At 65.1% G+C, this 96,626-nt stretch carries 88 protein-coding genes (1 of these 88 only partly in view); 59 read left to right on the top strand and 29 right to left on the bottom strand.

What is annotated here, in order from left to right; genetic code table 11:
• Positions 1-222 precede the first annotated feature (222 nt).
• Positions 223-2,601, bottom strand: coding sequence for an arylsulfatase (locus AC1DCF_RS10265; RefSeq protein WP_477210910.1), 2,379 nt, complete (start codon positions 2,599-2,601; stop codon positions 223-225).
• Positions 2,602-2,887: 286 nt separating this feature from the next.
• Between AC1DCF_RS10265 and AC1DCF_RS10260 the strand changes: the two genes are divergently transcribed.
• Positions 2,888-4,822: a glycoside hydrolase family 5 protein gene (locus AC1DCF_RS10260; RefSeq protein WP_477210909.1), complete on the top strand. Its 1,935-nt coding sequence runs from the start codon at positions 2,888-2,890 to the stop codon at positions 4,820-4,822.
• Between the two features lie 77 nt (positions 4,823-4,899).
• Here AC1DCF_RS10260 and AC1DCF_RS10255 read toward each other — a convergent pair whose 3' ends face one another.
• Entirely contained in the window at positions 4,900-6,045 is a 1,146-nt protein-coding gene (locus AC1DCF_RS10255) for a metallophosphoesterase family protein (protein ID WP_477210908.1), read from the bottom strand.
• A 26-nt stretch (positions 6,046-6,071) separates the two neighbouring features.
• The gene (locus tag AC1DCF_RS10250) at positions 6,072-8,153 is read right to left on the bottom strand and encodes a DUF5054 domain-containing protein (protein ID WP_477210907.1); all 2,082 of its coding nucleotides are present in this window, start codon (positions 8,151-8,153) and stop codon (positions 6,072-6,074) included.
• A 149-nt stretch (positions 8,154-8,302) separates the two neighbouring features.
• On the opposite strand from AC1DCF_RS10250, the gene AC1DCF_RS10245 reads away from it, so the two are divergent.
• The 4 genes from AC1DCF_RS10245 to AC1DCF_RS10230 all read left to right on the top strand — a co-directional run bounded on the left by AC1DCF_RS10245 (position 8,303) and on the right by AC1DCF_RS10230 (position 13,469).
• Positions 8,303-9,289 carry a carbohydrate ABC transporter permease gene (locus AC1DCF_RS10245; RefSeq protein ID WP_477210906.1) on the top strand — a complete coding sequence of 329 codons (987 nt, stop codon included), beginning with the start codon at positions 8,303-8,305 and terminating at the stop codon, positions 9,287-9,289.
• Complete coding sequence (locus AC1DCF_RS10240; protein WP_477210905.1) at positions 9,286-10,233, top strand: carbohydrate ABC transporter permease; 948 nt, start codon at positions 9,286-9,288, stop codon at positions 10,231-10,233. Before AC1DCF_RS10245 ends, AC1DCF_RS10240 begins: the two co-directional genes overlap by 4 nt.
• Before the next feature lie 58 nt (positions 10,234-10,291).
• The gene (locus AC1DCF_RS10235; RefSeq protein WP_477210904.1) at positions 10,292-11,611 is read left to right on the top strand and encodes an ABC transporter substrate-binding protein; all 1,320 of its coding nucleotides are present in this window, start codon (positions 10,292-10,294) and stop codon (positions 11,609-11,611) included.
• 91 nt (positions 11,612-11,702) lie between these two features.
• Positions 11,703-13,469: a glycoside hydrolase family 35 protein gene (locus tag AC1DCF_RS10230; protein ID WP_477210903.1), complete on the top strand. Its 1,767-nt coding sequence runs from the start codon at positions 11,703-11,705 to the stop codon at positions 13,467-13,469.
• Positions 13,470-13,593: 124 nt separating this feature from the next.
• On the opposite strand, the gene AC1DCF_RS10225 is transcribed toward AC1DCF_RS10230, so the two are convergent.
• Positions 13,594-14,643, bottom strand: coding sequence for a LacI family DNA-binding transcriptional regulator (locus AC1DCF_RS10225; protein ID WP_477210902.1), 1,050 nt, complete (start codon positions 14,641-14,643; stop codon positions 13,594-13,596).
• A 47-nt stretch (positions 14,644-14,690) separates the two neighbouring features.
• Here AC1DCF_RS10225 and AC1DCF_RS10220 point away from each other — a divergent pair, with 47 nt between their 5' ends.
• On the top strand, positions 14,691-16,934 hold the full coding sequence (locus tag AC1DCF_RS10220) for an alpha-galactosidase (RefSeq protein WP_477210901.1): 2,244 nt from the start codon (positions 14,691-14,693) through the stop codon (positions 16,932-16,934).
• 113 nt (positions 16,935-17,047) lie between these two features.
• Here AC1DCF_RS10220 and AC1DCF_RS10215 read toward each other — a convergent pair whose 3' ends face one another.
• Positions 17,048-17,539, bottom strand: a complete 492-nt coding sequence (locus AC1DCF_RS10215) for an FBP domain-containing protein (protein WP_477210900.1) — start codon at positions 17,537-17,539, stop codon at positions 17,048-17,050.
• 367 nt (positions 17,540-17,906) lie between these two features.
• Here AC1DCF_RS10215 and AC1DCF_RS10210 point away from each other — a divergent pair, with 367 nt between their 5' ends.
• The 5 genes from AC1DCF_RS10210 (at position 17,907) to AC1DCF_RS10190 (ending at position 23,708) form a co-directional block, all read left to right on the top strand.
• Positions 17,907-19,025, top strand: coding sequence for an AI-2E family transporter (locus AC1DCF_RS10210; RefSeq protein ID WP_477210899.1), 1,119 nt, complete (start codon positions 17,907-17,909; stop codon positions 19,023-19,025).
• A 56-nt stretch (positions 19,026-19,081) separates the two neighbouring features.
• A complete protein-coding gene (locus tag AC1DCF_RS10205) occupies positions 19,082-20,557 on the top strand; it encodes a CoA transferase (protein WP_477210898.1) in 1,476 nt (491 codons plus the stop codon).
• A gap of 240 nt (positions 20,558-20,797) precedes the next feature.
• Positions 20,798-21,655: a helix-turn-helix domain-containing protein gene (locus AC1DCF_RS10200; RefSeq protein WP_477210897.1), complete on the top strand. Its 858-nt coding sequence runs from the start codon at positions 20,798-20,800 to the stop codon at positions 21,653-21,655.
• Positions 21,656-21,786: 131 nt separating this feature from the next.
• Positions 21,787-22,638 carry a phytanoyl-CoA dioxygenase family protein gene (locus AC1DCF_RS10195; protein WP_477210896.1) on the top strand — a complete coding sequence of 284 codons (852 nt, stop codon included), beginning with the start codon at positions 21,787-21,789 and terminating at the stop codon, positions 22,636-22,638.
• A gap of 50 nt (positions 22,639-22,688) precedes the next feature.
• Entirely contained in the window at positions 22,689-23,708 is a 1,020-nt protein-coding gene (locus AC1DCF_RS10190) for an NHL repeat-containing protein (RefSeq protein ID WP_477210895.1), read from the top strand.
• Here AC1DCF_RS10190 and AC1DCF_RS10185 read toward each other — a convergent pair.
• Positions 23,686-24,672, bottom strand: coding sequence for a class I SAM-dependent methyltransferase (locus AC1DCF_RS10185; RefSeq protein ID WP_477210894.1), 987 nt, complete (start codon positions 24,670-24,672; stop codon positions 23,686-23,688). The genes AC1DCF_RS10190 and AC1DCF_RS10185 overlap by 23 nt on opposite strands.
• A 47-nt stretch (positions 24,673-24,719) precedes the next feature.
• On the opposite strand from AC1DCF_RS10185, the gene AC1DCF_RS10180 reads away from it, so the two are divergent.
• From AC1DCF_RS10180 to AC1DCF_RS10165, 4 genes are all read left to right on the top strand, one after another.
• On the top strand, positions 24,720-25,310 hold the full coding sequence (locus tag AC1DCF_RS10180) for a helix-turn-helix domain-containing protein (protein ID WP_477210893.1): 591 nt from the start codon (positions 24,720-24,722) through the stop codon (positions 25,308-25,310).
• Between the two features lie 172 nt (positions 25,311-25,482).
• Positions 25,483-25,887 (top strand): DUF7144 family membrane protein, encoded by a 405-nt coding sequence (locus tag AC1DCF_RS10175; RefSeq protein WP_477210892.1) that lies wholly within the window; start codon positions 25,483-25,485, stop codon positions 25,885-25,887.
• Positions 25,888-25,912: 25 nt separating this feature from the next.
• Positions 25,913-27,526, top strand: a complete 1,614-nt coding sequence (locus tag AC1DCF_RS10170; protein ID WP_477210891.1) for an MFS transporter — start codon at positions 25,913-25,915, stop codon at positions 27,524-27,526.
• Between the two features lie 24 nt (positions 27,527-27,550).
• Positions 27,551-28,687, top strand: coding sequence for a DUF998 domain-containing protein (locus tag AC1DCF_RS10165; RefSeq protein ID WP_477210890.1), 1,137 nt, complete (start codon positions 27,551-27,553; stop codon positions 28,685-28,687).
• 6 nt (positions 28,688-28,693) lie between these two features.
• Here AC1DCF_RS10165 and AC1DCF_RS10160 read toward each other — a convergent pair whose 3' ends face one another.
• Positions 28,694-29,110 (bottom strand): nuclear transport factor 2 family protein, encoded by a 417-nt coding sequence (locus AC1DCF_RS10160; protein ID WP_477210889.1) that lies wholly within the window; start codon positions 29,108-29,110, stop codon positions 28,694-28,696.
• Positions 29,111-29,230: 120 nt separating this feature from the next.
• Here AC1DCF_RS10160 and AC1DCF_RS10155 point away from each other — a divergent pair, with 120 nt between their 5' ends.
• A complete protein-coding gene (locus AC1DCF_RS10155; RefSeq protein ID WP_477210926.1) occupies positions 29,231-29,557 on the top strand; it encodes an ArsR/SmtB family transcription factor in 327 nt (108 codons plus the stop codon).
• Positions 29,550-29,993, top strand: a complete 444-nt coding sequence (locus AC1DCF_RS10150) for an SRPBCC family protein (protein ID WP_477210888.1) — start codon at positions 29,550-29,552, stop codon at positions 29,991-29,993. The genes AC1DCF_RS10155 and AC1DCF_RS10150 overlap by 8 nt, the downstream gene beginning before the upstream one ends.
• 2 nt (positions 29,994-29,995) lie before the next feature.
• Here the strand turns inward: AC1DCF_RS10150 and AC1DCF_RS10145 are convergent, their stop codons facing one another.
• On the bottom strand, positions 29,996-30,547 hold the full coding sequence (locus AC1DCF_RS10145; RefSeq protein ID WP_441789126.1) for a hypothetical protein: 552 nt from the start codon (positions 30,545-30,547) through the stop codon (positions 29,996-29,998).
• 308 nt (positions 30,548-30,855) lie between these two features.
• Here AC1DCF_RS10145 and AC1DCF_RS10140 point away from each other — a divergent pair, with 308 nt between their 5' ends.
• The 3 genes from AC1DCF_RS10140 to AC1DCF_RS10130 are packed head-to-tail and all read left to right on the top strand — an operon-like array spanning position 30,856 to position 33,111.
• Entirely contained in the window at positions 30,856-31,512 is a 657-nt protein-coding gene (locus AC1DCF_RS10140) for a DsbA family protein (RefSeq protein ID WP_477210887.1), read from the top strand.
• Positions 31,512-32,384, top strand: coding sequence for a cytochrome c biogenesis CcdA family protein (locus AC1DCF_RS10135; RefSeq protein ID WP_477210886.1), 873 nt, complete (start codon positions 31,512-31,514; stop codon positions 32,382-32,384). Before AC1DCF_RS10140 ends, AC1DCF_RS10135 begins: the two co-directional genes overlap by 1 nt.
• A 4-nt stretch (positions 32,385-32,388) precedes the next feature.
• Positions 32,389-33,111, top strand: coding sequence for an NUDIX hydrolase (locus AC1DCF_RS10130; RefSeq protein ID WP_477210885.1), 723 nt, complete (start codon positions 32,389-32,391; stop codon positions 33,109-33,111).
• Positions 33,112-33,168: 57 nt separating this feature from the next.
• Here AC1DCF_RS10130 and AC1DCF_RS10125 read toward each other — a convergent pair whose 3' ends face one another.
• A complete protein-coding gene (locus AC1DCF_RS10125; RefSeq protein ID WP_477210884.1) occupies positions 33,169-33,930 on the bottom strand; it encodes a sulfite exporter TauE/SafE family protein in 762 nt (253 codons plus the stop codon).
• Positions 33,931-34,116: 186 nt separating this feature from the next.
• Between AC1DCF_RS10125 and AC1DCF_RS10120 the strand changes: the two genes are divergently transcribed.
• Positions 34,117-34,686 carry an HhH-GPD-type base excision DNA repair protein gene (locus AC1DCF_RS10120; protein ID WP_477210883.1) on the top strand — a complete coding sequence of 190 codons (570 nt, stop codon included), beginning with the start codon at positions 34,117-34,119 and terminating at the stop codon, positions 34,684-34,686.
• A gap of 6 nt (positions 34,687-34,692) precedes the next feature.
• Here AC1DCF_RS10120 and AC1DCF_RS10115 read toward each other — a convergent pair whose 3' ends face one another.
• Positions 34,693-35,154, bottom strand: coding sequence for a nitroreductase family deazaflavin-dependent oxidoreductase (locus AC1DCF_RS10115; RefSeq protein ID WP_477210882.1), 462 nt, complete (start codon positions 35,152-35,154; stop codon positions 34,693-34,695).
• A gap of 122 nt (positions 35,155-35,276) precedes the next feature.
• Positions 35,277-37,121 carry a DEAD/DEAH box helicase gene (locus AC1DCF_RS10110; RefSeq protein WP_477210881.1) on the bottom strand — a complete coding sequence of 615 codons (1,845 nt, stop codon included), beginning with the start codon at positions 37,119-37,121 and terminating at the stop codon, positions 35,277-35,279.
• 186 nt (positions 37,122-37,307) lie between these two features.
• Between AC1DCF_RS10110 and AC1DCF_RS10105 the strand changes: the two genes are divergently transcribed.
• The 4 genes from AC1DCF_RS10105 to AC1DCF_RS10090 all read left to right on the top strand — a co-directional run bounded on the left by AC1DCF_RS10105 (position 37,308) and on the right by AC1DCF_RS10090 (position 41,271).
• The gene (locus tag AC1DCF_RS10105) at positions 37,308-37,961 is read left to right on the top strand and encodes an IMPACT family protein (RefSeq protein WP_477210880.1); all 654 of its coding nucleotides are present in this window, start codon (positions 37,308-37,310) and stop codon (positions 37,959-37,961) included.
• 170 nt (positions 37,962-38,131) lie between these two features.
• Complete coding sequence (locus tag AC1DCF_RS10100) at positions 38,132-40,474, top strand: arylsulfatase (RefSeq protein WP_477210925.1); 2,343 nt, start codon at positions 38,132-38,134, stop codon at positions 40,472-40,474.
• Positions 40,475-40,523: 49 nt separating this feature from the next.
• Positions 40,524-40,937, top strand: a complete 414-nt coding sequence (locus AC1DCF_RS10095) for a DUF6325 family protein (protein WP_441789114.1) — start codon at positions 40,524-40,526, stop codon at positions 40,935-40,937.
• A gap of 28 nt (positions 40,938-40,965) precedes the next feature.
• Positions 40,966-41,271, top strand: a complete 306-nt coding sequence (locus AC1DCF_RS10090; protein WP_477210879.1) for an SHOCT domain-containing protein — start codon at positions 40,966-40,968, stop codon at positions 41,269-41,271.
• A gap of 61 nt (positions 41,272-41,332) precedes the next feature.
• Here AC1DCF_RS10090 and AC1DCF_RS10085 read toward each other — a convergent pair whose 3' ends face one another.
• Positions 41,333-41,944: a TetR/AcrR family transcriptional regulator gene (locus AC1DCF_RS10085; RefSeq protein WP_477210878.1), complete on the bottom strand. Its 612-nt coding sequence runs from the start codon at positions 41,942-41,944 to the stop codon at positions 41,333-41,335.
• A gap of 167 nt (positions 41,945-42,111) precedes the next feature.
• Between AC1DCF_RS10085 and AC1DCF_RS10080 the strand changes: the two genes are divergently transcribed.
• The 4 genes from AC1DCF_RS10080 (at position 42,112) to AC1DCF_RS10065 (ending at position 48,527) form a co-directional block, all read left to right on the top strand.
• Positions 42,112-43,437 (top strand): MFS transporter, encoded by a 1,326-nt coding sequence (locus AC1DCF_RS10080; protein ID WP_477210877.1) that lies wholly within the window; start codon positions 42,112-42,114, stop codon positions 43,435-43,437.
• 69 nt (positions 43,438-43,506) lie between these two features.
• On the top strand, positions 43,507-45,135 hold the full coding sequence (locus tag AC1DCF_RS10075) for an amidohydrolase (RefSeq protein ID WP_477210876.1): 1,629 nt from the start codon (positions 43,507-43,509) through the stop codon (positions 45,133-45,135).
• 112 nt (positions 45,136-45,247) lie between these two features.
• Positions 45,248-46,936, top strand: coding sequence for a long-chain-fatty-acid--CoA ligase (locus AC1DCF_RS10070; RefSeq protein ID WP_477210875.1), 1,689 nt, complete (start codon positions 45,248-45,250; stop codon positions 46,934-46,936).
• Between the two features lie 358 nt (positions 46,937-47,294).
• The gene (locus tag AC1DCF_RS10065; protein WP_477210874.1) at positions 47,295-48,527 is read left to right on the top strand and encodes a glycosyltransferase; all 1,233 of its coding nucleotides are present in this window, start codon (positions 47,295-47,297) and stop codon (positions 48,525-48,527) included.
• A 43-nt stretch (positions 48,528-48,570) separates the two neighbouring features.
• On the opposite strand, the gene AC1DCF_RS10060 is transcribed toward AC1DCF_RS10065, so the two are convergent.
• Positions 48,571-49,224, bottom strand: a complete 654-nt coding sequence (locus AC1DCF_RS10060) for a hypothetical protein (RefSeq protein ID WP_477210873.1) — start codon at positions 49,222-49,224, stop codon at positions 48,571-48,573.
• Positions 49,224-49,601 (bottom strand): PLD nuclease N-terminal domain-containing protein, encoded by a 378-nt coding sequence (locus AC1DCF_RS10055; protein WP_477210872.1) that lies wholly within the window; start codon positions 49,599-49,601, stop codon positions 49,224-49,226. The genes AC1DCF_RS10060 and AC1DCF_RS10055 overlap by 1 nt, the downstream gene beginning before the upstream one ends.
• Before the next feature lie 91 nt (positions 49,602-49,692).
• Here AC1DCF_RS10055 and AC1DCF_RS10050 point away from each other — a divergent pair, with 91 nt between their 5' ends.
• A complete protein-coding gene (locus AC1DCF_RS10050) occupies positions 49,693-50,031 on the top strand; it encodes a hypothetical protein (protein ID WP_477210871.1) in 339 nt (112 codons plus the stop codon).
• Between the two features lie 69 nt (positions 50,032-50,100).
• Positions 50,101-51,126 carry a hypothetical protein gene (locus AC1DCF_RS10045; RefSeq protein WP_477210870.1) on the top strand — a complete coding sequence of 342 codons (1,026 nt, stop codon included), beginning with the start codon at positions 50,101-50,103 and terminating at the stop codon, positions 51,124-51,126.
• A gap of 12 nt (positions 51,127-51,138) precedes the next feature.
• On the opposite strand, the gene AC1DCF_RS10040 is transcribed toward AC1DCF_RS10045, so the two are convergent.
• Positions 51,139-51,801, bottom strand: a complete 663-nt coding sequence (locus AC1DCF_RS10040) for an alpha/beta fold hydrolase (RefSeq protein ID WP_441789104.1) — start codon at positions 51,799-51,801, stop codon at positions 51,139-51,141.
• A 116-nt stretch (positions 51,802-51,917) separates the two neighbouring features.
• On the opposite strand from AC1DCF_RS10040, the gene AC1DCF_RS10035 reads away from it, so the two are divergent.
• Positions 51,918-52,643, top strand: a complete 726-nt coding sequence (locus tag AC1DCF_RS10035) for an alpha/beta fold hydrolase (protein WP_477210869.1) — start codon at positions 51,918-51,920, stop codon at positions 52,641-52,643.
• 56 nt (positions 52,644-52,699) lie between these two features.
• Here the strand turns inward: AC1DCF_RS10035 and AC1DCF_RS10030 are convergent, their stop codons facing one another.
• Positions 52,700-53,836: a DUF998 domain-containing protein gene (locus tag AC1DCF_RS10030; protein ID WP_477210868.1), complete on the bottom strand. Its 1,137-nt coding sequence runs from the start codon at positions 53,834-53,836 to the stop codon at positions 52,700-52,702.
• Positions 53,837-54,009: 173 nt separating this feature from the next.
• Between AC1DCF_RS10030 and AC1DCF_RS10025 the strand changes: the two genes are divergently transcribed.
• Together AC1DCF_RS10025 and AC1DCF_RS10020 are read left to right on the top strand one after the other, a co-directional pair.
• The gene (locus AC1DCF_RS10025) at positions 54,010-54,981 is read left to right on the top strand and encodes an NAD(P)-dependent alcohol dehydrogenase (protein WP_477210867.1); all 972 of its coding nucleotides are present in this window, start codon (positions 54,010-54,012) and stop codon (positions 54,979-54,981) included.
• 62 nt (positions 54,982-55,043) lie between these two features.
• A complete protein-coding gene (locus tag AC1DCF_RS10020) occupies positions 55,044-55,652 on the top strand; it encodes an antibiotic biosynthesis monooxygenase (RefSeq protein WP_477210866.1) in 609 nt (202 codons plus the stop codon).
• Here the strand turns inward: AC1DCF_RS10020 and AC1DCF_RS10015 are convergent.
• Positions 55,615-56,304, bottom strand: coding sequence for a TetR/AcrR family transcriptional regulator (locus tag AC1DCF_RS10015; RefSeq protein ID WP_477210865.1), 690 nt, complete (start codon positions 56,302-56,304; stop codon positions 55,615-55,617). The genes AC1DCF_RS10020 and AC1DCF_RS10015 overlap by 38 nt on opposite strands.
• A 102-nt stretch (positions 56,305-56,406) precedes the next feature.
• On the opposite strand from AC1DCF_RS10015, the gene AC1DCF_RS10010 reads away from it, so the two are divergent.
• Positions 56,407-57,462 (top strand): NAD(P)-dependent alcohol dehydrogenase, encoded by a 1,056-nt coding sequence (locus AC1DCF_RS10010; RefSeq protein WP_477210864.1) that lies wholly within the window; start codon positions 56,407-56,409, stop codon positions 57,460-57,462.
• 34 nt (positions 57,463-57,496) lie between these two features.
• Here the strand turns inward: AC1DCF_RS10010 and AC1DCF_RS10005 are convergent, their stop codons facing one another.
• Positions 57,497-59,179, bottom strand: coding sequence for a histidinol-phosphatase (locus tag AC1DCF_RS10005; RefSeq protein WP_477210863.1), 1,683 nt, complete (start codon positions 59,177-59,179; stop codon positions 57,497-57,499).
• 192 nt (positions 59,180-59,371) lie between these two features.
• Here AC1DCF_RS10005 and AC1DCF_RS10000 point away from each other — a divergent pair, with 192 nt between their 5' ends.
• Complete coding sequence (locus tag AC1DCF_RS10000) at positions 59,372-60,163, top strand: hypothetical protein (protein ID WP_477210862.1); 792 nt, start codon at positions 59,372-59,374, stop codon at positions 60,161-60,163.
• An 18-nt stretch (positions 60,164-60,181) separates the two neighbouring features.
• On the opposite strand, the gene AC1DCF_RS09995 is transcribed toward AC1DCF_RS10000, so the two are convergent.
• Positions 60,182-61,660, bottom strand: a complete 1,479-nt coding sequence (locus tag AC1DCF_RS09995) for a hypothetical protein (RefSeq protein ID WP_477210861.1) — start codon at positions 61,658-61,660, stop codon at positions 60,182-60,184.
• Positions 61,661-61,783: 123 nt separating this feature from the next.
• Between AC1DCF_RS09995 and AC1DCF_RS09990 the strand changes: the two genes are divergently transcribed.
• Complete coding sequence (locus AC1DCF_RS09990) at positions 61,784-62,431, top strand: CG0192-related protein (RefSeq protein ID WP_477210860.1); 648 nt, start codon at positions 61,784-61,786, stop codon at positions 62,429-62,431.
• On the opposite strand, the gene AC1DCF_RS09985 is transcribed toward AC1DCF_RS09990, so the two are convergent.
• Both AC1DCF_RS09985 and AC1DCF_RS09980 read right to left on the bottom strand, forming a co-directional pair.
• Positions 62,421-63,101 (bottom strand): hypothetical protein, encoded by a 681-nt coding sequence (locus tag AC1DCF_RS09985; RefSeq protein ID WP_477210859.1) that lies wholly within the window; start codon positions 63,099-63,101, stop codon positions 62,421-62,423. The two genes, AC1DCF_RS09990 and AC1DCF_RS09985, sit on opposite strands and share 11 nt — an antisense overlap.
• Positions 63,094-63,429, bottom strand: coding sequence for a PadR family transcriptional regulator (locus AC1DCF_RS09980; protein WP_441789092.1), 336 nt, complete (start codon positions 63,427-63,429; stop codon positions 63,094-63,096). Before AC1DCF_RS09980 ends, AC1DCF_RS09985 begins: the two co-directional genes overlap by 8 nt.
• A 142-nt stretch (positions 63,430-63,571) precedes the next feature.
• Here AC1DCF_RS09980 and AC1DCF_RS09975 point away from each other — a divergent pair, with 142 nt between their 5' ends.
• The 3 genes from AC1DCF_RS09975 (at position 63,572) to AC1DCF_RS09965 (ending at position 66,078) form a co-directional block, all read left to right on the top strand.
• Positions 63,572-63,868 carry an SHOCT domain-containing protein gene (locus tag AC1DCF_RS09975; protein ID WP_477210858.1) on the top strand — a complete coding sequence of 99 codons (297 nt, stop codon included), beginning with the start codon at positions 63,572-63,574 and terminating at the stop codon, positions 63,866-63,868.
• A gap of 102 nt (positions 63,869-63,970) precedes the next feature.
• Entirely contained in the window at positions 63,971-64,288 is a 318-nt protein-coding gene (locus AC1DCF_RS09970; RefSeq protein ID WP_441789090.1) for a PLD nuclease N-terminal domain-containing protein, read from the top strand.
• A gap of 185 nt (positions 64,289-64,473) precedes the next feature.
• A complete protein-coding gene (locus AC1DCF_RS09965) occupies positions 64,474-66,078 on the top strand; it encodes an ABC-F family ATP-binding cassette domain-containing protein (RefSeq protein WP_477210857.1) in 1,605 nt (534 codons plus the stop codon).
• Positions 66,079-66,103: 25 nt separating this feature from the next.
• Here AC1DCF_RS09965 and AC1DCF_RS09960 read toward each other — a convergent pair whose 3' ends face one another.
• Positions 66,104-66,733 carry a nitroreductase family protein gene (locus AC1DCF_RS09960; protein WP_477210856.1) on the bottom strand — a complete coding sequence of 210 codons (630 nt, stop codon included), beginning with the start codon at positions 66,731-66,733 and terminating at the stop codon, positions 66,104-66,106.
• A gap of 121 nt (positions 66,734-66,854) precedes the next feature.
• Between AC1DCF_RS09960 and AC1DCF_RS09955 the strand changes: the two genes are divergently transcribed.
• The 9 genes from AC1DCF_RS09955 to AC1DCF_RS09915 all read left to right on the top strand — a co-directional run bounded on the left by AC1DCF_RS09955 (position 66,855) and on the right by AC1DCF_RS09915 (position 77,852).
• Entirely contained in the window at positions 66,855-68,360 is a 1,506-nt protein-coding gene (locus AC1DCF_RS09955) for a DUF3375 domain-containing protein (RefSeq protein WP_477210855.1), read from the top strand.
• Positions 68,353-69,126 carry a DUF4194 domain-containing protein gene (locus tag AC1DCF_RS09950; RefSeq protein WP_477210854.1) on the top strand — a complete coding sequence of 258 codons (774 nt, stop codon included), beginning with the start codon at positions 68,353-68,355 and terminating at the stop codon, positions 69,124-69,126. The genes AC1DCF_RS09955 and AC1DCF_RS09950 overlap by 8 nt, the downstream gene beginning before the upstream one ends.
• On the top strand, positions 69,123-72,518 hold the full coding sequence (locus AC1DCF_RS09945; RefSeq protein ID WP_477210853.1) for an ATP-binding protein: 3,396 nt from the start codon (positions 69,123-69,125) through the stop codon (positions 72,516-72,518). The genes AC1DCF_RS09950 and AC1DCF_RS09945 overlap by 4 nt, the downstream gene beginning before the upstream one ends.
• A 169-nt stretch (positions 72,519-72,687) precedes the next feature.
• A complete protein-coding gene (locus tag AC1DCF_RS09940) occupies positions 72,688-73,170 on the top strand; it encodes a nitroreductase family deazaflavin-dependent oxidoreductase (protein ID WP_477210852.1) in 483 nt (160 codons plus the stop codon).
• A gap of 163 nt (positions 73,171-73,333) precedes the next feature.
• Positions 73,334-74,287 (top strand): aggregation-promoting factor C-terminal-like domain-containing protein, encoded by a 954-nt coding sequence (locus tag AC1DCF_RS09935; RefSeq protein WP_477210851.1) that lies wholly within the window; start codon positions 73,334-73,336, stop codon positions 74,285-74,287.
• A gap of 45 nt (positions 74,288-74,332) precedes the next feature.
• Positions 74,333-74,971 (top strand): DUF2461 domain-containing protein, encoded by a 639-nt coding sequence (locus AC1DCF_RS09930; RefSeq protein ID WP_477210850.1) that lies wholly within the window; start codon positions 74,333-74,335, stop codon positions 74,969-74,971.
• 10 nt (positions 74,972-74,981) lie between these two features.
• A complete protein-coding gene (locus AC1DCF_RS09925) occupies positions 74,982-76,118 on the top strand; it encodes an acyl-CoA dehydrogenase family protein (RefSeq protein ID WP_477210849.1) in 1,137 nt (378 codons plus the stop codon).
• Between the two features lie 34 nt (positions 76,119-76,152).
• Positions 76,153-77,079, top strand: coding sequence for a 3-hydroxyisobutyrate dehydrogenase (gene mmsB, locus AC1DCF_RS09920; protein ID WP_477210848.1), 927 nt, complete (start codon positions 76,153-76,155; stop codon positions 77,077-77,079).
• Entirely contained in the window at positions 77,076-77,852 is a 777-nt protein-coding gene (locus tag AC1DCF_RS09915) for an enoyl-CoA hydratase (RefSeq protein WP_477210847.1), read from the top strand. The genes mmsB and AC1DCF_RS09915 overlap by 4 nt, the downstream gene beginning before the upstream one ends.
• 9 nt (positions 77,853-77,861) lie before the next feature.
• On the opposite strand, the gene AC1DCF_RS09910 is transcribed toward AC1DCF_RS09915, so the two are convergent.
• Positions 77,862-78,644: an alpha/beta fold hydrolase gene (locus AC1DCF_RS09910; protein ID WP_477210846.1), complete on the bottom strand. Its 783-nt coding sequence runs from the start codon at positions 78,642-78,644 to the stop codon at positions 77,862-77,864.
• Positions 78,645-78,711: 67 nt separating this feature from the next.
• On the opposite strand from AC1DCF_RS09910, the gene AC1DCF_RS09905 reads away from it, so the two are divergent.
• Complete coding sequence (locus tag AC1DCF_RS09905; protein WP_477210845.1) at positions 78,712-79,476, top strand: NAD(P)H-hydrate epimerase; 765 nt, start codon at positions 78,712-78,714, stop codon at positions 79,474-79,476.
• 12 nt (positions 79,477-79,488) lie between these two features.
• On the opposite strand, the gene AC1DCF_RS09900 is transcribed toward AC1DCF_RS09905, so the two are convergent.
• Positions 79,489-80,256 carry an alpha/beta fold hydrolase gene (locus AC1DCF_RS09900; RefSeq protein ID WP_477210844.1) on the bottom strand — a complete coding sequence of 256 codons (768 nt, stop codon included), beginning with the start codon at positions 80,254-80,256 and terminating at the stop codon, positions 79,489-79,491.
• 71 nt (positions 80,257-80,327) lie between these two features.
• Complete coding sequence (locus AC1DCF_RS09895; protein ID WP_477210843.1) at positions 80,328-84,122, bottom strand: SCO7613 C-terminal domain-containing membrane protein; 3,795 nt, start codon at positions 84,120-84,122, stop codon at positions 80,328-80,330.
• Positions 84,123-84,282: 160 nt separating this feature from the next.
• On the opposite strand from AC1DCF_RS09895, the gene AC1DCF_RS09890 reads away from it, so the two are divergent.
• The 7 genes from AC1DCF_RS09890 to AC1DCF_RS09860 all read left to right on the top strand — a co-directional run bounded on the left by AC1DCF_RS09890 (position 84,283) and on the right by AC1DCF_RS09860 (position 93,543).
• The gene (locus tag AC1DCF_RS09890) at positions 84,283-84,549 is read left to right on the top strand and encodes a GlsB/YeaQ/YmgE family stress response membrane protein (RefSeq protein ID WP_477210842.1); all 267 of its coding nucleotides are present in this window, start codon (positions 84,283-84,285) and stop codon (positions 84,547-84,549) included.
• 450 nt (positions 84,550-84,999) lie between these two features.
• Complete coding sequence (locus AC1DCF_RS09885; protein ID WP_441789072.1) at positions 85,000-86,733, top strand: ABC transporter ATP-binding protein; 1,734 nt, start codon at positions 85,000-85,002, stop codon at positions 86,731-86,733.
• A gap of 2 nt (positions 86,734-86,735) precedes the next feature.
• A complete protein-coding gene (locus AC1DCF_RS09880) occupies positions 86,736-88,859 on the top strand; it encodes an ABC transporter ATP-binding protein (RefSeq protein WP_477210841.1) in 2,124 nt (707 codons plus the stop codon).
• Between the two features lie 154 nt (positions 88,860-89,013).
• A complete protein-coding gene (locus tag AC1DCF_RS09875) occupies positions 89,014-90,204 on the top strand; it encodes a cation:proton antiporter (RefSeq protein WP_441789070.1) in 1,191 nt (396 codons plus the stop codon).
• A gap of 38 nt (positions 90,205-90,242) precedes the next feature.
• Complete coding sequence (locus AC1DCF_RS09870; RefSeq protein ID WP_477210840.1) at positions 90,243-90,764, top strand: mycothiol transferase; 522 nt, start codon at positions 90,243-90,245, stop codon at positions 90,762-90,764.
• Complete coding sequence (locus tag AC1DCF_RS09865) at positions 90,757-92,235, top strand: DHA2 family efflux MFS transporter permease subunit (protein ID WP_477210839.1); 1,479 nt, start codon at positions 90,757-90,759, stop codon at positions 92,233-92,235. Before AC1DCF_RS09870 ends, AC1DCF_RS09865 begins: the two co-directional genes overlap by 8 nt.
• Positions 92,236-92,457: 222 nt before the next feature.
• Positions 92,458-93,543 carry a HoxN/HupN/NixA family nickel/cobalt transporter gene (locus AC1DCF_RS09860; RefSeq protein ID WP_477210838.1) on the top strand — a complete coding sequence of 362 codons (1,086 nt, stop codon included), beginning with the start codon at positions 92,458-92,460 and terminating at the stop codon, positions 93,541-93,543.
• Here the strand turns inward: AC1DCF_RS09860 and crcB are convergent.
• From crcB to AC1DCF_RS09845, 3 genes are read right to left on the bottom strand one after another with little or no spacing between them, the layout of a single operon-like run.
• Complete coding sequence (crcB, locus tag AC1DCF_RS09855; protein WP_477210837.1) at positions 93,532-93,909, bottom strand: fluoride efflux transporter CrcB; 378 nt, start codon at positions 93,907-93,909, stop codon at positions 93,532-93,534. The two genes, AC1DCF_RS09860 and crcB, sit on opposite strands and share 12 nt — an antisense overlap.
• Positions 93,906-94,361 (bottom strand): fluoride efflux transporter FluC, encoded by a 456-nt coding sequence (locus AC1DCF_RS09850; protein WP_477210836.1) that lies wholly within the window; start codon positions 94,359-94,361, stop codon positions 93,906-93,908. The genes crcB and AC1DCF_RS09850 overlap by 4 nt, the downstream gene beginning before the upstream one ends.
• A complete protein-coding gene (locus AC1DCF_RS09845) occupies positions 94,358-94,870 on the bottom strand; it encodes a universal stress protein (RefSeq protein ID WP_441789064.1) in 513 nt (170 codons plus the stop codon). Before AC1DCF_RS09845 ends, AC1DCF_RS09850 begins: the two co-directional genes overlap by 4 nt.
• A 75-nt stretch (positions 94,871-94,945) precedes the next feature.
• On the opposite strand from AC1DCF_RS09845, the gene AC1DCF_RS09840 reads away from it, so the two are divergent.
• Complete coding sequence (locus AC1DCF_RS09840; protein ID WP_477210835.1) at positions 94,946-95,818, top strand: GTP pyrophosphokinase; 873 nt, start codon at positions 94,946-94,948, stop codon at positions 95,816-95,818.
• A 12-nt stretch (positions 95,819-95,830) separates the two neighbouring features.
• Here the strand turns inward: AC1DCF_RS09840 and AC1DCF_RS09835 are convergent, their stop codons facing one another.
• Positions 95,831-96,265: a MarR family winged helix-turn-helix transcriptional regulator gene (locus tag AC1DCF_RS09835; RefSeq protein WP_477210834.1), complete on the bottom strand. Its 435-nt coding sequence runs from the start codon at positions 96,263-96,265 to the stop codon at positions 95,831-95,833.
• A 66-nt stretch (positions 96,266-96,331) separates the two neighbouring features.
• Between AC1DCF_RS09835 and AC1DCF_RS09830 the strand changes: the two genes are divergently transcribed.
• On the top strand, positions 96,332-96,626 hold the beginning of the coding sequence (locus AC1DCF_RS09830; protein ID WP_477210833.1) for an NAD(P)H-dependent oxidoreductase. The gene runs 326 nt beyond the window's last position; only the first 295 of its 621 coding nucleotides appear in the window; the start codon lies at positions 96,332-96,334; its stop codon lies beyond the right edge, outside the window.

Below are 96,626 nucleotides of genomic sequence, written 5' to 3'. Positions count from 1 at the left end.
CCTCACGCGTTCGGCGGGGTGGACAAGTCGACAGCAAGACACGTTCCAAAGAACGGTCAGAGATCCGGCGAGTCACACCCCACCGTGCGCATGAGAACCAACCTGCCAGCTGATAGCCAGACCAGCTAGTGACCATTACAGAGATCCGGCGAGCTGCCCCTCGGACGTGGTTGCGACTGAGGATCTGCCGTCAGTGTTCTTGACAAGCTCGACCAACAGGATTTACTGCCGCGTCATCGCGATCTTCATCAGGTGTTCCGGTTCGATGAGGTGGTCGTGAGTGTCGTCTCCGGCGTCAAGCTGAATCGAGGTGATCTTCCCGGTGAAGGCGTTGCCGGTCGCCCCGTAGTCGCTCGAGACCGGCGAAGCGAGGTCTTCTCCGATGTCGACGGTCTCGTCCATCGAGAAGAAGAACGGCAGTGTGCGTTCGACCCGGCCCTCGGCCAGCGCCGCCCTGCTCTGAGAAGCGGCGCCGTCGGAGATGGTGACCGTGCCGCCCTTGCCGAGCCCGCCGCCGTCGTACGCGAAGTGCACAACCAGCTCATGCTCGCCGGTCGTCAGAGCTGTCTCCGACCGCACGAAATCCGTTGAGATGCCGCCCAAATTGTAGGCGAAAGCCGGCTTTCCGTCCGTGAGGTAGCACGACCATCCGCCGTACGTACCGCCCTGCGCAATGATCACGCCGTTGGCGCCGCCCTCGGGGACCGTGACCTTCGCCGTGACCGTGAACGACTTGTTCTTCACATTGACGACGGAGTTCTCGCTCAGTCGCTTCATCCCGGCATAGAACGTTTGCGAGGTGCCCCGCACCAACGCCGGCCGGCCGGCGATCTCCTCGTTGAAGCGTTCAGCCGAACGGATGTCGAGCGGCAGCACATTGAAGCGCGCGGCCTGGATCAGGAACAGACGCTGCAACTCGGCGAGCCGTTCCGGCTCCTGGGCGGCGAGGTCGTGGGACTGCGTCCAGTCCTCCTCCACGTTGTACAGCTCCCAGACATCCTCATCGAGGCCGTGGTCAGAGCCGAGCCACGGCTTCTTGTGCATGGCGACGGCGGTCCAGCCCTTGTGGAAGATGGCCCGGTTTCCGAGCATCTCGAAGTACTGGGTGGTGTGCTGTTCTGCGGCATCCGCGGCATCGAAGCTGTAGTTCATCGGCGTCCCCTCGTACGGGCGCTGGGTCACGCCGTACACGGTCGACGGCTCCGGGATGCCGGCCGCGGCGAGCACGGTCGGGGCCACATCGATCACGTGCGCGAACTGGTGGCGAATCTCACCGCGGGCGGCGATGCCGTTCGGCCACGACACGATCGTGCCGTTGCGAGTGCCGCCCCAGTGCGAGGCAACCTGCTTCGTCCACTGGTACGGGGTGTCCATCGCGTGAGCCCAGCCGATGGCGTAGTGGTTGTACGAGCGTGGCGTGCCCAGGTCGTCTTGATGAGCGATCTTGTACTCGTCGGTCTCGATCTCGGTCATGTGGTTGATGGTGAAGGCCTCGTTGGTGGTGCCGGTCATCGTGCCTTCGGCCGAAGCGCCGTTGTCGCCGATGATCACGTAGACGAGCGTGTCGTCGAGTTCACCGATTTCTTCCAGGGCATCGAGCAGCTTGCCGACATAGTGGTCCGCGTATTCGAGGTAGCCCGCATAGACCTCCATCTGGCGCGCGAGCACCGGCTTGATCTCATCGCTCATCTCATCCCAGGCCGGGATGCCCTCGCTGCGAGTCGTGAGAGTCGCGTTTTCAGGTATCACGCCGAGCGCCACCTGCCGGTCGTAGGTCTCTTCACGCAGCTTGTCCCAGCCCTGGTCGAACTTTCCCTTGTACTTGTCAGCCCACTCGGCGGGAACGTGGTGCGGGGCGTGGGTGGCGCCCGGCGCGAAGTAGGTTAAGAAGGGCTTGTCGGGCGCGAGGGACTTCTGCTGCTTGGTCCAGACGATTGCCTTTTCGGTCATATCGTCCATGAAGTGGTAGCCCTCTTCGGGCGTGCCCCAGGGCTCGACCGGCGTCGTTCCCTCATAGATCGCGGGATACCACTGGTTGGTTTCCCCACCGATGAAGCCGTAGAAGTACTCGAATCCGCCGCCCGGCGTCGGCCAGTGATCGAACGGGCCGACCGCGCTGGATTCCCACACGGGCACCTCGTGGCATTTGCCGAACTGGGCGGTGCTGTAGCCATTGAGGCGCAGCGTCTCGGCGAGCGGCGCACAGTTGTTCGGGCGCAGTGAGTTGTAACCGGGCGCGCTGGTGGCGATCTCGGTGATGCCGCCCATCCCGACCGTGTGGTGGTTGCGTCCGGAGAGCAACGCTGCCCGGGTGGGGGAGCAGAGCGCGGTGGTGTGAAAGCGGGTGTACTTGAGGCCCTGAGCGGCGACGCGCTCGAAGTTCGGCGTTGCGACCGGACCGCCGAACGCACTGGATGCGCCGAAGCCGGTGTCGTCGATCAGAATGACGAGCACGTTCGGAGCTCCCGCCGGAGGCAGCAGGCGCCGGATCGGCGGGTAGTGAGTGTCGGGATCGGTCGCGTCGTAGGTCACCGTTCCGGTGAACGCCAGGTCGGGAATCGGCAGCGCCCCACGCTGTACCGAAGAATTCTCTGTCGTCATTGCTCTTGTGCCCCTCACTCGTTGGTGACGCGGTCGCTCCTCCTCCGGAGCGACCGTACGCGACTGACATTGCATGCCCGCCACTCTCCATGATTCTGATTCGCTGCCGGCAATCCCTCACCCGGAACGGGCGAACCACCCGTACGAGGGGCAATTGGCGATGTTTACGTTGACATGTTTACGTTGACATTCCGTGGATCGCGCCCCTAGCATGACGATGTCAGGCACCCGTGCCCCCCTTTCTGGGAGGGGTGCGACGGTGCGAGAACGAACAGAGAGGTTCGCAATGCAACGTCGCTTCCTGCGGCTCACCGTCGCACTCACCACCGCCACGTTGGCGATGTCGGTGGCCACGCCCGTCTACGCCACAACTCCCGCTGATCCGATTCCCGCGGTGACCGGCGCCGAATTGTCGGCATCCTGGGCTGCACCGCTCAGCACCCGCGGGCGCTACATCGTCGATGCGAACGGTAATCGCTTCAAGCTGAAGTCCGCGAACTGGGACGGAGCCCAGGGGCACTGGAACGGAACCGGATCCAAGACCGATCCGGCCAATCAGACGATCGCCGGACCGACCTATGACATCCCGATGGGGCTCGACCGGGTGCCGATGGCGACACTCATGAACGATTTCCATGCGCTCGGCATCAACAGCATCCGTCTGCCGTTCTCGAACGAGATGCTCGGTACGACTACGCCGGTGCCGGATGCCGCGGTGCTGGCGAACCCGGACCTCGCGGGCAAGACGCCGCTGCAGATCTTCGATGCGGTGATTGCCGCACTGACCGCCGACGGATTCGCAGTGGTCCTGAACAACCACACCACAACCTCGCGCTGGTGCTGTGGCGCCGATGACGGAAACAGCAAGTGGTACAGCAGTCAAACCACCGAGAAGTGGGTGAGCGACTGGGTCATGTTGGCGGCGCGGTACCAGGGAAACCCGCGCGTGGTCGGCATGGACCTGCGCAACGAGGTGCGTCGCGACATCCTGGATGACCCCAACTGGGGAATGGGTGACGGAAACGATCTGTACAAGGCCTACCAGCAGGCGGCGATCGCCATTCAAAAGGTGAACTCGAACGCGCTCATCGTGATGGAGGGGATCAACTGGCAGGGAATTCCCCTCGACGGCCTGTTCCACGACCGTCCGCAGCTGAAGCCGGTGGCGTCGACCTCGAACACGATCCTCTTTCCGAACAAGCTCGTCTACTCTGCTCACGTCTACGGGTTCACCGGGCCGCAGCACACCGGTGCGACGGGGCTCGGGGAGACCCACGACAACCGCTATCGCGACCTCACTGCGACCGAGCTTGCCGCAGAGATGAAGACCGAGGCCCTGTTTGTGAACACGGCAAACCAGCACTACACCGCACCAGTCTGGCTGAGCGAGTTCGGCACGGCCGGGGCAAGCCAGACCAATGACAAGGAGAAGGCGTGGTGGGTCAACTTCACCGACGTGCTGGTGGCCAACGACACTGATTTCGCTGCCTGGCCGCTCGTCACCTGGGCCGACGCATCAGGCAACTTCGCCGACACGTTCGCGCTGCTCGCCTACAAGGCCGACGGCACCAAGCTCAGCATCGCCGAGGACTGGCGCTACCCGGCCTGGGTCAAGCTCGTGAACGCGCCCTCGAAGACCGGTGCGGTGGCCACGACGGTGCGCTGGAACATGCTCGGCAGCGGCAGCTCCAGCCCCGACACCAACGCGTCGCTTCGGATGCAGAGCCAGCCCGACTGGGATTCGGGCAAGTGGAAGGGCACCTGCCCCGATTCCGAGCGGCTGATCGGTGTCGCGCGCAGCACAAACCGAGCGCTCTGCACCGACAACGCGCAGCCGCTGACGACCGCCGTCACCAGCGTCGTCAGCAACGAGGTGAACGTGACGAACGATTGGGCGTCGGGATACAACAAGTTGCAGTGCCCGACCGGCCAGATGGCGATCGGCTACAGCCTGACGATCGGCAGCACGAACAAATGGTCGACGTCGAAACTGCTCTGCGGTCAGAGCGCGCAGACGCTGCCGGCGAGCCAGGGCCGGAACGTCTGGTTCGACCAGGGCGACAATCGCCCGGCCAACGGCGGGTCGACCGCCAGCGACTGGGCTCCGACGAAGTACAAGGGGCAGTGTGCTGACAACGAGTACATCGCCGGCGTCGCGTTCACCTGGCGCTGGAACCAGGGCGGCGTGCCGAGCGCGCTGCTCTGCAAGCCACTGAGCTAGGGGCAGTGCACAAGCGCTGAGCGCATCAATCGAGGTCGGGTCGCCGGTGGGCGGCCCGACTTCGACGCATGTTCTGGCTAGACGGCGGCCACCGCGAGCATCGCGTCGGCCGTCACGGGTGCGAGCCGAATCTCGTGCAGCACCTCGCCGTCGAGAGAGCGCATGGTCAGCACGAGCGACTCGGACGTCGCCACGCCGTCGATCCAGGTTGCGGCCTCAACGGATGCGATATCGGCGTCGGGCCCGCCGCCGACGAGCTGGCCGTAGGGAAACTCCTCCGACGGCTGCAGCCAGGCCGGCTCGTGGGTGTGCCCGGAGACCACGATCTGGGCTCCCCAGTTCACGAGCGCGTCATGCCACGCATCGCGGCTCATCCGGCTGAACCAGTCGTAGCCGCCGGCGTCGTAGTCGGCCGGAGTCTCGTCGATCCAGCGCAGCGGAATGTGGCAGAACACGACCCGATAGGGAGCATCCCGAAACTCCGGCCGCTCGGTCACCTCGCGCAACCACTCGGCCTGCTCGGCCCGCAGCGGTTCGAACGCCACCCGACCCTCGAAGGTCGGGTGCGCGTCGGGCTTGTCTTCGCCGGTGTGCAGCACCACGCAGGCGACGGGGCCGATGCGGAATGCGGTGAACGGGCGGCCCTCCGGGGCGGCGACGAACTCCTCCAATTGGTAGGCGTAGCGCCCCCGCACATCATGATTTCCCATCACGATCGCGAGGGGGCGGTCGGCGCTCACATCGAGGCCGGCGGGATTCAGGATCGTGGAGGTGAACCAGGTCGGCTCCTTCCAGTCATTGCAGAGGTCACCGTTCCAGACGAGCACGTCGACCTCGGGGGTCAGCGCGTCCAACGCGCGCACGGTGTCATCGTTCTGGTGAGTGTCATTCCAGACGGCGAAGCGAGAGGTCGGCGCATCCGGGGCGAAGGTGCGCACCGTCTTCCACTCGCTCTCGTGGTGCTCCGCCGGGTCCTCGATCGCTTCGGTCACCGCGCGGATGCTCAGCTCGCTCCCGGCAGGAAGCCCGGCCAGTCGCACCCGCAGTACCCGGTCGCCCTGCGGAACCATGCCGAAGGCATCCGCGGTCGCGACGCCGCGGCGGCCGTCGGCAGATTTCCACTCCAGCCAGCCGCGACTGAGCCGGCTCACGCCCCAGACGACCTCTGCGCCGTCTTCGCGGGGTGCCATCACGACGGGTGGGCTGGTGACTAGCGACGTCATAGTGTTCTTTCTCTCTTGAATGCTCGTCACGCGAGCTCCAGCTCGAAGCGGAAACGAAGGTCGTCTTCGACCCACATCGTGAAGTTCGTACCCCAGATATTGTTGTGCAGGTTGACGTGAAGGCCGTCGTTCGGGTCGGGCACGTCGTTAGTGAATCGCAGCAGGGCCGGCTGGCCGACCGCGACGAGTGCCGCATCCAGCGGACGCAGAGCGAAGGTACGATCCGCCGTGTGCGTCGATGCCGTATGAGTCACAGCGGCTACCGCGTGCATGCTCCGGTTGCCGTTGCGCACCACCGATTGCGGGTCGACGTGGCTGTCGATCTTGGTGAGCGTCCAGTCGCCGGGCGCGGTGCGCGGCCGAAATTCGAGCCAACTCGCCTCGGGCAGGCGCGAGGCATCCTTGTCGCAGAGGTCGAGCGTGATCCCGATCGGCCCAGCACTCGAAAAGCGATAGCTCAGTCGGATGTCGCGGGGCGCGCCCCAGGCCTCACTCGCGATCGCCGGCAGCTCAAGCGACAGCGTCAGGACCGCAGCGTCTGCAGCATCGTGACGCTCGGCCGCGACGATGGTCGGAGTGAAAAGCGTGCCGGGCAGAGTCTCGGAAATCGACAGTCCGGGCTTCGAGAAATCGGGGATCGACCACATGCCGTTCTCGGCACGATTGCGACCGTACTCACTCAGCCAGCGGGCTTCGTCACGTTCGTCGAAGGTTTGATAGGCGTAGGCGGCGAGCGGATGCTCGGCCCCGGCCCACTGCGTGCCGTCGGCATCGATCAGGGAGACCAGCGAACCATCACGACCGAGTCGCACCCGGTAGTCGCCGACAGCGTGTTCGGCCGCGCAATCGATCGCCGCGGCATTCGGTTGCGGCTCGTTCGTCGGCTCGCAGCCGGCCAGGGCGGCTTCGGCCTCGACTCGTCGTGCGGGGGAGAGCGCGGCCAACGCGCGGTCGACGTGGGCGCGCTGCTCGGCCCAGGATCGCTCGAAACTCGAATAGGTCAACCCCTGTGCGCTCGGGTGGTCGGTGTAGGCCCAGGCGAACTCGTCGAACTGCGCCGGATTCTGGACGGGGTCGATCACATCCGCGGCCCGTGCCGCCTGAAATGCTGCCTTCTCGTAGTTCACATAGTCGGGCAGGTGCGTCTTCAGGTCTTCGCCCCAGGTGTGCTCGGGAATGAGCAGCAGCCCATCGCTGAACCCGTCACACTCGGTGGTGCCCGGCGCCAGCGCGCCGGATGCGACCCAATCCGTGCGGAGACGGAGCAGGGCGCGGAGGCGCGCCGTCAGGAGGGGGTCGCTCGCGACCCCGTGAATCCAAGAGTCGCCGATCTCCCGCTCGAGCACGGGGAGAAGGTCGCGGTCCTGCAACACGGCCGCTGCGAATGCGTCAAGGGTGGAGGCGATGATTCGAGTGCCGGGGTACTCCGCCTGCAATTGAGCGAAGAGCTCCTCGACGTCGGCGACAGAGGGAGGCCCGAAGTTGTCGCCGGTGTGGGCGAGGTGCAACGCATCGGTGCCGCCGGGTGCCAGAGCGACGCCGAGATCCGTGGCGCCGTAACTCTGCGCATAGTTGACGACCACCTCGCTCCCGTCGGGCGCCCGCCAGACGAAGAACTCAGGCACCTCGGGAACGGCAGAGGCGCCGTTCACGCCGAGGTGCAGATAATCGAGGCCTGCGCGGGAAAGGAACGGAACGAGGCCGATGGTGTGACCGGGGACATCCGTCATCTTTGCGGCGATCGTGTGCCGCCCGAATCGGGCGTCGAGTCGACGCCCGATCGAGATGCCGTGTTCGACCAGCCCCGCATCCATCAGTTCGGTGTGGGTGCTCAGGGGGAGTCCGTGCCAGCTCACCTGGCCGGCGCGGATCGCATCCTCAAGAGCGGCACGCTCGTCGGGGGTGCCGAGTCGGAGCGCCTCATGGATGAGCCACGATCCGGTGGTCCAGATGAACCCGGCCGGGCCGCCGCGCTGTTCGAGTTCGCGGGCGAGCTCGATCGCTCGCGGAAGGTACTCGTGCACGTATCGATCGGTGACGTTCGCGGCGTAGTCGGTGAAGCCGAGATCGAGGTGCGTTTTGAAGACCACATGCAGGGTAGAGATCATCTGTGACTCTTTCGTTACTTGATTTTCACAATTCTGTTTGCGCAAACATCATCCTGTCCCATACTGTGATGGGAACGCAAACATTCTGAAGAAGGAAGCGAGCGAATGACGAAGACGTCGAACGCACGAGGTGAGAAGGTGGGTCGCCCATGACTACCGTTCCCCTCGGCACCGGAACGCTGGTACACCCGGCGACCGGTTCCAACCCCAGCACCGAAAGCCTCCTCATCCCGGCATCGCCCGGCGCGCCGGCAGCCCTGAAGAAGCAGCGCCGCAACTGGTCAGGTTGGCTGTTCGTCGGGCCGTTCATGGCGCTCTTCGCGCTCGTCTTCATTGCGCCGCTCGCCTACGCGATCTTCCTCAGCCTCTTCCGCGAGACGCTCGTCGGTGGCAACTCGTTCGTCGGGCTGGAGAACTACGGGATCGCGCTCACCGACCCCAAGTTCTGGGATGCCATTCTTCGGGTCTCAATCTTCCTGCTGGTGCAGGTGCCGATCATGTTGCTGCTCGCTCTCTTCGCCGCGCTCGCTCTCGACAGCGCGCGCTTGCGCTGGGTGGGGTTCTACCGTCTCTCGATCTTTCTGCCCTATGCGGTCCCTGGCGTCGTCGCGGTGATGATCTGGGGTTACATGTACGGATCACAGTTCGGGCTCATTGCCGACCTCAACCGGTTCTTCGGGCTCGCCCTGCCGTCGCCAATGGCCCCGAACTTCGTGATGGCCGCGATCGGAAACATCGTGACCTGGGAATTCGTCGGCTACAACATGCTCATCTTCTTCTCAGCGCTGAAGGCGATTCCCCAGGATCTCTATGAAGCAGCAGAAATCGACGGTGCCGGAGCGTTCCGCACGATCTTCGCCATCAAGCTGCCGTCCATCCGCGGCGCCCTGATCATTGCGACGGTGTTTTCGGTGATCGGAAGTTTCCAGCTCTTCAACGAACCCTCGATCCTGCAGACAATCGCGCCGAACTCGTTTACGACGTACTTCACTCCGAATATGTACGCGTTCAATCTGTCGTTCGCCGGCTCTCAGTTCAACTACGCGGCAGCGATCGCCATCCTGTCGGGAGTCATCACCATGGTGGTTGCCTACCTTGTTCAGGCCACCGGCGAAAAGAAGGAGAAGCTGGCATGAGCGCCACCCCGAGTGCGGTCCGTTCAAGGCGGGCGCCGAGTCGTCTGGCCAGCGGGAAGGTCGCACCTCGCGACCGAGCCCTGAAGAAACAGGCCACTCCACGGCACAAACGCGCGTCCATCACCCTGGGCCTGCTGATGACGGCGATGATGCTCTACTGCCTCGTGCCGATCTGGTGGCTCGTCGTCAACTCAACCAAAACGATGGACTCGCTGTACAACTCGTTCGCGTTCTGGTTCAGCGGCGAGTTCGCTCTGTGGGACAACATCGTTGAGACCCTGACCTACCACGACGGCATCTTCACCCGCTGGTTCCTCAACACGATTCTCTACGTCGTAGTCGGTGCCGGAGGCGCCACTCTGCTCGCCACCTTGGCGGGGTACGGGCTGGCGAAGTACAACTTTCCCGGGCGCCGCTGGGTCTTCGCCGTCATCATCGGTGGCATGGCGATCCCGACCTCAGTGCTGGCCGTGCCACAGTTTCTGCTCTTCAGCAACATCGGCCTCACCAACACACCGTTCTCGGTCATCATCCCCTCGATGGTGAGCGCGTTCGGGCTCTACCTGATCTGGGTCTACGCAGCTGAAGCAATTCCCGACGAGCTGATCGAAGCGGCCCGCCTCGACGGCGCCGGAGAGATCCGCATCTTCTTTTCGATCTCTCTTCGCCAGCTCGCGCCGGCGCTGATCACGGTGTTGATGTTCACCGTGGTCGCGACCTGGAACAACTACTTTCTCCCGTTGATCATGCTGAGCGACCCGCAGTGGTACCCACTCCCGGTCGGCCTCGCTCAGTGGTCAGCGCAGATGAGCGCGATCGGTGGCGAGGCGATCCCGAACCTCGTCATCACCGGTTCACTGCTCACCGTTATTCCGATCTCAGCGGCATTCCTCTATCTGCAGCGTTTCTGGCAGTCGGGATTGACTGCCGGGAGCGTGAAATAGACCGGTTCGTCCGGAGCTACACCCCCAACACCAAGCGAAGGGAATCACAATGGAAAAAATGACAACAAGCCGATGGGCGCGATTTGGCGCCGTCGTCGGCGCCGGCGCGCTCCTCGTCGGAGCACTCTCGGGCTGCAGCGCTGCAGCGGGAGGCTCCAGCGAAGGCTCGACCGACCTCGATGCAGCGGTCACTGTGCCCACGAAGCTCACCTGGTGGACCTGGAGCGACAGCACCCAGGACCTCGCGGATGCCTTCACTGCGAAGTACCCGGACATCACGTTCGACGTGGTCAAGCTGGAGAACCCGGATGCCGTGGTCACCAAGCTGCAGAACGCGGTCAAGGCGGGCAAGGGCGCCCCTGACCTCGTGCCGGTTGAGTACCAGACCCTGCCGCAGCTCACCATGGGCAAGGCGCTCGCCGATCTGACGCCGTACGGCCTGGACAGCTTCAAGGACGCCTTTACCGCGTCAACGTGGAACTCCGTCAACCTGCAGGACAAGCTCGTCGCCCTGCCAATGGACTCCGGCCCCATGGTCATGATCTACAACAAGGACCTCTACGCGAAGTCGGGCGTCGCCGCGGCTCCGACCACGTGGGACGAGTGGGCTGACGCCAGCGCCAAGATCCACGCCGCCGACCCCGAGGCCTACATCGCAAACAGCGGCGATGCCGGCTTCGTGACCAGCATGATCTGGGCATCCGGCGGCCAGCCGTTCGCTGTCGATGGCGAGAACGTCACGATCAACCTGCAGGATGAGGGCTCCAAGAAGTTCGCGGACTTCTGGAACAGCCGTCTCAGCAACGGTGAACTCTCCCCGGTTGCTACCTGGTCCGACGAGTGGACCAAGGCGCTGACCCAGGACAAGCTCGGAACCTTGATGATGGGCTCCTGGATGATCGGCGGCATGGACGATTACGGAACCGCCGGTAAGTGGGCCGTCGCACCGATGCCGTCATGGGATGGACAGCCCGCCTCCGCCGAGAACGGTGGAAGCGCACTCTCCGTCACCGACCAGAGCAAGAACAAGGCCGCCGCAGCAGCGGTGCTGAAGTACTTCGCCGACGGCGACGGACGCGCGCTCCTGAATGAGAACGGCTTCCCGTCGACAACAGCCGACCTCAGCAACCCGGAGTGGCTGAACAAGCCGTTCCCCGCCTACGGCGGTCAGCCGGCGAACCAGATCGGCGCGGCGTCGTCCGAGTCGGTTGTTCCCGGATGGCAGTACCTGCCCTACCAGGGCTACGCCAACAACGTGTTCTCCGACTCGGTCGGCGCAGCACTCGGCGCCGGAACCGACCTGAACGCAGCATTCGAAGAGTGGCAGAAGACGCTCGTCGAGTACGGCAACACGCAGGGCTTCTCGGTCAACAAGTAGTCAACACGTAACACGTAACACCTGCACCCAATCGCGGGGTGTCTGCCATCGTGGCAGGCACCCCGCGGTCAGTAACACGACAGGACAGCGCATGCCTACCTTCTCCATCGGTGACACCGACTTTCTGCTCGATGGCTCGCCGTATCGCGTGCTTGCCGGCGCACTCCACTACTTTCGCGTGCACCCCGATCAGTGGGCCGACCGCATCCACAAGGCCCGACTGATGGGCCTGAACACCATCGAGACGTACGTGCCGTGGAACGAGCACTCACCCTCCCGCGGCGAGTTCCGCACCGACGGACAGCTCGACCTCGCCCGGTTCCTCGAGCTTGTTCACGCCGAGGGGATGCACGCCATCGTGCGGCCCGGCCCGTACATCTGCGCCGAATGGACCGACGGGGGCCTGCCCGGTTGGCTCACCAGTGATCCGGCGATGACGATTCGAACCAGCGACCCGCTCTATCTCGAGGCGGTGTCCGAATATCTTCGGGCCGTGTACGAGATCGTCGTGCCGCGGCAGGTTCAGCACGGAGGCCCGGTCATCCTCGTGCAGATTGAAAACGAGTACGGCGCTTACGGTTCCGACTCCGACTACCTGCGCGCGCTGACATCCCTGACCAGAGAACAGGGTATCGAAGTGCCCCTGACCACTGTCGACCAGCCGACCGACGCGATGCTGTCGCACGGCAGCCTCGACGAATTGCACAGGACCGGATCGTTCGGGTCCCGGGCAACCGAACGGCTCGCCACACTGCGCCGGCACCAGCCGACGGGACCGCTCATGTGTTCCGAATTCTGGTGCGGCTGGTTCGACGCCTGGGGGGCGCCGCACCGCACCACTTCCGCTGCAGATTCAGCGCGCGAGCTCGATGAGCTGCTGGCAGCCGGGGCCTCCGTGAACATCTACATGTTCCACGGCGGCACGAACTTCGGATTCACCTCGGGTGCCGATGACAAGGGCACCTATCGGCCGAATATCACGTCGTATGACTATGACGCCCCTCTTGCTGAGGATGGCACGCCCACCGAGAAGTACTGGCGGTTCCGCGATGTGCTCGCGAAGTACGGCCACGTTCCGGACGAACGACCTGCCGAGCGGGTCGACGCTCCCGCCTTCACCGTGTCGCTCGACCGCAGCGCACCGCTTGGCAGCATGCCGATTGTGGCGGGCTCGAGTTTCGAACAGCTTCCGGATGCACGCCAGCTCGGCTCGTCCCGCGGTTTTGCGCTCTACTCCACCCAGCTCGCGCACGGAGGCCTGCTCGCCTTCGCCGAGGTGCGCGACCGAGCGCAGCTGTTCCTCGACGGCAGCCCCGTCGGCATCCTCAACCGCGACCACCATGATCGGATGATTCCGCTCCCGCCCCAGGCGCAGGGGGAACTCACGCTGTTGGTGGAGTTCATGGGCGGCGTGAATTACGGCCCGCGCATCGGCGAGGCCAAGGGCCTCATTGGTCCGGTGACCCTGGACGGCGAACCGCTCACCGACTGGACGGCGGGCTCGGTCGCACTCGAAGACGGCGGAAGCCTCAATCCCGCGATCCGAGCAGCCCTCGAGGCCTCAGCTTCCGACGTCCCTGGGCCGCTGAGCGGGCCGGCGTTCGCGCGCGGCACGTTCACACTCGGCGAGACTCACGATCTGCACCTCGACACGCACGGCTGGGGCAAGGGCGTGGTGTGGCTGAACGGGTTCAACCTCGGTCGCTACTGGAGCCGCGGACCGCAGCGCACACTCTTCGTACCCGCACCGGTGCTGCGACAGGGGGCCAACGAGATCGTCGTCTTCGAGACCGCGGGGGCCGCATCCGCCACCGTGCGTTTCGTGGCCCGCCCGAACCTCGGATCCGCCGAGGCCTGACGACATGGAACACCGGTCTATCCGGCCCCCGGGGATGCGCCCGGTGGCCTCGATCGAGCTGCGCTCAGCGGGGCCGTCCTCAGCCGAGCTGAACGGAGCTCGGCTGTCCTCAATCCAGCAGCGTTCAGTCGGCGCGCACCTGCCCGGTGCTGTCACGCACGACGAGCCTGGTCTGCACGAGGATCTTCTGCTTGTCGTCGGGCTCGCCGTCGATGAGGGCGAGCAGCAAAGTTGCGGCCTGGCGGCCGACCTCGTCGAGGTTCTGGTGAACGGTGGTGAGCGCCGGCCAGAACTCGGCGGCGCCGTCGACGTCGTCGAATCCGATCACACTGATGTCTTCGGGAACGCGGAGTCCGTGGTCGTGGATCGCGTGCATGACTCCGAGCGCCATCTGGTCGTTGGCTGCGAAGACTGCGGTCGGCACGCGGTCGCCGGTGAGCATCGCTCGCCCCAGTTCCAGGCCCGATGCGGCCGACCAGTCGCCGGTGAGCACCGGCAGCACGGCGAGCTCGTGCTCGATCATCGCGTGTCGGTACGCCTCGGCGCGGCGCCGGGCAGAGTAGGACGACTCGGGACCGGAGATGTGAACGATTTCGCGGTGGCCGAGTTCGAAGAGGTGCTGCAGGGCAAGGCGCGCACCCTGCTCCTGGTCGGTGTCGACGACCGTGTAGGGCAGGTGCGCGTCGGAATCGACGATGACGAGCGGCAACCCGACGGTCATCGAAATCTCGTCAAGCGAGCCGACTTCAGCCGACATAACCAAGATGATGCCGTCGACGGCCTGCTCCTCGAGGCGGCCGAAGGCTCCCGCGACGTCGAGCTGGGTGGGATCGGCGACGGGCAACAGCGTTGTCGTGTATCCGGCGGCTTCGGATGCCTCGGCAACAGCGCTGAGCGTGCGCTCATTGCCGAAGGTCGCGAGGTTGAAGGTGACGAACCCAATACTGCGGAAGCGGCCGGCCTTCAGGTTTCGAGCGGCGCTGTTCGGGCGGTAGTTGAGCGACTGCATGGCTGCGAGCACACGCTCTCGGGTCGCCGGTCGCACATTGTTCATGCCGTTCGCGACACGCGAGACGGTTTGAGCAGAAACACCGGCTTGAACTGCGACATCGTTGATCGATGCGCGTGCCCGCGGCGCGCTATATCCGGGCGAGGTCGTCGAGTCAATCAACATGATGACGTAAACACTAGTCGAGCAGACGAATGAAAAGGAACTTTACTATGACAACTTCTCCCGACCTTGGACTCGTGATGTGCGCCGGAGACGTGGCGCTCGTGCTCGACCTCAGCGACGGAGCCCTGCCCGCCGTGCTGCACTGGGGCGCAGACATCGGAGCACAGAGCGAGCCGGAGTTCTCCGCGTTGCGAGACACCGGCATCCTGCCGATCGCCGCCAGCGAGATGGATGTCCCGGTGCGGTTGTCGATTCTGCCCGAGCATTCTCGAGGCTGGGACGGCCGCCCGGGCGTGAGCGGTTCCCGCGAAGGAACCGCCTGGTCGCCGCTGTGGGTGACGACCGCTGTCGCACTCGATGGTGTGCACCTGGGCGCCGCGGAGAGCGCCAACCGCCGAAAGGTCGTCAACACCGGCGCGGGAACGCTCGTCGTGACGGCCGCTGATGCCGCAGCCGAACTGGCACTGACTCTTACCGTTGAACTCAGTGAGGCCGGCATCGTCAAGGTTCAGGCCGTGATCGAGAACCTCGGCGAACAGATCTACCAACTCGACGATCTGCTGCTCACCCTGCCGACCCCGTCCATCGCTGCTGAGGCTCTCGACTTCGCCGGACGGTGGGCCGGTGAGCGGGCTCCGCAGCGCCGCGCGATCACTGTCGGCACGCATCGGCGCGAGTCCCGTCGCGGCCGCACCGGCCTGGACGCCGCAATGATCCTCACGGCGGGAGTGGCCGGGTTCGGGTTCGCCCAGGGTGAGGTCTGGGGCATCCACACAGGGTGGTCAGGTAATCACGTGCACCAGATCGAGCGGGTGCAGAGCGGCGTTCAACTGCTCGGCGGCGGCGAACTCCTGTTGCCGGGCGAGGTGCGTCTCGCCCGCGGCGAGCGGTATGAAAGCCCCTGGGTCTACGGCATCTACGGCGTCGGGCTCGACGAGTCGGCCAAACGGATGCACCGGCACCTCCGGGCTCGCGCCGATTACCCGCGGTCGGTGCGGCCCGTCACCCTCAATGTCTGGGAAGCGGTGTATTTCGACCATGACGCAGACATCCTGCGTGACCTCGCCGACAAGGCGGCTGAGATCGGCGTTGAGCGTTTCGTTCTCGACGATGGCTGGTTCGGCGGACGCCGGAACGACCGGGCTGGGCTCGGCGACTGGACGGTCTCACCGGAGGTATGGCCGAATGGGCTGCACCCGATCGTCGACCACGTGCGTGCTCTCGGCATGCAGTTCGGGCTCTGGTTCGAGCCGGAGATGATCAACGCCGATTCCGATCTGGCCCGGGCGCATCCCGAGTGGATCATGTCCGCGGGCGACCGACTCCCGCCTGAGTCCCGGCACCAGCAGGTTCTGAACCTGGGCATCCCCGAGTGCTATGCCCACATTCGGGATGCCATCTGCGCGATCCTCGAGGAATATGAGATCGCCTACATCAAGTGGGATCACAACCGGGATCTCGTCGACGCAGGCAACGGGTCGACGGGGCGAGCCGGGGTACACGAGCAGACCCTCGCGTTCTACCGGCTGGTTGACGAACTCAAGGCCCGTTTTCCGGGTCTTGAAATCGAATCGTGCTCGTCGGGCGGTGGCCGGGTCGATCTGGGGGCGCTCGCCCGCACCGACCGGGTCTGGGTGTCAGACAACAATGATCCGATCGACCGCCAGCAGATGAACCGGTGGACGACCCAGCTTGTGCCACCCGAGTTGATGGGCACGCACATCGCTTCGGCCACCTCACACACGACAGGCCGCACCCACTCGCTCTCGTTCCGTGCCCTGACCGCTGTGTTCGGGCACCTCGGGGTCGAGCTTGACCTGCGTGGCACGAGCTCAGCGGAACTCGCCGAACTCACGGCCTGGGTGAATCTGCACAAGCAGTACCGGGACGTTCTCCACAACGGTGAATTGGTGCGGCTTGACCACCCCGACGACACCCTCGTCGTTCATGGCGTCGTCGCGAGTGACGGTTCGCAGGCGCTCTATTCGTTTGTCTCGATGGCCCGTGCCGTCGTTTCGAGCCCCGGTCGGGTTCGCCTGCCGGGGCTCGAAGCCGAGAGCCGCTATCGCGTCGAACCGGTGCTGCTCGGGGGCATCCCGAACAGCATGCGCCCGGCGCCGTGGTGGGGACCGGTCACGGCGGCCGGCGGCTATTCGGATCACTCGCAAGCCACATTTGCCGACGGACCTCCGAGTGTGGAATTGAGCGGAGCCGTGCTCGCCTCGCTCGGAGTGGTGATGCCGGTGATCCAGCCTGAACAGGGGCAATTGTTTGTCGTGACGCGCGTCTGATCGTCGGCACACCGACTCGATCCACTCCGGCGTAGCCAGAAGACAGTGAATGAGCCGGCGAGGCCCGCTGCAGAGTGCTGCGTCGGGCCTCGTCGGCTGGGCTTGAGCCTGCGCTAGACGTCGTGCAGCAGCCCAGACGCAAACGACTCTGCTCGTTCGCGCAATGTGGCGATGCGCTTCTCCCGCGCAGCTTCCACGTCGAAACCGATGTACGCCATCCGCGGCGGCTTGCGCACATTTGCCGAGCACTCGAACTCAGCGCAGATGAGAGTTCCGACGGTGTTTCCGTTGCGTCCGGCGGCCCCGCCGCGGCGCGCGGTGTAGAGCACGACATCGTTGGGAAGGTGCACGTCTTCGCACCAGGAGCATTGCGGGCGTGAGCGAGCTGAGCCCTCCGCCTGTTTCAGAAGGATGCCGACCAGCTGATCGTCGACGGGAACGACGATGTAGGCGCGGCGGGCATACTTGGGGTCGCACCAGCCGAGATAGTCGATTTTGTTCCAGTCGAGCTGCGCGAAATCAGCCGGCAAACTGAGATCGCTGACCTCTTTTCGAGAGGCGTTGACGAATGACGCCCGGATGGTCTTTTCGTCGAGTGCAAGCATGGTGATTCTCCAATCGTTCAACCCGGGGTCGCTGGCGCCACGGGATTCCTCGTTCACAACAGCACGCCGGCTCGGCGGTCAAAACGACAGCGACGGCTGTGCCGGGTCTCACCGAAACGGCGAGGGCAGATCAGAACGACGGACTGAGGCCGGAGGACGAGCCGCCGACGACCTCCCAGCACCCGGTGGGCGTCGCGATTGAAGAGATGTTCACGAGACCAGCCTATCCATCTCGCAAGGAGCGGAGCCTCGGGGTGCGCGTCGTGGTGACGTAGAGCAGACGATTCGCGCAATGATTGTGGTGATCGGGCCACGAGCGCGACTCGGTATTTCGAACAGGACTCTCGGGAGTCCGAGAGTGGGGCATATGCGTTCAACGAAGCGAGTTCCGGTCGCCGATGTCGTTGACGTCGCCACTACGACGGCCCCCGCAACTCCGCCGCCTCCAGCGCGTCGGGGTCCGTTTGCATCGGGATACATCTTCACGCTCGGCGCTATCGGTGCGGTGGCGACCGGCCTCGCGTTGTACGGGCTGAGCTCCTTGCTCTTCACGGTCTTCTTCGCTGCCTTCGCAACGGTCGGCCTTGACCCGCTGGTGCGCTGGTTCGAACGCCGCAAGTTCTCGCGGGGATGGGCCATCGTCACCGTCATCCTGCTCATCGTCGCCGTGCTCGTCACCATCATCTGGGTGGTGCTGCCGGTCGTGGTGAATCAGATCAGCTACTTCGCGACGACCATTCCGCAGGAAGTCGCGGCAATGAAAGACCAGGGCTGGTTCGACCAGGTCAATGAGGCGAGCAACGGGGCGTTGAACACACTCGTGACGTGGGTCTCCACGGAGATCACCGACCCGACGGTCTGGGCAGCGGTCGGATCCGGTCTTCTTGGTTTTGGACTGTCGGTGGTCAACGCCATCACGTCCGGCTTCTTCATCGCCATCCTGACCATCTACTTCATCGTGAGCTATGACTCGACCAAGGCGGCGGCCTACCGGCTCGTCGCCGCCTCCCACCGGGAGTCGTTCATGAACTACTCCGAACGCATCCTCAAGAATTTCGGAAGCTATCTCAGCGGCATGGTCATCCTCGCGTTCTTCAACGCGGTCTACAGCGTCATTCTGCTGGTGGTCACGGGGGTTCCCGGAGCATTCTTGATCGGCATCGCTGCCTTCTTCATCACGCTCATCCCGCTGATTGGAACGGTGCTCACCACCATTGCGATGACGATTCTTGCGTTCATCCACTCGCCGACGTCCGGGATCGTCGTTCTGATCTTCATGCTCATCTACATGCAGGTGGAGGCATATATTCTCACCCCGAAGGTGATGGGCAAGGCGGTCCAAATCCCCGGCTCGGTCGTGCTCATCTCGGCACTCGCCGGATCCACCCTGTTCGGCCTGGCCGGCGCGCTGGTCGCCATCCCGATCTCCGCCGGGATTATCTTGATCATCAAGGAAGTCGTGATGCCCCGCAAACAGCTCGCCTGAGCTCAGCGCGTCCGAGCTCAGCGCACAGCACCGCCGGCGAAGAAAGCAGGTTCTCCATGGTCACCATCGATCCTCCGGTCGGGGGTCCAGCCGACTCCGGCGCGATCATCGCGGGCATGCTGGACCAGATTCTCGCGTCGGAGCCCGATCCGGTGTCGGCTCCCGCGTCCGGTGGTCCGGCATCCGGTCGTCGGGCACCGGATGTCACGGTGACGGGTCGCGGAAGCCTGCCCTCCGTGTTTGCGGTCACCGAGCTGGCGACCGCGTCGATCGGCGCTGCCGGTCTCGCTCTCAGCGACCTCGTCGCTGCCGCAACGGGAACCCGCCCGGCCGTCACGGTCGATCGACGGTTGGCCTCGATGTGGTTCGCCTCGTCGATTCGGCCCGACGGGTGGCAACCGCCGCCGCCGTGGGATGCGATCGCCGGTGACTATCGAACCGTCGACGGTTGGATTCGGCTGCACACCAATGCACCGGCGCACCGAGCCGCTGCCCTCCGTGTGCTCGGGGTGCCCGCCGAGCGCGAGAAGGTGGCGGATGCGGTGGCCCGGTGGACGAAGGATGCCCTGGAATCTGCGGTGGTCACTGCCGGTGGCTGCGCAGCTTCCCTGCAGACACTGTCCGAATGGCAGCAGAGTGAGGTCGGCCGTCGGGTCGCGGCCGAACCGCTCATCGCTTGGTCAGACACCGGCTCTGGAGACAGCGACTCTGCCGGCGCCGGCTGGGGGTCGGCGTCGCCCCGCGCGCCGTTCGATGCTTCTCGCCCGTTGGCCGGCATCCGGGTGCTTGATCTGACTCGTGTGTTGGCCGGGCCGATCGCCACCCGCTTTCTCGCCCTATTCGGCGCCGATGTCCTGCGCATCGACCCGCCGTGGTGGGAGGAGCCCGGCGTCATTCCCGATGTCATGCTCGGCAAACGCTCCGCACGCCTCGATCTGCAGAGCGCGGATGATCGCCACCGGCTGCTGGCGCTTCTGGCCGACTGCGATGTGTTGGTGCACGGCTATCGGCCGGGCGCCCTTGACAGTGTCGGCCTCGATGTCGCCACCCGGCTCGCCGCCCGCCCCGGCCTGATCGAGGTCAGTCTTGATGCGTACGGCTGGTCCAGTGAGTGGACGACCCGGCGCGGCTTCGACAGCCTGGTGCAGATGAGCGCCGGGATCGCGGACGCCGGGATGCGCGAGCTGCACCGTGACAAGCCCACCCCGCTGCCGGTGCAGGCACTCGACCATGCCACCGGCTACCTGATGGCCGCGGCGGCGGTTCGCGGGATCACCCAGCGGCTCCGCTCGGAAACGGGTAGCCGGGCCTCGCTGTCGTTGGCGCGCACCGCGCATCTGCTCACCGGTTACGGAATCGTCGGGGTGCAGGAGGCGATCGATCCCGAGCGCTCGGATGACGTCGCTCCTGAGATCGAGCAGACCGAATGGGGACCGGCTCGGCGTCTCGTGGTGCCCCTTCACGTCGAGGGCATGCTGGCATCTGCGCCGATTCCGGCGCGCAGTCTGGGGTCTGACCCGCCGGAGTGGTGAGGCCTGCGCCGGCCACTCTCCACCCTCTCGCCCTCGCCACCCTCTCCACCCACTCGCCCAGTTCGGTCTGATCCCGACCTCAAAGTGAGGAGCGGAGGTGTGTCGGCGGAGTCCCGCCCGCGGAGCAGTCTGCTCTCCACCACCGCGACACACCTCCACTCCTGATTTCGGACCCGCCCAGCTAACTACTGCGCGGACCCTGGGATTTACGGGCAGCACGCTTCGCTAGGATCAGTCGCAGTGGACATCATTGAACCGTGGTCGCTGTATGCGACACCTCGCAACGCCGTGCGGCAGTTTCTGATCGCCTGTCATGGCGCGGGGGAGCAAGCGGGATTCTCTCCTCCATTCCGGCAGAGAAAACTCCCGACGCGCGGACTCGTCTACGTCTCCGAGGGGAGCGGCACCTACACGTCCGCACTTGGCGCACCGAGCGTCCCTATTCAGGCTCCTGCCGTGGTCTGGCTCTTCCCGGGCGTCGAACACGGCTACGGTCCTGACCGAGAAGGCTGGAACGAGCACTGGATATTGTTCGCCGGGGAGTCTTTCGCCGCGTTTGAAGAACTGGGAGTGGGCAACCGCACCCACCCGGTGCTATCCCTGGAGCGGCCGATTGACGGCGCCGAACTGCTTTTCGCTGAGCTGCGGGCATCCCTGGCGACGGTGGGGGCACGGTCAGAATTGGCGGCTTCACTCGCCACCCAACGCCTCCTGCTCGCCATCGTCGATGCAGTCGATGCGAGCGACGAAGCGACCGATCTTCCCCCCTATCTGAACCAGTTGGCTCAGGATGCCGCGCGCCGACTGGATGTCGCCGACCGGGCACGCCAGGTCGGGATGTCGGTGGGTGTGCTGAGCGCGAGAGTCAAGGCCGCCACCGGGCGCACACTGGGCGACTTCGTGATCGAGGTGCGGATTGCAAAGGCTCAGGCGTTGTTGGCCGAGACGGGGCTCGACATCGGTGTGATTGCCGAGCGCGTCGGCTACGACGATCCGGCCTACTTCTCGCGACTGTTCACCCGTCGAGTCGGCGTCGCGCCAACGGTGTTCCGTCTGCAGCAGGCGCGATCCATTCATACCGAGCTCGACAAGCTGTAGCCGCGACGCTGCCGACGTGCAGCTTCACCAGCGGGCGAATTGTCCAAGGTTCAGGCGGCGCCGCCGAAAAGTCCAATGATCGCACCGGATAATCTATGGCGCATAGTCCAAGACTCGCCGATCCTTGATGGATGCTTACCTCCAACGGATACACCCTCGATGACTCTGAGGCGAGACTCGGCCGGCTCGAACCGGTTCCGGAATCCGCCCGCGCCGACAAGGACGCCCTCTGGGAGCTACTGCGCCGCGACGGCTACCTCTACTTGCCGCAGCAGCTCGAGGCTGATCTCGTCAACGACTTTCGCCGCTACTATTTCACCACGTTGGCCGACACCGGAATCATCGCCCCGGGAACGGATCCGGCAGACGGCATCGGCGCCACGACTCGCGCCGATCGTGAGACGGTGCACAACGTTCTCTTCAGCGAGATTGTGCCAGGCGCGCGCTATGAAGCGTTGACGACCCACCCCAAAATAAAGGGCTGGTTCGAGTGGTTTCTCGGCGACGACGTGCACCTTCACAAACGCAAGATCATCCGTCACTTGATGCCGGGCGAGACCGGGATCGGCACGGCCACACAAGCACACTACGATCTCGTCTACCTCCGTGAAGGAAGCGAACGCGTGCTCTCGATGTGGATTCCGTTGGGGGACTGCCCACCAGAAATGGGCGGACTGACCTATCTCGAAGGAAGCCATCACTGGGCGCTCGCCGATGAGCGGGAGCGCGGAAATCGCCGGCCGGCCGCGTCAATGACCGCGGACCTGCCCGGGCTGGCGGAAAGGCACGATGCGCGGTGGCTGCTGACCGACTTCAAAGCGGGCGACGTCATGGTGCATTCCTCCTACGTGGTGCATGCCAGCACCGACAACGTCGACCCGGGTGGTCGCATCCGGCTGTCGACCGACATCCGCTACCAGCGTGCGTCAGAGCCGATCGACTGGCGTTGGCAGGAGCACTGGCACGAGGACGACGGCCTGTAGACCGCTGGTCGACCGGCGAACATCGAACAACCCCGACAGTTTGGACAGCAATGACGAAGACCTGGACATCGGAGGTCGCCACGTCGACACCGACGATCGAGTTGGCGGGGCGTGCCTACCTATGGAGCGAACATGCGACCAGCGCGGTGCCGACCAACGACTGGGGTCATCACGGGGTCGTCGTCGACGCCTCGGGCGACGGTTTCATCGCGGCATCTCCCGATGGGCAGGCATTCGTGTACGTGACCGACACGGATGCACGTCGCGGTGTGATGCTCGGCGTCACGGAGTGCCATGGGATGAGCGTTGACGCGTTCGACGGAGACTATTCGATCTGGGTGGCCGACCACGGCGAGAAATACGGAACACGCGACGGCGGTGAGCGCCGTGAGATCGATCGGCCGGGACAGGTGCTGCGTGTGAGTGCCGAGGGGAGCATCCTCCAGACGCTCGAGGCCGCCAAGCTCCCGGAATGGCTCCGAGGCTGGCGGCCGACGGATGTCACCAGTGAGCCGGCGGAGGACGGCGGTCGCGTCTGGGTCGCCGACGGTTATGGCACCAGCTACGTTCACTGTTTTTCCCGTGACGGCGAGGTGGTCTGGAGCGACGACGGCAACGACAGCGGCACTGCCTTCGATTCTCCCCACGCGATCATCGTCGACACGCGCCGGGACAGTCCTGAGCTGCTGGTCGCCGATCGGGGCAACAAGCGCATCGTCGCCCTCGACCTGGATGGCCGCTTTCTCCGCACGATCGGGCTGGGAGAGCTGTCGAGTCCTTCCGGGTTCGCCATCGACGGGAATCTGCTCTGGGTTACCGAGCTGTTCGGCGCCATCGTCGCATTCGACCCCGACGACCGCGTGGTGGCGCGGCTCGGTGATGGCGCCCCGTCGACAGAAGTCGGTTGGCCGAACACGCTCGCGGGGGATGTCGTCGAGAGAACTCCGATGCCGGCCGGGATGTTTCGAAGCCCTCACGGCATCGCCGTCACTGCGTCGGGGGTGATTGCGGTGACGGAGTGGGTGATCGGCGGTCGACTGATCGTGCTCAGGCCGCTGGGCGCTCAGTAGCTCGGCGCGCCGCCCACGCGGTACGGCTACTTCGCACCGTCAAGTCACCGCGCTGCAGAACGCTGTCCGGCCCGTCAACCACCAGAAGGCGATCGAGTGCAGCCAGATCGTCGGCGGCCAGTTCGTCGGTCAGGCCCGCGCGCACTCGGCTGAGAAACGCGTGGGCATAGCGACCAGTGATCGGCGGCGCCGGGTTCAGATCGGCGGTGAAAACGCGCTGTTCAACCATCTCGAAGCCTGCTGCTTTTAGGTTCACCTGCCAGTCGGGGTGCGCGTTCCAGCCGCGGCGAGAGATGACGTCGTGCAGGCGCGTCTCGAGGCCGGGACGTCCGAACCCCAGGTCGTCGGGGAGCACGCGGGGAAACCCATCCATCTCCACGGCCACGAAGAGGCCGCCGGGGTTCAGAGCGGTCAGGATGTCGCGAAGCACCCGATCCACCTCGGCGAAGTGGTGCAATGACGAAGCGGCCCAGACGAGATCGAACCGGCCCGCCTCGGGCCAGGCGGCGTCGAGATCGGCCTGGACCATGCTCATTCGTTCGGCCAGCCCCTGCTCGATCGATGACGCGACGAGACGCTCGAGCATGCCCGGCGACACGTCGAGGGCGACGATCTCCGCCTCGGTAAAGCGCCGGGCGAGTGCAAAACTCCCGGTTCCGGTACCCGCTCCGACATCGGCGATTCTTCCGGGAGTGCCACTGGCGAGTTGCCCCGCCCAGTCGATCACCTCCGCCAGCTGGGATGCGAGAACTTCGGCGTCGAGATCGAGCATGTCGGCCAGGCCCTGCTCGTCGATGTGGCTGTGCTCGTCACCGTGGCTGTGCTCGGTACCGTGCACGTGCTCGGCACTCCGACTGGCACCGTGACTGCGCCGGTTCTGGGCTTGACCGTGCTGGGCTTGACCGTGCTGATCCTGACCGTGCTGATCCTGACCGTGCGGAGGGTGTTGAGCTGTAGCTGCCATGCCTCCACGCTAACCTCGCTGTGCGCTCGGCGCATACACTCTTGCGTATGCCGCAAGACATTGAATTGGAATCCGTGGTGCGGAAACGCATCCGTGGACTGCGCCTGGCACGGGGGTGGTCACTCGACACTCTCGCCGCACGGTGCTTTCTCAGCCCGTCGACGCTGAGCCGCATCGAAACGGGCCACCGCAGAATCGCTCTCGACCAGCTGGTGCTCATCGCCCGGGCGCTCGATACGACGCTCGATCAACTGGTCGAGCCCATCGATGACGACGACGTGATCATCAGACCAGAACCACAACACGCTCCCGGGCTGACGACATGGTTGCTGTCGCGCGAGCCGTCGTCGCGCGGAATGACGGTCGCGAAGATGCGCATCACGCCCGAACGGCCGGCCGGAACAGAGCATGTGCAAGTGCACCCGGGCCGCGAATGGTTCACGGTGCTCTCCGGAACCGTCAGCTTGCAGCTGGGTGACCGGGTCGTCTTGGTGGGCGAGGGCGACGCCGCCGAGTTCTCGACGATGGTGCCTCACGTCATCGGTGCACACGACGGCCCGGTAGAGATTCTCACGATCTTCGACCACGACGGTGAACGCGCCCACATGCACACGACAGCTGTCGGTCTCGAGCACTAGCCAGTACTCGCCAGCACGAGCCATGGCGCCCGGGCCGACCCGTCAGGCAAAAATATTGACCGGCGACGACGAGCGCGAGCATAATGACCCTCAGTAATAGCTCCACCAGTGCAACGAGGCCGAGAGGTCGACAGCAGAGCATTTCGCTCTTCAACGAATAGGTGGTCGAAAAATGAGTACTGTCAAAGAAACCGGATGGGTCGGCTGGGCTCGGTTCGCGGGCGTCATCATTCTCGTCAGTGGAATCTTCAGCGGAATCCAGGGCCTCGTCGCCCTGATCGGACCTAACACGTACTACGTCGCCACCGAGGGCTCGCTCTACCTCTTTGACGTCGCCGGCTGGGGATGGTGGAACCTCATCATCGGCATCCTGCTCATTCTCACGGCATTGGCGCTGTTCACCGGGGCGACCTGGGCGCGGGTGGTTGCCATCATCCTCGCGGTCCTGAGCGCTGTCGTCCAAATGATGCTCATTCCGGCCCAGCCGTGGTGGGCCATCATCGTCATCGGAATGGACGTGTTGATCATCTACGCACTCACCGCACACGGCCGCGAGCTTCGCTCAGACGAGGGGTAGTCCGGGGCGAAGGGGGGCACAGGTCATGAAAAAGTGGTCTGTCGTCATCATCTTGGCCTGTGCTCAGTTCGTGATGGTGCTCGACGGCACCGTGATGAACGTTTCGATCTCCACCGTGGTCGCCGATCTGGACACCACCGTCGCAGCGATGCAGGCGGCGATCACGTTTTACACACTCACCATGGCGTCGATGATGCTGCTCGGCGCGAAGCTCGGCGACGTGTGGGGGCGTCGTCGGGCCTTCGTGATCGGCTCCTGCATCTATGCGCTGGGATCGCTGATCACCGCTTTCAGCCCGAACGTGCAACTGCTGTTCCTCGGTTGGTCGATTATCGAGGGGCTGGGAGCGGTCCTGGTCATCCCCGCCATCGCCGCTCTGGTCGCCGACAATTATCAAGGGCGCGCCCGCATCACGGCTTTCGCGACAATCGGAGCAGTCTCCGGTGCCGCGGTCGCCGCCGGCCCGCTGATCGGCGGCTTCGTCACCACCTACTTCAGTTGGCGCTATGTCTTCGTCGCCGAGGTCGTGATCATGGCCGTGGTGGTGCTCTTCGCCCGCGTGATCAACGACCCCACCCCGCGACAGTCCGTGCGCATCGATGTGTTGAGCGTCCTGCTCTCGGCAGCGGGACTGGTGCTCATCGTGTTCGGGATGCTGCAGAGCAAGACCTGGGGATGGGTCATCCCGCTGCAGTCGCCCGAGGTCGCGGGAGCACCGATCGCGCCGCTGGGCATCTCCCTCACCGCCTGGCTGATTGTTCTCGGCGCTGTGCTGGTCTACCTCTTCGTCCGACGGCAGCAGCGCCTCGTCGCCATCGGCCGCCCGCCACTGTTGCACGTCGAAAAGTTCTCAATCCGGCAATTGCGCAGTGGCCTGAGCGTGCTCGGGGCCCAGTACGCGGTCACCGCCGGGCTCTTCTTCATGGTGCCCGTCTATCTGCAGATGACCCTGGGGCTGGACGCCCTGCAGACCGGCATCAAGATCTTCCCGCTCTCCATTTCACTCATCCTCTTCTCGATCGTGGGAACAGGCCTGTCGCGGGTTTGGGGTCCGCGCCGCATCGTGAGGACCGGTCAGCTCATTCTTGTGGGCAGCGCGTTCCTGCTGCTCTGGTCGGTGACTCCCGATCTGCGGAGTGGACTCTTCGCCACGGGAATGTTCCTGGCCGGAACCGCGCTCGGGCTCCTGGCCTCCCAGCTCGGCAACGTGAACATGTCGAGCGTGTCGGAGAAAGAATCGAGCGAGGTCGGTGGATTGCAGGGAGTGTTCCAGAACTTGGGATCCTCGCTCGGAACCGCCTTGATCGGGTCCATCCTGATCGGCGCCCTCTCGACGTCGTTCGCGACTGGAGTTGCCAACAGCGACGTTTCACCCGAAGCGCGATCAATTGTGAACGAGGCGACAGCAGGCGGCGTGGAGATCGTGCCCGCCGCAACCGTCGACGAGCTTGCGCGGGAGGCGGGACTCTCCGCCGAGGAATCCGCAACGCTTGCCGTCATCTACCAGGAGTCCCAGCTCGGATCCCTGCGTGTGGGGTTCTTCGGGCTCATCGTGATCGCAGTGGGATCTCTGGTGTTCTCCCGCGGCATCCCGACTGAAATTGCCGGCAAGAAGCAAAATGCGGATGCGAATAAGTAGGCGCCGCAGGAAAGCGAGGGTCAGATGAGCCAATCAACACCGATCCGACGGTTGCTCCGTCGGCCCGTTGCGAGCTCGGAGTCGCTCGAGTCGTCGGCGCTTGTCGTCGGCGCCATCGTCTTCGTCGTTTCGGGCATCGTGGCCGCGCTGTGGTTCTGGGGGAGCGGTGACCTGCCGATCTCCGGCCCGGGTTCGATCGGGCAGTTCGTGGCGCTGGGCTCGGCAATTGCCGCGATTGTGGTGTTCGCACTGGCGCGAATAATCATGAATTCGCGTGGGAACGACGGTCGCGGAGTCTGGAACCGGCTTGATATGCCGGGTGTGCGCCTGCACTGGTTCGACGTCGCCGCACTGGCACTCGCCCACGCGATCATCGCACTGCTCGGCTGGCTGGGCATCGCGAACCTGCTTGAGAAGAGTTTCACCGGTGCCGTCGTGTATTCGCTCGCGGCGGCGGTGCTGGCCGGAGCGGCCATTGCCGTCACGGCATACATCGTCGTGCTCTCGGCGGTGCGCCTCACCCCGATGCTCTTCTCTCTGATCCTCGCCGCATTCCTCGTCGTCGGTACCTTCGCAAGCATGTTGAGCGCCACCGACCCGTACTGGTGGCAGAAGAATCTGAGCACCCTGGGAATCTCCGACGATGTCTCGTCGCTCACCTTCAACGTCACCCTGATCATCGCCGGCGTCATCGTGACGACCATCGCCCACTACGCGACGGCCGCGATCCCCGTTGCGAACGAACGAGAATTGCGCGGACGGAATCTCGTGCGGCTCGCGTTGGTCGTGATGGGCATCCTTCTGGCCTGTGTCGGCCTCTTCCCGGTCGACAAGTTCCTCACGGCCCACAATGTCTCGGCAAGCGGGATGGCGATCATTTTCGTGACAATGGTGCTCAGCCTCCGCCGCTGGATTCCCGCAATGCCGCGCGTCTTTGTGCTGCTCGGCTACATTTTCGTCGGAGTGATCGTGGTGCTTGCGGTGTTTTTCATCACCGGTTACTACAACCTGACCGCGGTCGAGCTTGTCGCGTTCTTGCTCGTCTTCGGATGGATCATCCTGTTTCTACGCAATAGCGGTGCGATGTCGAGCCGGCTGAGCGAGGTTGTCACGACTGAGACGGAGACTCCGCCGAGCGAGCCCGCGGCGAATCGACCGTGAGTGCGGTCAACGCCGGAGCGCGGCGCGCTCGGCGAGTGCCTGATTCACCGGTGCGAATGCGACGCGATCCAGAACGAGTTCAATCTCGCGAATCCGCCCGTCGGTGACAGACAGTAGCTCGATGCAGCGTACGGCGCCGGCCTCGGTGTCCGTGACGAAGTCGTAGACGACACAGGCGCGGTCGCCGGCACTGAAGACCTCGCGGATGTCATTGCGCACGAGCGCGGGAAGCAGCCGGCCGAGCGCTCCGATCCACGCGGATTTGTCGAGGGTTGCACCGGCAAAACGGGCGGCCAACGCCTCGTCGAGAAGCTGATCGAGCGGGGCGAGGTCGTGTGCGCTCACCGCTTCGATGTAGCGGCGGGCGACGGATGCCGCGACAGGGCTGGTGTCGGGTGTGCTGATGCCTGATGTACTGGTCATGATGCGTTCTCCCTGGAATCTCCCTGGAATCTTGCCGCCAACCTAGACCACAAATGACCACTTGTACAAGGGGTTATTGGTGGTATAACGGAAGCAACCTAGATTGCGGAGGTGACAGCGATGTCGGCATCGATGCTCGACCAGGCATTGCGGGCGCTCGCCGATGCAAACCGGCGCGCGATCCTCACGGAGATTCAGTCGAGTCCGCGGTCAGTCGGTGAAATCGCCGGGGGCGTCGGCCTCTCGCAGCAAACGACATCCCACCATCTCGGCGTGCTCCGAAGCGCCGGGTTGGTCGTCGAAACTCGGGCGGGAACCCGGCATTTGTTCCTGGTGAATGATGACGGGTTCGGGGCAGTGCGGTCGTATCTCGACGGCTTCTGGCCAGGCAAGCTTGCAGCGCTTCAAACGGCCGTCGAAGCAGGACGGGATCGAGCCAATGGCTGAACATGCATCGTCGATTGAGATCCCTGCCAGTCCGGAGGTGGTGTTCGAGTATCTCGTGACGGCGGAAGGACTCACCCTGTGGATGGGGGAGCACGCGGTACTCGACGCGCGTGCCGGAGGCGTCTTCGAGGTCGACGTCGCCGGCTCCCCGATTCGTGGCACCTTTCTGGAGGTCGATCGGCCGCACCGAGTCGTCGTGTCCTGGGGCGTCGCCGGAAGCGAGGATCTGCCTCCCGGCGCATCCCAGGTGAGTTTCACCCTCATACCCACCGACTCAGGTACCCGGGTCGACCTCCTGCACAGTGGCTTGCCCGACCTCCGGGTCGCCGGCCACATTGAGGGGTGGGCGCACTTTCTCCCGCGATTGTCGATCGTCTGCCGGGGCGAAGTCGCACCCCCCGACACGTGGATTCCACTGCCGCTTCGAAGCCAGTGAAGTCAGCGGCCGGTGGTCGCATCCACGCATCCGGGTGGGTTTGAATTTCCGCTGAGCGCAAAATCCTGGCAGGTCAGAAAACGAGCTTGCTGGGTTCCCAGCACGAAACTGGCCACGACCATCAGTGCGATCACGGCCAGACCGAGGGCGACAATTCGGCGGGGGATGCCGTCGCCGAAATCGGGCCAGAAGATGCGGGCCAGAACCCAGCTGGTGAACGGGACTCCGGCGATCGCGATGACGAAGGCGAGCGCGTCGATACCGACGAGGATCGGACCGCCACCGGGGCGCCCGGCGAAGGAGAGCGCGAGCCAGACGCTCGGAATGGCCAGCGCGATCAGGCGACGGATACGGTGGGGTGACGGTCGGGGCTGGAACGCGACGACCACAAATGTCGCGGTTGCCGCCACCCAGACGGTGAGCACCTGGTCGAAGAAGAGTTGCCCCCACGCGCCGAGCGTGAACGCGGGCCACCAGACAGTGAGGCTCACGCCCACGACGGCCAATCCGACAAGCGGGTGCCTGACCCGCCTCGGGGTGCTCCCGTCGCTCACTGTGGCATCCATATTCGGAAGATTAGCCGGAGTCGAACCTGATTCCGCGAGTTCGGGACAACCAGCGCGACAGGAGTGATCAGGCCGACGAGAGTCGGAGGCATCCACTCGTGTAGCGTCGTACAGGGGGGTCGTTCACTACGCCTCATCACCCGAATCTCGATACCGGAGGCGTCACAGCTTTGGCAACACAACCCGCAGGAACATCCGCAGCGAGAATGAGCGGAGGCGCCCGGCGGAGGCTCCGCCGCCCAGCCGCATGGATCATCGGTGGCGTTGTCGTCCTCGCGGTGGGAATTGTCGGCGCTGTGGCACAGAATCAGCCCGAAGCGGGCACCGTGGTGTCGCCTTCCGCGAGCGCATCCGCGGCGGAGCCAGAACCCGGGGCCGGCGAGTCTGCGGCACCGCAACTCTCCCAGCTCGCCCGCCGTGACCCGGCCGACACCGCGGCGAAGGGTGCGGTCGACGCGCCTCTCGTCATCATTGAGTATGCCGACTTCCGATGCGCCTACTGTGCGGTCTTCACCAACGAGGTGCTGCCGACGGTGCTGACCGACTATGTCGAGTCGGGGCTCGTGCGCATTGAGTGGCGCGACGCGCCGGTGCTCGGCGCAACTTCGCCGGATGCCGCGATCGCCGCTCATGCCGCGGGTGCGCAGGGGTTGTTCTGGGAGTACAACGCCGCCCTCTTCGCGACCTCGCCAACCAGCAAGACGAACTGGGACAGTGAGGCCCTGCTCGCGATCGCCTCCTCGATCCCCGAACTCGATGTCAAGGCCTTCACGGATGCCCTCGACGACCCGGCCCACGCACAGAGGGTCGCGCGCGAGGCGCAGGAGTCGACGAGGATCGGGGTGGCCAGCACTCCCACATTTGTCGTCGGAAATACCGCCGTGCGCGGAGCGCAGCCGCTTGGGGTGTTCCGCGAGGTCATCGCGCAGGAGCTGGCTGCTGTGGGCCACTGATGGATATCGGTTACCTCGGGGCGCTTCTCGGTGGGGTCTTGAGCCTACTCAGCCCCTGTTCAGTGATGCTGCTCCCAGCCTTCTTCGCCTATGCCTTCACCAACCCGGCGACGCTGGTGGGCCGCACCGGCGTTTTCTACCTCGGCCTCGTAACAACCCTGGTCCCTCTCGGCATCCTTGCCGGCACGATCGGGGCCTTCCTGCTGCGCTATCAAAGCGAATTGATATCCGTTGCTGCGGTGTTGGTGATTGTGCTTGGTCTTGTTCAGATGCTCGGCATCTCGCTACCGGCAGTGGGTCGCCGCGACCCGGCCGACACGGGGAGCACCGTCACTGTCTACGTGCTTGGTGCCGCCTACGGCGTCGCCGGCGTGTGTACGGGTCCCATCCTCGGCTCCGTACTGACGATGGCAGCGGTCGGGGCGAACCCGACCTATGGCGGCATCCTGCTTGCGATCTACGCGCTCGGGATGACCGTGCCGCTGCTCGTTCTTGCCCTCGTCTGGAAGAGAATCCAGCGGAATCGCCGAGCGTGGGTTCGGCCCCGAATGTTGCGCATCGGTCGCTGGACGAACAGCTGGCACGCCATCGTCTCGGGGCTGCTCTCGCTGACCCTCGGTGTGTTCCTTCTCCTCGTGGGCGCTGAAGGGTTCGGCGGCATCGTGTCGACCAGCGCCGTCTTCGCCCTCGAGTCCTGGGTCGTGGATCTGGGCGGAAGCATCCCGAACGTCGTAGTCATGATCGGCGCACTCGTTGTCGCTGGTGCCGTCGTTGCAACCATCGCCTTGCGTCGGCGTGCACGCGCGTCTGAATTACCAGGCAGTGAAGAAGACCGGGAACGCGACGATTCTCCGGCATCCTTCGTAGGCTGAGCAGATGCACTCGCTGACCGATGGACCTCGCGCCGAGCTTCAGGCGCTCTGCGAACGCGGAATCGATTGGAACGCCGACGTGTCTCGCGTCCTGCCCGACGTCGCCCACGCGCGCCGCGCCGCGGTCCTGATCCTGTTCGGGGTGCTCGATTCGGTGCCAGCGGCTACTCCGCACCCTGCGGATGTGGCGACAAAACCTGCCGAGGAATCGGCGGTGTCCCCGGTGCCACGCGACCTCGACGTGCTGCTGCTCCGCCGCGCGGCGACACTCGGCAGCCACCCGGGACAGATCGCCTTCCCGGGCGGCCGCCTCGAGGAAACGGATGTCGATCCCACGGCCGCCGCGCTCCGGGAAGCGGTCGAGGAGACAGGGCTCGACCCCGACGGTCTTGAAATGCTCGGCACGCTGGCCGAGCTTCCGCTGGCCGTGAGCAATCACCTCGTCACACCGGTGCTGGCGTGGTGGACGCATCCGTCGGAGGTCGCGGCCGTCGACCATGAGGAGACTGTCGAGGTGTTCCGCATTCCGGTCGCCGACCTGCTCGACCCGGCCAACCGTGCGCACACTGAGCACGCCGTCGGCATCCGCACCCTCCGCATGCCGGCGTTCACGGTCGACGGCCGACTCATCTGGGGATTTACCGCTCTGGTGCTGTCTCGGCTGTTTGACGAGCTGGGTTGGGCGACGCCGTGGGACTCCGGCCGAGTCGTGCAGTTCCAACTCTGAGCGCGAGCACCGACCGGCAGCGCGTCGCCCGTGGTCATGCCGCTGGTTCGGTCGCCTCTACCCGGTCACGACGAAGTAGCTGAGCGCCGCGACACCGACGATAACGATGAACACCCGGTAGACACTCTGCGGCAGTTTCTGGCCATACCGTCCACCGAGCGTGCCGCCGAGAAACGCGCCGACGGCGATGACCAGCGCGGCCCACCACGCCACCTCGCTGAAGGCGACGAAGACGAGTGCTGCCGAGAAGTTGGCGGCGCCGGCCATCACGTTCTTGTAGGCATTCGCCCGTTGGAGTCCGCCCTTAATGAGCAGCGGAAGAAAGCCCAACAACAGCACGCCCTGGGCGGCGCCGAAGTATCCGCCGTAGACGCCGGTCAGTGCCGCCGCGGTGAACAGCGGCGCCTTTTTCTCCGGTTGATTGGGTCGGTTGGCGTGCGCGGCCGACCAGCTTTTGACGATGGGGCCGAAGACCACGAGGAGGAGGGCGATCACGATGAGCGCCGGAACGATCATCCGAAACGCCTCGGCGGGCAGCTGCAGCAACAGCAGAGCTCCCGCGACACCGCCCGCAGCCGAGAACGTGGCAATCACGCTGAGATGTTTCCACTGCCCGGCCAGGAGGCGGCGGTAGGTGATGGTGCTGGCGACGGAGCCGGGAACCATGCCGACGTTGTTCGTGACATTGGCGAGCACCGGCGGGTAGCCGAGCGCCAACAACGCCGGAAAGGTGATCAGGGAGCCGGAGCCGACAACCGCGTTGATCGTGCCGGCCAGAGTGCCGGCGACGAAAAGCACGACGACTTCGAAAATGCTCACAGAACGACTCCAGTCACGACAATTACGCCCTTCGATTGTGCGCTGTCCGAAACGGTTCGTCGATCAGGGCCGATCCGATCGTATCGGCCCTGCGGGTCGGCCGCCGCCAGGGTCCGCGCCGGGCCTCCGGCCGCTGAAATCGCTTGCGCACACACCGGCAGCGGAGGTGAGTGGCAGGATTGCAGCATGGACCTCCACATCACCGGCGACACCGACGCCGACACCCTGTTGACCGAGAACCCCCTCGCCCTGCTCGTCGGCATGCTCCTCGACCAGCAGGTGACCATGGAGTCCGCCTTCGCGGGCCCGGCGAAGATTCGTGACCGCATCGGATCGGTCGATGCCGCGACGATTGCCGGCTACGAACCGGATGCCTTCATCGAGGTGTTCAAGCAGAGCCCGGCGGTCCACCGGTTCCCGGGTTCCATGGCCGCACGCACCCAGGCGCTGTGCGCCGCCGTACGCGACGAGTGGGACAACAATGCCTCACTCATCTGGACCAAGGGGGAACCGAACGGTGCCGAGATTCTGCGCCGGTTGAAGTCGTTGCCGGGATTCGGCGAGCAGAAGGCGCGCATTTTTCTGGCCCTGCTCGGCAAGCAGCGGGGTGTCGACGCGGCGGGCTGGCGTGAGGCGGCCGGGCACTACGGCGACACTGATGCGTACATGTCGGTCGCCGACATCGTCGACCCGGAATCGCTGGCGCGCGTGCGGGAGAACAAGAAAGCCGCGAAGGCCGCGGCGAAGAAGGCCTGATCTGGGCTAGATGGCCGGCGGCTCGTCGGCTGGCGGCTCGTCGGCCGTCGCCTCGTCACCCCAGCGCAATTCGCAGATGACCACGGGGATGTCCCGCTCGGTCTTCTGCTGATAGCCCGCATAGCTCGGTCCGGCCTCGACAATCCGCGGCCACATCTCGGCCTTCTCGGCCGGTGTCGCGGTGCGCGCCCGCATCGCCAAGGTATGACCTCTGACGCTCAGCTCGACGTCAGGATTCGCCACCAGGTTGAGATACCACTCGGGATGCCGGTCGTCGCCACCCATCGAGGCCACCAGCACGTAGCGGCCGACATCGTGAATCGGCGCAGTCAGCATGGTTGAGCGACGCTTTCCGCTGGTGCGTCCGGTGGTGTGCAGCTCGACGGCGGGCATCGATCCGATCGTCGCACCGAGGCGACCGCCGGTGGCGCCCAACACAAGGTGGTGCACCAGGTTGAGTGTTCTCATCTGGGCATGCTTGAGGCGGCGGCCGATGCTCACCTCTTCATCGTAGGACGGAACGACAAAACGGCGGCCGATGCTCCGAAGAGACATCGACCGCCGTTCACGCTCGGTCAGAAGCGAGGTGCTTAGTTGCGGCCCTCGTACTCGCGACGCGGCGCGCGCGGCGGACCTTCACGACGTGCTGAACCGCTGTCGGGGCGCAGCTCGATCAGCTTGCCACTGATGCGAGTGTTCTCCAGCTTGGCGAGCACATCTTTCGACATGTCGGCTGGCAGTTCGACGATCGAGAAGTCAGGCTGAATCTTGATCGCACCGAAGTCGTTGCGGCTTAGGCCACCCTCGTTGGCGATGGCTCCGACGATCTGACGCGGCTCCACCTTGTGACGCTTGCCCACCTCGATGCGGTAGGTCGCCATCGAGCCGCTCGAGGTGCGCTCGCGACGTTCGGGGCGTTCGCGGGCACCGCGGTCGTCACGGTTGTAGCGGTCGCCACGGTCTCCGCGGTCGTCACGGCTGCCGCGGTCATCGCGGCTGTAACGGTCGCCGCGATCTCCACGGTCACCACGGTCATCGCGGTTCTCGCGCTCGAAACGCTGCGCGCGGGCATCCTCGGGCGAAAGCAGCAGCGGGGTATCACCCTGCGCGACAATCGCGAGTGCGGCAGCGACATCGGCCTCTGGCACGTCGTGGTGTTCGACGTAGTGGCCGACGATGTCGCGGAACTGGGCGATCTGGTCGGGGCTGCTGAGCGCCGCGGTGATCGCGTCGTCGAAGCGCGCCAGGCGCGTGACGTTGACGTCTTCGACGCTCGGCAGCTGCATCTGCGTGATCGACTGGCGCGTGGCCCGCTCGATCGCGGTGAGCATGCGGCGCTCGCGCGGGGTGACGAAGCTGATCGCGTCGCCGGTACGGCCTGCACGGCCGGTGCGGCCGATGCGGTGCACGTACGACTCGGTGTCGATGGGCAGGTCGTAGTTGACGACGTGGCTGATGCGCTCCACGTCGAGACCGCGGGCGGCGACATCCGTAGCGACCAGAATGTCGAGCTTGCCTGACTTGAGCTGGTTGACCGTGCGCTCACGCTGAACCTGAGCAACGTCACCGTTGATCGCGGCGGCGGAGTAACCACGCGCACGCAGCTTCTCGGCGAGGGTCTCTGTCTCGTTCTTGGTGCGCGTGAAGACGATCATGCCCTCGAAGTTCTCGACCTCGAGGATGCGGGTCAGCGCGTCGACCTTCTGCGGGTACGACACCATCAGGTAGCGCTGCGTGATGGTCGACGAGGTCGTGGTCTTGTTCTTGACCGTGATCTCTTCGGGATCGTTCAGGTACTGCTTGGAGATACGGCGGATCTGCGCCGGCATGGTGGCCGAGAACAGTGCGACCTGCTTGTCGGACGGGGTGTCGGCAAGGATCGTCTCGACGTCCTCGGCGAAGCCCATCTTGAGCATCTCGTCGGCCTCGTCAAGCACGAGGTACTTGAGCTGGGAGAGATCGAGGGTGCCCTTGGCGAGGTGGTCCATGATGCGGCCGGGCGTGCCGACGACAACGTGCACTCCACGGCGCAGCGCGGACAGCTGAACGCCGTAGCCCTGGCCGCCGTAGATGGGAAGCACGTGAACACCCTTGAGGTGCGAGGCATACTTCTCGAACGCTTCGCAGACCTGCAAGGCAAGCTCACGGGTCGGTGCGAGGACGAGGGCCTGTGGGGCTTTCTGCGACAGGTCGAGGCGGGAGAGGATCGGCAGCGCGAATGCTGCCGTCTTGCCGGTGCCGGTCTGGGCGAGTCCGACGACATCGCGGCCGTCAAGAAGTGGGGGAATAGTGGCGGCCTGGATGGCCGAGGGGGTCTCGTAGCCGACGTCTTTAAGCGCCTTCAATACTGCGTCGGAGAGCCCGAGTTCGGAGAAGGGCTTCGCTACGGGGGCAGTTTCTGCCTCGCCCTGCGGGGATGTTTCGGGTGACGTCATCCTCTAAAGGTAGTCGCTGAAAGTGTGTATATACCGCGTGCGGGGCGACAAAACAACGTTTTCAGTGAAATTCGTGCCGAAATTGCCTCGATTTGAAACCTTTTCGATCGAAAAATCGCGCATTTCGATAGCAGTGCGACCCCACGTCGACGCCCTTACGAAGTCCGGATGCGCGAGACTGGGGTCATGCCAGATCTCACAGTGCGCGGCGGCGTCGGGAGCCGCGTCGACACCGAGATCGAAGTCAAACGTTCCCGTTTTCTCTGCCGCCTGGTCAGGGTCGAGTCCGAGGAAGCGGCGCGGGCCGTCATCGAGGAGGCGCGCAAGGAACACTGGAACGCCCGTCACCACTGCTCGGCATTCGTGCTCGGCTCAGCACGCGACCCGGCCCAGGTGCGACGCTCGAACGACGACGGTGAACCTTCGGGCACGGCCGGCCGGCCGATGCTCGAGGCGCTCGCGGGGCGCGGATTCATCGACTGCGTCGCGGTGGTCAGCCGCTACTTCGGCGGCACTCTGCTCGGTGCTGGTGGCCTGGTGCGCGCGTATTCAGAGGCCGTGCTGACGACGATCGACGAGGCGCACGCCCAGGGTCGAGTCGTCGCGCGTGAACGCCGCGAGCTCTTCACACTGGCGCTCTCGCACACGGATGCGGGCCGGATCGAGGCCGAGCTGCGCCAGCGCGGCGTACTTGTTCTGGGCACCGATTATGGGCGCGACGCGGTACTGCGGATTGCCGACGACGATGCCACGCGACTGGCGGCCATCGTCGCCGGAGTGACGGCCGGGGGTTCGGCGCTCGAGGCGGCGGGCCATGAATGGGTCGACGCCCCGTTGTGACCGCTGTGCGGGGGACATCCTCCTGCGCCTCGGGCCAATTCACCCGATGGGGGTTAGAAATCTCGACCCGCCATGGGGGAATATGTCGAGTGACGCGTCTGGCGAGCATCAAGGAACGCGTCGGCTGGCCGCTTCCGGCGGCACAAAAGGGAGGAACCCCTGTGGCGACGATGTCCCGCTCCAATCTGCCGATACCGCATCGCGCCCATGTCGGGCTGATCACTTACGACGCGAAGGATCCGGACACCAAGTTCGATCCCATCGCGGCGGTTCAGGCTCCGGAGGGGGCCCCCAACGTTGTCGTGATCTTGATCGACGACTGCGGCTTTGGCGCAGCATCCGTCTTCGGCGGCCCCTGTCAGACCCCGAACGCCGAACGGCTGGCCGAGCGCGGGCTTCGTTACAACCGGTTCCACACCACGGCACTCTGCTCGCCGACACGTCAAGCACTTCTGACCGGGCGCAACCACCACGCAGTCGGGATGGGCGGCATCACCGAGATCGCCACCTCGGCTCCCGGCTACAACTCGGTGCGTCCCGACACCGCAGCACCTCTGGCCCAGACTCTCAATCTGAACGGCTACGCAACCGCGCAGTTCGGCAAATGCCACGAGGTTCCGGTCTGGGAAACGAGCCCGGCCGGGCCGTTCCAGCAGTGGCCCACCGGAAGCGGCTTCGACTACTTCTACGGGTTCATCGGCGGTGAGACCAACCAGTGGTATCCGGCGCTCTATGAGGGAACTTCCCCGATCGAGCCGTCGAAGACTCCGGAGGAGGGCTATCACCTCACCGACGATCTGACCGACCACGCGGTGCACTGGATGCACCAGCACAAGTCGCTGATGCCGGACAAGCCGTTCTTCATATATTACGCACCCGGCGCCACACATGCCCCGCACCACGTTGCTCCCGAGTGGAGTGACAAATACAAGGGGCAGTTCGACCAGGGCTGGGATGTCCTGCGCGAGGAGACCCTGGCCCGACAGATTGCGGCAGGAGTGGTGCCGGAGGGAACGGACCTAACCGCTCGGCCCGATGAGATCGCGGCCTGGGATTCGCTGTCAGACGGAATGAAGCAGGTGTTGGCGCGGCAGATGGAGGTCTACGCCGGGTTCCTGGAGCACACCGACGCCCAGATCGGACGCGTGATCGACTCTCTCGAAGACCTGGGAATCCTCGACGAGACGCTGATCTACTACATCATCGGCGACAACGGAGCGAGTGCCGAAGGAACACCGAACGGCACGTTCAACGAGATCATCTCGCTCAATGGGCTCGCGGCCATGGAGACCGAGGAGTTCATGGCGGCACGCATCGACGCGTTCGGCACTCCCGCCTCCTACAACCACTATGCGGTGGGCTGGGCGCTCGCCATGAACACGCCTTATCAGTGGACCAAGCAGGTGGCCTCGCACTTCGGGGGCACCCGTAACGGCACGATCGTTCACTGGCCGAAGGGAATCGACGCCCAGGGGGAGGTACGCAGCCAGTTCCACCACGTCATCGACGTCGGTTCGACCATCCTCGATGTCGCGGGCATTCCTGAGCCGACCTTCGTCAACGGCATCCAGCAGATGCCGTACCACGGGGTGTCGATGGCCTCGTCGTTCGACGACGCCGAGGCGCCGGAAACCCGTGAAACCCAGTACTTCGAGATGGCCTGCAACCGGGCGATTTATCACAAGGGCTGGACGGCGGTCACCCGGCACAGCACCCCGTGGCTGTTCGGTGCGGTGCTCCCGGCGCTCGACGACGATGTCTGGGAACTATACGACACCACGGTCGACTGGTCGCAGTCTCATGACCTGGCCGCCGAGCATCCGCAGAAGCTGGAGGAGCTGAAGCGACTGTGGCTGATCGAGGCCGTGAAATACAACGTGCTGCCGCTGGACGACCGACGCATCGAACGCTTCAACTCGGACATCGCCGGTCGCCCGCAGCTGGTGAAGGGGTCGACCCAACTTCTCTACGGCGGCATGTCGAGGCTCAGTGAGAACTCGGTGTTGAACCTCAAGAACAAGTCCCATTCGGTCACGGCCGAGATCGAGGTGCCGGCCGGGGGAGCGAACGGTGTCATCATCGCGCAGGGCGGCGCGTTCGCCGGCTGGAGTCTCTACCTGAATGCCGGCACGCCCAAGTACTGCATGAACCTGGCGGGCCTGCAGCGGTTCTACGTCGAGGGCAATACGGAGGTGCCGGAGGGAACTCACCAGGTGCGCATGGAGTTCGCGTATGACGGTGGCGGCCTCGCCAAAGGCGGAACGGCGACGCTCTTCATCGACGGAGAAAGTGTGGGGAGTGGCCGGATCGGCGCGACGATTCCGATGATCTACTCCGGCGACGAAACTCTCGACGTCGGCCTCGACACCGGAACCTCGGTCAGTGAAGACACCGAGGCCGAAGTTCACTTCACCGGCGTCGTGAACTGGGTCGAGCTACAGACCGGAACCGACAGCCAAGACCATCTGATCAGCGCAGAAGAGCGGATGCGGGTGGCAACCGCCATCCAGTAGCAACCGGTATCGACATCGGTATCGATCAAGGAGAGAGAGAACAAACGACATGACCATTGGACCTGTTGAATACATCGTCGTCGGCTTTCCCGGCAACGAGTTCCACGGTGCGATCGCTCCCGAGCTGATTGCGCTCGTCGAATCCGGAAAGATCCGCATTCTTGACCTCATCTTCATCGGGAAGGACGCGAACGGCGACACCGTCTCGTTCGAGGTCGAGGACATGCCGGGATTCGCCGACGTCGACGCCGACGTGGGTGGACTGATCAGCCCGGAGGACATCGAACACGCGGCAGAGCGACTGGAAGCCAACTCGTCGGCAGCCTTGCTCATCTGGGAAGACGTGTGGGCCGCACCGTTCGCCGAATCGCTGCGCAACTCGGGCGGAATCCTGCTCGAGGGGGCACGCATCCCGCACGAAATCATCAGCGCAGCACTTGACGGCCTGCCGTCGGCAGAGTAGCCAGAGAACATAGAAAGAGGAGTCAGACATGTTGAGAAGACGCCCGCTCGCCCGCATGGCGGTACGCACGACCGTGGTCGCCGGCACCGCCGCTGCCGTGGGAGCGCATGCAGCGAACAAAGCCAATACCGCTAATGCCGAAGCGAGTGAAGCCGGGTACCAGCAAGGCGTGGCGGATGCGCAGGCCGCACAGCCTCCCGCACCCCCCGCTGCACCTCCTGCAGCTGCCCCGGCAGATCCCATCGCCCAGCTCACGCAGCTCGCGGCGCTCCGCGACTCCGGAGTGCTCAGCGACGCGGAGTTCGAAGCTCAGAAGGCACGAATCCTCGCCTGAGCCACTCGAAACTGCTCGCAATCGCGCCGCCGATCCGGCGCACCGAAGGCATCCACTGCTCCTAGTGGATGCCTTCGAGCCGTCTGCGCAGGGCGTCGATGAGGAGTGCAAGGGCGAGTTCAAACGCGTGGTCGGATCTGTCGTCTCCGTGTTCGGCGGTGGCGAGTAGTCGGCCGAATCTACTCGAGGTATCGCTCGTCTGCCAGATAGCGCTCGGCGAAGCCTGATCGATTCCGAATCCGATGGCCAGAGCGTCGAGCATTTCGATGATGGGAAGCACATCGGACTCGGGGAAGCCGGCGTCGGTGAGTAGATCGGCGAGCCGCGCGTAGAAGGCAACGACATCGGGAGAGGTGATGGTGAGTTCGACGAGGAGCAGGATCGCGTGGGGGTGAGAGGCGTACATACGACGCTGAGCCCACAGCGTTGCTTGGAGGGCTTCGTCCCAGGGAAGGGTGGGATCGGGGTGCATCCCCACGTCTGGAATCATCCTGGCGCGCACGAGTTCAACGATCTCGTCGCGCCCGCTGACGTGGCTGTACAGCGATGACGGGGTGACGCCGAGCCGACGGGCCAGAGCATTCACTCCAAATGGTTGTCCGGAGTCAATCAAGGCGAGGGCCTCTTCGGCGATGAGATCGAGCGAGAGCTTCGGCGAGAGAGGGCGAGCCACGTGCACTCCAAGGTCGGCGTTGCAGGAAGGGAGAGCGTCACGCTCAGTTCACCCTATCGGCGCCCAAGAAAAAGGTTGTGGAACTGCCGACCTTTCTCGTAAGGTAACCGAATACCATTCGGTTAGCTTGATGACCGACCCCGTGCACTCGTTTTCAATGGAGAAGAATGACTGAAACACGTGAAACTGCCGACCTGACCGCAGATGCCTCCGAGCACGGCACTGCTTCGGCTGCTCCGGGTGTTGACGGTCGGGTCGCTCTGACGCTCCGCAAGGGAGTCGCGATCTTCGGCATCGGAGTCGTCGGATTCATGACGGCGAACCTCGTGCCGCTGATGATGATTGCGCTGTCCGACCAGCTCGGCCTGACGGTGACGCAGGCGGGGACCGTCATGACCGCCAGCCTTCTCTCGACCGCTCTGACCGCTTTGATCACAGCGCGCTGGGCGGCGGGAACACAGCGGCAGCTCATCGCCCGGATCGGTTTGTTTATCGCCTTCCTGGGCTTCGGCGCGGCGGCGGTCGTACCGATCGCACCGCTGGCGATCGCCGGAGTCATCGTGGGTGGGCTCGGTGCGGGTGGCGCGGTCTCGTCTGCCGGTGCGGCGTTGGCCGCACTGCGCAACCCGAACCGGGCATCCGGTTTCAGCGGGCTGACCAACCGAGTGTTGGTCACCGTCGTGCTTGCGCTGATTCCCCTGTTCGGAATCGTGATGCAGAGCGCATTCGGAATTCTTGCCCTGCTGGCGCTCGCCGCGTTCTTCACCGTGCGCTGGCTGCCGCTGTCGACGGCAGCAGCGGTGTCGACTCCGGTGGTCGGCGCAGCGATAGAGCCGGCTCCCTCGGCTCGCGTGCCAGGCAAGCCCACCAGCGATCGTCGCGTGACGATCGCCGGGTTCATTCTGCTCGTCAGTTTTGCCCTCTGGGCCGTGGCCGAAGACTCTCTCTGGGCGATGGCCGGGGCGATGGGCGCCGACCATGCCGGCTTCACCGAACAGAACCTCGGACTGGTGCTGAGTGCGTCGACGGCGGGCGGGCTTGTCGTTGCCATCGCGCTCATCTTCGTGGGGGCGAAGGGCGGTCGTGCGTTGCCGCTCGGCATCATGCTCGTGCTCGGCGGTGCCCTCAAGATCTGGGCGGCCTACGCGACAGACCCCGTGCTCTATGCCGGCCTCATCATCGTCTGGAACACCATTTATGCCACGGCGTTCATGTACATCGTCGCCACTGCCGCAGCACTCGATGCCGCCGGCCGCTGGTCGGGGCCGTTGCTCGGAACCTACCTCGTCGGCTCCAGCTTCGCGCCGGTGATCGGAGCGTCGCTGGCCGATCTCTTCGGCTACAACGGGCTGGGCATCATCCTGGGGTGTATCTCGTTCGCGCTGTGTGTTCCGCTCGTCTCCATTGCACGACTCTCGAGCCGCATCGAAAAGCGCCAGGCGCTCCATACCGCGAGCCTCGAACTCAACTTGCTCGCCAGCTCAACGGCCTAATACCCCCGGCGTCGACGACGCCCGACCTACTCCCCGCCACCACTGTGAGAGAAACGAAAACGAAAACCCATGACGCCACCCACCACAACCCTGTACACCAATGGCCGAATCTTCACCGCCCACGACACCGGCTGGGCCGAGTCGTTTGTCGTGCAGGACGACCGTCTCGCCTGGGTCGGTGATGAGGCAACTGCCCGCCGTCTGGCCGGTACCGCTCCGACCGTGGTCGACCTCGGCGGGCGGATGGTCATGCCCGGGTTCATCGACGCGCACACGCATCTGCTGATGATGGGGCAGTCACTCCAAAAAGTCGACCTGATGGATGCCGTCGACGTGGCAGACATCCAGGCGCGTCTGCGTGCCGCCCGGGCCGCCAACCCGGGGGCGAAGCGACTGTTCGGCCGCAGCTGGCTCTTCAACGTGATTCCCAATGGAACGCCGACGCGGGCCATGCTCGACGAGGCGGTGTCAGACATCCCCGTCTACCTGGACGCCAACGACCTCCATTCCATTTGGCTGAACAGCGCGGCGCTCGCCGAACTCGGCGTGAGCCGTGACACGCCAGACCCCATCGGCGGCACGATCAGCCGCAACAGTGACGGCGAGCCCGACGGGATGCTCTATGAAATGGCGGCGTTGGGCATCGCCTGGGCGGGGCTCGCGGCGTTGACCTCCGATGAGGAGCGCGATGTGGCGATCGATGCCACCTTCGCGGCGTACGCCGAAGCCGGGGTGACCGGAGCCATCGACATGGCGATGGATGCTGACTCCGTCGCCGCCATGGAACGCGCGATCGTGCGTCACGGCGGTCGACTCCCGCTGCGCGTGGTCGGGCACTGGCGCGTCTCGTTGTTCGAGGACCGGGCGCTCGGCCTGGCCGAGATCGAGCACGCCGCCGGACTGGCGCGCACGATCACCGGCCCCTGGTTTCGCCTGGCCGGAATCAAACTCATGGTCGACGGCGTCATCGACGCGTGCACCGCGGCGATGGTCGACCCGTTCCGCGACGGGTCGCGCCCCGACCCGATCTGGGACCTGGACTCGCTCATCGATGTCATCACCGCCGCGGATGCCGCCGGGCTTCAGATCGCCGTGCATGCCATCGGCGACCTGGCATCCGACAACGCGCTCACCGCATTCGAACAGGCCCAGATCGTGAACGGGCCGCGGCCCCGGCGGCACCGCATCGAGCACCTGGAAACTGTGCTGGCCGAGAACGTGACGCGGCTCGCGCAACTCGGTGTCGTCGCATCCATGCAACCGGTGCATGCCGACCCAGCCGTGCAAGAGAACTGGCGCGCGATGCTCGGAGACGGGCGGGTGGATCGCGGGTTCCCGTGGCCGGAGATGACGGATGCCGGTGCCCGGGTGGCGTTTGGAACCGACGCTCCGACGGCCCCGCACGAAGCGCTGCCCAATATGTTCATCGCCGCGACGCGGCGGTCCGCCTTGGTGCCGAGCCTGCTGGCGAATGTGCCGTCGATGAAGGTCTCCCTCGAGGACGCACTGCGGCACGCCACCATCGACGCCGCCTACTCGTGCGGCGACGAGCTCAATCGCGGAAGCCTGGCCACTGGAATGCTCGCCGATTTCATCGTGCTCGACACGAACCCGTTCGAGCAGGGGGAGGAGAGTCTCCTCGGTGCCCAGGTGATGCTGACCGTGGTGGGCGGTCAGACGGTGTTTGAGCGCTCGTAGGAGAGCCCTGGCTTCCAATCTGGGCGTGGCGAATCCCGCTGGGCGTGCGAGAGGGCGCACGCCCACCGGGATTCCGCACGCCAGAGCGCCGGGTTCGGGGGAAGATTGACTCATGGCGAACACTGAGCAGCAGCCCTGGGTCACGAACTATCAGCCGGGAGTACCGGCCAAGATCGAGCTTCCGACCGAGTCGCTCGTGGCGATGCTCGAACGCTCGGTCGCCGAGGCGGGCGAGGCTCCCGCCCTCGAATTCTTCGGCCGCCGCACGAGCTACACCGAGCTCGGCGAGCAGATCGACCGCGCCGCCGAAGGGCTGCGACAGCTCGGGGTGCGCGCGGGCGACCGCGTCGCCCTCATCCTGCCGAACTGCCCACAGCACGTCGTCGCGTTCTACGCGATCCTGCGCCTCGGCGCCGTCGTCGTCGAGCACAACCCGCTCTACACCTCGCGGGAACTGCGTCACCAGTTCGAGGACCACCAGGCCCGCGTGGTGATCGCCTGGGACAAGTCGGCTGCGGCGGTCCACGATTTTCCGGCCGACATCGAAATCGACCACGTCGTCTCCGTCAACCTGCTGCAGGCCTTTCCCGCGGTCAAGCGATTCGCGCTGTACCTGCCGGTGAAGAGTCTGCGCGAATCACGCGAGGCGTTGACCGGTGCGGCACCCGGGACCATCCCCTGGAAAGACTTGCTCAGTCACGGACCGATCGACCCGGAGCATCCGCGCCCCTCGGTCGACGACTTGGCCGCGATCCAGTACACCTCGGGTACGACCGGCCGCCCGAAGGGCGCGATGCTCACCCACTTCAACCTGTATTCCAACGCGTTGCAAGGCGAGGCGTGGATGCACGGCGCCGAGTACCGCAAGGAGATCTTCTACGCGATCTTGCCCATGTTCCATGCGTTCGGTATGACGCTTTACCTGACCTTCGGCATCCGCAAGCAAGGTCTGCTCGTGCTGTTTCCGAAGTTCGAGCCCGGCCTGATCCTCGACGCGATGAAGAAGTCGCCGGCTACGGTGTACTGCGCCGTGCCGCCGATCTATGAGCGCACGGCGCTGGCGGCCAAGGAGAAGGGGGTGTCACTGCGCTCGTGCAAGTACTGCATCTCGGGTGCGATGAACCTGCCTGACCACGTGGTTGAGCTGTGGGAATCGATGTCGGGCGGGCTGCTCGTCGAGGGCTACGGGATGACCGAGTCGTCGCCGGTCGCGCTCGGCAACCCATTCCACCCGACCCGGCGCACCGGCACGATCGGCGTGCCGTTCCCGTCGACCCTGATGAAGGTCGTCGATCTCGATGACCCGACGCACGAGGTGCCGCAGGGGGAGCCGGGGGAGTTGCTGATCAAGGGACCGCAGGTCTTCGGCGGTTACCTGAACAATCCCGAAGAGACAGCCAAGGTGCTCACGGCCGACGGCTGGCTGCGCACCGGCGACATCGTCACCGTCGACGCCGACGGTTTCACGACCATCGTCGACCGCGCCAAGGAGCTGATCATCACGGGCGGCTTCAACGTGTCGCCCTCGGAGGTCGAGGGTGTGCTGCGTCTGCACCCCGCGGTGAAGGATGCCGCGGTGTTCGGCAAGCCGCTGGAGCGCGGCGGTGAGATGGTCGTCGCGGCGGTCGAGCTCGAACCCGGAAGCACGTTCGACGAGGAAGCCTTGCGCGCGCATTGCCGCGACCACCTGGCGGCCTACAAAATCCCGAAGCGGATCGTGCCGATCACCGATACTCCGCGTTCGATGCTGGGCAAGATTTTGCGCAAGCAGGTGAGGGAGCAGGTCTTGCCGGTGCTTTGACGCTGACCCGGGCGCTGCTTCCGCCCTCCTGCCCCACTCTGGCGCGGTGTATCCCCGCTGGCGCGCCCTCTACCCGGCGCCCAGCGGGAGACACCGCGCCGAGAACGTACACACGATGGTGCCCGTGCGGCGCTGATGAGAACGTGAAAGGGAAATCGCAGGAAGCGGGCGCCGGCGTCCGACGGTTGCCGAGAACCGGTAATATAACGGCTGCCGACTGGTCATTCGAGATCTGCAATGGTTGCCTCCGAATGGGGGGCATCGACGCGGGGGGAACGCATACCGTCGGCACCTCAGTCTTCTTGAACGCCATGCACCCCGGAAAGGGCGACGCTCTTGTCAACTCAGAGGCCACCCATTGTCTGACCTCAGCACCAATCGTCTGCGGATTTTGATCGGTGCTGACACCTTCATCCCCGACGTCAACGGTGCAGCACGATTCACCCGTGATCTCGCCGTGCGACTCTCGAAGCGCGGCCACGACGTCCACGTCGTCGCACCGGCGACCAGCACCCGTTCCGCGACGGGGATCGAACTCATCGACGGGCAGCCGATCAGCGTGCACCGACTCGGCAGCGTGCGCTGGCCGTCGCACGACTGGCTTCGTTTCGTGCCTCCGTGGCGGGTGCGCGCAGCGGCCGGACGCATCCTCGACGAGGTCACACCCGATGTGGTTCACGTCCAGTCGTTCATCAACATCGGTCGCGGCCTCGCTCGGGAAGCCCACGCCCGGGAGCTGCCGCTCATGGCCACCAACCATGTGATGCCCGACAACATCGTCGACGTCAGCGGTTTTCCCGAAGTGTTGAAACCCCGCCTCGCCCAGATCGGCTGGAACCTCGCCGATTCGGTGCTCACCCTGGCCGACACCGTCACGAGCCCGACCCCGATCGCCGCGCGCTACCTCACCGAGAACACGAGCGTCGGAACCGTCATCCCGTTGTCCTGCGGCATCGACCTAGAGCGCTTCACCCCGCGATTCGAGCGCCCCGCCGGAAACCGCGTGGTCTACGTCGGTCGCCTCGACCCCGAGAAGAACATCGACACGCTTCTGACCGCGTACTCGATGGTTCCGCGCGAACTCAGCGACGGACTCGACCTCGTCGGCGGCGGAACCGCACATTCACGTTTGCAGGCCTGCGCGCGGGAGCTGGGAATTGAAGACCGCGTGGTCTTCCACGGCCGGGTCAGTGACGAACGACTGATCGAGCTCCACGAGCAGGCCTCGGTGTTCGTGATGGCTTCGACCGCCGAGCTGCAAAGCATCGCAACCCTCGAGGCGATGGCCTGCGGCACCCCGGTCGTGCTCGCCGACGCGATGGCGCTGCCGCACTTGATCGAGCATGGCGAGAACGGTCATCTCGTCGAACCGCAGAACGCCGAGGAATTCGCACGGGCGATCGAATCGATTCTTCGAAACGATGAGGAAGCCGACGAACGGATGCGCCGCGCGGCATTCGGGAAGGCCCAGGAGCACGACGCCCAGAACGTGATCCTGCGCTACGAGGAGCTCTACGAGCAGATTGCCGCAGTCACGCGGGGGAGCGTCGACGAGGCAGAGGATGCCGACGATGAGGATGCCGCGGCCTAGCGGTCGTGCCGGCGCCGAGTCGTGCTGTGGGCTGGCCTCGGTATCAGCTCGGCTGAGGCACTCGCCGGCTCACCGGCTCGATACCGCGGCGACTCAACAGTGCCGCGGTCAGGAAGCACGCGGCACCGAGGAACGTTCCGAGATTCGCCCAGAACAGGCTGACCAGGTCGCCGGTCGCCGGAAGCACGTACGCGCCGATCGCTGACAGGCCGAAGAAGACCGACCCGAACATGTTCAGCCAGGTGCACCGCCAGGTGCGTGCGCTCGGATCCCACAGCGTGTCCCGCTCGGTCGTCGCGACCACGGCGAAGGCGCTCGCGACCAGAAAGCAGGCCGAGCCGACGGCATCCGGCGCCCAGCCGCTGTTGACCCGTGTGTCGCTGTTCAGCGCGGTGATGAGGGCTTCGGTGGTGCTCAGGTTGAAGAAGAGGGTGCCCAGAAACTGGATGGCCGAGCCCCACCAGTCGAACGCGTCTGGTCGGTTCATTGACCGGTGCGGCGGACGCCTGCCACTCAAGCTGAGTTGGATGAAGGCGGCGGCGGTAAACCACAGGGCCCCGATGAAGAAGGTGAGGTTGGTGATCGCGGGACCGACGGCGACGGCATAGAACGGAACGGCGCCGATGAGAAAGAAGAAGGAACCGAGCGCAAAGCCCCAGGCTTCGCGTCGCAGTCTGATCGGGGTCGGCGGCGGCATCAGTCCGACACGCGGGGCGGTTCGTCGAGTTCGCCCTGCAGCCGGCGCAGCTGAGCTTGCTTGTTGTAGAACTCGATTTCCCGATCGAGCTCAGCGAGTTCGTCTTCGGTGGTCTTGCCGTTTCTGCGCACGGGTTCGTCAGCATTCGGGCGGGGCGTTTCGCGTCGGCGAGGGTCACCGAAGCCGCCGCGGTCGATGGGCGTGGCATACTCGCGCCCGATCGTGAACCAGAGGATGCAGCCGATCAGCGGAAGGAAGATGACGATCATGATCCACATCGTCTTCGGCAGATGCTTCACCTGGCCGTCTTGCCTCAGGATGATGTCGATGAGCGCACCGAGCACGAGCATGAAGGTGACGACGGCAACGGCGAACATGCGGCACAGTCTATTGAGTGCCGGGGGAGATACGCGAGCATTTCGCGCCGGACTGCCCAGAGCGGGGAGAGCGCCGCACTAGTCTGGCTGCATGAGCGAGCAGTCAGCGAGTCAGGCGCCAGGTCCCCGCACGCGTCGCTCCAGGGCGGCCCATTTCGGCCTGCTTGCCGTGGGGATCGTGGCTGTGCTGGTTGGCCTCGTGCTTTTCTTCCTGCCGGTCAGCCCGCCAACGATCGGCTGGTTCGCCTACCAACCGCTCAGTGAGACGACCTTCGTGCCGTCCGGGACCTTTCTGACCCCGCTGCAGCAGACCGCAACTGTCATCGGTAGTCTCGGGATGCTGCTGCTGGCATTCGCGGCCGGCTGGGCGTTTGGGCGACGGGAGTCGCGGAGCAAGAACGACCGGGGCCCAGTTCGGGGGGATTCGTAACCCGATGACCGGCGATAGCCTGGCCACGCGACGGTGGATCCTGAACGCGAGCCGCCGCGAGGGGGATGAATGCGCAGTGTGACCTACGACGAATTCGTCGTAGCCTGGCAAACCTATTGGGGGCGGCGAGAGATCGGGTTCGTCATCGACAACGCGATGGCCAACCAGGTCGCAGCATCGGAGAAGACGCTGCGTGCGTTCTACGCGCAGTGGGTGGCCGCGCTCGAAGTCTTTCCGGTGGAGAGTTCGATCTGGCTCCTCGGAACACCCGACCTGACGCCAGAACTCCTCCCGACCCGGCGGCCGCGCGACGTCGGACCTCCGCCGGTGGCACGCGTCGGCCCCTTCGTCACGGGAAATCCGAGCACCTTCGGCGTCTCCCAGCACGCAGGCGACTACGTCATCCCGCTGCCGAAAAACAGTGAGGCCGCGCGATTCGGCCGAAGGGCGGCGCGCGGCAAACCTGGTTTGATCATCAGCCTCATCGCCCTCGCAACCGCGTGGATTCCCTACTTCGCTCTTCCTCTTGCACTGCTCGGCCTCGCCTGGACGTCGGTTGCGCACTGGAACCTCCACCGGCACTTCCGCCGAGGTGGGCTCCCGCTTCTCTGGCGAGTCAGGGGACCGCTCATCGCCGGGCAGGTCGCGGCGGTGCTGTCAATCGTGCTCGCCGTCACGATCGCGGTTCCTCGTTTCCTCCCGACCACGCCCGATCTGAAAGAACAGTTTGCTATGTCTCACAGCTATGAAGGGTCGCTGACCGGCGGCATCATCGATCGTCTTCGCCAGCATTGGCCGGAGGCGGATGTGACCGCCGAGTTTGACAACGGGGATCCCGATTCACCAACGTTCATTCGGGTGCGCGTGGCCACGGATGTCTACCTCGATGCGGTGCCAGGTGAGGTCGGCTGGACCGCTCGTCCGATGGCTGTTGTCGGCGGAAAGATCATTCCGGTGGAGAACAACCCCGCCTACGGATTCGGGGTCACGGCGAATGATCCAGCAGAACTGATTGCCGACCGCTTCTACGAAGAAGTGCGGTTCTGGTGGGCTCAACTGCATCCAGACGACGTAGAAAATGAACAGTCGGCCTAGGCGCCCCCAGAGCTAGCCGAGCAGGTAGTCGGCCACGCCCCGCGGGTTCGCGAGTGCGACCAGGTGACCGCCGGCCACGACATCCGGTTCGATGCCGAGTCGATCAATCGCGACCTGACGTTGAAACTCGAGCGGGAAGAACCGGTCGTGCCGTCCGGCCAGCACCCGCACCGCGATCTCCGGCCATTCGACGAAGTCACACGGTGAGTCGAATGCGGCGCTGGCCTCCGGCCGTTGGTACGGCTCGCCCTCGGCCGCCACATCGGGTGAAATGTCATGAAGAAAATAGGTGTCGTTGTCGAAGTCGGTGCTGTATCCACCGTCGAGGGCGGCCTGCACCCGCGCCTCCTCCCACCCGGTGTCCTCCCACCACTCGCCTGGAGTTTCGCCGGGAACCGGGATCATCGGATTCACCAGAATGAGCTCCTGAACCGCCGGGTGGGCCGCGGCGAGTGGCGCGGTGAACCCTCCGAGCGACTGCGCGACGAGCACCACGTGCTTGCTGTGACCGATGGCCCGCTCGACCAGTGCGGCGTACTCGGCGAGCCCGGCCGACTCGTCGTCACCGGGGAGATCGACCGCGACGACGTCATGCCCGGCGGTGCGGAGGTGCGGAAGTACACGACTCCAGTACCAAGCCGACCCACCGGCACCCGGAATCAACACATATTTCATGAACATTTTCTCTCCCGTCTGCGTGCGCAGCGTACTCCTGACACAGCGACCTGTGGATGTTCGGCGCACGCGCCGGCCAACGCCACCATGTCGGAGGGGCGGTGTAGCGTGCCCGCATGGACATCATTTTGGTACCCGGATTCTGGTTGGATGCGTCGTCCTGGTCAGAGGTGTCGCCGCCGCTCGTCGCGGCCGGCCATCGCGTGCACCCGCTGACCCTGCCCGGCAAAGAGTCTCTCGAAGCCTCGCGGGCCGGCATCGGCTTGCAGGATCACATCGATGCCGTCGTGAAGGCGATCGACGCTCTTGTCGGCCCCGTCGTGCTCGTCGGCCATTCCGGCGGCGGCGCCATCATCTACGGCGCAACTGACGCGCGTCCCGACCGGGTCGCCCGCGCGATCTACGTCGATAGCGGCCCGCTCGCCCCGGGCGGCGTCATCAACAGCGAGCTTCCGGCCACCGAAGACGAGGTGCCGCTGCCGTCGTGGGAGACCTTCGACGACGCCGACCTCACCGATCTGACCGACGAGCTGCGGGCCGAATTCCGGGCCAGGGCGATTCCCGAGCCGCGTGGCGTCGCCTACGACACGCAGCAGCCGCTGAACGACGAGCGCCGCTTCGACGTGCCGACCACGATCATCGCGTGCGAGTTTCCGTCGGCGCAGATTCGTGAGTGGATTCAGGGCGCGCATCCGTATGTGGCCGAGCTCGCGCGCATCCACGACGTCGAGTACGTCGACCTGCCGACCGGTCACTGGCCGCAGTTCACCCGGCCGGCCGAGCTCGGCACCGAGCTTCTGACAGCCGTCAACCGGTCGGCTGATGAACCGGTCGGCCGATGAACCGGTGAGCCTGTGACTGCGGGGCGATTCGCTGGGCCTCTCGAACGCTGCGGCGCCTAACCCGGAAAATTCGGCGCCACCGCGACAGCAGATTCCGACCCGAGTCCGGCCGCATGGTCGAGCTGCGCGTGCGCCTCGGTGCGGTCATCCTGACTGACCGCAGCGGTGTTGCGGATGAGTACGATCACCCAGGTGAAGATCAGCACGGCGGCGATCAGCTCGACCGCCGTCAGGTTGTAGTAGCCGATGCCGTACAGCACTGCGGCAACCCCGATCACGGCGATGAACAGATAGCCGAGGGCGAGGAAGGTTCGCGGAAGACTGGGGATCAGGCTCCGAACGGCGATGACGAGGTAGACGTAGATCAGCGCCATTCCGATCGCGACGGTGTTGTGAATGGTGTGGAACTCGTCGGTGGGGAAGATCCCGACGCAGGCGAGGAACAATCCGATCAGCACCAGCGACCATTTCACGACCCGCGGACCGCGAGTCGGGCGACCTGCCGCAACGGCTGTCAGCTCGAGTTCCGTGGTCATGTAGTTGGCGAGCGTGGTCAGGATGATCCCGGTCACGACGAGCGTCACGTTGAAGGCCGCCGAGGAAAAGTCGTCGTCGATGCCGAGTGTGCTGACGTTCTCCTGCCACCAATGCGGGTCTTGGGCGGTGAGCATGCTCGTGAGGCCACCCGCGACAAGGAAGACCGCGAGAAGGGTGGAGAGGCGGAACATGTCCATGCGGGCTGCGGAGAGATAGACGAAGTAGATCGTGCCTGCGACGATGGCGGCGGCGAACAATGCGGCGGGAACGAAGTACAGCACGGCATCGGTGAAGCCACGTTGGATGACCCAGAAGCTGACCAGGATCGTGAGCAGCGCGAGGGCGGCGTGCGCGAACGCGAGCGCCGCCACATCGAGGATCTGCTTCGGCAGGTGGGAACCACGCAGCCAGACCATCGACGGTGTGCGGGTGGCGAGTGTGTAGGAGATCACGAAAACGACCAGTGTGCACGCGGCGCCGGTCAAGGCGGCCAGCTGGCCGACGGATCCCGGCCCCGCGAGCGGGGCGTCGTGGCCGGCGAACGCCACCAGCCCAATCAACGCCGTCACCACGAACGCGATCGCGCCCGCCGTCAACGCCCTCGATTCGGTCGTGACTGCTTTGGTCCGCTGCTTCGGGTCGGTGAGAGTCGTCATGCCAGGGTCCTCCACTAGGTTCGCCACTACCTGAGCCCGACGAGCTTCGGCCGACGGCGCACTCAGGCTACGGATTGGCCGAAACGTGAGCATCACACCAAATGGGTGAGGCGAAGTGCACAGACTGAAATGAACGTGCCGCCTGCACGGGGATCCCCTGTTAGATTGTGCGCATGCGCGCTGCAGTTCATACGAAGTACGGCGGACCCGAGGTTCTGAGCATCGAGCACGTCGCCAAACCGCGCGCGTTGCCCGGTGAGATTCTGATCAAGGTGTTCGCCGCATCCGTCAATCGCACCGATTGCGGATTCCTGCGGGGAAATCCACTTCTCGTCAGACTGTTCAGCGGCGTCGGCAAGCCGAAGGCGCAGACCCTCGGCAATGAATTCGCCGGCCGGGTCGAAGCGGTGGGCGACGGCGTCACCACGTTTTCGGTCGGTCAAGATGTCTTCGGTTATGACGGATACGGTTTTGGCGGCCAGGCCGAGTACAAGACGGCCCGCGTCACAGGGATGGTGGCGCTCATCCCCGCGGGGATGACCTACGCCGAGGTCGTTCCCAGCACGGAGGGCGCCCACTACGCCTTGAACATCATTCGCTCGGCAGGAATCTTCGCTGGGCAGAACGTGCTCATCTATGGTGCAACCGGCGCGATCGGGTCGTCGGCGGTGCAACTCGTGAAGCATCTCGGCGCGCGAGTGACCGCGGTTTGCGACACGAAGAGCCTCGCGCTCGTCGCCTCCCTCGGCGCCGACCGCGTCGTCGACTACACCCGGGAGGATTTCACCCGGCTCGACGACCGGTTCGACGCGGTTCTCGATACCGTCGGAAAGAGTTCGTTCAGCGCGTGCAAGACGCTGCTGAACCCGCGCGGCGTCTACGTGTCGACCGAGCTGGGCCGCGGATGGCAGAACCCGCTACTCGCCATCGGAACCGCCATGTTCAGTGGCAAAAAGGTGCTCTTTCCCATCCCGAAAGACACGAGAGACGACGTGATTTTTCTCAAGGGGCTGATGGAGATCGGCGCGTTCAAACCGGTCATCGACCGGAGCTTCTCCCTCGACGAGATTGCCCTGGCCTATCAATACGTCGAGTCCGGGGTGAAGATCGGGAACGTGGTCATCCGGGTGGCCGACGAGCGCTAGTCGGCGGCCGCGGCGCGCCCCAGCGCGGCATATCGGCTCGGCACTCCGGCAATACTTGAAGGATGAACGCTGACGAACGCTCGGGCGACGAGACCGGAGCATCCCACGGCGGCGGCCTGCCCGTCACTGTGTCGATCACACGGTTGGTCGACCCGACAAACATCGCCGAGGCGACCCGCTGGGTGCAGGAGGGCGTGAACCTGGCGAGCAGCTATCCGGGATTCCTCGGCTCCGGCTGGGTGCGAGCCTCGGCCGACTCGCACGAGTGGCATCTGCTCTATCGGTTCAGCGATGTGGCACTGCTTGACGACTGGGAGGCCTCGGACGACCGTGCCGACTGGCTGTTTGACGGCCGTGAGTTGGTTGAGGTGGCTCGCGTCGACAAACGGACCGGCATTGAGGGGTGGTTCGACTCGCCGCAGCGCGAGGAGACCGAAGCGCCAGTGCCCACCGCGCCGCCGCGGTGGAAGCAAGCGGTGATCATCGGTCTCGGCTTCTACCCGGTCAACCTGGCCTTCACCCTGTTCGCCGTCGCAGTGGTCCCCGGGTGGCGCAGCTTCTGGCCGCTCTTCACGGTGCTGGTATCAACACTCGTGCTCACGCCGGTCATGACCTACTGGGTGCTTCCGTTCATCACGCGGATGCTGCGTCCCTGGCTGCATCGGAGTTGAGCTGACGCTCCAGCGCGTCGAGAACGAGGTCGAGACCGAACTCGAACTCGTTGTTGTAGGAATAGCCCGGCTGCATCACCAGCTCACTGGCAATCTCCGCGAGGTGCGGATACTGGTCGACTGGCATCTGCGCCATCATCATCTCCATCACCGCTTCGGTCTCCTCGAATGTGTCGAACGGCAGATTCTTGGCTTGGAGGGCAAAGCCATAGAGATAGCTGTCGATCGTCGAATAGGCGTGCGCGGCGAGGAGCAGGGGAAACCCGCCGACGCGCAGCGTGCCGAGCACCGAGTCGTGGTGGCGGAGGTTGGCCGGGCCGGGGGATTGGCGGGACTCCATCAACGGAGTCGCCCAGGGATGCCGCCGCAGTGCCTCGTTGACCGACACCGACCGGCGGCGAATCGCGCTCTTCCACTCGGAGCCGACGATCGGAAGCTCGATCTCTCCATAGACGACATCGATCATTGCGTCGAGGAGGTCTTCCTTGTTCGCCACGTGGTTGTAGAGCGACATCGCTTCAACGCCGAGCGCCTCGCCGACCTTGCGCATCGTCAGCACGTCGAGACCGCCGGCATCCGCCACCGTCATTCCGGCCGTCACCACCCGTGCGCGATCGAGGCGGCGGCGGGATTCTGTGGTGGATTTCGTCACGATGCTCGTACTTTCGCTCTGCATTCCCCTTGACAAGACTTACAGCGTAAGCCTACCTTTACTTACAACGTAAGTTTCGGAATCGGTGAACGAAGGATGATCATGAACGACACCAAGCAACAGGCTGCGTCGACACGTGTGAGCCCGGGGGACCAGCGCATGTCGGCGATGGTGCAGCACGAGTACGGCGAGGCGCGTGATGTGCTGAACCTTCTGCAGATCGAGCGGCCGACACCGAGCGATGAGGAGGTCATCGTGCGGGTGAATGCCGCCGGGGTCGACCGCGGCGCCTGGCACCTGATGGCGGGCTTGCCCTATCCGGTGCGGCTCGCGGGTTACGGGATCAGGTCACCGAAAACCGGGGTTCGGGGTCGCGAGCTGGCGGGTGTCGTCGAGTCCGTGGGAAACCGGGTGAACACGGTGAAGCCGGGCGATGAGGTTTTCGGGATCGGCGAGGGAGCGTTCGCCGAGTTTGCGTCGTGCCGGGCCGATCTCCTCGTGCCGAAGCCGAAGAATCTGACGATGGTGCAGGCGGCGGCCGTGCCGATCTCGGCGCTGACCGCGCTCCAGGCGGTGCGCGATCACGGTCGGGTTCAGGCCGGTCAGAAGGTGCTGATCATCGGCGCCGGCGGCGGGGTGGGGAGTTTCGCGGTGCAAATCGCGAAGGCTCGGGGCGCGGATGTCACCGGGGTCTGCAGCACGGGCAAGGTCGAGCTCGTGACGTCGCTCGGGGCCGATCGCGTCATCGACTACACCCGTGCTGACATCACCTCCGGGATCAACTCCGGGATGACCGACGACGGTGAGCGCTACGACGTCATTCTCGACACCGGCGGAAATCGGCCGCTGTCCCTGCTCCGGAAGGCGCTCACGCCGACCGGAACCGTGGTGATCGTGGGCGCCGAAACGGGCGGCCGGTGGCTCGGCGGAACCGAACGCCAGCTGCAGGCCGTGGTGTTGTCGCCCTGGATCAGCCAGCGACTGGTGAGCTTCATCGCCTCCGAGAATCGCGCAGATCTTCAGGAGCTTGCGGGGATGTTGGAGGCGGGGGCGATCACGCCGGCGATCGACCGCACTTATCCGCTCAGCGAGACGGCCGCAGCGATCGAGCACATGCAGGCGGGTCGAGTTGGCGGCAAAGTCGTCATCACAATGTGAGGTTGGCCGAACGGCTGCCCTCGTCTGCCGACGTCTAAACGACCGTGATGAACACCGGGTTGCTGTAGAACCAGGTGTCGATCCACGGGTTGCCCTCGTCGGTGCCACCACCGTGCGCGATCGGGCCCCGCGGGTCGACTGTCGCACCCAGCGGCCCCACACCGCCGCGATTGCCGTCGCTGCCGCGCAACCGGAGATAGAAGGACGAGTCGACGCTGGTGAACGTGCGCGTGAGGGAGATTTGCCCAGTCGCGCCCGTCGTGTCGATCTGCTCGTGCACGCGTGTGCCCGGTGTGGTGATGGCATCGGGATCTGAGGCGGGCCCGGTCACAAGCCCGCGAATGATGTCGACATGGGCCAGCTTCGGCAGGATTCCCGCGAAATTCTCCGTCGTCGTCGGGCGGATGGTGATGGTCAGTTCCACATCGGTGCCGCGTGGAACGGTGAGTGTCGAACCCATGCCGCGTCCGGGGCCGGCGTGCCCGACCGGGCGCACCCGCACGTCGAGGGCATTGATCAGGTGACCGTGGTCGACCCACATGCGACCGGCACGCATCGCGGCCATGACGCTGCCGTAGGTGCGGGCGTCAGCGCCGATGTGTGTACGACTGAATTGGCCGGGCCAGTAGTCACTTCCTCCTTGTGGGCTGCCCGTTTCGATCGGGTCTGCCCGGCGTCCGGCCCGAGTGAAGCTGTCGAGGCCCTGGTCGGTGTTCCACGGGCTGCCGCTCGGGAAGTCGCCGACGCGCATGGTGTCCATGGCGGTGAGGTGATTGTCGCTGTTCGTGGTGATCCAGAACGGCTTGCCTTCGGCCAGCATCGAGTCCCACATGCCGCCGACAACGGAGGTGACCCAATCGAAACCGCCCCTCGTCGTGTACGCCTCCGCCGGGAATCCGGCGAATGAGAACCTGCTCGGTGAGTTTTCGTACTCGCCACGCTGATTGTTCGGGCTGCGGTTGAGTCCGAACGCCGAGGCTTGTGCACCGGGTGCGCCTTCCATTCCGATCATGATCTCGGGATCGGCGTCACGCCATCCGCGCATCTCATGAGGGGAGTCGTAGCCGAGCCGTGACGGGTGGTTGGCCAGCACGAGCACATCGTCAATGAAGCCAGCCCGCTTCTGCGCGGCCAGCCATTGAATCGCCTGCCGCGCCTTCGGCTCCCAGTCTGCCGCTTGGCCGGTGTCGGGTTCCGGTTTCTCCCACTTGTTGAGCTTGCCGTCCCAGAGCAGCTCGAATTGACGCAGGATGCGCGCTTCGTTCAGCCCCGGCGCAACAATCACCGACGCGTGCTCTGCAGCCGGGATGTACCACTCGAGTCCTTGAAAGATGAGCATGTCGGGCCGGGCGGCACGGGCGAGGGTGATGTCGCGGTGCGAGTTCAGGGCGCCGCCACCGTTGGCATGACCCCAATTGCTGTGCTCGGTAAAGGTGAGAACGTCGACGCCGTATTCCTGCGCTTTGTCGAGCTGCTGGCTCTGCAGATACTTGGCGTCGTGGCTATAGACGGTGTGCACGTGGTGATCACCGACCAGCCAGGTTGGCGAGACGGGGTCGTCGAAGCCGGCGGCCTCCACGTGGGGCACGACGGCTGTTGCGGCGTGAGCCCGGTCAGATGAGAGGGCGGAGGCGGCCACAACGCCGGCCGCGACTACCCCAGCGGCCTGCATGAGCTGGCGCCGGTTCAAAGTCGGGGTATGAGGGATCGTGCACATCGGAAATCTCCTTCTGCTGGCAGGGCATCGCGAGCCTAAGGAGTTCAGATAGACGAGAGAAGTCGGGAAGCAAACACGCGGTAGCCGGGAGGCATCGGCTGTTCAGAGCGGAGATGCTTTCGCGACACCCACGTGCGAGACGATTCACAGGTTTGCACCGACTGGTGCAGAACGCGTAGAAGGGCCTCACCCGTGCTATCTCGTCTTACCTCCCACCGGCCGATTTCGATCGCCCTCACGGGGTTCATCGCACTCGCGGCACCGGTCGCTTCGTTCGCGCTGGCCCCGACCGTTCCGTCCAACAGCGTCGGCATTGTCACGCTGAAGGATGCAACGGGACGGGTTCTGGCTGACGGCAGCACGACGAGCAGTCCCAGCTTCGCCAGCGTCACGGCAGCCGACGCCTGCTCAACGGGGTTCACCGATGCTGCGCGAATCAGTCTGATCACGGATTCAGGTGCTGCGTTTGTGGTCTCCGCCTCCGAGCCGATCGCTGACCCGGCGCAACCGGCCGTTGTTTCGACCGACGTCGTGCTCGCTGACTATCCACTGTCGACCGGCGTCACTCTTGCGCTTGAGTGCCTGCGGCTGGAGCGCGGTATTGCCGTGGCAGCACCGACCGTCTTCTCGGTGGGCCTCGATATCGCATCCGCACGTTTCGTCGTGGCGCCGGTACCTGTCATCCCGACGCCGACGCCGACGCCGACTTCCACCAGCACTCCCACGGCGACACCGACGCCGACGCCGACTTCCACCACGACTCCTACCGCGACGCCCACTCCCACCGCGAAGCCGAGCGTCACGCCGGCTCCGAGGCCCACCGCGACGCCGGGAGCCCCGGGCGGGGGAGCGAGCCAGGGCGGCCCGATGGCGTCAACCGGCCTCGACGTTGTCTCTCCGATCGCGGCAGCGCTGGTGCTTGCCGCGCTCGGGGTGATTGCCTTCATCGCGAATCAGAGGCGGCGCACGCAGCAGAAGGGTTGACCGGCAGCGGCCGAGCGGTTACGACTCGTCGGTCGGCGACGTCACGGTGTCCGACGTCGTGGTGTCCGACGCGGCGGTGCGTCGTCGGCGACCGATGAAGAAGATGGCCGCCCCTGCGACGAGGAGCACGCCGGCGACGACGGCCAGCCCGCCGACGAAGGCCGTTCCGGTCGAGGCCAGACCTGCTGGAGCAGCAGTCGGGTTCGCCGGTGCCACGGCCGCGGGAACGGTCACGCTCGGGACGTCAATCTCGGGGTCGGTGACGACAGGCTTGTCTGTGTCGGGGTCGGTCACGCCGGGTCCGCCGGTACCGGGATCGACAGGGTTCGGAACCTCGACAACGATCGGTGCCGAGACCGCAACGGTGGTCGTGCCGACCCGCAGGGCGAAGGTGTAAGTCCCCGCGCTCTGGGTCTCGGGAATCGTGAAGGAGGCGATCGCCGTGCCGGAGGCATCCGTCGTGCCGGAGGCAACGACTTCACCGTCGAAGAGCACGCTGAACGGGGCAGCGGCAGGAAGTCCCGCGATGCGTACGGGGATGATTGCGCCGCGCTTCACGACCGGCGGCGTGCCGGGAGTCGCGCCGGGGAGGGGGTTGTCGATGGTGGGGGTGTAGTCCCAGATGAAACTCACGTAGCCACCATTGGGGTTCGGAGCCAGCGCGGATGCCGCCAGGTCGCCAGCGAGGAAGGCCGAGCCGCCGCCGCCGGGTGCGACGACATCGACGTCGACATCCCCGCCCGGTACGTTGCGCTTGATCGCACCGCCGCCACCACCGGTGTATCCGCCGCCGCCGGCCCCGCCGACGTGGGTCGCGCCGACGGTCAGGGAGCCGCCCACTCCGCCTGCACCGAGTGTCGGCACCCCGGCGGACATGGTGGTCAGTGTTCCGTCGGTTGATCCGGTTGAGTCGCCGGTGCCGGCCTGACCGCCGACGGCTGTTCCGCCCGTTCCGTTGGCCGCAAGAGTTCCGAACGCCGTGCCGTCGCCACCGGCCGTCACGCCGAGGGTGGCGGGCGCCGCGCCATCACCGCCGGGGTAGGTAGCGAGGATCTGGTCTGGCCATTGGAAATACGCGGCATATCCGCCACCTCCACCGCCACCGGCAACTGCGAGAAGGGTGTTGTCGCTGTCCTGCAACGACGTTCCCGCGCCAGTCTCGCCGACACCGAAGGTGAACGTTGAACCGGCATACGATGCGCCGAGGTCGAGTGATGCGACTCCGCCGCCACCACCGACGGCAGTCGGATCGTTGGTGATGGCGAACGAGGCGGGCGCGCCGGCCGAACCGGCGATCGTCGCATGCAACGAGCTGATGCCGGTGGGAATCGTGAAGGTCTGGCCGGGGCCAGTCGTGGTGAACGTGACGGTGCAGGCGGTGACGCAATCACTTGCGAGCGGCGTCGCCGAGGCAGGTTGGGCCACGAGGCCGGCTCCGATGATCCCGATTCCGACTGCTGCTATCGAGCTGAACAACTTTGTTGCGCGACGACCCACGAAGTTCCTTTTCACATGAAATGACTCTCAAGCGCTCAATCGTCGCTCGAGACTGTTCCCCCAAACGGAGCTAATGCTATCGGTTCGCGGTTCGGGGAATTGCCATGTCCTACGATCGGAGTCATGGCGATCCTGCATCAGGCCGAGTTGCGGCCTTCCAAACTTGAACTCCTTGCCAACTGGCTGCCGACCCAGGACTGGTCAGGGGCCGGGCAGCTCGTGGTGTCTGATCTTCACCGCGTTGCGTCCTACCGCTTTGACGATCCAGAGGGGGAGGTCGGAATCGAGACGCTGATTGTCAGGGCGGGCGAGGGACACCTGCTCCAGGTTCCGCTCACCTACCGTGGTGCTCCGCTCGACGGCGCCGAGCAGTGGCTGATCAGCACGATGGATCACTCCGTCTTGGGCAAGCGCTGGGTGTATGACGCCAGCGGCGACCCGGTCTACGCATCCGCTCTGGCCGCTGCGATTCTCGCGGGTGGCACCGAGGTCGACCAGTTCGTGCAGGTCGGCGACAGCCTCCGGCCCCAACCCAGCACGACTCACGTGCAGGGGAGTGGGGCCCCCGACACGACCGTCGCGCCGATCGACACGGTGGCGGTGACGCAGCACGGCGACGTCACGGTCATCGATGCCGGCTCACTCCGTTTGTCGGTCAGGCGTGTGCTCGGTGAGGGCGTCGAGGTCACGGATGCCGCGCAGAGCCTGGTCGGAACCTGGGATGGCCAGCCGACTCCGATCGTGCTGGCACTCGCTTCGTTCATTCGCTGAGCCGACGGCGGCGCACCGCACGCACCAATAACGCGATTCCGACGGCGAAATTGACCAGGATGAGCACCAACGCCGACGACCAGAGGAAGTCGTACCAGGCGGGTATGACCGGAGTGAAGTCTTCGATCTTCGGCCCGTAAAATCCGCCGCCGCCGCCGCCCTGCACTCGCTCCAACGCGCCCTGCGCCGAGGTACTCTGCTTGATTGCTATCCCAATGGCATAGCTCGCGGCGGTCACGAGCACCGCACCGACCGGTATCAGCACCGCGGCCCACTTCTCCGCACGGCTCCAGGCTCGCGACAACCACACCATGACGATGCCGGCAGTCCAACCGAGCACGGGGATCACCATGCCGCCGAGCGCGACGAGCAGCGAAGCGAGTAGCACGTAGCCGACGCCGTCAGTCCGGTCCTCGGCGACGAATGTCTGAGGGCGGGCCGGTTCGGTGGGCGCGGGCACGCGGCTCGCCTCGCGCGCCTCGGCGGCGATGAAGAACGGGTCGCCCAACTGTTCGATGCGCACGGCTGCCGTTGCGGCGTCCAGGCCGGTGAGCTCCTCGGCGATCGCGTCACGGATGTCGCGCGCCGTCGCATCCGCCACTCCGACCAGTGCGGCGTCGAGTTGGGCCAGATAGCTCTGCACCGCGGGCGGTGTCGTCGTCTCAGTCATTGTCGGTTCCCCCTACCAATTCAGTGACCGTCCGGGTGAACGGGCCCCACTGCGTGCGAAAGCTGTCGAGTTGCTGGGTTCCGGCCTCCGTCAGCCGGTAGTACTTGCGAACCGGGCCGGTGTCGGATTGCTCGTCGTGCGTCGTGACGAGTCCCTGGGCGCGGAGGCGACTGAGTACCGGGTAGAGGGTTCCGATGCTGGCGATCAGCCCGCGTTCGATCAGGGTTTCCGACAGCTGCCAGCCGTACATCGCCTCGCGCGAGAGCACGCCGAGGATGCAGTACTCGACAACACCTTTCCGAAGCTGTGCACCCACATCCGCTGTCATGCATCACAAGATAGCAGCAGAAATCTCATATCTCTGCTCCGAACATCGCCGATTCCTCGCGCGAGAACCGAGCGGTGCGTAGTCTCTGTTCTATCTGCGCAGTCCGGATACGGCTGCCAGCGGGGGATTCGGGGGACCAATCGTGCAGAATCTAACGGGATGGCACGTGCTGATCATCCTTGGCGTGCTGATCGTGATCGGAGCCGTCGTGGTGGGCGGAGTACTCATTATTGTGTCGCTCGCCCGCCGGGCCGCACCGCCCGGCCCCGGTCGATCAGCCCAAACCACAGACCCCGTCGCGCCGGCTCGCCCGGGTGGCGGCGCGGGCCAGATCGATCCCGTCGAGCAGATCCGCCGGCTCGCAGAACTTCGTGATCAGGGACTGTTGAGTGAGGAAGAATTCCAGGCGAAACGCACCGAACTGCTCGGCCGAATCTGACCGGTCGTGGTCTTACCGGTTGCCGGACGCGGTGCCAGGATGGGGACACTTGCGACGCGAACGCCGTGTGCGCGTCGCTTTCCTCGGATCGAAGGAGCTGCCGTGAATACAAAGTCGAATGTGAAGCCGACGTCGAAAGAGCTGTTGCAGCGCAAGAAGCAAATGGAAAAGCGGATGGCGAAGCAGATGGACAAGTTCAAGGCGAAGCGCATGGAGAAGCAACCTGACAAGCGTGCCGTCATCCCGACCCTGATCATTCACGTGATCGTGCTGATCCTGACCTGGCGGGACATCGCCTCGCGCACCGATGACGAGGTGCGTGGCAACAAAGCGGTGTGGCGGGTGGCGAGTGCGCTGAACACGATCGGCTCGGTCGCCTACTGGATCTTCGGGCGCAAGCCACGGAATCCGCTCACGTAGTCGCTCCGCTCTGCGAACACGTAGAACGTCGCGTGTGCAAGACTAGGTGACGTCTTGTTCCTTACAGTTTGGTGAAGCCAGTGAAGATTCTCGTCGATTTCCCGCCGCTTTCTGCGCGCTGACTTCGTCGATCTTCCCGTTCCGGGCTCCGGTGTCAGCGCATCCGCTGACAACTCTGGAGCTTCATGTTCACGACTCACCAACCGACTGTCCTTTTCAACAACGCGAGCTTCGCGTGGCCTGACGGCACCGGCATCCTGCGCGATGCCTCCGCGAGCTTCGGCGCTGGTCGCACCGGAATCGTCGGGGCGAACGGCACCGGTAAGTCGACGCTGCTCAGGCTGATCACCGGCCAACTCACCCCGACCGCGGGCACCGTGACCGCATCGACAGACCTCAGCTATCTGCCGCAACATCTCACGCTGGACACGGAGGCGACGCTCGCCGACCTGCTCGGCATCCGTCACACCGTTGACGCGCTGCGGGCGATCGAGTCCGGTGACGTGGCGATCCACCACTTCGAGACGCTCGGTGACGATTGGGATGTCGACACGCGAGCCCAGGAGGCGCTGCGACTGGTCGGGCTCGGCGAGTTCGACCTTGACCGATCGGTGGGGGAACTCTCGGGAGGCGAGTCGATCCTCGCCGCGCTGGCCGGCCTGCGCCTGGCCAACGCGCCGATCGTGCTGCTCGACGAACCGACGAACAACCTCGACCGGGCCGCGCGACACCGTCTCTACGCCATGATCCGATCGTGGAAGGGCGCGCTCGTCGTGGTCAGTCACGACACCGCGCTGCTTGACCTGATGGACGACATCGCCGAGCTCAACAACGGTGCGCTGGCCGTGTCCGGCGGCAACTACACGGCCTACCGTGAGCACCTCGAGCAGGAACAGGATGCCGCGGCGCGAGCGGTCCGCTCCGCGGAACAGGTGCTGAAGACCGAGAAGCGTCAGCGCATCGAGGCCGAGACCAAGCTTGCTCGCCGCAGCCGGTATGCCCGCTCGGACTTCGAGAACAAGCGGGCGGCGAAGATTCTGATGAACCAACGCAAATCGAATGCCCAGGTATCGGCCGGGCGGCTCAGCACCGAAGCCGACAGCAAGGTCGACAGCGCGCGTGACGCGCTCGACGAGCAGAGCCGTCGCATCCGTACCGACAAACGCATCCGGATCGAACTGCCCGACCCGGGCGTTGCATCGACCCGGCGTCTCGCCGAGCTTCACGATGCCGAGCACTCGATCGTCATTCAGGGGCCGGAGCGAGTCGCGTTGACCGGTGGCAATGGGGTCGGAAAGTCGCGACTCCTGGATTCACTCGTCGGGCCGGTCGACGAGGAGCGGGGTGCGGCGAGCTACGGCGTCGCGCTCACCGAGAGAATCGGCTACCTCGCGCAACGGTTGGACAGCCTCGACGACCAGGTCACGGTGCTGGAGAGCGTGCGCGCCGCCGCGCCGAACACTCCGCCGGGCGAGGTGCGGGCGAGCCTGGCCCGCTTTCTGTTCCGCGGCGACGCCGTCGACCGCCCGGTCGGCCAACTGTCAGGCGGGGAGCGGTTTCGTGTCGCGCTGGCCCGGCTGCTCCTGGCCGACCCGCCGAGTCAGCTGCTCATTCTGGATGAGCCGACGAACAGCCTTGACCTGAACAGCGTCGACGAGCTGGTGGATGCCCTCGCCGGCTACCGGGGCGGCCTGCTGATCGTGAGTCACGACGACGCGTTTCTGGAGCGGCTCGGAATCACCCGGTGGCTCGCTCTCGATGCCGGCGGATGTCTCACCGAGGGCCGGTAGATCGCCTGGTGGCCCGGTCGCCAACTCAGCCCCGCCAGTCGCCCCGATGCACTACCTCGTCGAGGTGTTTACGGGCGCGACGGGTGGGGGAGCCGGTCGTCGCGCCGGGCGATTCCGGGTGACCGATGGTGATCGCGCCGACGGGAGAGTAGTCCTCCGGCACGCCGAACTCGGCCCGAAACGCGTCGATGCGTGCCGGCGGCACCCCGAAGAAGCATCCGCCCAGTCCTTCGTCCACCGCCGTTTGCAATATCAGCAGCGACGCCATTCCCGCATCGACATGCCAGTACGGCACCGCCCCGCGCGGTTCCACGTTTTCCAACCAGCCCTTCTCTGACCGGCCTTTGTCGTCCTGGGCATAGCGGCTCACATACGCGGCCTTCGACGACATCGGAACGATCACGACTGGCGCGGTCTGCATGCCGGCGAGCCAACGATTCGAGGTTCCCGCCTGAGTAGGAGGCGTCGTCGAACTCCAGAACCGTGCGACATCCCGAGGCGTGTCAAGAACCAGAAACGCCCAGCCCTGGGTGAACCCGGCGTTGGGTGCCCGCACTGCGTTTCGCAGCATCCGGTCGACGGCGGCCCCATCGACGGGCTGCGAGCTGTAACGACGCACCATTCGCCGGTGGCGCACCACGTCTTGAAAATCCATGGCTCCATAGTCGTACCTGGGCGGATGCCACGTCGAATCACAGCAAATCCCGTGTGCGCCAATACCTGCCTCACGCACCCGGCAAGCTACGGTTGATGAGGTCGAAAGAGGTGCATGAAGAGTGAGTGAAATTGCGGGCGAATTGGCGCGCGTGCGTGAGGCCTTCGACAAACCCACCCTGCGCCTGTTGGATCGCAAGTGGGCGCCGTTCGTGCTCGCCGTCTTCAAATCGTCGTTCAGTCGTGACCGTCGCAGCATCCCCGCCGATCTGCTGCACACCCAGGTCGACGCCTACCTGGCCGATCTGCGCACCGTCGGCACCGAAGTGCCGCCCGGCAAGAACGGGCGGGCGCTCTGCGTGCAGTGGATGAACGACCTCTGGCTCTACCGCGAAACCGATGACGCCGGCGAAGAGCAGTACTCGCTCACCTCGCACGCGCTCGAGGCGATGCTTCTCGTCGACGGGATGTCCCGCGATCGCGCCCTGATCAGCGAATCACGCCTGACCACGATCGTCGACGCCGTGCGTCACCGTGCCACGCAGGCCAATCCCGACCGCGAGGAGCGCATCCGTCGCCTCGACCAGGACATTGCCGAGAAAATCAGCGAGCGCGATCGTCTCGCCGCCGGCGGTGAGATCGCCGCCGCCTCGGTCGATCAAATGCACGAGGGCTACGTCGACCTGGTCGACCTCATCGCCCAACTGCCCAGCGACTTCAAGCGGGTCGAAGAGTCGGTGGCCGGTATGCACCGTCAGATCGTCAACGACTTCCGCAGCGAGGAACGCCCGATCAGCGAGGTGCTCGACGAGTACCTGTCGAAGACGGATGCCTTGATGTCGTCGACCGCTGAGGGGCGCGCCTTCGAGGGGGCGTTCGCGCTGCTCCGCAACGACGCGCTGCTGCTCGACCTGAAGAGCGACCTCGAGACGATCATCCTGCACCCGTTCGCCCTGGAATTGAGTCAGACCGAACGGCGCAGTTTCATGGCGACAGTGAGCCTGATCCGCACCGGCATCGACAACGTGCTGACCCAGCGCAACGGCCTGACGACCACTCTGCGGGAGCACATCGTCAACCACGATGTGGTCAAGGACCGCGAACTCGAGCGGCTGCTGCGCGACATCAACAAGGAGCTGTTCTCCTGGATGAAGACGTCGGGCCCCCGCTCCGTCGTCACCGCGGAACTCATGCCCGGCGCACTCGACGTCGAGCACTTGCGCGAGAAGTTCTACGATCCGGAAACCCACCTGCCGCCACCACCACTCGACGACGTGTCCGACGATGCGCCCGAGCCGCTGAGTCTCGATGCGATGCGCCAGCAGGGTGGGCCTCAGCTGGAAGAGATGCGGGATGCGCTCGTGAGCGCTTTCGGCGCCGGCGACGCGGCTTCCCTCGGTGAAGCCTTCAACGACCTCGACGAGGGGCTACGCCGTCCGGTTGAGATTCTGGGACTGCTGCAAATGGCCACCCAGCTGGGCGACGGACTCCACGCGAACGAGGTCGAGCGGTTTGAAACCGTCCGGCCCGATGGCACGAGCCGCAGCTTCTCGGTTCCGCGTCTCACCCTGAACACCGACGACACCGCGGCCCTGGCCGCTCTGAGCTATGGATCTGATCATGACTGATGAGCCGACCGACGACCGTTTCGACAAAGACGCGATGACCGACGCCCCGACCGACGAGACACAAACCGACGAGACACCGACCGACGACGCGACCCGCGCCGAGTCGGAGAGCTTCTCGCTCTTCGAAGGCGATGAGGGCGGGCTGACCCCGGCGCAGCGCCGCACGCTCGTGCTGCTGCTGAAGCACCGCTATCTGTCCGCGGCGCTCTACCCGTCGGAGTGGCGCACCCTGCTCGCCTCCGAGCGCCTGCTCAAGGGCCGCCTCAACGACCTCTTTCTCGACCTGCACGTCGACCGGCACTACGAAGTCGCGTTCAAGCGCCAGGCCGTGGCCGAGGGCGGCGAACGGTTCCCCACCTTGCTGCACGACGTCTCGTACACCCGCGAAGAGACGATCCTGCTCGTGCTGCTCCGCCAGAGGTTCCGCAGCGAACGCGCGAACGGCCACGACATCGTGATCGTCGACCGCGACAATCTGCTGGACAATGTGGCGCACTTCCGGCCCGAGTACGCGACCGACCGCTCCGGCGATGCCCGTCGTGCCTCGGCCGCTGTCGACAGCCTCGTCAAGTCGCGGGTGCTCGCCAAGACGAGCGACCCCGACCGGTTTCGCATCTCGCCCGTGATCGAGGTGCTTCTTCCGGTCGAACGGTTGCGGGAGCTTCTCGACTGGCTGGTCGAGCAGAATGGCGCCGACAACGACGGCTTCACCGACATCGACGATCTGACCGCTCCGACCGAGCCTGAACTGGAGCCGATCAAATGACCGATTCCCCTCTCTTTCACATGGATGGCGCGACAGAGGGCACGACCCAGTGGCGTGCCGAGTCGTTCCAGATGGTCAACTGGGGTGGCTTCCACGGGCACCACGAAGTGGCGATCGCCCCGACGGCCACGCTGATCTCCGGCGCATCCGGAACCGGCAAGAGCAGCCTGATGGATGCCTACCTCGCGCTTCTGATGCCCTCAGACACCCCGTTCAACGGTGCGTCCAACGACGCCGGTTCCGGGCGGGCGCGCTCGAGTGACCAGCGCAACCTGATGACCTATCTCAAGGGCAAGACCGACTCCACTCGTGAGGCGCAGACCGGCGAGATGCACGACCAGGTTCTGCGCGGCGCGGACTCCGCCACCTGGGGCGGAGTGGCGATGACCTTCATCGACGACAACCAGCGCCGGTTCACCGTGCTGCGCACCTACTTCCTGCCGCGCGGGGGCAACAAATTCGGTGACATCAGCATGAAGATGGCGACCCGTGACGGCGCCCTCGACCTGCGTGAGCTGGCCGACGTCGTCGAGTCCCGGTTCGAGAAGCGCGCGCTGAAGAACCGGTTCACCGATCTGGAGGTGTTCGACACCTACGCCGCGTTCGCGCAAACCCTGTACACGCGCCTCGGCATCGGCGCCAACGGTGAAGGCGGCAAGGCGCTGCGCCTGCTCGCCCGCATTCAGGCCGGACAGCAGGTGAAGACCGTCGACGGCCTCTACAAGTCGATGGTGCTCGAAGAGCCGACGACCTTCGCCGCCGCCGACAAGGCCGTGGCCCACTTCGAAGATCTCGAGCGCTCTTACGGGGCAATGCTCACCGAAGCGCAGAAGGCCGCGGTGCTGGAGCGTCTGCCCGAGTTGCACTCCGAATGGGAGACCTCGAGCGCCCAAGCGGCGATGGTCGACACCTTCGGCGTGAATCGCAGCGGGGACACCCCGTTTGTGCTCTGGAGCCTGACGACGGAGCAGCGCCTGCTGGAGCAGGCCGAGGACGCCAACCGGGCGGCACGCCGCGAAAACCAGGCCGCGCTGAGCGCCGCTCGCGACGCGGAAAGCGACCTCAAGTCGCGGGTCACCGGTGTGCAGCGTCAGCAGCGGGAGAACGGCGGCGATGTGCTGGCCGGGCTGCAGAGCGATGTCGACACGCTCGCCACCCAGCGTGACACCGTGCAGGACGAGCACAGCAGGTTCGCCGAACGCATCGCCGTGCTCGATTCCGAGGTGAACTCGGCCGACGGTTTCATGGCTGCGCGCGCCGACGCGGAGAGCTTTCTGGCCGGATTCGCTGCCGCCGACGCCGAGTTGGAGGCGCGTCGCACGGCGCTCCACAAGGAGTCCTACCCGCTCGAAGAGCAGATTCGCACGCTCAAGCAGGAGAAGACGTTCCTCACCGGGCGCGAGAGCCTGGTTCCGCAGCACCTGCACGCCGCCCGGGTTCTGATCGCCGAGGCCGCCGGCCTGCCGATCGAGGAGCTGCCCTTCGTGGCTGAGCTGATCGACCTGGCCCCCGGGGAGGATGCCTGGCGGCGCGCGGCCGAGGTGACGCTCGCATCCGTCGCCCGGGTCATGCTCGTCGACGAAACGCGCCTCGGTGCCCTCAGCGCCGCCATTGAGCCGCTGCGCATCCCGGTGCGGATTCAGTTCGAAGGGGTGGCCCTGGCCCCGCACCAGGACAGGGCCGGCGACCCGCGCTACGTCTCGGGCAAGCTCGTTTTCAAACCGTCGCCGTTCAGCGGCTGGGTTCAGGATCGGGTGAGCGCAGCGCACCTGGACGCGCTCTGTGTGTCGGGCCCGTCCGAGCTGGCCGGCGACGGCCCGCGCGTCACCCAGAGCGGACAAACGCGCAACGGCAAGCGCGGCGCCCACGGTTTCAACGCCGACCAGAAACCCATCATCGGGTTCTCCAGTGTCGCGCGGCTGGGGGAGCTCTCGGCCGAGCTGGATGTGCTGGCCGAGAAGGCGACAGCCATCGCCGGTCGTGCTGCCGCGGTCGGCGCCAGCATCGGGGAGCTGCGCACACAGAAGGAAGCACACCAGTTCGTGCTCGACACCGTGTGGCTCTCGATCGACGTGGATGCGGCCGAGGCACGTGTGGCCGAGAAGAAGGCCGAACTCGAGCGGGTGCTCGCCAACAGCGACATTCTGCGCGGGCTGAAAGACGAGGAAGAACGTCTCGTCGCCGAGCTCGAGAACGCACAGAAACTCAGGCACGTGACCGATCTCGAGGCAGCGTCGCTGGCCGCCTCACAGGCATCCATCGTCGACCGCAACGACGAAGTCAACGATCTGCTCGACCGGATCGAGCGCGAACAGGCTGTCACGTTGGCCGACGAACACGTCGAGCACCTCGACGCCCAGTTCGCCGCGGTCGGCGACACCCACGATCTCGACGGCTTCGCCGCGAGCCTTCGCCGGCTGCGTGAGCGCCTCACCGAGCAGTCGCAGCAGGACCGACGCAACGCGGAGAGCGCGCACGACACCCTGGTGGCCATCTTCGTGACGTTCCAGAACCGCTGGCCAGACCCGAACGTCGGGGTGTCGATCGAGTCGTACACGAGCTACCTCGACATTCTCGACGCGGTGCACACCCTCGGTCTGCACGAACGTCGGCAGGAGTGGAAGCGTCGCCTCTCCGAGTGGAGCGGGCAAGACCTCGTGCCGCTGACTGTGGCCTTCGCCACCGCGATCGAGGAGATCGAAGACCGGCTGCGTCCGATCAACGAGATTCTGGCCACCCTGCCGTTCGGTGCGGGTCGCGACCGGTTGAAGATCTCGCTGCGTCGCCTGCACCGGGATGACTCGTCGGCGTTCCGCAAGGAGCTCAAGGCGCTCTCGTCGGGCGCGACCGACGAACTCAACGACGACGAGGTCGAAAGCCGTTTCCGACGCCTGCAGGCGTTCATGGGGCTGATCCGAAAGCCCGATGGTGCTTCGAAGGGGGAGTCGCCGCGCGATCTGCTGCTCGATGTGCGCAAGCATGTCGAGATCACCGCGGTGCGCATGACACCCGACGGGGTCGAGGTGAGCACCTACTCCTCGCTCGGCGGCAAGAGCGGTGGCGAATCGCAGGAGCTCGTGGCATTCGTGGTCGGGGCCGCACTGCGGTTCCAGCTCGGCGACGAGAGTCGCACGCGCCCGCGCTTCGCCCCGGTCTTCCTGGACGAAGGGTTCGTGAAGTCGGACTCCGAGTTCGCGGGCCGGGCCGTCGCGGCCTGGAAGGGGCTGGGTTTCCAGCTTATCATCGGGGCGCCGCTCGACAAGGTCACTGCGCTGGAGCCGCACATGGAGCTCGTGCTGTCGATGACGAAGAACAACGCGACGGGCTACTCCTACATCACGCCGCTCTCCTCGCCGGCAGATACGCCGGTGCCGGAGTCTGCCGTCGCCTAGCCAGCGCACGCAGTCATCCCCTCCCTCCTCGGTGGTGTGTGGCTAACTCCGGTAATCCCCGTCAGATTCGTCCGAAACAGGCTGTTCGGGCGCGATCTGCGAAGGATTACCGGAGTTAGCCCCCGCACAGATCTCGACGCGAGCCGCCGAGCACGAGCAGAATAGGCGCATGCCCACCGCCCTGCAGCTTGTGCGTTCACTCATCGCCCCGCTCACGCGCACGCGCCTGTTCCGCTGGCTGGGTCCCCGCGTGCTGCCCCCGGCCGAACGCGTACTGAAATGGATGAGCGGTGGCCGCGTACAACTGAGCGGTCTGCTCGTTCCCTCACTTGTCTTGCACTCGATCGGCGCCCATTCCGGCATCGAACGCGACACCATGCTGATGTACACCCCCGACGGTCACGGTCGGGCGATCGTCGCCGGAACGAGTTTCGCCCGCGCGGGGCATCCGGCCTGGACCTACAACCTGATGGCACATCCGGATGCCGCAATCAGCGTGCGCGGCAAACGCACGAACGTGCAGGCCCGGCGATTGACCCCGCCCGAAGTCGATGCCGCGTGGCACAAGATCGAACGGCAGTGGCCCGGATACCGGGGCTATGAGCGGGATTCAGGGCGCACGGTGCGACTGTTTCTGCTGCAGCCGGTGTGAGCGCGACCAATCCTCAGTTCTGATGACTTTGCCAGGAAACCGGCAGGACTTGTGCAGATCACGTCTGCATACTGGCAACTTCGCCCGGGCGGACCCCCGCCCGTGGATTGTCGATCAAGAGTCGCTCTGGCGTCGCGCCTGAGCGATTCACTTTGTGAAAGTCATGCCAAACCCACTTCGTTCTTTGTTCTCCTCGTTCTCCAATTCCACAGATCTCGACTCCGACTCGGGTGGTACCCGCGTTGAGCAGAGGCGCCGACGCCGCGGTCGCAACCGCCAGCGGGTGCTGATGGCCGGAGCGGTCGTCGCAGTCGGAGCCCTCGTCGGCACCGGTTTCGTCGTGCAGTCAGCGGTCGCCGCTCAGAACGAGAGTGCTGCTTCGGCAGCCGAGACCCGTCAGTCCGAGGCCGAACTGGCCGATCGCGTTCTGCGCGCCCACGCCGTCTGGACCGCCAAGTCCACGGTCTCCGGCGCAAACACCGTGATTGCCGCCGCACAGGGCAAGACCGACGCCACGACGCTGGCGACCTCGGTCACCGCGCTGAGTCGTGCGACCCTGATCGCTGAACCCGCGACGATCACTGATCTGGCCACCGTGACCAAGACTCAGACGGCAACAGTTCAGGCCGCGACGGTCGAGGCCGACCGGGTCGCCGCCGAGCAGGCCACCGCTGCCGCCGCGGCGCAGGCCGCTGCCGAGGCACAGGCTGCCGCCGAAGCTGCCGCTGCACAGGCCGCCGCCGAGGCTGCCGCTGAAGCCGCTGCCCCGAAGGCGCCGGCCGCGTCGTCCCGGCCCGCAGCACCGACCGACCCGAGCGGTGCCCAGGCCATCGCCCGCGACCTGATGGCGTCCCAGTACGGCTGGGGAGACGACCAGTTCGGCTGCCTCGTCAGCCTGTGGGACCGGGAATCGGGCTGGAACGTGAACGCGTACAACGCGTCGAGCGGTGCCACGGGTATCCCGCAGGCCTTGCCGGGCAGCAAGATGGCAACGGCCGGTGCCGACTGGGCGACCAACCCGGCCACCCAGATCACCTGGGGTCTCGGCTACATCGCGGGTCGCTACAGCAACCCCTGCGCTGCCTGGGACCACTCGGAGTCAGCGGGCTGGTACTAACCAAAACGCTTGCCGCCCGGCGCGGGCCGGGCATACCCTCTGGTCATGACCTTTGACGGCTGGCCGCTCGCAGCACTTGACTTCTACCGGGGCCTGGAACTCGACAATTCCAAGGCCTACTGGCTCGCCCACCACGAGGTGTACGAGCAGCAGGTGCTGCAGCCGATGACCGAACTTCTCGACGAGCTCGCCGAGGAGTTCGGTCCCGGTCGTGTGTTTCGGCCCTACCGAGACGTGCGCTTCAGCGCAGACAAGACCCTCTATAAGACGGCGATCGGCGCGACGCTGCCGAGCGGGGGCTACGTTCAGTTGTCGGCGCGCGGCTTGGCCGCCGGCGCCGGATACCATCGGCTCGCTCCTGACCAGCTGGAACGCTACCGGCGGGCCGTGGCCGACGAGCGGACCGGGGAGAGCCTGCGGGACAGCATTGCCGCGGTCGAGGAGCGTGGCATCGAGGTCACCGTGCGCGACGCACTCAAAACCGTTCCCCGTGGCTACCCGAAAGAGCACCCACGCGCCGATCTCTTGAAGAACAAAGACCTCGCGGCGTGGACGGAGTGGGGCACCGGTGACTGGCTCCAGACGGCAGAAGCGAAGGAGCACGTGGTCAGTTTCTTGCACGAAGCCCGGCCCCTGACCACCTGGCTGGATGCGCACGTCGGCCCGACGACGTTGACGCGCTGACCGGGCAGCCATGTTCGAACTCACCGAAGAGCAGCAGGCACTCGTTGACATGGTGCGCGACTTCGCCTCCGTGGCGATCGCCCCGCACGCCATCGAATGGGACCAGACCAAACATTTTCCGGTCGACGTGCTTCGCGAAGCCGGAGCGCTCGGAATGGGCGGAATCTACGCGGAGGAGCGGTTCGGCGGGTCGGGTCTCTCTCGGCTCGACACCGTTTTGATCTTTGAGGAGTTGGCCAAGGCCGACCCGACAATCGCCGCCTACATCTCCATCCACAACATGGTGGTCTGGATGATCGACGAGTTCGGAAACGATGAGCAACGGGCCGAATGGGTACCGGCTTTGGCCAGCATGGAGATGTTGGCCAGCTATTGCCTGACCGAGCCGGGGGTGGGTTCCGACGCCGGAGCACTGACCACGAGGGCCGTGCGCGACGGTGACGACTACGTGATCAACGGCGCCAAACAGTTCACCTCGGGCGCCGGAGCATCCGGCATCTACGTTGTCATGGCGCGCACCGCCGACACCGGCAGCCGTGGCATCACCGCCATCGTGGTTCCCGCTGGAGTCGACGGTCTGTCGTTCGGCGCCAACGAGAAGAAGATGGGCTGGAACGCCCAACCGACGCGCTCGGTGATCTTCGATAATGTGCGTGTGCCGCTCACCAACCGGTTGGGCGAGGAAGGCAGCGGGTTCGGCATTGCGATGAAGGGACTGAACGGCGGACGCCTCAACATCGGCGCCTGTTCGCTCGGCGGAGGGCAGGCCGCGCTCACCAGTTCCATCACTTATCTGAAGCAACGCACGGCGTTCGGCGGGCCGCTGATCGAGCAGCAGACCGTGCTCTTTCAGCTTGCCGACATGGAGACCGAGTTGCAGGCGGCCCGGGCCCTGCTCTGGCGGGCAGCGGATGCACTCGACCGCAACGCGCCCGACGCGGTCAAGCTCTGCGCGATGGCCAAGCGGGTCGCGACGGATGCCGGTTTCACCGTCGCCAACAGCGCCATCCAGCTGCACGGCGGCTACGGATACTTGGCGGAATACGGCCTGGAGAAGATCATGCGGGACCTTCGCGTTCACCAGATCCTCGAGGGAAGCAACGAGATCATGCGTCTGATCGTCGGCCGGATTCTGGCCGACGAGTAGGGACACGGGCGTCAACGATGCAGGGGAGCGCAGCATGACAAACGAAACAATCGCCTTCATCGGGCTCGGCCACATGGGCGGACCGATGGCAGCGAACCTGGTGAAAGCGGGGTATGCAGTTCGAGGGTTCGACCTGGTTCCCGCCGCCCTGACGCAAGCGCGCGCCGACGGCGTGCAGGTGGTGGAATCGGCGGCCGAGGCAGCGGCAACAGCCAACGTGGTAATCACGATGCTGCCCGCCGGAGAACATGTTCGCGCCGCCTACCTCGACGACGGGCTCATCGCCGCAGCACAGCCGGGCACCCTGTTCATTGAATCGTCGACCATCGCCGTCGACGACGCCCGGGCCGCCCACGAGCTGCTGCGCGCCGCGGGGCACCGCGGTGTTGACGCACCGGTCTCCGGCGGGGTCGTGGGGGCTGAGGCCGGAACACTGACCATCATGGTCGGCGGGGAGGCCGACGATTTCGCGGCGGCCGAAGAAATCCTGCAGGTGATGGGCTCGCGGATCGTGCACTGTGGCGGGCCGGGCGCCGGTCAAGCGGCCAAGGTGTGCAACAACATGATCCTCGGGGTGTCGATGATCGCCGTGAGCGAGGCATTCGTGCTCGGCGAAGCGCTCGGCCTCACCAACCAGGCGCTGTTCGATGTCGCAGCTCACGCATCCGGTCAGTGCTGGGCGTTGACGACCAACTGCCCGGTTCCGGGGCCGGTACCGACGAGCCCCGCGAACCGGGACTATCTGCCGGGTTTTGCCGGAGCGTTGATGGCCAAAGACCTCGGCCTGGCCGCCCAGGCATTGGAATCGACCGGGGTCGTCGCCGAGCTCGGCGGCCGGGCCGCAGAAATCTACCGTCTGTTCGCCGACGGCCCGGGTGGGGCCAGAGACTTCTCGGCAATCATCGAAGAGATTCGGACGAACAGCGACCTGACGAAGACCGATTCGAGGGGGAAACAGTGACAGAGAACGAGACAATCCTTGTGACCCGGCAGGGTCGGGTCGGCATCATCACACTGAACCGGCCCCGGGCCCTCAACGCACTCAACGACGCACTGAGCCGCGAGGTGCTGGCCGCCGCGCAGGACTTCGACGCGGATGCGGGGATCGGCGCGATTGTCATCACCGGGTCGGAGCGCGTGTTCGCTGCCGGTGCCGACATCAAGGAGATGGCCGAGAAGTCGGTGAGCGAGATGTACCGGGCCGAGTGGTTTTCGGCCTGGGATGACCTCGCCCGGGTGCGCACGCCCCTCATCGCGGCCGTGGCGGGCTACGCGTTCGGCGGCGGCTGCGAGCTCGCCCTGCTCTGTGATTTCATCATTGCCGGCGACAATGCCCAGTTCGGACAGCCGGAGATCACGCTCGGCGTGATTCCGGGGATGGGCGGTTCGCAACGCTTGACGCGGGCGATCGGCAAGGCCAAGGCCATGGACATGGTGCTGACCGGTCGCACCATGGCTGCGGCCGAAGCCGAGCGGTCCGGGCTCGTCGCCCGGGTCGTTCCGACCAGCGATCTTCTGCGCGAGGCCATGTCAGCGGCCGAAACGATCGCCGGGATGTCTAAGCCGGTGGCCATCATGGCCAAAGAAGCCGTGAACGCGGCCTTCGCCCTGCCGCTGACGACCGGAGTGCAGTTTGAGCGCCGGCTCTTCTTCTCCAGCTTCGCCACCGAGGATCAGAAAGAAGGCATGCGTGCCTTCACCGAGAAGCGTCAGCCGCACTTCGTGCATCGATGATCGTGACGGTCAGCGGCCCGCGTTGAAGAACGCGACGCCGGCATCCCGGAATGCCCGCGAGGTCGGCGCGTTGAAATGATTGCGACCCGGAATCTCGAAGAATGCGCCGTTCGGCGTGGCCTCGGCGAGAGTGCGTGACGCGGCCAGGATCGCATCCTCGCTCCCGGTCGCAAACAGAACGGGCTGCGCCGGCGCATTGTCCGCCTGCGGCTGAGGTCCGTCACGCAGGCCCTCGACCAGGGCGACGAGCGCTTCGAGGTCGTTCCCCGGAACCGATCGGGCCATCGTGAGATAGGCACCGGTGAGCCGGTCGGTCAGATCGGTGCCGTTCTCGATGTGCGCCCGGGCATCCTCAACCTGAAACCGCTTGAGCGGATCGCCGTCGGGAATCCCGCCGAGCAGGGCCCGGGTGATGCGATCGGGATGCTCCCGGGCGGACTGCCAGCCGACGCGGGCACCGAGCGAGTAGCCGGCGTAGCTGACTTCGTCGAGAAGGTAGGCGTCGAGAACCTGCAGCACGTCGGCGACAAGTAACTCCATCGTGTACGCCGCGGGATCGTGCGGCTTGTCGCTCGCGCCGTGCCCACGCTGGTCGATGGCGATCACGTGATAGCCGGCCCGAGTGAGGTCGCGGGTCCATCCCGTTGCATGCCAATTGAGGAGAGCGCTCGAAGCGAATCCGTGCACCGCGACAATCGTCGGGTCGGTGGGATCGCCGAACTCATAGGTCGCCAGCTTGACGCCGTCGGGGGAGTAGACGGAGCTGGGCTGAGGTGCGGCAGGAGTGATCATCAGAACCTATTTGACCACGACAGCGGCGATTGGCAGCGATGTCCCGTCATCGGCGTAGTGTGGCGAGGTGAAGACGTACACGGCTGCGCAGGTGCGGGAAGCCGAGGCGCCGGCGTTGGCGGCCGGTGTGCCGCTGATGGCCCGGGCATCGGCGGCACTCGCTGATGAGACCGCCGCGTTGCTCCGTGAGCGGCGACAGTCCGTCGTTGATCCGGCCCCCGGCGCTGCTGTTCCAGCCGATGGTCTCATCGCCGGAGCACGGATCATGGTGTTGGCCGGCGCGGGGGACAACGGCGGCGACGCACTTCATGCCGGCGCCCTCCTTGCCGCGCGCGGAGCACTCGTGACAATCGTCCCGACCGCGACTCGAATGCACGAATCCGGTCTCGCCGCCGCACGTGGCGCCGGGGCGCGCCTGCTGTCGCTCAGCGATTCAGCGGAAGAACTCACCAGCGCGGTGGTCGCTGCAGCGACCGGCGCCGACGTGATCCTCGATGGAATTCTAGGCACCGGCACCAGCGAAAATCCGGCGCTCCGCGGCCGAGCGCGCTCGCTCGTTGCGGCCCTTCTCCCGCTGGTGCACGGCGGCGGACCGGCGGTGGTGGCCGTCGACATCCCGAGCGGGATCGACCCCGATCGAGGAGACGTGCCCGATTCGACCGTGCTGCCCGCCACCCTGACCGTGACATTCGGCGGGTGCAAGGCCGGGCTGCTGAGAGCGCCGGCTTCTGATTTCGTCGGGAGGCTCGTGGTCGTTGACATCGGGATCGGTGCGGAACTTGACCGCATCGCCGCCCGGGACCGCCGTACGCTCGATCGCGACACAGAGTGACCCGCGGCGGAATTACACAGCAGTTGTGCCACGGGCCCAGAGCGTGCGCAGGGAGCGGGCCAATCGCTCTGGCTCTGCACGGTGCGGCGGATCGAAATGATGGCGGTCTTCGAAGACCTCCAGGGTGAAATCTGCGAACACTGTGGCCAGCCGCTCGGCGATCTCGCCGTATTCGTCGGGATTGCTCAACCCACCGAGGGCGAAGTAGACCGGCCGAGAGAACCGGCGCAGTGCGTCACGGTCCAGATCGTACGTGCCGAACGTCGTGATGAATGCCCGCATGCCCGCAGGGCGCAGCGCCATCCATGGCGGAGGATCGCCGGCGGGCGGCGGGGAAAGCTCGACCTCGGGGCGCACGTTGAGTCGCATGAAGGCGCTCATGAATTCACCGGGCGGCACAGCGTCGAGCGTGGCGATTGTCGCCCAGAATGCACGGTGTGCATCACTGATGTCAACCCAATTACCCGCCCAGGCCGGTTCTAGCAGGGCGAGGCTGAGTAGCCGGTCGGGGAATCGTGCGGTGAAGGCGAGAGCTGACGCACCACCACCGGAGTAGCCGACGAGATGGAACCTGTCCCAGCCGCGGCCGTCCGCCTCCCGCAGCACGCCATCGACTTCGTTGTCGAGGGAGTAGTCGGTTGGCGGGTGGGCCCCTGAGTAGACCTCCAGCTCTTTCGCTACAGCGTCGACGTCGCGACCCAACTCGGCCAGCAGGCTCCCGTAGGCGAGCTGAGCCGGGAGCACACTGCCGGGAAGAAAGAGAACTTTCGGCGTGATCACCAATTCACTCTTGCACCGTGAATCCGGGTGGACAAGTGCCACGGGCTGCCACCGGGCGGCGTCCGATCGACCTAGCCGAGGTCCCGCATCCGGGCGGTCACCGCGGTGCCGTCCGCGCCCTTGCGCTCCGCGGTGATGGCGATGATCAGCAGCACGGCGCCGGCCGTGGCCAGGGTGATCCACCAGAGCAGAGGATTGATGGTCCGCCCGATCTGCACCGTGAAGACGACGATGATCTCGATCGGCAGCACCGCTAGCCCCAGGATGAAGGGGGCGGCCAGTCGCTTGACTGCCCCGATCAGGATTGAGGCCAGGGCCAAGCTCATCACCAGGATGGCGCGCCACGTCTGTGGGTCGGTTCCGGTGGAGAGAACCGACGGCAGGAACGTCACAATAATGCCGGGCGCGAGCAGACGCCACGACCCGGTGAATCCGTTCGGCCAGTCGGTCAGAGCGGCAAACCCGGCCGCCACATCTGACGACCCGGTCAACGAGTTGTTCCGGGTGCGAGTCGTAGTCGGGACGGCACCGATCACCGGCCGCAGCGCGATGATGCCGACGCCCAGCAGTGCAAGCCCGAGCGGCAACGAGAACGCCTCGACGCGGAGCTCACGCTGACTCCAGCCCGCGACGGCGGTGCACCAGGCCAATGCGAAGACGAACCAGACCGGGGGCAGCGATGCCGGGCGCGTGCGGGCGCGCGCCGCAATCCAGAGCATGAACCCAAGGAGCAGAAGGGTGAGCAGCATGAGCGTCAGAATCGACAGCGGGTGAAACCGGATGGCGGTGATCGGCCCGACTACCAGAAAGGCCAGGGCCGGGGCGAAGGTCCAGCGCGAGGGCACACGCGTGGGCGCCCCGCCGGTGTTGCCGAGCACAACGGCAGCGACTGCGGCAAGGACCGCCGCGACTCCGCTCAGCGCGAGCACCGGAACCATGACGAGGGCGGGCTGGGTGAACGCCAGCTGATCGATGTCCAGCCCCCACCGCACCGCCTGCACCGCCCCGGCGCCGGCGGCACAGGTGGCGATGACCAGGGTCGGCATCCGCAACACGGTGAATCGCGGCGACAGCGTTCCGCGCCGCAGAAGCAGGCCGAGGACGATCAGAAGAGCAGAAGCGGCCAACAGGCAGGAGGTGCGCCACGGCAGCGTCGGTGTGAAGGAGGGAGGCGAGACCGCCAGCACGGCCAGGCTCGGCAGCACGGCGACGGCCAGTCCGGTGGCGAACAGGGTGACGCCGTCGCGCCCGCGGGCAACGAAGGTCGCGCCGACGATCAGAGCGGCGAGGGCCGGGGGCAGCAGATACGGCTCAACGATGTCGACACCCTGAATCGCCCAGACGCACCAGAGCGCCCCGGTCCAGCTCGCCCCGGCCGCCCACCAGGCATATCGCGGGCGCGTGGTGAAGGCGGTGGCAGCGGCACCTGCTCCGAGGATGACCAGCACCAGGAACGTGGTGTCCAAGCCGGCCGCCGTGCGCACCAGGGCGAGAACAACGCTCAAGACGGCGGTGACCAGCACCGAGATCTCGATCCAGCGGCGGGCGGCATCCGCTTCGGCGACAGGAATGCCGCGGCGCTTCAATGCCGCGGCGATCACTGCGGCGGCGGGAAGGGTGCAGGCGACGATCGCTGCGATGACGGGTAGCACAATGGGGGAGCCGCTCATCGGCAGGAGCTGAGCGCCCAGGCAGACCACGACCACGGCAAGTGCCGGAACCAGGAGAGCCGCCGCCGCCGATCGCAGCAACGGCGTCATCCCCACCCGCCGCGTGGTCACCAACGTCAGGGCAAGGGCGAAGGTGACGCCGGTCGACAGTGCAGTCCACCCGCTCCGCACGAGCAAGACGGCCACGATGCCGATCAGAAAGGGCACGGCCGTCACGACCAGGGTGGCATACCAGCTGCGCGGCGAGAGCCAGGTTGTGAGCGTCACACCGAGCGCGAAGAGAGAGGCCAGAGTCGTGGTCAGGCAGAGCACCGCGATGGCTTCCACGTGTGCCTGGGTGAGCGCCGTGCCGAAGATGATGAGCGCGTAGGCGTAGCCGATGCCGAAGTAGAGCGCTCTCCACCGCGCTGGCACGGCCTGCGCGACGACGGCGAGCACGATGACCGCAGCGGCGCCAACCCAGACGATGGTTGAATCCTGCAGCCAGCCGATGGCCGCAGCAAGTGCCAGCAGAAGGTGCGCGCCGACGAGAAGGGGACGGCGATGGGATGGCGCGGTCAGGGAGGCGTGGCCGACCCGGCTGAGCAGGAGCGCGAGCGAGGTCGCCAGAGCCAAGCCGATGACGGCCTGCACCGACGGAGCGAAGCCGGGCCAGACAGTGACGGTGAGGGCGGTGAGCACGCTCAGCCAGAGGGCAAGACCGCGAGCCAGTCGGGCGGACATGGTTGTCTCGACGGCGCGGGACGTCCACCATTGAGTCGCCGCGACGCCGGCGACGCCGAAGATCAGAACGAGAGCAACGGGCGGGGTGAATCCTGAGGAAAGCCCGTCGTAGCGGGAGAGGTCGTAGCCGAGGGTCCGGGCGGCGAGGGGGTACAACGTCGACAGCGTTTGCTGCACGGCCATCATGATCACCGGGATCGCCGCGACAAGGGCGATGGTCCAGGAACCGATCAAGAACGCGGTGCGCCGGGCGGGAAGTGTGGAACGCAGCGTCGCAGCGCCGACGAGGGCGAGGCCTGCAGCGATCGGCACCAAGGCGGTGTACCACTCCTGGTCGGAGATCAGGATGCCAAGCGGCACGATCGCGATCGCCGTGACACCGAACACCCCCGCCGCCGCGCTCCAGAGCGCGGGGAGCCCGTTGCGGCTGCCGATCGCGGCCACGACGCTCAGGCAGGCGAGGATTCCGGCGGCACCGAACACTCCGGAGGAGCCGAGCGGCAGCCCCAGTGCGATCAGCTGAATCAGTGCGATGGCGACTGCCGCGAGCTGAAGAATGGTCGCGGTGGTGCGCTCGCCGGTGAGCATCGTGCCGAATCGGGGTGCGAGACGACGGATGACGACCTGCAGGCCGAGCACCGATGCAGCGACCGCGAGGCTTCCGACGAGCGCCGACCACGCGGTGTTGCCGGCGATGCCCCAGAATCCGGGGGTGATCGCGGCTCCGACGATCGACACCCAGACCCAGCTACGCACGCGAGCACGGACGCCGAGAAAGAGCAGAACCGCTGAAGCGATCAGAGTGCCGATTCCGGCGTACAGGAACTCGCTCACCCCGGCTGGTGCTGTTTGCGTGAACGCCCAGATGTCGAGAATCACGAACACCGCTCCGAGCGCGCCCACCGCCTCGGCGGAGAACTGCAGTCCCTTCTTCGCGAAGAGCCAGGCGCCGCCCAGAAACAGCACGGACATCGTCGAGATGATCGCGGTACGCATCGCGAAGCTGGTGAGGTCGGGGTTCAGAAAGGTGAAGACGAGTGCGGCAACGGCGAGCAAGCCGGCGCCGGCCACGGCCAGCACCGATTGCACGCTGATCTGCCGGCCCGCAGTCTGCGCCGTGCGTGTGGTGGCCGAGGCGGAACTCAGAGAAATGGGCCTTGCCGTCGAGGCGGGGTGGGGAGTACCGACGCCGACCGAATCTGCAGACGCGGAAGGAACAGCAGCGGGGCTCACCGCTGGGGCTGCTCCGGGACTCGGCCAGACCGTCGGCACACGGTCGAGGATGCTGCCCCGAGCTTGCAAGGCGTCTGCTGCCCGTGTTGATGCCGCCACCAATTCGGCGCCAACCGGGCCGCTGAAGTCGGCTCCGCAGGTTGAGCACCATTGAGCCGCGTCGAGGTCTCCGTCGCAGCGCGGGCAGGCAAGCCAATCAACCAGGTAACGGACGGCGTCGTCGTTCCAGCTTTTCCCCATGGGCGCAGTCTAGGTGTGAGCATTCGGATTTCCGGTGATTGTGGGAACACCTGACAGCGGGGAATGAAACCGGAAACCTTGCCTGCGAGCAACGGACGTGCCAAGTTGGGCACCCGCCCATCTTCTCTGGACGGGTCGCCGTCACGAAAGGAACAAGACCATGGGGTTCTTCTCATTTCTGATCCTCGGGTTGATCGCCGGAACAATCGCCAAGCTGCTCCTGCCCGGTAAACAAGGCGGCGGATGGTTTATGACCCTTCTGCTGGGAGTCGTCGGCGCGATGCTCGGCGGCTGGCTGGGCGGCATCCTGTTCAACGCCAACCTCGACGAGTTCTGGTCGATTCAGTCGTGGCTGCTCGCAATCGTCGGCTCGATCGTTGTTCTGTTGCTGTGGGGCCTGCTCTTCGGGCGTAAGAACGCGGCCTGATCGAACCCGGAGCATTCGAACGGCGGGCCTGCGTCGGGACTATCGCATCTGCCGATTTCACGTCTGACCCCGGTTTATTGCGGCATTCGCCGAGGCTGTGGCATAGTTTTCTCATGCTTGTCTCTTAGTCCCGTTGTCAGCGAATCTGACGCGCGCTCCTCTTTGTCTGTTCCTCGACACCGTCTGTTGTTGAACTCTGTCTGATCCTCGACGTGGCCCGCCGAATGCTTCTCACCCGGAGCCTCCGTGTCGGCCGCAACCTGCACCACAGCTCCGCGCCTGCGCGGTGAACGCCCGGCGTGGGGTGTGCCCGGTCTCAGCGGCCAGTCACAGGGCTGATTGCCTCTGGCTGCCGGGCTGCGCTCCCGTGTCGGTGGTACCCCCTAGCGTTGTTGTGTCTGACAGCGTCCCTTCCGTTTCACAGCCTTTTCAAAACCGTGAGGATTCCTTTTGGTTCTTGTTTCACTCGTTCTCAAACACGCCAAGCCCTATAAGGCCTGGATTGCGGCAGTCTTCGTGCTGCAACTCATCTCCACGATCGCCGCCCTCTATCTTCCGAGCCTGAACGCTCAGATCATCGACCAGGGCATCTCGACGGGCGACACCGAGTTCATCTGGTCGACCGGTATGACCATGCTGGTGGTCTGCCTGGTGCAGGTTGTCACAGCCATCGGCGGCATCTATTACGGTGCTCGCACCGCCATGGCGATCGGCCGTGACCTGCGTCGCGATGTCTACCGCAAGGTTGACTCCCTGAGCGCGCTCGAACTCGGCCGATTCGGCACCGCCACCCTGATCACCCGCGGCACCAACGATGTGCAGCAGGTGCAGATGCTCGTGCTGATGACGCTGAACTTCATGGTCTCCACCCCGATCATGTGCATCGGCGGCATCGTGATGGCACTGCGCGAAGACGCCGGGCTGTCGTGGCTGGTCTGGGTCTCCGTGCCCCTGCTCTTCCTGATCGTCGGCTTCCTGGTCTTCCTGCTCATGCCGTTGTTCCGCCTGATGCAAGACCGCATCGACGGCATCAACAGCGTGTTGCGCGAGCAGATCGTCGGCATCCGCGTTGTGCGTGCCTTCGTGCGTGAACCGTTCGAGTCGGAGCGCTACCGCACCGCCAACGAAAACCTCACCCGCGTGTCGGTGCGCGTCGGAAACATCTTTGTGCTGATGTTCCCCGTCATCATGATGGTGTTGCACCTCGCCACCGCCGCCGTGCTCTGGTTCGGCGGTCACCGGGTGGATGCCGGTGAGATGCAGATCGGTTCACTCACCGCGTTCCTGCAGTACCTTTTGCAGATTCTGATGGCCGTGATGATGGGCGTCTTCATGGTGATGATGATTCCGCGCGCCGTGGTCTGTGCCGAACGCATCCAGGAGGTGCTCGGCACCACGTCAAGCCAGCTGATTCCCGACGCGTCGGTGGACACCCCGACCGTGGGCAAGGTCGAGTTCCGCAACGTGACGTTCGGCTACCCGGGCGCTGAGCGTCCGGTTCTTGACAACATCAGTTTCACTGCGGAACCCGGCAAGACCACCGCGATCGTCGGATCGACGGGTGCCGGAAAGACATCCCTGATCAACTTGATCCCGCGTCTCTACGACCCGCAGCAGGGTGAGGTGCTGATCGACGGCGTTCCCGTCTCGTCGCTCACCCGCGACCAGGTGTCGAGCGTCGTCGGCCTCGTCTCGCAGAAGCCCTACCTCTTCTCCGGAACGATCGCCTCCAACCTCCGCTTCGGCCGGTCCAGCGCGACAGACGACGACCTCTGGGAGGCGCTGAAAGTCGCCCAGGGCGAAGACTTCGTGCGCGATAAGGCGAAGGGACTCGACGACCCGATCTCGCAGGGCGGCACCAACGTGTCGGGCGGCCAGCGTCAGCGTTTGTGCATCGCACGAGCGCTCGTCGCCAAGCCTCGTGTCTATCTCTTCGACGACTCGTTCTCGGCGCTTGACGTGTCGACCGATGCCCGGTTGCGTGACGCACTCGGTGACGTGACCGGTGACGCCACCGTCATCATCGTCGCGCAGCGCGTTTCCTCGATCACCGACGCCGATCAGATTCTGGTCGTCGACGACGGAGTGATCGTGGCCCGCGGAACTCACGACGAACTCGTCGACAGTAATGAGACGTATCGCCAGATCGTCGAATCCCAGCTCAGCGTCCAGGAGGTGGCGTAACCATGGCGAAACGCCCAAGCAAGAAGTCACAGGATGCCGCGGTCGTCGTCGCCGAGATCGACGCGCTCGAGGCCGATTTCGATTACACGCCCAGTGAGGCTGACGGCGACATGTTCGGCGGAGCCCCGGCCAAGAAGGCTCAGCATTTTTGGCCGTCGGCCAAGCGTCTGATCGGTCTGCTCCGTCCGGAACGCGCAAAGATGATTGTCGTTGTCGCCTTGGTGACGGTGTCGGTCGTGCTGACCGTTGTCGCGCCGAAGATTCTCGGTCAGGCGATGGACGTCATCTTCAACGGCGTGATCGGCGCGCAACTGAAGCCCGGTTCGACTCTGCAGGAGACCATCGCGGGTCTGCGTGCCGCCGGCAACGACCAGTTCGCCGACATGCTGCAGGGCACCAATGTGGTTCCCGGTCAGGGCATCCAGTTCGATGAGTTGGCGCGTCTGATCACGATCGTCCTCGCGCTCTACGTCGTTGCCTCGTTCCTCATGTGGGCTCAGGGCTACATTCTCAACGGCCTGGTCATGCGAGTGATCTACCGACTCCGCCAGAACATCGAAGAGAAGCTCAACCGCCTGCCGCTGTCGTACTTCGACACGCGCCAGCGGGGTGACGTGATGTCCCGCGTCACGAACGACGTCGACAACATCCAGCAAGCCTTGCAGCAGGCGTTCTCGCAGTTGGTGCAGTCGTTGCTGACCGTGATCGGTATCGGCGTCATGATGTTCATCGTGTCGTGGCAGCTCGCCTTGATCGCTTTGATCGCTCTGCCGCTCTCCGGCATCATCGCCGGCGTGATCGGTGTGCGTTCGCAGAAGCTGTTCGCCGCCCAGTGGAAGAACACCGGCGCGTTGAACGGCCACATCGAAGAGACCTTCTCGGGCCAGGAGATCGTGCGTGCGTTCGGTCGCGACCGCGAGATGCTCGAGGAGTTCGACAAACGCAACGACAAGCTGTTCGATGCCTCGTTCGGTGCGCAGTTCGTCTCCGGCATGATCATGCCGGCGATGACGTTCGTCTCCTACCTCTCTTATGTGATGATCGCCGTGGCCGGTGGCCTGAAGGTGGCCTCTGGCCAGATGACGCTGGGTGATGCAACCGCATTCATTCAGTACTCGCGCGAGTTCTCGCAGCCGATTGGACAGATGGCGGGCATGGCGAACATGCTGCAGTCGGGCGTCGCATCGGCCGAGCGCACCTTCGAATTGCTCGACGCCGACGAGCAGGAGGCCGAACAGGTCACCGCTCACCTGCCCGAGCGCACCGACGGTCACGTCGAGTTCGAGAACGTCTCGTTCAGCTACAGCCCTGAGAAGCCGCTGATCGACAGCCTCTCGTTCTCGGCGGAGCCCGGGCACACCGTGGCGATCGTCGGCCCGACCGGTGCCGGCAAGACCACCCTGGTGAACCTGGTGATGCGTTTCTACGAACTGACCGGCGGGCGCATTCTGCTCGACGGTGTCGACGTGACCTCGCTGTCACGGGCCGAACTGCGTTCGCAGGTCGGCATGGTGTTGCAAGACGCCTGGCTGTTCGAGGGCACCATTCGCGAGAACATCCGTTACGGCCGACTCGATGCGACAGATGAAGAAGTCGTGGCAGCGGCCCAGGCGACAATGGTCGACCGCTTCGTGCGCCAGCTGCCCGACGGCTATGACACAGTGCTCGACGGCGACGGCGGAAGCGTGTCGTCGGGTGAGCGCCAGCTCATCACGATCGCGCGGGCGTTCATCGCCAACCCGTCGCTGCTGATTCTCGACGAGGCGACCTCATCGGTCGACACGCGCACTGAGGTGCTCGTGCAACAGGCGATGGCGGCCCTGCGCACCGACCGCACGTCGTTCGTGATCGCGCACCGTCTGTCGACGATTCGCGACGCGCACACCATCCTGGTGATGGAAGACGGCCGGATCGCCGAGCAGGGCAACCACGAGCAGCTTCTCACGAAGCGCGGCGCGTACTACTCGCTCTACATGGCACAGTTCATGGGCGGCGAACCGGAGCAGGCGACGTCAACGGATGGCGCCGGCTACGTCGCTGAGGCGGCCGCAGTCGACAGTGCCGCGGTTGACAGCACCATGGATGGAGATCCCACCCTCGAGAGCGAGCCCGTTCAGACGAGCTAGTTCCGACGAGCTGGCCGAGCCAGCTCGAGCGCGAAACCCCACCTTTCGAGTTGCTCGGTCTTTCGAGTTGCTCGGTCGGTGGGGTTTCGTCGTTCGGAGCGCTGAACGTCGTAGGCTGACCACACCCGGCTGACCGCCGACGAGGGGAGAGAATATGCCTGATGTGGGGTCCATCGCGATCGTCGCCCTCATTGCCGTGCTCGCCCCCATCGCCGCGGCGCTCATCGGCCGGGTGATCAAGATTCCCCTCGTCGTCTTCGAGATCGTGCTCGGGATGTTGGTGGGCCCGAGCATCCTGGGCTGGGTGCACCCCGACGGCTTCTTGACCGCGCTGTCGAACTTTGGACTCGTGATGCTGTTTTTCATGGCCGGAAACGAGATCAATTTCTCGCTGTTCAGTGGGCAGCTGGTGAAAAGAGCATCGTTCGGTTGGCTGATCTCCTTGGTGCTCGGCGTCGTCATCGGGATCGCACTCGCCGGCGGTTCACTCGATGGGGTGTACATCGGCATCGCGCTGACTTCGACGGCCCTCGGCACGATCATGCCGATTCTGCGCGACACCGGAAACCTCACCACGCCATTCGGCCGGTCCGTGACCGCCGTCGGCGCAGTGGGGGAGTTCGGCCCGCTGCTGGCCATCTCGATCTTTCTCAGTGGGCGCCAGCCGGGCGTCGCAACACTGATCCTGCTCGCCTTCGTGCTGATCTCCGGCCTCGCGATCTGGTTCGCACTCCGTCGGCCTCATCAGCGGCTGAGCGAGCTCGTCAGAGCGTCCCTGCACACCAGTGGGCAATTCGCGGTACGTCTCGTGCTGCTCGTCGTGATCGCCCTCGTTGCACTCAGCATCGCGCTCGGGCTCGACATGCTGCTGGGCGCTTTCGCCGCCGGCATCCTGTCCAGGGCCTTGCTGAAGGATGTCGGTGAGGCCGACAAGGTAACCATCGAACGCAAGCTTGAAGCCATCTCGTTCGGGTTCCTGGTGCCGATCTTCTTCATTACGACGGGGATCACGTTCGACCTCGACTCGCTGATCTCTGACCCGCAGGCAGTGGTGTTGCTCCCGATCTTCTTGGTGCTTCTGCTGGTCGTGCGGGGCATTCCCGGCTCATTCGCCGCGCCGCCCGGCGCACCGTTTGCCGAGCGCCGCTCACTCGCCCTGTTCGCTGCGACCGGCTTGCCGATCATCGTCGCCGTGACGAATATCGCGCTCGACCAACACGCCATGGAGGCGGGAACCGCAGCGGCGCTGGTCGGGGCGGGAATGCTCGCCGTCCTCCTGTTCCCGCTGCTTGCGCTGGTCGGCTCAAGCAAGCACGCGCATTTTGCCGCTGCGCTCCCGGAGTGAATGGCGCAGAATGAGGTCAATCGTCTGAAGGAGAAACAATGACCTCATCGGCAGACATCCTGGTCGACGGATTCGCCCGCATCCGTGAGGTGGTGCAGGGCGTGGTCACCTCGCTCAGCCCGCAAGATCTTGCCGAGCGGGTCGATCCAGACGCCAACTCGATCGCCTGGCTCGTCTGGCATCTCACCCGTGTGCAGGACGACCACGTGGCCGACGTGGCCGACACCGATCAGATCTGGCTGGCCGAAGGCTGGAACGTCAGATTCGGCTTGCCTTTCCCGCCTCGGGCGACGGGCTATGCGCACTCGTCCGACGATGTCGGCCGGGTGACGGGGGTCTCGGCCGACCTACTCTGGGGATACCACGACGCGGTCTCCACCCGCACGATTGAATTCGTGAATCGGCAGACCGATTCCGACCTGGACCGCATCGTCGACAAGCGGTGGACTCCAGCCGTCACGCTTGCAGTCCGGCTGGTGAGTGTGCTCGCCGACGATCTGCAGCACGCGGGGCAGGCTGCGTTCATCGCGGGAATGCTGGAGCGTCGTCGCCATGGCTGAATCATTTCGACCAACTGACGGAAAGACGGCGGCGGCATCCATAGCGCCACGTCGCGCCTGGACCGCACTGATCGTGCTGATGCTCGGCATGTTCATGGCGCTGCTCGACACCACGATCGTGAACGTCGCGCTTCCCACCATTCGCACGAGCCTGAATGCGTCGGAAGCAACGCTGTCGTGGATCATCTCCGGTTATGCCCTCGCCTTCGGTCTCGCACTCATCCCGGCTGGTCGCATTGGCGATCGAATCGGACACAAATGGGTGTTCTTCACCGGTCTCGCACTCTTCACCACCGCGAGCTTCTTCTGCGGTCTCGCCCAGAACGACACGCAACTCGTGGTGTGGCGTGTCATCCAGGGTCTCGCCGGCGGAATCTTCGTGCCCGGAGTGACGGCCATGATTCAGCTGATGTTCCCGTTCAAGGTGCGGGGCAAAGCGTTCGCGATAATGGGCGCCGTGATCGGCGTCTCCACCGCCATCGGACCCATCCTCGGTGGACTGATCATCGAGGCGTTCGGCGTCGAGAACGGCTGGCGACTCGTCTTCTGGGTCAACCTCCCGATCGGTGTTGTCGCTCTGATCGCCGCGGCCATTCTGTTGCCGTCGGGTTCGGAGGGGTTGAGCAAGACGGGCAACGACTGGTTCGGGTTGCTCCTACTGTCTGCCGGGCTGATCGCGCTACTCGTTCCTCTGATCGAGGGTCAGGATGCGGGCTGGCCGGCCTGGACATACATCACACTTGTCGCCGGTGCTCTGCTGATCGTGGCGTTCGCCTTCTGGGAGCTGCGCGTGGCGAAAGCCGACGGCGTGCCCCTGGTGCCCCCGCATCTCTTCACCCATCCGGCGTTCACCGGCGGCGTCATTCTGGCCCTGGTCTATTTCGCCGCCTTTACGAGTATCTTCTTCACCATTTCGATTCTGTGGCAGGCCGGCCTCGGGCATACTGCTCTCGAATCGGGTCTGGTGTCCGTGCCATTCGCGATCGGCAGCATCATCGGTGCGGCATTCAGCGACAGGCTGTCGCGCTTGCTCGGTCGCCGAGTGTTGGTGATCGGAACCGGCCTGCTCGCGATCGGCCTGATCTGGGTGTGGCTGGTGTTGCAGCTCACCCCGGCGAGCGACCTCACCGCGTGGGCGTTCCTCGTGCCCTTGTTCCTCGGCGGGCTCGGCAACGGCTGCTTCATCGCACCCAATGCCCAATTCATCGTGGCCACTGTGGACCGTTCAGAAGCGGGCGCCGCGAGTGGGGTGATCGGCGTGATGCAGCGCGTCGGCAGCGCCATCGGAATCGCCGTCATCGGCAGCGTGCTGTTCGGAACGTTGACCTTCACCGGCACGACGCCGACGGCGGTCGCCGACGCCTTCGCCTCGAGTGCGGCATCCGCTCTGGCCGTCAGCGCCGGGCTCAGCGTCGTGGCGTTCCTGCTCGTCTTCGCCCTGCCCAAGAGAGTCACTCAGCAGGGCCGCTAACCGGGGGGCGCGGACAGACAGGCGCAGTGCAGCTGCGACCGAGCCGGCGAGCGGCTGCCCGGCCTGCCTCGAAAAGTCGTTTGGACGCAATCCCGCCTTTGTCGGTTGCGGATGCTGTGAAACCACACGATTCTCGTTGCAGGTGCAAGCGCGCCGCCGTCGGCGTCGTGCGCGAGCTGCTCTCTGGAAACCCCTCACCCGCGTCGAGGAAGAACTGACACCATGAAATCCCAACCGTCGTACGTCACCCAACTGATTCGGGTCTTCGTTCCGGTCGTTGTGATGCATGTCATCGGATTCGGTGTGTTCTTTGTGCTGATCGAGCCGCAGCACTTGAAGTTGGGTTCGTCGGTGTTCGGGGTGGGGATCGCGATCACGGCCTACATCCTCGGCGTCAAACACGCCTTCGACGCCGACCACATCGCCGCGATCGACAACACCACCCGCAAACTCGTCGATCTCAAGAAGCCGGCGGCAGGTGTCGGGCTGTACTTCTCGCTCGGTCACTCGACCGTGGTATTCCTGATGGCGGCGTTGTTGGCGCTCAGCGTCAGCTGGGCTGTCGACCTCGCGTCCGATGGCAACGGCATCCGCGACATGCTCGGGATCTTCGGCACCATGGTGTCCGGAGTATTCCTGCTGCTCATCGGCCTGATCAACGCGATCTCGTTCGTCGGGATCATGCGGGTCTGGCGACGCTCGAAAGACGGGGTGCTCAACGAGAAAGAGCTGGAGCGCCAGCTTGACGGGCGCGGCTTCGTCAGCAGACTCATCCGTCCGCTGATCAAATCGGTCGACCGGCCGGGAAAGATGTATCTTGTCGGGTTTCTCTTCGGCCTCGGCTTCGACACGGCCAGCGAGATCGCGCTGTTGGTCTTGGCCGGCACCGGCGCGGCAACCGGGCTGCCCTGGTATGCGGTGCTCTGCCTGCCGCTGATCTTCGCCGCCGGGATGAGCCTGTTCGACACCCTCGACTCGGCAGTCATGGTGAAGGCCTACTCGTGGGCCACGTTCAACCCCATTCGCAAGGTCTACTACAGCCTCACCGTGACGGGCATTTCCGTGATGGTGGCGGTACTCATCGGGGGGATCGAGCTCATCGGCCTGCTCAACGAGAAGCTGGGGCTGCGCGACCCGCTGACCGGATGGATTGCAAGCATCGACCTCGAAAACGTGGGCTACATCATCGTGGGAGCTTTGATCGTCGCCTGGCTGGCCTCGACCGCGTATTGGAAGCTGGGCAAGGTTGAAGAACGGTGGGCCGGTCATCCGACCGCTGCGAAGTCGACTGCGGCGTCAGATCAATGAGGCCAGCCAGAGCCCGAGACCTGCTGCGCTGACCGCGAGCACCAGCATCCCAACGCCGCTCGCCAGCGACCAGCCGTATCTGCCTTGCTTGATCAGTTGCACGGTCTCGTAACTCGCCGTGCTGAACGTCGTGTAACCGCCGAGGAATCCGGTGCCGATGACCACGTTCACGTCGGTCGGAAGCAGATGCGTCAGCGTCAGCCCGGTGATGAAGCCGAGCACGAGGGAACCTGACACGTTGATGATTGTGGTCGCCCACGGATACGCCGTCTTCATTTTTGCGCGCAGCAATCCGTCGAAGAGAAACCGTGTCGCTGCGCCGAGGCCGCCCGCGACGGCCAGGAGGAGAAAAATCAGGGGTGTCATCGGGCCACCGTTCCAACCGAGTCAGTGGCGGTGCGGCGGGAATTCATCTGAGCTGCAAGAACGATGCCGGCCCAGGTGGCGAATGCGCCGAGAATGACTGTGCCGAGGGCGTAGGCGAACGCGAGACCGAGACGGCCGTTGGCGTTCAGCACCGCGGTGTCCGTGGCCAGCGAACTGTAGGTGGTGAAGCCGCCACAAAAGCCGGTGCCGAGCAGAAGCTTGAGGTTCTTCGCCCTGCTGTCGCCGGGGCCGAGCCGGGTCACCGCCTCGTAGAGGTAGCCGAGCAGAAACGCGCCGACGATGTTGACGATCGGGATCGCGATCGGCAGAGCGCCGAGGTCGGGGATGAGCAGCGAGACGACTTCCCGGGCTGATGCCCCGACTGCACCGCCCAGCGCCACCAGGCCGAGCGGACCCCACCGCAGGTGGCTCGGGCGCGTCGCAGCACTCATTGCTTCCACAGCATCGGTGACTCAATACCGGGGGTCCGGACTGGAATGACCACCACGGGGCGGTCCTGGTGATGCGCAAGCTGCACACCGATCGACCGGTTGAAGAACTCCTGGATGGTCCCGCTCACCGAGCTCTGATGGGCACCGACCACGATCATCGCCGCATCGACGGTGTGAGCAAGATGACCGAGGGCGCTGGACACGTCACCGGCGAGCACAAGCGTTCGCCAGGTGACGCCGGACTCCGCGAGCAAGGCGGAGAGGCCGGAGGCTAACTTCTCGTCGAAGATCTCTTCGCGAAGATCGGCAAAATCGGGATCGATGGGGGCCGAACTGACGGCGCCGTCGGCCGCCTCCGACACCGCATAGCGGCCCGGGTTGACATGCGCGCAAATGAGCTCAGCATCGAACCGCCGGGCGAATTGGGCGGCGTGCAGAACGACGTGTGGTGGTTGACCGGGGGAGACTCCGACGATGACCGGGTGACCCGAGTGCTCGTTCGCTGTCATGGTTGGAGCCTATCGGCGTTCGCGTCGACCGCGGAAGCGAGTGCGGCGTGCTGCGACTGAGAGGGATATGAGGTGATGCTCTCATCAGAACCACAACTCGAAGCCCTAAGGTCAAGCACTGTGAATGCTCCGAGATCGTCTGAAAGCAGTACCGTCGCACACGACGCGAATCTTCCCCTTCTCTCTGAAGTCGCCAAGTTGCGCGAGGAACTTTCCCGCTTCTTGATGCAGTACAAATTCGGCATCGACGAAGTGCTGACGAAGATCACGATTCTGCAGGAAGAGTTTCTGCACCTGCACGAGCACAACCCGATCGAGCATGTGAACTCCCGGCTCAAGTCTCCGGAAAGCATCATCGGGAAGATCGGGAGGAAGGGGCTCGACCCCTCGTTCGATTCGATCCGCGAGGCCATAACCGATATCGCCGGCGTGCGAATCACCTGTGGTTTCATTACCGATGCGTACAGAGTCTTCGACTTGCTGACCCAGCAAAGCGACATCCGGGTGATTGAGGTCAAGGACTACATCAAGAATCCCAAGCCGAATGGCTACCGCAGCCTGCACGCGATCATCGAGATTCCGGTGTTCATGTCGGACCGGGTGGTACCGGTGACCGTCGAACTGCAGATTCGCACCATTGCAATGGATTTTTGGGCGAGCCTCGAGCACAAGATTTATTACAAGTACGACGGCCAGGTTCCTGCAGCACTTCTCGGGAGCCTGACCGAGACAGCCGACATCGCGGCCGACCTTGATCTGCGGATGGAACGCCTGCATCACGAGGTTCTCGCTTTGAACTCAGATCCGCTCGGCGAGATAGCCCTCGATCGAGGGTCGGCCACCCCGGTTCCCGGCGGCAATGGGCCGCTCGATGACACCCTGGTGGTGCAGCTTCAGTCGCTGCGTTCGCTCTTCGGGTCTTCGGGTTCGGGCCCGGCGGCGCACTGATCGTGAACTGAGTCAGCTGTTCCGGGCCGACAGGGCAGTGAGAAGCCGGATCGCCTGTTCCGCGTCGTCGGGATCGAGATCAGAGGCGAACTCGGCAAGCACGCGATTGCCGGCATCGACTACCGCACTGCCGCGCGGGGTGACCACCACCGTCTTCTCCCGGCGTGACAGGGGCGAGACCTCAACGGTGGCGTAGCCATCCTTAACTGCCGCTTCGACCTGACGACTGACGCTGCTCTTGTTGAGCCCGAGTACCGCCGCGATCGCTTGCTGATTGAGCGGGTCGTCCGGGGACGAAAGTGTGCACAGCAGGGTGTAGCTGGCGAGTGAGGCCTGGCAGTCAGCTTGAATGCGCTCGCCGAGGGCGCGTTCGAGGGTGGCGACTGTGGTGCGCGCAGCGAGCCACAACTCGAGAAGCTGAGCGCTGGCATCCTGGGGGTCCGTCATGCGTCAAGTATCCACTAACATGAGTTGCGTAAGCAACTGTTGCTTACGCAACCAATGGAGTGATCAATGCATGTACTCATGGTCTTCGACCACCCGTACGGGGCCGCGGCGTTCGACAATGTGCCGAATCGCCGGAGCCTGTCGGCCGCAATGCTGGCTGCTGCGCAGGCCGGCCTGGACGCCGCCGGTCACTCCCACGACACGATTGACCTTGCTGCCGAAGGCTTTGACCCCGTGCTTTCGGCGGAGGACCTCCGTGCCTGGCGGACCGGTTCTCCTGCCCGGGCCGACGTCGTCGGTCTCCAGGATCGCCTGGCTGCCGCCGACCACATCGTCTTTGTGTTCCCCACCTGGTGGATGT

It is taken from the genome of Leifsonia sp. 10L418 (genome assembly GCF_056395445.1).
Note: the sequence above shows the minus strand (reverse complement) of the source record. Positions and strands in the feature narration are given on the sequence as shown.

What these genes read in the sequence shown, in the direction of transcription:
- AC1DCF_RS10265 (WP_477210910.1), bottom strand. Translation starts at nt 2,601, where the DNA reads ATGACGACAGAGAATTCTTCGGTACAGCGTGGGGCGCTGCCGATTCCC.
- AC1DCF_RS10260 (WP_477210909.1), top strand. Translation starts at nt 2,888, where the DNA reads ATGCAACGTCGCTTCCTGCGGCTCACCGTCGCACTCACCACCGCCACG.
- AC1DCF_RS10255 (WP_477210908.1), bottom strand. Translation starts at nt 6,045, where the DNA reads ATGACGTCGCTAGTCACCAGCCCACCCGTCGTGATGGCACCCCGCGAA.
- AC1DCF_RS10250 (WP_477210907.1), bottom strand. Translation starts at nt 8,153, where the DNA reads ATGATCTCTACCCTGCATGTGGTCTTCAAAACGCACCTCGATCTCGGC.
- AC1DCF_RS10245 (WP_477210906.1), top strand. Translation starts at nt 8,303, where the DNA reads ATGACTACCGTTCCCCTCGGCACCGGAACGCTGGTACACCCGGCGACC.
- AC1DCF_RS10240 (WP_477210905.1), top strand. Translation starts at nt 9,286, where the DNA reads ATGAGCGCCACCCCGAGTGCGGTCCGTTCAAGGCGGGCGCCGAGTCGT.
- AC1DCF_RS10235 (WP_477210904.1), top strand. Translation starts at nt 10,292, where the DNA reads ATGACAACAAGCCGATGGGCGCGATTTGGCGCCGTCGTCGGCGCCGGC.
- AC1DCF_RS10230 (WP_477210903.1), top strand. Translation starts at nt 11,703, where the DNA reads ATGCCTACCTTCTCCATCGGTGACACCGACTTTCTGCTCGATGGCTCG.
- AC1DCF_RS10225 (WP_477210902.1), bottom strand. Translation starts at nt 14,643, where the DNA reads ATGTTGATTGACTCGACGACCTCGCCCGGATATAGCGCGCCGCGGGCA.
- AC1DCF_RS10220 (WP_477210901.1), top strand. Translation starts at nt 14,691, where the DNA reads ATGACAACTTCTCCCGACCTTGGACTCGTGATGTGCGCCGGAGACGTG.
- AC1DCF_RS10215 (WP_477210900.1), bottom strand. Translation starts at nt 17,539, where the DNA reads ATGCTTGCACTCGACGAAAAGACCATCCGGGCGTCATTCGTCAACGCC.
- AC1DCF_RS10210 (WP_477210899.1), top strand. Translation starts at nt 17,907, where the DNA reads ATGCGTTCAACGAAGCGAGTTCCGGTCGCCGATGTCGTTGACGTCGCC.
- AC1DCF_RS10205 (WP_477210898.1), top strand. Translation starts at nt 19,082, where the DNA reads ATGGTCACCATCGATCCTCCGGTCGGGGGTCCAGCCGACTCCGGCGCG.
- AC1DCF_RS10195 (WP_477210896.1), top strand. Translation starts at nt 21,787, where the DNA reads ATGCTTACCTCCAACGGATACACCCTCGATGACTCTGAGGCGAGACTC.
- AC1DCF_RS10190 (WP_477210895.1), top strand. Translation starts at nt 22,689, where the DNA reads ATGACGAAGACCTGGACATCGGAGGTCGCCACGTCGACACCGACGATC.
- AC1DCF_RS10185 (WP_477210894.1), bottom strand. Translation starts at nt 24,672, where the DNA reads ATGGCAGCTACAGCTCAACACCCTCCGCACGGTCAGGATCAGCACGGT.
- AC1DCF_RS10180 (WP_477210893.1), top strand. Translation starts at nt 24,720, where the DNA reads ATGCCGCAAGACATTGAATTGGAATCCGTGGTGCGGAAACGCATCCGT.
- AC1DCF_RS10175 (WP_477210892.1), top strand. Translation starts at nt 25,483, where the DNA reads ATGAGTACTGTCAAAGAAACCGGATGGGTCGGCTGGGCTCGGTTCGCG.
- AC1DCF_RS10170 (WP_477210891.1), top strand. Translation starts at nt 25,913, where the DNA reads ATGAAAAAGTGGTCTGTCGTCATCATCTTGGCCTGTGCTCAGTTCGTG.
- AC1DCF_RS10165 (WP_477210890.1), top strand. Translation starts at nt 27,551, where the DNA reads ATGAGCCAATCAACACCGATCCGACGGTTGCTCCGTCGGCCCGTTGCG.
- AC1DCF_RS10160 (WP_477210889.1), bottom strand. Translation starts at nt 29,110, where the DNA reads ATGACCAGTACATCAGGCATCAGCACACCCGACACCAGCCCTGTCGCG.
- AC1DCF_RS10155 (WP_477210926.1), top strand. Translation starts at nt 29,231, where the DNA reads ATGTCGGCATCGATGCTCGACCAGGCATTGCGGGCGCTCGCCGATGCA.
- AC1DCF_RS10150 (WP_477210888.1), top strand. Translation starts at nt 29,550, where the DNA reads ATGGCTGAACATGCATCGTCGATTGAGATCCCTGCCAGTCCGGAGGTG.
- AC1DCF_RS10135 (WP_477210886.1), top strand. Translation starts at nt 31,512, where the DNA reads ATGGATATCGGTTACCTCGGGGCGCTTCTCGGTGGGGTCTTGAGCCTA.
- AC1DCF_RS10130 (WP_477210885.1), top strand. Translation starts at nt 32,389, where the DNA reads ATGCACTCGCTGACCGATGGACCTCGCGCCGAGCTTCAGGCGCTCTGC.
- AC1DCF_RS10120 (WP_477210883.1), top strand. Translation starts at nt 34,117, where the DNA reads ATGGACCTCCACATCACCGGCGACACCGACGCCGACACCCTGTTGACC.
- AC1DCF_RS10115 (WP_477210882.1), bottom strand. Translation starts at nt 35,154, where the DNA reads ATGAGAACACTCAACCTGGTGCACCACCTTGTGTTGGGCGCCACCGGC.
- AC1DCF_RS10110 (WP_477210881.1), bottom strand. Translation starts at nt 37,121, where the DNA reads ATGACGTCACCCGAAACATCCCCGCAGGGCGAGGCAGAAACTGCCCCC.
- AC1DCF_RS10105 (WP_477210880.1), top strand. Translation starts at nt 37,308, where the DNA reads ATGCCAGATCTCACAGTGCGCGGCGGCGTCGGGAGCCGCGTCGACACC.
- AC1DCF_RS10100 (WP_477210925.1), top strand. Translation starts at nt 38,132, where the DNA reads ATGTCCCGCTCCAATCTGCCGATACCGCATCGCGCCCATGTCGGGCTG.
- AC1DCF_RS10095 (WP_441789114.1), top strand. Translation starts at nt 40,524, where the DNA reads ATGACCATTGGACCTGTTGAATACATCGTCGTCGGCTTTCCCGGCAAC.
- AC1DCF_RS10090 (WP_477210879.1), top strand. Translation starts at nt 40,966, where the DNA reads ATGTTGAGAAGACGCCCGCTCGCCCGCATGGCGGTACGCACGACCGTG.
- AC1DCF_RS10080 (WP_477210877.1), top strand. Translation starts at nt 42,112, where the DNA reads ATGACTGAAACACGTGAAACTGCCGACCTGACCGCAGATGCCTCCGAG.
- AC1DCF_RS10075 (WP_477210876.1), top strand. Translation starts at nt 43,507, where the DNA reads ATGACGCCACCCACCACAACCCTGTACACCAATGGCCGAATCTTCACC.
- AC1DCF_RS10070 (WP_477210875.1), top strand. Translation starts at nt 45,248, where the DNA reads ATGGCGAACACTGAGCAGCAGCCCTGGGTCACGAACTATCAGCCGGGA.
- AC1DCF_RS10060 (WP_477210873.1), bottom strand. Translation starts at nt 49,224, where the DNA reads ATGCCGCCGCCGACCCCGATCAGACTGCGACGCGAAGCCTGGGGCTTT.
- AC1DCF_RS10055 (WP_477210872.1), bottom strand. Translation starts at nt 49,601, where the DNA reads ATGTTCGCCGTTGCCGTCGTCACCTTCATGCTCGTGCTCGGTGCGCTC.
- AC1DCF_RS10050 (WP_477210871.1), top strand. Translation starts at nt 49,693, where the DNA reads ATGAGCGAGCAGTCAGCGAGTCAGGCGCCAGGTCCCCGCACGCGTCGC.
- AC1DCF_RS10045 (WP_477210870.1), top strand. Translation starts at nt 50,101, where the DNA reads ATGCGCAGTGTGACCTACGACGAATTCGTCGTAGCCTGGCAAACCTAT.
- AC1DCF_RS10040 (WP_441789104.1), bottom strand. Translation starts at nt 51,801, where the DNA reads ATGAAATATGTGTTGATTCCGGGTGCCGGTGGGTCGGCTTGGTACTGG.
- AC1DCF_RS10035 (WP_477210869.1), top strand. Translation starts at nt 51,918, where the DNA reads ATGGACATCATTTTGGTACCCGGATTCTGGTTGGATGCGTCGTCCTGG.
- AC1DCF_RS10030 (WP_477210868.1), bottom strand. Translation starts at nt 53,836, where the DNA reads ATGACGACTCTCACCGACCCGAAGCAGCGGACCAAAGCAGTCACGACC.
- AC1DCF_RS10025 (WP_477210867.1), top strand. Translation starts at nt 54,010, where the DNA reads ATGCGCGCTGCAGTTCATACGAAGTACGGCGGACCCGAGGTTCTGAGC.
- AC1DCF_RS10020 (WP_477210866.1), top strand. Translation starts at nt 55,044, where the DNA reads ATGAACGCTGACGAACGCTCGGGCGACGAGACCGGAGCATCCCACGGC.
- AC1DCF_RS10010 (WP_477210864.1), top strand. Translation starts at nt 56,407, where the DNA reads ATGAACGACACCAAGCAACAGGCTGCGTCGACACGTGTGAGCCCGGGG.
- AC1DCF_RS10005 (WP_477210863.1), bottom strand. Translation starts at nt 59,179, where the DNA reads ATGTGCACGATCCCTCATACCCCGACTTTGAACCGGCGCCAGCTCATG.
- AC1DCF_RS09990 (WP_477210860.1), top strand. Translation starts at nt 61,784, where the DNA reads ATGGCGATCCTGCATCAGGCCGAGTTGCGGCCTTCCAAACTTGAACTC.
- AC1DCF_RS09985 (WP_477210859.1), bottom strand. Translation starts at nt 63,101, where the DNA reads ATGACTGAGACGACGACACCGCCCGCGGTGCAGAGCTATCTGGCCCAA.
- AC1DCF_RS09980 (WP_441789092.1), bottom strand. Translation starts at nt 63,429, where the DNA reads ATGACAGCGGATGTGGGTGCACAGCTTCGGAAAGGTGTTGTCGAGTAC.
- AC1DCF_RS09965 (WP_477210857.1), top strand. Translation starts at nt 64,474, where the DNA reads ATGTTCACGACTCACCAACCGACTGTCCTTTTCAACAACGCGAGCTTC.
- AC1DCF_RS09960 (WP_477210856.1), bottom strand. Translation starts at nt 66,733, where the DNA reads ATGGATTTTCAAGACGTGGTGCGCCACCGGCGAATGGTGCGTCGTTAC.
- AC1DCF_RS09950 (WP_477210854.1), top strand. Translation starts at nt 68,353, where the DNA reads ATGACTGATGAGCCGACCGACGACCGTTTCGACAAAGACGCGATGACC.
- AC1DCF_RS09945 (WP_477210853.1), top strand. Translation starts at nt 69,123, where the DNA reads ATGACCGATTCCCCTCTCTTTCACATGGATGGCGCGACAGAGGGCACG.
- AC1DCF_RS09940 (WP_477210852.1), top strand. Translation starts at nt 72,688, where the DNA reads ATGCCCACCGCCCTGCAGCTTGTGCGTTCACTCATCGCCCCGCTCACG.
- AC1DCF_RS09935 (WP_477210851.1), top strand. Translation starts at nt 73,334, where the DNA reads ATGCCAAACCCACTTCGTTCTTTGTTCTCCTCGTTCTCCAATTCCACA.
- AC1DCF_RS09930 (WP_477210850.1), top strand. Translation starts at nt 74,333, where the DNA reads ATGACCTTTGACGGCTGGCCGCTCGCAGCACTTGACTTCTACCGGGGC.
- AC1DCF_RS09925 (WP_477210849.1), top strand. Translation starts at nt 74,982, where the DNA reads ATGTTCGAACTCACCGAAGAGCAGCAGGCACTCGTTGACATGGTGCGC.
- mmsB (WP_477210848.1), top strand. Translation starts at nt 76,153, where the DNA reads ATGACAAACGAAACAATCGCCTTCATCGGGCTCGGCCACATGGGCGGA.
- AC1DCF_RS09910 (WP_477210846.1), bottom strand. Translation starts at nt 78,644, where the DNA reads ATGATCACTCCTGCCGCACCTCAGCCCAGCTCCGTCTACTCCCCCGAC.
- AC1DCF_RS09895 (WP_477210843.1), bottom strand. Translation starts at nt 84,122, where the DNA reads ATGGGGAAAAGCTGGAACGACGACGCCGTCCGTTACCTGGTTGATTGG.
- AC1DCF_RS09890 (WP_477210842.1), top strand. Translation starts at nt 84,283, where the DNA reads ATGGGGTTCTTCTCATTTCTGATCCTCGGGTTGATCGCCGGAACAATC.
- AC1DCF_RS09880 (WP_477210841.1), top strand. Translation starts at nt 86,736, where the DNA reads ATGGCGAAACGCCCAAGCAAGAAGTCACAGGATGCCGCGGTCGTCGTC.
- AC1DCF_RS09875 (WP_441789070.1), top strand. Translation starts at nt 89,014, where the DNA reads ATGCCTGATGTGGGGTCCATCGCGATCGTCGCCCTCATTGCCGTGCTC.
- AC1DCF_RS09870 (WP_477210840.1), top strand. Translation starts at nt 90,243, where the DNA reads ATGACCTCATCGGCAGACATCCTGGTCGACGGATTCGCCCGCATCCGT.
- AC1DCF_RS09865 (WP_477210839.1), top strand. Translation starts at nt 90,757, where the DNA reads ATGGCTGAATCATTTCGACCAACTGACGGAAAGACGGCGGCGGCATCC.
- AC1DCF_RS09860 (WP_477210838.1), top strand. Translation starts at nt 92,458, where the DNA reads ATGAAATCCCAACCGTCGTACGTCACCCAACTGATTCGGGTCTTCGTT.
- crcB (WP_477210837.1), bottom strand. Translation starts at nt 93,909, where the DNA reads ATGACACCCCTGATTTTTCTCCTCCTGGCCGTCGCGGGCGGCCTCGGC.
- AC1DCF_RS09850 (WP_477210836.1), bottom strand. Translation starts at nt 94,361, where the DNA reads ATGAGTGCTGCGACGCGCCCGAGCCACCTGCGGTGGGGTCCGCTCGGC.
- AC1DCF_RS09845 (WP_441789064.1), bottom strand. Translation starts at nt 94,870, where the DNA reads ATGACAGCGAACGAGCACTCGGGTCACCCGGTCATCGTCGGAGTCTCC.
- AC1DCF_RS09840 (WP_477210835.1), top strand. Translation starts at nt 94,946, where the DNA reads ATGCTCTCATCAGAACCACAACTCGAAGCCCTAAGGTCAAGCACTGTG.
- AC1DCF_RS09835 (WP_477210834.1), bottom strand. Translation starts at nt 96,265, where the DNA reads ATGACGGACCCCCAGGATGCCAGCGCTCAGCTTCTCGAGTTGTGGCTC.